Genomic DNA, 113391 nt, shown 5'->3' with positions numbered 1-113391 from the left:
GCTTCGGCGGCCTCGGGGACTTCGGCGGCTTCGAGGTCGGAGGCACCTGCGGCGTCGGCTGCCCGCTCGGGGTCGGCGAGGCCGTCGAGGAGGCGCTCGGCGACGCGGTCGGCGAAGCCGTGGGCGAGGCGAGCCCCGTGCGCTCGGCGCGGCGGGCCTTCCGCTCGGCCTTCGTCAGCGCCGGATCGTCGGCCTCGAGGTCGTCGACCGGCGACGGCGTCGCCTGCGGGCTCGCGGTGAGGCCGACCGGCTGGACCGGCGGCCCGACCGCCGCGGACGGGTCGTCGTCCCCGTCCAGGTCGACGAAGACCAGGGCGAGCATCACGGCGAGGGCCGCGGCGATCAGCAGCGGCGCACCACCCGACCCCCGGCGCGGGGGCGGCACGGGGGTGCCGGTGCCCACGCCCAGGGGCGTACGCCCGGGCAGCGGCGGGTGGATCTCCGGCACCAGCTGCTCGAACCCGCAGTCAGGACACCACGGCGCGGCCGAGCGCACCTGCATGCCACACCTGGGACACCCCATGTCCACACCCCTCCGAAGATTCCCTGAGCGGGCGTCAACCTAGCGGTCTTTACTCGCGAGTAACACGGGTCGTCTCAGGAAAGGCAGACCTGCGTGGCCTGCTCCAGGGACTGCTTGATCGCCGGGTCGACGGCCTCCAGGTCATGGTCCCGGTAGCCCAGGTCTGAGTCGAGGAACCCTGCGGCGATGAGCCGGCCGAGCCCCATCTCCTCGACCCAGCGGCCCGCGATGCAACGGGCGTTCTCCTGGTCGACCAGGAGCACGTCGACGAAGCCGTCGGCGATGCTGGTGACCGCCCGTGCCTCGGAGTTGAGCACGGGCTCGTCCTCCCGGTCGCCTCCGCTGAGCGCGGCAGGAGCGGTGCCTACGGCGTCCCCCTCGACGATCGCCAGGGTGCCGACGATGCCGAGCACCAGCGCGGCCACCCCGACCAGGGCCGACCGCCAGCGCCGGGGCCGGGACGGCACCGGGACGACGACCGGAGGCCCACCGACGGGCGGGGCCGGCACCAGCGGAGCTTCGCGCGCCCCGGCCAGCGACCGGGCCCGAGCCAGCGCGTCAGCCAGCTGCCGGGCCGAGGTGTACCGACGGGACGGGTCCTTGTCGAGCACCTTGGTCAGCACCCGGTTGAGCTCGAGCACCAGCGGGGAGCCGCCGGCGAGCTGTCGCGGCGCCGAGCCCAGGTGGGCCGAGGCGAGCTGGAACTCGGTGGGCGCGTCGTACGGCGCGGAGCCGGTGAGCGCCGTCCAGAGCACGCAACCCAGCGAGTAGAGGTCGGAGGCGACCGACGGCTCGGCGCCGGTGTGCAGCTCCGGCGCGGCCCAGCGGGCGTTGCCGGGCTGGAGCGGGCCGGCGGCGCCGTGGGCGGTGCCGAAGTCGGTCAGGCAGGCCTGGAACTCCTCGTCCACCCGGCGCAGCATCACGTTGGCCGGTTTGACCCCGCCGTGCACCAGTCCCGCGTCGTGGGCGTCGGCCAGGCCGAGCGCCGCCTGGGACACGAGGCGCAGCGCCAGGTCGACCGGGGGTGTGCCGTGCGTACGGAGCATCCGCTCGAGGTCGCCGTCCGGCACCAGGTCGCTGGCCAGGTAGAGGCGGCCGCCCTCCTCGCCGTACGCCCGCACAGGGAGCACGTGCGGGGAGTCGAGCCGGGCCAGGGTGCGCGCCTCCCGGGCGAACCGGGACCGGAAGTCGCGGTCCTGCGCCAGGTCGGCCGGCAGCAGCTTGAGCGCCACCTCGGGCGCCGCAGCGGGCGGCTGGCCGGAGAGCCGCTCCTCGGGACCCACCAGTCGCGGCTGCGGCAGCGCCGCGTGCACCACGCCGACGCCGCCGCGACCGATCTGGCGACCGACCACGAAGGGGCCGATGCGGGACGATGGCAGGCTCACGGCGACGTTCTACCCCGGTGGATGAAGTCGAAACCACCCCCGGACGGGGTATTTCTCCGTCCGGGGGCGGGTCGACTCAGAACAACAGCGCGCTCGCCGGGTCGCGGAGGATGCCGGCGACGTCGGCCAGGAACCGCGAACCCTTCTCCCCGTCGATGTGCCGGTGGTCGAAGGAGAGCGCCAGGGTGGTGACGTCGCGCGCGACGATCTCGCCGGTCTCCTCGTCGACCCAGGGCCGCTTGCCGACCGCGCCCAGGCACAGGATCGCCGACTCGCCGGGGTTGATGATCGGCGTGCCCGCATCGACCCCGAAGACCCCGACGTTGGTGAGGGTGAACGTGCCCCCGCTCATCTGGGCGGGCTGGGTGCGTCCCTCCCGGGCCGTGGCGGTGAGCTCGCCCAGCGCCTCGGCCAGCTCCAGCAGCGACAGCGAGTCGGCGTCCTTGATCGTCGGCACGACCAGTCCACGCGGCGTGGCCGCCGCGATCCCGAGGTTGACGTAGGACTTGTAGACGACCTCCTGGGCCTCCTCGTCCCACCACGAGTTGATCTCGGGAGTACGCCGCATCGCCAGCATCGCGGCCCGGGCGGCCACCAGCGTCGGGCTGACCCGGACGCCGGCGAAGTCGCGCTGAGTCTTGAGCCGCTCGAGGAAGCGCATGGTCGCCGAGACGTCGACGGTGACCCACTCGGTGACGTGCGGGCTGGTGAAGGCCGAGCGGGTCATCGCCTGGGCCATCGCCCGGCGTACGCCCTTGACCGGCTCGCGGCGCTCGCGGGCCGTCTCCGGGAGGGCCTCGCCCACGTCGGCGCCGCCACCGTGTCCAGCAGAGAGGGACACGGAGGCGGCGCGGACGTCGTCGCGGGAGACGGTGCCGCGCGGACCGCTGGGGGTGAGCGTACTGAGGTCGATGCCGAGCTCCTTGGCGAGCTTGCGCACCGGCGGCTTGGCCAGGGCGCGGAGCGCCGCGGTCAGCGTGGGCACCGGCTCCGGAGCGGCGGACTCGGCGGGCACCGGCGGCTCGTCGGCCGGGGCCACCGGCTGCGACTGGGCGCCGCCGGGGGCGAAGGCGCCCTGGACCTGGAGCTGCGCCTGCGCGCCCGCCTGGGAGGCAGGCGAGGCCGCGCCCTTGCGCGCCCGGCGCTGGGGCCCGCGGTCGGCCTTGTTGCGCCCGACCAGGGACTCGCCCTCGCCACCGCCGCTGGCGGCGGGGTTGGAGAGGTCGATCTCCATGGCGGGGGGCGCTGCGTCGCCGATGGAGATGATCGGCGTGCCGACGTCGACCGTCTGGCCCTCGGCGACCATCAGCGCCAGCACCGTGCCGGCGAACGGCGAGGGCAGCTCGACGATCGACTTGGCGGTCTCGATCTCGCAGATGATCTCGTTGATCTCGACCGTGTCGCCCTCCTTGACCTTCCAGGAGACGAGCTCGGCCTCGGTGAGGCCCTCGCCGACGTCGGGCAGCAGGAACTCGGACATCTCAGGTCTCCTCAGTAGTCCAGCGAGCGGTCGACGGCGTCCAGCACCCGGTCGAGGTCGGGGAGGAACTCCTCCTCGATCCGCGAGGCCGGGTACGGCGTGTCGAAGCCGCCGACCCGGAGCACCGGCGCCTCCAGGGAGTAGAAGCACTCCTCGGTGATCCGGGCCGCCAGCTCGGCGCCGAGGCCGAGGTTGACGTGCGCCTCGTGGGCGACGACGGCGCGGCCGGTGCGCCGTACCGAGTCCAGCACCGGGCCCATGTCCAGCGGCGAGAGCGTGCGCAGGTCGATGACCTCCAGCGACTTGCCCTCGACCGCAGCGGCGTCGGCGGCCGCGAGGGCGGTCTTCACCGTCGGCCCGTAGGCGAGCAGCGTGGCGTGCTCACCACGGCGCACCACCCGGGAGGAGAAGAGCGGGTCGGGGCTGATCGACTCGTCGAGGAGCACCTTGTCGGCGTGGTACTGCCGCTTGGGCTCCAGGAAGATCACCGGGTCGTCGCAGGCGATCGCCTGCTGGATCATCCAGTAGCCGTCGACCGGGTTGGAGCAGGCGACCACCTTGAGGCCCGGGGTGTGCGCGAACTGCGCCTCCGGGGACTCCGAGTGGTGCTCGACCGCGCCGATGCCGCCGCCGAACGGGATCCGGATCACCATCGGCATCGGCGAGCGGCCCTTGGACCGGTAGTGCATCTTGGCGACCTGGCAGACGATCTGGTCGTAGGCGGGGTAGACGAAGCCGTCGAACTGGATCTCCACCACCGGCCGGTAGCCGCGCAGCGCCAGGCCGACGGCCGTGCCGACGATGCCGGACTCGGCCAGCGGGGAGTCGATCACCCGGTCCTCGCCGAAGTCCTTCTGCAGGCCGTCGGTGATCCGGAAGACGCCACCGAGCTTGCCGACGTCCTCCCCCATCACCAGCACCTTGGGGTCGCCCTCCATCGCCTTGCGCAGCCCGGCGTTGAGCCCCTTGGCCAGGGTGATCTGCTCGCTCATCGGCCGGCCTCCTCGAAGGTCGCCAGGTACGCCGCGTAGCCCTCGCGCTGGACGCGCAGCTCCTCGGTCTCCTCGGCGTAGACGTGGTCGAACATGTCCAGCGCCCGCGGGTCGGGCATCGCCTTGCACCCCTCGCGCAGTCGGTGGCCCAGCTCGTCGGCCTCCTCCTTGACGGCGTCGACGAGCTCGGCGTCGGCGAGCCCGTTGCGCCGCATGTAGACCTCCAGCCGGGAGATCGGGTCCTTGAGCTTCCACCGCTCGACGTCGTCGGAGAGCCGGTAGCGGGTGGGGTCGTCGGTCGTGGTGTGGGCGCCCATCCGGTAGGTGTAGGCCTCCACCAGGGTCGGGCCCTGGCCGTCTCGGGCGCGCTGCAGCGCGGCCTGGGTCACGGCGTACGTCGCCAGCACGTCGTTGCCGTCGACCCGGACGCCGGGGAAGCCGAAGCCCAGCGCCCGCTGGTAGAGCGGGATCCGCGACTGCCGCTCGATCGGCTCGGAGATCGCCCACTGGTTGTTCTGGCAGAAGAAGACCACCGGGGCCTGGTAGGAGGCGGCGAAGATGAACGCCTCGTTGACGTCGCCCTGGCTGGAGGCGCCGTCGCCGAAGTGGGCGACGACCGCGGCGTCCCGCTCCGGGTCGCCGGTGCCGACCACGCCGTCGCGCTGCATGCCCATCGCGTAGCCGGTGGCGTGCAGCGCCTGCGCGCCGATCACGATCGTGTAGAGGCCGAAGCCGAACTCGGCGGGGTCCCAGGAGCCGTGGTCGACGCCGCGGAAGAGTCCGAGCAGGGCGAGCGGGTCGACCCCGCGGCACCAGGCGACGCCGTGCTCGCGGTAGGTCGGGAAGACGTGGTCCTGCGGGCGCAGGGCGCGGCCGGCGCCGATCTGCGCGGCCTCCTGGCCGAGCAGCTGCGCCCAGATGCCCAGCTCGCCGTGGCGCTGCAGGGCGGTCGCCTCGGTGTCGATGCGCCGGGTCAGCACCATGTCGCGGTAGAAGCCGCGCAGCTCCTCGGCGCTGAAGTCGCGGTCGAACTCCGGGTGGTGGGTGCGCTCCCCCTCCGGGGTGAGCAGCTGCACCAGCTCGGGTCCGCCGTCGGTCTGCGAGGGGCCGAAGACCTCGACCAGGTCCGGACCGAATCCGTGGTGGCTCACGTGCACTCCTTCAGGTCGCGCAACCGACCCGGGGGTCACCGTCCGGTTGCTCCGCAGCGTGCCGGTCGGGGTGTGACCGGCACCACAGTGCCGCCAACCTACCTGCGCGAGTCCACGAAGGGCTACTCGGCCCCACCGGAGAGCGGGGAGACGTGCGGCCGGGCGCGCAGGGTCTCGCTCGGCAGCACCCCGAAGGCCTCGCGGTAGTGCGCCGCGAACCGGCCCGCCTGGCTGAACCCCCACCGGGCCGCGACGTCGGCCACGGTCACCGGGCCGGTCGGCTCGGCGGCGGCGAGCTCGCGGTGCGCCCCTTCCAGCCGGACCCGGCGCAGGTACGCCGTGGGACTGGTGTCGTGGTGGCGGGCGAAGCCCTGCTGGAGCGCCCGCACGCTGGTCCGGGCGGCGTGCGCGATGTCGGTGACGCTGAGCGACTCCCCGGCGTGCGCCTCGATGAAGGCGATCGCCTGGTTGACCGGGTGCTGCGGGCCCAGCCCCTCGGCGTCGGTCGGCTCGAGCGGCACGGTCTCCACGCCGAAGGCGGTCAGGGCGGCCTGGGCCAGCCGATGGGCCACGTCGATCGGCGGGCGGGTGCCCCGGCGCAGGTGCTCGGAGATCTCCCGGTTCGCCCGGCGTACGGCCAGGCGCCACTGGTCGGCCGCGGCGGGCAGGGGCTGGCGGCGCGGGATCCGCAGCCGGTCGGCCGGCACCCCCGCCACCTGGCCGAGCAGCTCGCGCGAGAGCGTGACCACTCCGACGTGCACCGACCTGCTGGTGGTCGACGGGGTGATCACGGCGTCGATCGCGAACAGCTCGCCGGGGCCCATCCGGGTGACGGTGTCGCCGTCCTCCACGGTGATCGTGCCGCCGAGCACCTCCACCACCTGCACCGGCCCGGGGGCCGTGGCGGTGACGCGGATGCTGGAGCTGTGACTGAGGCGTTCGACCCGGAAGTCGGGGGCCTGGATCCCACTCACCTCGATGGAGAAGCGGGGGCCGAACTCGACCTTGCCCAGGCTGTCCCAACGGTCACGCAGGAACTCTTCCGCACTGGCCGGGTCGCGGGTCGCGAAGCGGTGAGGTCGGACGTCCATGGCGCGCCAGTACCCCACCCACCCTCACGTATTCCCCTAGGCTGAACCGTCATGGGCGCAGGGCACGGGCACGGGTCGAGCCACGCGGGCGGTCGGCACCGCTGGCGGCTCGCCGTGGCGTTCGGTGTCATCGCCACCTTCTTCGTGGTCGAGCTGGTCGCCGGCCTGCTCTCCGGCTCCCTGGCGCTGCTCTCCGACGCCGGCCACATGGCCGCCGACGTGGTCGCGCTGGGCGCGGCCCTGGCCGCCACCCGGATCGCGGTCCGCCGCGACCGCACCGGCCTGCGGACCTACGGGTCCTACCGGGCCGAGATCTTCGCCTCCGGCCTGGTGGTGCTGCTGATGCTGGGCGCCGCGGCGTACGTCGGCGTCACCGCGCTCTCGCGGATCGGCGAGAGCGTCGAGGTGGACGCCGGGCCGATGATGGTCGTCGGCGCGCTCGGTCTGCTGGCCAACCTCGTCGCCCTGGTCCTGCTGCGCGGTGGCGCCGGGGAGTCCCTCAACGTCAAGGGCGCCTACCTCGAGGTGGTCGCCGACACCGTCGGCTCGGTCGGGGTGATCGCGGCCGGCGTGCTGGTCGCGGTGACCGGCAGCGCCTGGTGGGACACCGGGGTGGCGCTGGCGGTGGCGGTCTTCGTCACGGTCCGCGCGGTCCTGCTCGGCCGCGAGGTGCTCGCGGTGCTGGGCCAGCACGCTCCGTCCGGCATGGTCCCGGCCGACGTCGAGTCGGCGCTGGCACAGGTGCCGGGCGTGCAGGAGGTGCACGACCTGCACCTGTGGACGCTCACCTCGGGGATGAACGTGGCTACCGCCCACCTGGTCGCCGGGTCGACTCCCCCGGACGCCGTGCTGGGCGCGGCCCGCACCGTGCTGCTGGAGCGGTTCGGCGTCGACCACGCCACGCTCCAGGTCGAGAACGACGCCTCCGACTGCCGCGAGCTCAGCTGGTGAGGCCTCCGCTCGCAGCGCTGGGGCTGGCCCTGGCGCTCCTGCTCCCGCTCGCGCCCACTCCGGCGCTCGCCGCCACCGACGTGCCGCGCCCGGTGCTGCGCGGCAACTTCGCCGACCCCGCGGTCGAGCGGCTGGGGGGCGGCTACGTCGCCTTCGCCACCGGCGAGCGCGCCCCGCGCGCCTGGACCCGGAGCCGCAACGGCCGCTGGCAGCGGCACGGCCCGGCGCTGACCCGGCTGCCCTCCTGGTCACGGCCCGGCGACATCTGGGCGGCGGACGTGAAGCGGGTCCGCGGGTGGTGGGTGCTCTACTACTCCGCTCCGGTGCGCGGGCTCGGCCCGTACGGCCGGTGCATCGGGGTGGCGCGCTCCCGCAAGGCGCTGGACGGCTTCACCCCGGTGGGCGGGCGCCCGCTGGTCTGCCCGGCGTACGTGAGGAAGGTCCCGACCGCCGAGGACCCGCTGCTCCCCCGCGACCCCAGCCTGCCCCGGGCGGGGGTGATCGACCCGTCGCTGCACGTCGGCGAGGACGGGCTCCAGCTGCTCTACAAGACCGACCGGATCCCGTCATCGATCCGCACCGTGCCGCTGGACCGCTCCGGCACCCGGGTGCGGTCCGGGGCGACCAGCGTCGAGCTCTACCGCTACCCCGGGGTGGTGGAGAACCCGTTGCTGGTCCAGCGGCCCGAGGGGTGGGTGCTGCTGCTCTCCGAGGGCGACTACACCCGGTGCACCTACCAGACGATCTGGCTGCGCTCGCCGACCGTGACGGACTGGAGCACGGCCGAGAGCGGGGTGCTGCTCGACCGGACGACCACCGGGCTGTGCGGTCCCGGCGGCGCCGACCTGGCCGGCTCCCGGCTCTTCCTGCACGGCTGGGTCTGCCACGGGAAGCCGAAGCCGTGCGCCTCGGGGTTCGACTGGTCCAAGCGGGTCCGGCAGCGCGCCGAGCGGGCGATGTACGCCGCCCGGCTGCGCTGGGTCGAGGGCATCCCGACGATCACGGGGTGGTTGCGCCGCTAGCCGGGTACCGGCTGGCATGGACCTGCTGCAGACCTCGTTCCGCCTGCTCGCCCGGGTGCGCCGTGCCCGGGCCTTCCACCCCGTGGGGGCGTCGTACGCCGGGTCGCTGGAGCTGACCGGCGACGGCCCGCTGCCCCCGGGACCGCACCGCTGTGCCGTGCGGCTCTCCCAAGGGGTCGGGGTGCTCGCCGGCTGGCCGGACCTGCTCGGGGTGGGGACCCGGGTGGAGACCGCCGACGGGCCGGTCGACGTGCTGGCCACCACCGTCGGGAGCCGCGGGTGGCGCAGGCTCGTGCTGCGCCCGGTCCGTCGCTGGCACCGGGCCACGCTGAGCACGCTGATGCCCTGGGAGGGGCCGGACGGCACCCGGGCGCAGGTGCTGCTGACGGTCGACGACCCGCGGCTGGTCTCGCCGCGGCCGGGCGAGCCCGCCGAGCACCTGCCGGTGCGGATCACCTGGCGGGTGGCGACGCCCCACCGGGTGCTCCAGGCGGGGCTGCTGACCCTGGAGGAGGTCGCCCCCGACCGGGTCGACCTCGACCCGGTGCTGCACAGCCCTCCCGGATGGACCGTGGTGCCGCGGTGGCTGGCCCGGGTCCGGGCGACGGCGTACGTCGGCAGCCGGGAGGGCCGCGGGGTCAGTCCCGCGGGTCGGGTCCTGCGAGCCGTGCGATGAGCGCGCGGGCGTCGTGCGGGGCGAAGCCCTTGGCGTCGTTGTCGAAGTAGACGAAGACGTCCTGGCCGGCCGCGGACCACGCGCGGCACTTCGCGGCCCAGGTGTCGAGCGCCGCGTCGGAGTAGCCGCTGGTGTAGAGCTCGGCGTCCCCGTGCAGCCGCACGTAGCGGAAGTCGGCGGTGTCCTGCTCGACCTTCGGCCAACGGCCGGCGGTGTCGGCGAGCACGCAGGCGACGCCGTGCTCGCGGAGCACCGCGTAGGCCCGCTCGTCGACGAACGTCTCGGAGCGGAACTCCAGCGCGTGCCGCACCGGCAGCTCCGCCTCGGCGGTGGTGAGCGCCCGGTCGTCGGCGAGCTTGTCGTCGTGCCGCGCCGCCAGCTCGGCCATCTCGGTGGTGGTGCGCGGCAGCGAGGCGAGGAACGCGTCGAGCACCTCGGCGTCGAAGGCCAGGTTGGCGGGGAGCTGCCACAGCAGCGGACCGAGCTTGGGCCCGAGCGCCAGCACCCCCGAGGCGAAGAAGTTGGCCAGCGCGGCGTCCACGTCGCGCAGCCGCTTGAGGTGGGTGATGAACCGGCCGCCCTTGACCGCGAAGACGAAGTCGTCGGGGGTCTCCGCTCGCCACGCGGCGTACGACGTGGGGCGCTGGAGGGAGTAGAAGGAGCCGTTGATCTCGATCGAGGTCAGCTGGGAGGCGGCGTGCTCGAGCTCGCGGCGCTGGGGCAGGCCCTTCGGGTAGAAGTCACCGCGCCACCCGGCGTACCGCCAGCCGCTGATCCCGATCCGGCACGTCCCGCGTCGCATGGCGGGGCCGTACCCAGTCAGAGGTTCTCGCGCCCGTGCGGGGCGTGCCAGCCGGCCAGGTCGGGGCCCTTCGGGATGATGCCCGACGGGTTGATGTCGGTGTGCACCACGTAGTAGTGCGCCTTGATCTGCTCGAAGTCGACCGTCTCGCCGAACCCGGGGGTCTGGAAGAGGTCGCGGGCGTATCCCCACAGGTTCGGCATCTCGCTGAGCTTGTTGCGGTTGCACTTGAAGTGCCCGTGGTAGACGGGGTCGAACCGGACCAGGGTGGTGAAGAGCCGGACGTCGGCCTCGGTGACCGTCGGCCCCATCAGGTAGCGGCGGTCGGCCAGCCGCTCCTCGAGCCAGTCGAGCGCGGTGAACAAGCGGTCGTAGGCGTCGTCGTACGCCTGCTGGGAGCCGGCGAACCCGCACCGGTAGACGCCGTTGTTCACCTCGGTGAAGACCCGCTTCATCACGGTCTCCATCTCGTCCCGGACGTCGTCGGGCCACAGGTCCGGGGCGCCGGGCCGGTGGTGGTCGCGCCACTCGAAGTACAGGTCGTGGGTGATCCACGGGAAGTCGTTGGTGACGACCTCACGGGTCTCCACGTCGACCATCGCGGGGACGGTGATCCCCTTCGGGTAGTCGGGGAAGCGGTTGAGGTATGCCTCCTGTAGCCGCTCCATGCCCAGCACCGGGTCCCGGCCGCCGGGGTCGCGGTCGAAGGTCCACGAGCGCTTGTCGTGGGTCGGGCCCGGCTTGCCGACGCTGATCACGTCGGTGAGGCCGAGCAGCTCGCGCACGATCAGGCTGCGGTTGGCCCACGGGCAGGCGGGAGCGGCGACGAGGCGGTAGCGCCCCGGCTCGACCGGCCAGACCTGCACGTCGTCCCGCCCGCCGTACGTCGCGTCGTGCGGGTCCTGCGAGCGCTCCCCCGCCAGGATGCGGTCGGGGATGTAGGACATGTCGCGCTCGAACGCCTTGCCCTTCTCGGTGTACGTCGGGGCCAGGTCGTCGCTCATGCGACGTCGCGCCCGGCCCAGTCCTCGGGGAGCTTGAGCGAGCCCCAGTCGGCGGGCGGCTGCCAGCTGGCCCAGGAGGACTCCCACCACTGGTTGCGCCAGTCGAGCATCGAGCGCACCGACTTCGCGGTCTCGCGGACGTCGGGGTCGACCTCCTCGATCGTCCGCGGGCCGACCAGCTTCCAGGAGCCGTCCGGCTGGACCCGGAAGCCCACGTGGTGGTCGCGGGTGTCGAAACCGTGGGCGTGCCGCTTGACCGGCTCCTCGAGGTTGACCAGCCAGCCGGCGAACCGGCGCTCGGGCCCGTCCCACAGCAGGTCGACCGCGTAGGCGTCGCCGAAGCGGTAGAGGGTGAGACGACCGTGGCCCGGGGCGTGGTCGCGTCCGGCGGCCCGCCACGGGTGCTCCGAGGTGTGAGCCACCTGGGAGCCGGGAGCCAGGTAGGTGGCAAGGACGTCGATGTCGTCGCGCACCACCCGGACCGCGTAGCCGAGCGTCGGACGACCACGGGTCACCTCGCGCCGTACGACGGTCTCTCCAGGCTTCCAGTAGTCGGTCATGGCTCGACCGTAACTCGGATGGGGAGACGACGGGTCAACCGGGGGCCGCTACTGGACGGTCACGAGCGGGTCCGCCGGGCCAGCTCGATCACCCGCTCGTGGGCCTCGGTCTCGCCGATGCTGACCCGTACGCCGTCGCCCGCGAACGGGCGCACCGTGATGCCCAGCTCCTCCGCGGCCGCGGCCAGCTCCAGCGCCCGGTCGCCCGCGGGGAACCAGACGAAGTTGCCCTGGGCGTCCGGGACCTCCCAGCCGGCCTCCCGGACGCCGGCGAGCACCCGGTCACGCTCGGCGACCAGGGCGTCGACCCGCTCCAGCAGCGCGTCCTCGGCGGCCAGCGAGGCGATCGCCGCCGCCTGGGCGACGTGGCTGACGCCGAACGGCAGCGAGACCGCCCGCAGCGCCGCGGCCAGCGGCGGCTGCGCGACGGCGTACCCGACCCGGAAGCCGGCCAGCCCGTAGGCCTTGGAGAAGGTCCGGGTGACGATCACGTGCGGGTGCGCCAGCGCGGTGGCGACGCCGTCGACCGGGTCGGCCATCCGGACGAACTCGACGTACGCCTCGTCGACGACCACCACCACGTGGCTCGGCACCCGGGCGAGGAAGTCGTCGAGCTCGGCCTGGGTGACCGAGGGACCGGTCGGGTTGTTGGGGGTGCAGACCAGGACCACCTTGGTCCGCTCGGTGACCGCGTCGGCCATCGCGGCCAGGTCGTGGCGGCCGTCGGCGGTCAGCGGCACGCGCACCGAGGTCGCGCCGGCGACCGTGACCGCGATCGGGTAGGCCTCGAAGGAGCGCCAGGCGTAGACCACCTCGTCGCCGGGGTCGCAGAAGGCGCTCAGCAGCTGGTAGATCAGCGCGACGCTGCCGGTGGCCGCGGCCAGGTGGTCCGTCGGCACGCCGAGCCGCTGCGAGAGCGCCTCGTAGAGCGCCGCGGTCCCCATGTCGGGGTAGCGGTTCATCTCCGCGGCGGCCTCGACCGCCGCCCCCAGGACGCCGGGCAGCGGCGGGTAGGGGTTCTCGTTGGAGGAGAGCTTGTAGCTGGTGAGCCCGGGCCGCGGGGTCGGCGGCCGTCCTGGGACGTACGCCGGGATGGCGGCGACGTTCGCGCGGGGCTGCGGGGACGTGGTCATGGACGTCACCCTAGTGAGCGCCGCCAGGGCCTGAGCACGGCCGCCACCCCCAGCCCGACCAGGAAGCCCAGGCCGGCGCCCGTGGCGTTGTCGACCACGTCGGTGACGTCGCAGGCGCGGTCGATCCGGGCCAGCGCCAGCTGGGTGAGCTCGATCAGCACCGAGTAGCCCACCAGCCCGAGCAGTCCCAGCGGGGCCAGCACCCAGGCGGCCCGCCAGCGGGCGACCGCCAGCACGACCAGCGCCCCGGCCGGGACGAAGACCAGGACGTTGAGCAGCCGTTGGCCGCCGCCGAAGATCCAGAACCCGTCCGGCGACGGCCCGCCGTAGTCCCAGGAGCAGGTGCTCGAGCGCCCGTCCGCCGGCACCACCGCGGGCACCTCGTAGGCCGGGGTCAGGGTGAGCACCGCGAGGCAGGCCAGGACCCAGAGGAGGCCCGCGAGCGACGCCGCGGAGAACCGGCCCGTCCGGCGGCGCAGCAGCAGGTACAGCAGCAGCGCGACGGCCCCCGCGATCCCGACGCGGAGCAGCATGACCCCGATCCCGCCCGCACCCACGCGCCCGACCCTAGCGGGGTGTGAGAATGCCGAGATGGGCTCCTCGCGCCGGATCGGCATCTCCCTGGTCGTGCTCGGCGCCAGCCTGTTCATCCTGAACTCCGGGGTCTCCCGGATCGCCCTGCGCAACGGGATCGACTCCCTCCAGCTCACCTCGCTGCGGGTGACCGGCACCCTGGTCGCCCTGGTGCTGATCGCCGCGCTCTTCCAGCGCTCCGCACTCCGGCTCCCCCGGGGCCGACAGCTGCTGCTGGTCTCCGCGCTCGGCCTCTTCGGCGTCGCCCTGCTCCAGTTCTGCTACTTCGTCGCGCTGGACCGGCTGACCATCAGCCTCGCGCTCCTCCTGGAGTACCAGGCGCCTATCCTGGTCGCACTCTGGGCCAAGTTCGTGCAGCGGGCGCAGGTCGGCCAACGGCTCTGGGTGGGCCTCGCGCTCGCGGTCGCCGGCCTCGCCGCGGCCACCGAGATCTGGAAGGGCACCTCGTTCGACACCCTCGGCGTGGTCGCCGGCTTCGGCGGCGCGGTCTGCTTCGCGGCGTACTTCCTGCTCGGCGAGGCGTGCCACGATGCCGGCCTCTCCTCGGTGCAGGTGATGGTCTGGGGGTTCGCGGTGGCCACCGTGGCGATGAACCTGGTCTCGCCCGTCTGGCTGATCGAGGCGGACTACACCGCGAGCGTCTCGCTGCAGGGCAACCTCGACCACCTGTCGCTGCCGCTGTGGGTGGTGCTCACCTCGGTGGTCCTGCTCGGCACGCTCGCCCCGTTCGGGGTCGAGCTGGTGGCGCTGCGGTTCATCCCGGCGACGCTGGTCACCGCGATCGCGATGCTCGAGCCGGTGGGCGCCGCGGCGCTCGGCTGGGCCTGGTACGCCGAGGCGCTGAGCCCGGTCGCCGTCCTCGGCTGCTTCGCGGTGGTGGGCGGGATCCTGCTCGCCCAGACCGCGCGAGGCACCCATCCCGACGACCCGGTGGCGGTCACCTGAGGTCTCCTAGGGTGAGGGGCATGCGTTTCCTCTCCTGGCTGATCGCCACCGCCCTCGCCGTCGCCGCCGCCGCGTGGCTCTTCGACGGCATCTCCTTCTCCGGCGCCTCGGAGCCCTTCTCCGCCGAGCTGCAGGACAAGATCGGCCCGCTGCTCGCGGTCTCGCTGATCTTCGGGGTGGTCAACATCCTGCTCGGCAACCTGCTCAAGCTGCTCTCGCTCCCGTTCATCGTGCTCACCCTCGGGCTCTTCCTGGTGGTGATCAACGCGCTGCTGCTGATGTTCACCGCGTGGATCGCCGACTCGATGGACCTGGGCTTCCACGTCGACGGCTTCTGGACGGCGGTCGGCGGGTCGATCGTGATCTCGGTGGTCGGCTGGTTCTTCGAGACCGTGCTGTCGGACTGATGGAGCGCGTCGCCCTTCCCCGTCCCCGCACGGCCGGCCGCTACCGGGTGGCCGTGGTCTGCCTCGGCAACATCTGCCGCTCCCCCATGGCCCACGTCGTCCTGGAGGCACGGGTGGCCGAGGCCGGGCTCGCCGACCGGGTCGAGGTGGTGAGCTCGGGCACGGCCGGGTGGCACGTGGGCAAGCCGATGGACCCGCGCGCCGCGGCCACCCTGTCCGCCGCCGGCTACGACCCCTCCCGGCACCGGGCCCGCCAGTTCGAGGCCGGCTGGTTCGACGACGTGGACCTGGTGCTGGTGATGGACGCGACCAACCGCAGCGACGTCCTCGCGCTGGCCGACCAGCCCGGCCACCCCGGCCAGGTGGCGATGTTCCGCGACTTCGACCCCGACGAGCCCGGCGCGGAGGTCCCGGACCCGTACTACGGTGGGGACGACGGCTTCCAGGAGGTGTTGGCCATGGTGGAGCGCAGCAGCTCGCGCCTCGTCGCCCTCCTCGCCGAGCAGCTGGCCGACGAGCCGGGCGGGCCGTCCGGAGGATGACCCGGCTGCCCGTGGTCGCCCGTCGCGCCGAGGCCCTCCTGGGCGCGGCGGTGGTCAGCACCGCGCCGGTGGCCGGCGGCGACGTCGCGATGGCCACCCGGCTCCGGCTCAACAACGGCAGCACCGCGCTGATCAAGACGCTGCCCCACCCGCCGGACGGCTTCTTCGCGGCCGAGGCGGCCGGGCTGCGGTGGCTGGGCGAGGTGCCCGACGGCGTCCCCGCCGCCGAGGTGCTGGCCGTCGACTGGGACTGCCTGATCCTGCGCTGGATCGAGCCCGGCCGTCCCTCCGTCGACGCCGCGGTCGACCTGGGTCGCCGGCTGGCCACCACGCACGCGGCCGGCGCCGTCGCGCACGGAGTCGGGCCAGAAGGCCCCGCGGGCCGTCGGACCAGCTACATCGGGCGGCTGCCGATGCCCAACAAGCCCGCGCCCACCTGGGCGGAGTTCTTCGCGACCCGCCGGATCCTGCCCTACCTCAAGCTGGCCAGCGACCGGCGCGCCATCGAGCCCGAGGACGCCCGCAGCATCGAGGCGCTGGTCGGCCGGCTGCCAGAGCTGGTGCCCGAGGAGCCACCGGCCCGGCTGCACGGCGACCTGTGGAACGGCAACGTCCTGTGGGGCCTGGACGGCAGCGCCCACCTGATCGACCCCGCGGCGCACGGCGGGCACCGGGAGACCGACCTGGCGATGCTCTCGCTCTTCGGCCTGCCGAACCTCCCCCGGGTGATCGCGGCGTACCAGGAGGTGAAGCCGCTCGAGCCCGGCTGGGAGGAGCGGCAGGGCCTGCACCAGCTCTTCCCGCTGCTGGTGCACGCGAGCATGTTCAACGGCGGGTACGGCGCCCGCGCCGGCGAGGTGGCGCGCCGCTACTGAGCGGGTGCGCTCCAGCCTGCGTGGCCCTGAGACCCTGCGTGGCACAGTGGTCGCGTGCAGAACCCCGCCCCCGCCCGGCCCCGCGTGCTCGTGGTCGACGACGACCGAGCCGTCCGCGAGTCGCTGCGCCGCTCGCTGGAGTTCAACGGGTACGACGTGGCTCTGGCCGGCGACGGGGCCGAGGCGCTCGCCGCCATCGCCACCGCCGCCCCGGACGCCGTGGTGATGGACGTGATGATGCCGCGGCTCGACGGCCTGGAGGCCACCCGGGCGCTGCGCGCCGCCGGCCACGACCTGCCGATCCTCGTGCTCACCGCCCGGGACGCCGTGGGCGACCGGGTCGAGGGCCTGGACGCCGGCGCCGACGACTACCTGACCAAGCCGTTCGCCCTCGAGGAGCTGCTCGCCCGGCTGCGCGCGCTGCTGCGCCGGGCCGCCCCGGCCGGCCCCGACGACGAGGAGACGCTCGTCTTCGGCGACCTCTCGATGGACCTGGCCACCCGCGAGGTCCGCCGCGGCACCCGGACCATCGACCTGACCCGCACCGAGTTCACCCTGCTGGAGATGTTCATGCGGCGCCCGCGCCGGGTGCTGGAGCGCTCCTTCATCCTCGAGGAGGTGTGGGGCTACGACTTCCCCACCAGCGCCAACTCGCTGGAGGTGTACGTCGGCTACCTGCGCCGCAAGACCGAGGCCGGCGGGGAGCCCCGGGTGATCCAGACGGTCCGCGGGATCGGCTACGTGCTGAAGGAATCATGACCGCGCGCCAGTGGGTGGTGAACCAGACCCTGCACTACCGCCGGTCGCTGGCCAGCCGGGTGGCGCTGCTGACCACCATGGCCGTCGGCGTGGCGATCGCCTTCATGGCGGCCGGCGCCTTCCTGACCGTGCGGATGCAGCTGCAGTCCAACCTCGACGAGTCGCTGCTCGACCGGGCGACCAAGGCGGCGTCGTACAGCGCCCTGGCGGAGATGACCGACCGGGCGGTCCCGCCGTGGATGCTCGGCGCCGCGGACGTGCGGATCGCCTTCCTGCGCTCGGACGGCCGGGTGATCACCGCCGGCAGCGACGGTCCGCGGGTGGCGCTCGGCGCCCCGGAGATGGCGGTCGCCGACGGCGCCGCCGCGGAGTCGGTGCGCACGATCCGGGCCCAGGGCGGGATCGACTACCGGGTCGCGGCGGTGCCTGCCGGGGCCGGCCAGGCGCTGGTCCTGCTCCAGCCGCTCACCGGCACCCAGCAGATCCTGCGCGGGGTCGGCACGGTGATGTCGATCTTCGGTGGCACCGGCGTGCTGGTCGCCGCCCTGGCCGGGTGGCTGGTCGCGCGCAACGGGCTGCGGCCGGTGCGCCGGTTCACCGGGGCGGTCGAGACGATCGCCCGCACCCAGGACCTGCGCCCGATGCGGGTCGAGGGCGACGACGAGATCGCCCGGCTGGCGATCGCCTTCAACGAGATGGTCCAGGCGCTCTCGGCCTCCCGGGACCGCGAGCGCCGGCTGGTCGCGGACGCCGGCCACGAGCTGCGTACGCCGCTGACCAGCCTGCGCACCAACCTGGACCTGCTCAGCCAGGCCGGCGACGGCCTGCCGGCGGAGGCGCGCGCCGAGCTGCTCGACGACGTCCGCGCCCAGATCGAGGAGCTCTCCACCCTGGTCGGCGACCTGGTCGAGCTGGCCCGCGACGAGCCGCTCTCGCACGTCATCTCCGAGTTCGACCTCGCCGAGGTGGTCGACCGCGCGGTCGCCCGGGTGCGTCGCCGCTCGTCGGCCCGGTTCGACGTGCGCACCGAGCCGTGGCGGGTGCGCGGCGAGGCCGGCGCCCTGGAGCGGGCGGTGACCAACCTGCTCGACAACGCCGCCAAGTGGAGCCCTCCGGAGGGGACCGTGACGGTCCGGCTGGAGTCGGGCGTGCTCACCGTCGACGACCAGGGGCCGGGGATCGCCGAGGAGGACCGGCCGCACGTCTTCGACCGGTTCTACCGCTCCGACGACGCCCGGGCGCTGCCCGGCTCCGGCCTGGGTCTCTCGATCGTGCGCCAGGCCGTCGAGCGGCACTCCGGGCAGGTCCGCGCCGACGAGGCTCCGGGCGGCGGGGCCCGACTGCTGATGTGGGTGCCCGGTCAGGCGCCGGAGGCCTGACCCGACTGCACCGCGGCCAGCAGCCGCTCCGCCTTCCAGGTGGCCTCGGCGTGCTCCTCGCCGACCTCGGAGTGCACGGTGATCCCGCCGCCGGTGCCGGCCGTCCACCCGTCGCCCGCGGAGGTCAGCGACCTGATCACCACCCCCAGATCGGCGCGGCCGTCGGCGGCCAGCCACCCGAACGCCCCGGCGTACGCCCCCCGCGGGGTGGCCTCGACCCCGTCGATGATCTCCATCGTCCGCCGCTTCGGGGCCCCGGTCATCGACCCGGCCGGGAAGAGAGCGCGCAGCGCCGCGACCGTGCTCACCTCCGGGCGCAGCCGGCCGCGCACGGTGGAGACCAGCTGGTGCACGGTCTCGTAGGACTCCACCTCCATCAGCGCCGGCACCTGGACCGACCCCGGCTCGCAGACCGTCGCCAGGTCGTTGCGCAGCAGGTCGACGATCATCAGGTTCTCCGCCCGGAACCGCGGCTCGGCGGCCAGGCGGCGGCGCTGCTCCTCGTCCTGCTCGGCGGTGGCGCCGCGCGGGGTGGTCCCCTTGATCGGGCGGGTCACCAGCTCGCGGCCGCCGGACCCGTCGGGGCGGACCAAGGCGTAGCGCTCCGGCGACGAGCTGAGCAGCCAGGCCTCCGCCCCCGGGACGTCGTGCTGGAGGAACCCGGCGTACGGCGCGGGGTTCAGCGCCCGCAGCCGCCGGTACGCCGCGACCGGGTCGACCGGCCCGGCCTCGTGCACCCGGTGGGTCAGGTTCACCTCGTAGGAGTTGCCGGCGTGCAGCTCCTCCTGCACCCGGGCGAACGCGGCGGCGTACTCCGCGGGCACCGCCGCGGGCACGGGTGCCGGCGGGGAGCCGGGGTGGGGCGTGCGCGGGGGGTGCTCGATCGACCGCACCCGGCTGGGCCGCATCCAGACGGCGTCCGGCAGCTCGGGGTCGGGCCGGGCCGGCAGGTCGCGGCGCGCGGCGTAGCCGAGGTAGCCGAACCACTGGGCGTCGGCCGGACCGGCGGCGAGCTCGGCCTCGAGCACCTCGAAGACGTCGGAGCCGACGACCTCCGACCCGGCACCGGTGTGCCGGCGGACCTCGCCGCTGGTGGCGGAGAAGGTGAGCGAGACGTCGTCCGGCTCCAGCCAGCCGAGCACGGAGCGCCGGCCCGACCACTCCCGGGCCCCGCCGCCGTCCAGCCAGAAGCAGCGGGGCGAGGCGCCGGCGACCCGGGCGAAGAGCTCCTCCTCGCCAACGCTCACGGAGTCGTTCACGGAGTCGTTCACGGGGCGGCCCGGAGGAAGTTGGCGACCAGGGCGGCGCCGTGCTCGGAGAGCACCGACTCGGGGTGGAACTGCACCCCGTGCCAGGGCAGGGTCCGGTGCCGCACCCCCATCACCGTGCCGTCCTCGGCCCGGGCGGTGACCGCGAGCGCGTCCGGCACCTCGGTGGCCGCCAGCGAGTGGTAGCGGACCGCCGCGAACCCCTGCGGCAGCCCGGTGAAGAGCCCGGCTCCGTCGTGCCGGACCCGGGTCACGGTCCCGTGCGCGGGAGGCACCCGGTCGACGGTCCCGCCGAGCGCGGTGACCATCCCCTGGAGCCCCAGGCAGACCCCGAGCACCGGCCGGCTCGCCGCCGCCAGCACCTCGCGGCCGACGGCGAAGTCCCGGAGCACCGACGGGTGCCCGGGGCCCGGGGAGAGGACGACGTGGCTGTGGGCCAGCACCTGCTCCGCGGTCGCCTCGTCGTGCTGGAGCACGGTGGGCAGCCGCCCGGTGACCTCCGCGACCAGGTGCACCAGGTTCCAGGTGTAGGAGTCGTGGTGGTCCACGACCACGACGTCCGGTCGGTCCACATCGACCGGGCTGAGGTGCGCCGACGGTGCGGCACCCCGGCTCATCGCGCCGGGATCCCCTTGACCACCACGCCGGGCGGCACGTCCTTGACCACGCACGCCGAGCCCCCGACCACCGAGCCACGCCCCACGGTCAGTCCGTTCAGCACCACCCCGGCGACCCCCACCAGCACCTCGTCCTCCAGCACGCAGTCCCCCGAGATGGAGGCGAGCGGGTTCGCGCTGACGTAGTCCCCGATCACGGTGTCGTGTCCGACGGTGGTGTTGAGGTTGAGGTGGACGTGTCTGCCGAGGCGGATGTTCGTGGTCAGCCGGACCCCGGCGCAGACCACCGAACCTGGACCGACGGTGACGTCGAACCCCGTCGTCACCGTCGGATGCACCAGGGTGGCGGGCTGGAGCCCGGCCGCGTCGAGTCGTTCGGCCACCGCACGCCGGACCGCCGGGCTGCCGATCCCGACGACGTAGTGGCTGGCCGTGACGCTGCCGGCATCCCGCTGGGCCAACAGGCTCTCCAGGGTCCCCAGGTAGGCGACGTCTCGGCGGGCCAGCAGCTCGAGGTTCTTCTCGGTGGGGCCGTCGTCTACCACTCCCACCACCTGCCAGGAGTCCGGCCCGATCGCGTCCACCACGTCGAGCACCTCGCGGCCGAAGCCGCCCGCGCCGACCACGACAAGTTCAGGCATGCCCCGACACCTCCGAGACCTGCGTCGGCCCGCCCGTGAACTCGCTCATCGTCGCCTCGCCGTCCGCCGAGATGCCGTCACGGCGCAGCACTCCGGAGACCGTGCGCAGCAGGATCTTCAGGTCGAGCATCAGGCTGCGCCCGTCGACGTACTCCACGTCCTTCGCGAACTTCGCGTCCCAGCCGATCGCGTTGCGGCCACTCACCTGCGCCAGGCCGGTGACGCCGGGGCGCACCTCGTGCCGTCGGCGTTGCTCCGGGGAGTAGCGGTCGAGGTAGCGCACGAGCAGCGGTCGCGGTCCGACCAGGCTCATGTCGCCGCGCACCACGTTCCACAGCGTCGGGAGCTCGTCCAGGCTGGTCGCGCGCAGGAACGAGCCGAACGGCGTCATCCGCTGCTCGTCGGTCACCAGGCCGCGGGCCTCGTCCGGCTCGAGCATGGTGCGGAACTTCACGAGCTCGAAGACTCGCTCGTCCTTGCCCGGGCGCGGTTGGCGGAAGAGCACGGGAGATCCCAGCCGCGTGCGCACCAGGACTGCGATCAGCAGCTGCGCGGGCAGGGAGGCGACGAGAGCGACGCCGCCGACCACCAGGTCGATCGCGCGCTTGAACGGGTCGTAGGCCTTCACGGGCCAGGAGTCTAGGACGTCGGAGTGCCGGTCAGCCGCCGGCAGCGGGCGGGCACCGGGGCGTCGCCGGTGACGCCGGTGCAGCGGTCGAAGTCCCGCAGCCGGCGCATCAGGTCACGCTGGAGCCCGGCGTACTTGCGGACGCCGTACTTGTTCTTCTTCTCCCACGGGTGCTTGTCGTAGGGGTAGAGCTCGTAGCCGTGCCGCACGCTGTCCGGTGAGGGGTCCAGGTCGGAGCGCACCAGCAGAGCCTCGCGCGAGCGGACCGCCACGAAGCTCGGGATCCGCATCAGCTCGCCACCGGTGAACGCCCGGTCGGGATCGCCGCCGGCGGTGCCGGTGGTGTGCTCGAAGAAGACGTGGTCGCCGGTGGGGGCCGTGCGGTCGGCCAGGCTCGGGACCAGCGAGCGCCCGGACCGATAGGGCGCCGGGGTCAGGCCGGCCAGCTCCTCGAAGGTGGGCGCGAGGTCGAGGTTGCTGGTCAGCCCCTGCCGTTGCCCGGGGGCGACGCCGGGGCCGGTGACCAGCAGCGGCACCCGCACGTCGGTGTCGTACGCCGTGCCCTTGCCCATCCCCAGCCCCAGCTGGCCGAGGTGGAAGCCGTTGTCGGAGGTGAGGACCACCAGGGTGTCCTCGTCGACGGCCCGCAGGATCCGGCTGACCGTCCGGTCGATCGACTGCACCATCCGGGCGCGGTCGCGCAGCCGGGCGGTCGCCCCGCCCGCAGCCAGGGGGCGCATGGTGTTCCAGGCCCGGGCGCGCTTGCCGGCGCGGGTCCGCGGCACGTTGTCGCGACGGTTGTCGCCGAACCCGGGCAGGTCCTTCACGGTCAGCGAGGAGCAGGCGACCCGGCCGCAGTCGCCGCCCGCCTTCCGCCCGCCCGGACGGTCGCGGAAGGCCGCCGGGAAGACCGGGTCGCCGGGGTAGGCGCCCTCCGGGTTGACCCGGTTGTGCGGGGCGTACGGGGCGACCTGCAGGAAGTAGGGGTCCGCGGAGCCGCGCTGGCCGGCGATGAAGTCGAGCGCGTAGTCCTCGACCACCTGCCCGGCGTACGCCGCGTCGAGCACCGCCGTCGGCGACCCGGCGGGCGGGGCCGGGTGGGAGCGCACCCGCAGCGCCCCGTCGACCAGCGCGGTGCTGTCGAAGCCCCACCCGTCGTACGCCGACCCGAAGAGGACGTGGAACTGCGACCAGCCCGGCGGCACCGGCGGGGCGTCCCGCACCCCGGGCACGTACTCGAACTCGTTGAGGTACTTGCCGACGAACGCGGTCGTGTAGCCGGTCTGCTGGAGCCGCACGTTGACGCTGCGCGGGCCGTTGCCGTAGCGGGCGAAGGCCGGGTAGCCGCCGTACGGCAGGAGGCCTTCGGAGGTGTTGGTGCGCACCCCCGTCTGGTGCGGGTACTGCCCCGTCATCAGGCTGGCGCGGGAGACGCAGCACAGCGAGTCGACGACGAAGTGGTCGTAGCCCGCGCCGGTCCGGCTCATCCGGCGGGCGCTGCGCATCGTGGGCAGCAGGTCCATGGAGAAGTCGTCCATCAGGACCATCACGATGTCGGGGCGGGACCCGGCCAGGTCGGGCTGGGGGGTCTGGCCCGGCCGGTCCCGCTGGACCTGCGGGGCCGACTCGCGCGGGACCGGCCGCGGCGTGGTCTCCTCGCCGACCGCCGCGGTGCAGCCGCAGAGCAGCGCCCAGGCGGCCAGCAGCGTGCCCACGGCCCGCGCCCGTGCGCCGACCCCTCCAGATCCGTCCACGGCGTCCTCCCCCGGCTCGCACTCAGACTAGGGACGCCTGGGGGCCACCGCCGGTCGTCTCGGCCACGACGGCGCGTCGCGCACCCCGACGCGGCCGGACCAGCCGGTCCTTGAGGGCCAGCGCCGGCTTCTCCACCAGGTGCCAGGACGCGAAGGCCAGCACGCCGGTGATCGCGGTGACCAGGACCAGGTTCACCGCCAACGACTCCGGCGCCACGGTGCGGCTCACCACCTGCTGCACCGGGAAGGCCCACAGGTAGAGGCCGTAGGAGACGTCACCGAAGCGGGCGGTCCGACGCAGGTAGGGGGTGCTCGCCAGGCCGAGAGTGAGCACCACGTAGGGCACCGCGACCCACGCCACGTCGGCATGCCACTCCGGCACGGTCGCGGTGACCAGCAGGAAGGCGGCGGTGACCAGCACCGCGACGTCGGCGCGGAAGAGACCGGCGTACCGCTCGTGCAGGACCCGCATCAGCGCCCCACCGGCGAAGAACGCCCACATCGGGGCGGCGTTGTTGAGCGGCGTCCCCCAGATGATGATGTCCTCCTCGACCGGCACCTGCGCCAGCTGGAGGCAGTAGAGGGCGGCCGCGACCAGCACGATCGCCCGCAGGCGGCGCGGGACCAGGAGCAGGAGCGGCACCAGCAGGTAGCAGGCGAACTCCACCGGCAGCGACCACAGCGAGCCGTTGACCGCGATCGGGTACGGGCCGTCGAGGAAGACGCCGGGCAGGTCGTGCTGGAGCCGCATCGCGATGTTGCCCAGGTAGTCCCAGGTCCGCGGGTCGTCGAAGTACTCCGCGCGGGTGAGGCTGGTGAACCAGGGGCCGAGCACGAAGACGGTGGTGAGCACCACCACGACGAGCGCCGGGAAGATCCGCAGCGACCTGGCCACCAGGTAGGTGACGGGGTTGCGGGTGCGGTTCCAGCTGGCCGCGATCAGGTAGCCGCTGATCGCGAAGAAGAGCGTCAGCCCCAGCGTCTGCACCGGGTAGCCGGCCACCACCGGCACGGGCACCGGCAGCGCCATCAGCGCGTAGGCGTGGCCGAAGATGACCAGGAGCGCTCCGACGAGCCGGAGCCCGTCGAGGTTGTTGGACCGCGGACCAGGCCGGAGGTCGACTGACGACACGTGACGGAGCTCTCTTCAGGTACGGGGATCTGGCGACGGCAGCGCCCGCGCGCGCAGGCGCACGGGCTGTCGAGGCGCGGACAGCCTAAGCGGCCGGAATGGGGCGTGTTCGTGGAACCGCGGGATGCGCTCAGGTCAGCAGGTCGGCCACGATCTCGTTGATCAGGTCGTAGCCGCGCTCGGTGAGGATCGACTCCGCGTGGAACTGGATGCCGCGGAAGTGCGGACCGCGGACCGCGTGCACGTCCCCGGTCCCGGGGTCGGTCTCCACGCTCACCCCGTCCGGCAGGCCGGTGTCACCGGGACGGGCGACGAAGGTGTTGTAGAACCCGACCCGCTCGGCCCGGCCGTCGACGTCGACCAGGGCCTGCGTGCCCTGGAAGACGATGTCCTTGAAGGCCAGCGGGATGCCCAGCCGGTCGCAGAGGGTCTGGTGGCCCAGGCACACCGCGAGGAACTTCTGCTCGCGGGACAGGAGGCGCTCCACCGCGGCCCGGAACCGGGCGATCTTCGGGTCGGACCCGTCGCGGGGGTCGCCAGGGCCGGGACCCACGATCACCAGGTCGTAGTCGTCCAGGCACCCCTCGACGTACGCCTCGTGCCGCACCACCTCGCTGGTCATGCCCATCACCCCGAGCAGGTGGCGCAGCATGTTGACGAAGTCGTCCTCGCCGTCGAGGATCCCGACGCGCTTGCCGGCCAGCGCGGGGTCGGGCGTGGCACCCGCCTGGTCGGTCAGCCAGAACGTGGACAGCCGGCGGTTGCGCGACTGCAGGGCGATCAGCACGTCCTCGTCGCGGGTCAGGTCGGCCAGGCCTTCCGCAGGAGCGCCGGCGCCGGGCACCAGGCCCAGCGCCGAGAGCACGCCCCCGGCCTTGGCGTGGGTCTCCGCCACCTCGTACGCCGGGTCGCTGTCTCGCACCAGCGTCGCACCGGCGGTGACCTTCAGCCGGCCCTCGAGGTCGACGTCGACGGTGCGGATCACGATCGGACTGTCCGCGGTGGGCGCCCCGGTCTCGTCGCGCCCGAGCAGGGCGAGCGCCGCGCCGTAGTAGCCGCGTCCCTCAGCCTCGTAGGTCTTGATCAACCGGCAGGCGTTCTCCACCGGGCTGCCGGTCACGGTCGCGGCGAACATCGTGTCGCGCAGGATCTCGCGCACGTCGCGGCGCGAGCGCCCGGCCAGCAGGTACTCGGTGTGCACCAGGTGGGTCATCGGCTTGAGGAACGGGCCCAGCACCATGCCGCCCTCGTGGCACAGGTCGCACATCATCTTGAGTTCTTCGTCGACGACCATGAAGAGCTCGTAGATCTCCTTCTCGTCGCGCAGGAAGTCGAGCAGCGCGGGCTTCATCTCGGCCGCGCTCCGGCTGCCCACCCGGAAGGTGCCCGAGATCGGGTTCATCCGCACGTCGCCGCCGTGGACGCTGACGTGCCGCTCCGGACTCGCCCCGATCAGGTAGCGGTCGCCGGTGAAGAACAGGAAGGTCCAGTAGGCGCCGCGCTCGCGGTCCAGCAGGCGGCGGAATACGGTGAGCGCCTTCTCGGCGTCCCAGTCGGCGACCAAGGCGCGGTAGTGCCGGCCGATCACCAGGTTGGCGCCCTCGCCCTGGCCGATCTCGTCGCGGATGATCGCCTCGGCGATCTGCGCGTACTCCTCGTCGGAGGTCTCGAAGCCGCCCGGGTCGGTGAACTCGACCCCGGTGTCCTCGATCGCCGCCAGCACGTCGGCCACCGCGTGCCGCTGCTCGGTCTCGACGTCGACCACCACCAGCGGGGCGCCGTCGTCGTGCGCCTCGAAGCCTCGCTCGCGCACCTGCCGGAACGGGACGGCCAGGAGCCGGTCGAACCGACGGCCCTCGGACGGCACGCCCTCCTCGAGGGGCACGTCGAGCAGGGAGTCGACCTCGCTGCGTCCGCCGCCGACGAAGGTCACCACGTCCGGGTCGCCGGGCTCACGTCGGGACAGGCGCAGCAACGCCCACGCCTGGTGCCCCTGGAGCTCGGTGAGCGAGGCTCGGACAGCCTGGACTCGTGCCGCGTCCGGGGCGAGGGTGGACTCGTTCATGCCACGAACCCTAGTTCGCGTGCTGCCGCGTGCCCCACTGTGTCCCACCGGGCGATCCGGAGCCCCATACACTGAGGCGCCCCGACCTCTGAGGGCCTTCGACCCACACCCATCAAGGAGCACCATGGCCATCCCTGCCGTCGCCGTGCGGCTGGCCACCAAGCCGGCCTGGCCCACCTGCGTCGACCGGGTGTCGCAGCCGAGCGTCCGCTCCGCTCCGATCATGCCCGCCCGCCGGGTTGCCCAGGACGGCGACGAGTGAGCGAAGCAGGACAACGGGCTCTGGCCCGCACCGGCACCGCCCGGGCCCTGCACCTCCTGGACCGCGTCCACGCCTGGCGCGCCCGCCGGTCACCGGCAGCGGTCGGAACTCCCCAGGCCCTTGCCTGGATGGTCGCCATCGCGACGCTCTTCGTCCTGATGAGCAACCCGCTGGTCCTGCTCCCGAACTTCTTCGCCGCGCTGGACCGGGCCATCGACGTCACCTGGGTGATCTGCCTGGTGACGCTCCCGTGGCTGAGGCTTCCGCTGGTCTCGATACCGGTCGGCCTCTTCATGGCCTTCGCCGGGTTGACCACGCTGTGGTCGATCAGCGAGGTGGAGACGCGGGGCTCCACCCAGATGTATGTGCACATCGCCCTGATCGCACTCCTGGCCGCCGCCAACACCCGCACCGCCGTGCTGTGCCACGGTGTCACCCTCGGCGGTGTCGCGGTAGTGGTGCTGAGCTACTGGGCCCAGCTCACCGGGCGCATGCCCCCTACCGAGGATGGCTTCCTGGCGGGTATCGGGACCAACCGCAACATCCTTGCCTACACGCTGGTGCTCGCCCTGTGCTTCGCGCTGGCAGCGGTCCCGCGGAGCACCTGGGGACGCGTCCTGTGGGGACTCAGCCTGGCGACCATCCTTCTCGGCATCTACCTCGCCGGTTCTGGTACTGCGACCGCCGCGGCCCCGGCGCTGATCCTGGTCGCGCTCGCGCTGCGCCTGAGTCGTCGGCAGATCGGCTCCTCGACCCTCCCGCGGCTCTCCCGGCGGGGATGGACGGCCGTCTGGTCGGTCCTCCTGCTGGCCTCTGCCACGCTCTCCGTCCGTCCCGACCTTCTGGGCCGCCTGCTCGGCCGGGACAGCACCACCCTCTCGGGCCGGGTGCCGTTCTGGCGGGCGACGTTGGAGGAGCTCGACGACCGGGTCCTGCAGGGCTACGGCTGGGGCACGGTCTGGCCCCACCCGTGGCAGCCCGCCTGGCCCAACAACGTCTTCGACCGGATCTACTTCAATGCCGGCTACCAGCTCACGCACGGCCACAACTCGCTGATCGATCTGGCTCCCCAGGTCGGCCTGATCGGCATCCTGGCGTACCTCACGATCATGGCCGGCGGGCTTCGGGCCACCCTCCTGGTCTTCCGGTCCCCGCAGCCCGGTCCTGACGACGAGGTGACCGCACGGCTCGCTGTGCTCGCCGTCCTCGGGCTGGTGCTCTGCGGGATCACCGAACCGCTCTCCACGATCCCGCTCGGCTGGTTCTGCCTGGTGATGGTGGCCGGGGTCGCGGCCCGCACGGCTCGCGAGGTCAGGGCGGCCCGACGGGAGGGCGAACTCGCCAGCACCTAGGGTGAGGCCCGTGCACATCGGCTTCGTCACGCAGTGGTTCCCGCCCGAGCCGGCGATCGTGCCGTTCTCCATCGCCTCGGACCTGGCGGCCCTCGGCCACCGGGTCGACGTAGTCACGGGCTTCCCCAACTACCCGACCGGGAGGCTCGCGCCGGGCTACCCGGTGCGCCCCTACCGTCGCGAGAGTCCGGCTCCCGGAGTCACGGTGCACCGCGCCCCGCTCTATCCCAGCCACGGCCGGGCGGCTGTGCCCCGGGCCCTCAACTACCTGTCCTTCGCGGCCGGCGCCTCGGTGGTGGCGAGGGCCGCCGTGGGGCGTCCCGATGTCTGGCTGGTCTATTCCTCGCCGGCGACCGCGGCCATCCCTGCGGTGAGGATGCTGCGAGTCCGCCGGGCGCCGATCTTCCTGCTGATCCAGGATCTGTGGCCCGACAGCGTCACCGACTCGGGGTTCGTCGGAGGACGTGCCGGAGAGATCGCCGAGCGGTCGCTGAGCTCGTTCTGCCAGTGGACCTATCGGCACGCTGCTGGGGTGGGCGTGATCTCGCCGGGCATGCGGGAAGTGCTCGAGACCCGTGGCGTTCCTGCCGACCGGATCCACTACACCCCCAACTGGATCGACGACTCTCATCTGCTGCCCGAGCTGGACCGGGACGCGCTCGACCGGAAGGCGCTCGGTCTCCCCGAAGGACCCACCTGGATGTACGCCGGGAACCTCGGCGAGCTGCAGGGGCTCCAGACGCTGGTCGAGGCGTTCGCGCAGCGGCCGCGCGCCCACCTGGTGCTGCTCGGCGACGGGGTGGCCCGCGAGGACCTCGTGGCGCAGGCGGAGCGGCTCGGCGCCACGAACGTGATCTTCCTGCCCCGGGTCCCCACCGAGGAGGTCGGCGCCTACCTGGCCGCCTCCGACGCCCAGGTGGTGTCGCTCCAGGACTCGCCGCTGCTGCGGGTCACCATGCCCAGCAAGGTGCAGGCCGCGATGGCCGCCGGACGCCCGATCCTCTCCCACGCCGCGGGTGATGCCGCCGAGGTGGTCACCGGCGCCGGTGCCGGCTGGTCGGCGGCACCGGGCGACGTGGCCAGCGTGCTCGCCGCCATCGACGCTGGTCTCGCCGCGACCTCCGAGGAGCTCCGGACCCGGGGGCGCGCGGCGCGGGACAGCTTCGAGACGCACTACTCGCCGGCGGTCGGCCCGCAGCGCCTGGCCGCGGCACTGGAAGCCGCCATGACGCTCGGCCCAGCCGGTCGTCGCTAGGCCGATTCGCGCCGCCACGGTCACGGGTGCTGCTCGAGCAGCTCCACGAGGGACGGCGGCTGGGTCAGCCCGGCCACGTACTCCCGCGCTCGCTCGGACCACAGTGCGTGCGTCCGGTCGTCCATCTCCGCGAACGAGTCGACTGCCTCGGCGACCCGCTCGACTGACGCGCAGTCCGGCACGGTGAGAACCACCCCCGCGCCCGCCTCCCCGACCGGGGTCCACGGCGTGGTGTCGGTGACCAGCACCGGGCAGCCCGCCCGCAGCGCCTCGCCGAGGGCGTGCCCGAAGTTCTCCCCGCGGGTGAGCAGGGCGAACAGGTGGGCCCCGCCGAGCTCGGCCTCGACCTCGTCGGGCGGCAGCGCACCGGCCAGCTCCACCGTGACGTGCTCGGGGAGCGCAGCGATCGCGTCCTCCACCTGGGCCGCGTAGTCCGCGTCCTCGACGAGGCCGAGCAGCCGCAGGTGCACCGGCCGGCGGACGGCGGCCAGGCCGCGCACCAGGTCCACGGTGCCCTTGACCGGGGCGATCCGCCCCACCGAGACCATCCGCAGCCCCTCTGCCAGCGGCGGGCGCGCCCCACGGGCCCGGGAGCCGGCGCCGCGCAGGCGCTCGGGCGCCACCGCCACGGCCGCGCCGGGGAAGGCGCGGCGCACGTCGTCGCCCTCGTGGTCGGAGCTGACCACCCACAGCACGTTGGCGTCGCGACCCCCGTTGCTGCTGCGGCCCACGCGCCGCCACCAGCCGGCCCGGGCCAGCAGGCCCAGCCACAGGCGCTTCTGCCGGCTGCCACCCAGGACCAGCGCGGAGGAGGCGAGCTCGCCGCGTGGGCTGATGACGACCTGCCCGCGGAACCGGGTCAGCGCCAGGAAGAGCAGCGGCACGATCGTGTGCGTCTTGGACATCAGGGAGTTGAACTGCACCACGTCGGCGGAGTGCAGCAGCCGCAGCGCCCGCCACCAGGTGCCTGCGGTGCCACGGCCGGGCGGCGGCAGGTAGGTGACGGAGGCGGCGCCGACCTGCACCGTGTCTCGGTACGGCGCGGGGTAGGGGGCGCTCTCGCCCAGGTCGCGGTCGGAGGTGACCACGTGCACCTCGTGGCCGGCGAGGCCCTCGACGACCCCCATGATTCCGGGGACCGGACCGCCGGCCTTGTGCGCCGGGTAGTACGCCGGCGCGGCGATGACCACGCGCACTCAGACCACCGCCCCGGGCTCGGGGGCGCCGGCACCGCGGGTGCGCGGGCGCAGGGTGCTGAGCACCCGGTGCCCGAGCAGGACGCCGGCCACGGTGGCCAGCAGGCCCCGGCTCAGCACCGCCTCGAGGCCGGTGACCGGGAGCAGGGCCCCGGCCAGGCACCCTGCCAGCGCCACCAGCAGCGCCGGCAGCACCGGCAGCTCGTGCCAGCGCAGATCGCTGACCCGGCGGGCCAGGGTCCGGGTGAAGGCATAGAGCAGCACGTAGGTGACGACGTAGCCGATCGCAACCCCGACCAGGCCCCAGGCGCGGGTGGCGATCACCGAGGCGCCCGCCCCCAGCAGCAGCGCGGACGGGCTGGCCAGCGCCAGTCCGGCGGTGCGTCCCGAGGCGACCACCGGCTGGGAATGGGCCAGGTATACCGCCGCCAGCGGGGCGGTCAGCGAGACGAGGGCGGCGACCGGGACCAGGCTCTCGACGTCGAAGCTCGCAGGGACCAGGAACCGCAGCAGCAGCGGGGAGGTCGCTGCCACGCCGGTCGCGGCCAGCCCGGCAATCCAGGTGACCACCCGGGCGGTCTCGGAGAGCTGTCCCCCGCGCTCCTCCTCGGGGGCCCGCAGGATGATCGGGGTCCAGGCGTAGCTCAGAGCGCTGGTCACGATGAGCGTCACGGTGCCGAGGTAGACCGCGACCTGAGCCTGGCCGCCGGCGGCCCGACCGAGCACGCTGCCTGCGGTCAGCACCGCGACGCCCGTGGCGCTGCCGGTGGCGAACTGGTGAGGCACCACCGGCAGGCCGATGCGCAGGTTCTCCCGCAGCACCGGCCAGCTCACCACGAAACGTCCGCTGCGACGGACCCGTGCCAGCCCGAGGAGCTCCACCACCAGCACGGTCGCCCCGAGACCGCACAAGTAGGCCACCGCACCGGAGTCGGTGACGGCGACGGTGAGCAGGCCGGCCGCCGGCGCCACGAGCGCGACGCCGAAGGCGAGGGCGACGTAGAACCAGCTGTCCTCGTGGGCCAGCGCCCAGGCCTGGCACATCGCCACGCCCGCGCCGAGCCCGCCGGCCACCAGGGCCAGCAGCGCCGCCGTCGGCAGCGAGTCGGCGAGCACGTCCCCCAGGACCCAGCCGCAACCCGCCAGCACCAGCGTCAGGGCCAGCGAGAGCGCGGCTCCGGCTCCGGTGACGCCGCGGGCTCGGGCCGCCGCCTCTGGCCCGGGACCGGCGAGCACGGCATACCGGGTGATCGCGACCGGCAGGCCGAGGGCGAAGAGACCAAGCGCCCACTGCATCACGGTCACCGCGATCGACACCTCTCCGTACGCCTCGACCCCGAGCGAGCGGGTCAGCAGGGGCGTGACGGCGACCCCGGCGAGCATCGGGGCTGCGCTGCCGAGGGTGTAGATCGACCCGCGCCCGATCAGGCGGCGGCTGGCCTCGGCCACTCAGGCCCCCCGGTGCCGTGGCCGGAACCGGCCGGTCCGCAGCAGCAGCCAGGCCGCCGTCACCACGACGAAGCCGATCGCCAGCTCACCGCCTTGGAAGAGCTGGTTGTTGGCCGGGAGGTAGAAGACCAGGATGCACAGGTGGAAGGCGACTCCGCAGGCCAGCGGGTCGCGGCGCACCAGTGTGTCGCGCCAGGCCAGTCCGAAGCCGAAGCCGATCAGCCCCATCAGCGGCACCACCCCGTAGAAGCTCAGGTCGGAGGCGGGGTGGATGAAGAACGTCGACCAGGTCATCCCGTCGGGCCAGCCGGCCTCGGTGAGCTTGCCGGCGTAGGTGCGCTCCTTGACTTCCTCCTCGCGGTCCGCCTGCCCGGCGACCCGCACCAGGTTGTGCCGGTAGAACTCCGAGAAGCCCAGCCCCCAGGTCGGCTCGAACCGCATGTCCATCGCCATCGCCAGGCCCCGGTACCCGTGGGTGAGGTAGCTCGAGAGCAGCAGCGCCTCGCCGTGCAGGGGCGTGGGGGTCAAGGTCATCAGCAGGTGGCCCTCACGCACGTCCCCGACCCCCTGCAGTGCGTTGAGCGACATCGCGTCGTCCACGTCCTTGGCCTTCACCCGTCCCTCGGAGGACTGGTCCTCCGCGACCCGGCTGTTCATGGTCGAGACGTAGTAGCCCAGGAAGAGCCCGGCCACCAGCACGATGCCGACGGCGGACCTCGCCGCGCGGCGCCGCTCGCGCGAGCGGAGCGAGGAGACCAGCAGCAGCACCAGGAAGAGGATGACGTAGGCGCAGATGTCCGCGACGCCCTTGTTGACGCCCTGAGAGACCGTCAGGGCGACGGAGAGCACGAGGCAGGTCGCGCCGGCGACCTTCGCGGCCCGGGTGAGCCGGGGCCAGAAGAAGAGAGTCAGCGGCAGGATGAGGATGGTGAGCGGGCCGGCGAGGATCTTGAGGTAGAACGCCAGGCCGCTGGTGAGCGACTCGGCGTCCTTCGCCCTTTCGTAGGCGGCGCCGGCGTCGGTCAGGCCGGTGATCACGTCGGGGTACCAGCGGCCGGTGGAGGCGTGCACGACCGGCAGGTAGAGCACCAGGAACGCCAGGCTGGCCACGAGCAGCAGGCCGGAGGCCGGGAGTGCCGCGGGCTCGGCGTCCGCAGGGTCGCCGTCGGCCGAGATCGCCGCGGGGGGTCGGGTCGAACGGCGAACGGCGAGCACGTAGCCGCCGACCAGCGCCGCGAGGCAGAGCCCGACGAAACCGAACACCTTCACCGGGGAGTCGATCTTCCAGTCGATCGGCCCGATCAGGGCCCACAGCACGCTGGCGGCGAAGAAGCCGGCGCTGAGCGCCAGCGGCACGTAGCGGGTGAACCCCTCGAACCTGAACAGAAGCGGCACGTCACGGTCGGCGTACATCAGCGGCACCTCGCAGCCAGGTCGAGGATCCGGCGTGCCTGGACGTTCTCGTTCTTCTCGCCCAGCACGAAGTCGCGCCCGGCGCAGCCCTGCTCGTGCAGGTCGGCGGGGTCGCGCGCCAGCTCGGTGGCCAGTGCGCGGGCCACCCCCTCGGGTCCGGGAACGTCGATCGTGGAGACGTGGGCGTAGTACTCCTGCGGCATCCCGGGCAGCCGAGTGGTGAGCACAGGGGTGCCCGAGGCCAGGTACTCCATGTTCTTGGAGGGGAAGGAGAGCGCGGTGAACTCCGACTCGACGGGGCGGGGGTTGACCAGCAGCCACATCCGCTGCTCCTCGGCTACCACCTCCTCCATCGGGGCGGTGCCGCGGTACTCGATGCCTGGGTGCGTCTCGGCGAGACCGCGCAACTCGGCGGCGTAGTCCCCGTTGCCGTAGACCACGAGCCGCGCCCCCAGGCTCTGGGCCACCCCGGAGTCCAGGAAGCCCCGGACCAGGTCCTGCAGCCCGTACTCGACCCGGAGCGCTCCGGCGTAGAGCACCGTCGGCTCGTCGGTCTTCTCCCCCAGCAGGTTGGGTGCCTGCTCCATCCGAGAGTCGACCAGCCCCTCCATCACGATGTGCGGGCGACCGTCCCGGTTGACCACCGGGCCCATCTGCTCGGTGAGCAGCACAAAGCCGTCGACGCCGGAATAGACCCGCGGCAGCACCGCGCGCGCCAGCCGGTGAACCGGGCTGCGGGAGTGGCCGCTGGCGTCGGAGACGTCGGCCATGAACGAGTAGACGTCGCAGAAGATCGCGATCCGGGGAATGCCGCGGCCGGCGAGCAGGACACCCGGCAGCGCCGAGACGTAGGCGCCGTCGACGACCAGGAGCCGCTCCGCGGCGTTCCGGGTGCGCCACCGCCAGGCCAGCGTGCCCAGGGTCAGGGAGAGTGCCAGCCACAGCTGCTTCAGCACGCGCACGTTGGGGAAGGCGCGGTGGTCCACGCAGAGCCCGGTGCCGCGGCCTTCCACCACCCGCGGCCACCAGCCGCCGCGGTAGAAGAGCGGGGTGGCGCTGCGCCCGACCAGGGAGTGCACCCGGGCGCCGGCGTCGAGGAGCCCGCGCTGCACCAGGCTGTGGAACTTGAAGCCGGACTCCGGCATCCCGTAGGTGACCTCCTGCACGTCGGGGAGGCGGGCGCGCTTCATCGCCGCGAACTGGGCAGGGGAGGCCACCGAGGAGACGTAGAGGACCTCCGTGCCGCCGCGTGCCTGCCGGCTCCTCCTCACCGGGTCTCGGCCTCCCAGGTGCGGATCCCGAGCCAGCTCTCGTAGCGACGGTGCGTCGAGAGGATGAAGTTGACGGTACGCCGCGCGCAGTCGCCGATCTGGTAGTCGGCCGGCACCTCGGTCTCCGCCAGGCCCGAGGTCATGAAGCGGACCGCCTCCACGACGTTGTCGGGATCCAGGTCTGTCATCGGGATCGAGGCGGTGTCCAGCGCCTCGGGCCGCTCGATGGAGTTGCGCAGTGTGACGGCGGGGAAGCCGAGCAGCGAGGACTCCTCGGCGATGGTGCCGGAGTCCGACAGCACGCAGAAGCTGTTCTTCTGCAGCTGGTTGTAGTCCAGGAAGCCGAGCGGCTCGTGAAAGGTGATCCCTTCCACCTGGCGTCCCAGCGCGTCGAGGCGCTTGCGGGTCCGGGGGTGGGTGGAGACCAGCACCGGATGGCCGAACTCGCCCACCGTGCGCTCGAGGCAGTCCAGCAGGGCGTGCAGCCGGTCGGGGTTGTCGACGTTCTCCTCGCGGTGGGCGCTGACCAGGACGTACGCCCCGGCCGTGAGACCCAGCTTGTCCAGGGCGTCGGAGGCGTCGATCTGGTCTGCGTGCGCGGCCAGCACCTCCTTCATCGGGGAGCCGGTCTTGAGGATCTTGCGTGGGTGCAGGCCCTCGGCCAGCAGGTTGCGGCGCGCGTGCTCGGTGTAGACGAGGTTGAAGTCGGCGACGTGGTCGACCAGCCGCCGGTTGGTCTCCTCCGGCACGTTCTCGTCGAAGCAGCGGTTGCCCGCCTCCATGTGGTACACGGGGATCCGCATCCGCTTGGCGATCACCGCCGACAGGCAGGAGTTGGTGTCGCCCAGCACCAGCAGCGCGTCGGGTCGCTCGGCGATCAGCACCTCCTCGGTTTTGATCAGCACCTCGCCCAGGACCCGGCCCAGGCTGCTGGTGTCGACACCGAGGTAGTGGTCGGGGGCGCGCAGCCCCAGCTCTGTGAAGAAGACCTCGTTGAGGGTGTAGTCGTAGTTCTGGCCGGTGTGCACCAGAACGTGGTCGACGTGCTGGTCCAGCAACTTGATCACCGCCGAGAGTCGGATGATCTCAGGGCGGGTGCCCACGACGGTCATGACCTTGGTCATCGCTGCTGCTCCTTGGTGCCTACCGGCTCCGGTGTGGTGTCGGGCGCCTCGGGGTCGAAGAGGGTGTCGGTCCAGAAGAGCGTGGTCAGCGTCGAGTCCCCGACGTTGGTGATGTTGTGCGCCCACATGGTCGGCATGTCGATGGCCACCGGCTGGTCGCCGGTCACCTTGAACTCCACCACGTCGTCGGTGAACATCCGGCGCAGCGCGATCACCGCCTCGCCCTCCAGCACGACGAACCGCTCCACCTTGTGCAAGTGGTAGTGCTCGCCCCGGGTGACGCCGGGCACGGTCGTGGAGACGAACGTCTGGCCGCCCCGCCCGTGCGCCCGGACCGTCTCGACCAGCCGACCGCGCTGGTCCGCGCGCGGGGTGAGCGCGATCGGGCCGCGCTCGGGGAAGAGGCGGGCCCGGTAGGTGTTGAACAGGTCGCGGGACAGGGTGCTGGAGATGTCGGGCACGTCGCCGGTCTCGGGGTAGAGAGCGTGGAAGCCGAGCAGCGTGTCGAGCACCTCGACCACCGAGGTCTCCTCGGTGGCCAGCTCGACCTCCGCGCCCGGCCGCTCGGCGGCCAGGACCAGTCCGGCCGCAGCGCCCTGGGCGTGCAGCAGGCCGATCTCGCGGTCCTGGACCTGCGGGGTCTCGCCGCGCACCACCGCGTCCACGAAGGTGGCCACGAAGGAGTTGTACGCCGGCCGGCCGTGCTCCCCGAAGAGGTTGGGCAGCAGCACGTCGCTGAACGCGCCGCCGGCGCGCTCCGCTGCCGCGGCCAGCACGCCGGCCGCCCGCTCCTTGCCCTCAGCGTACGGCGAGCCGTTGCCGACCTGGACCGAGTTGGCGAAGACCACCACAGGTCCGTCGGAGGAAGGCGTCCGGGCCTCGAGGGCCGCAGCCACGTCGCGGGCCAGGCGCTCGTTCCCGTCGACCAGGTCCTGCGGATCGGCCCGGTTGATGCCGGCCAGGTGGTAGACCACGTCGGCGTCGGCGACCAGCTCGGGCAGCCGGTGCCAGTCCGCGCGGCCGACCGCGGTGACCTGGTGGTCGGTGGTGGAGTGGAGACGGCACCGCAGGTGCCAGCCCAGGAAGCCGTCGCCTCCGGTGACGAGGACCTTCTTGGGCACGCCCGAGCTCTCCGCGCTCATCCGACGAGGGCCGGGTCACCGGCCAGCTCGGGGATGGTGCGGAGCAGGTCGCGGGTCTCGTCCACCGAGAGCCCGGGCACCGAGTCGGAGGCGTAGTCGACGCTGTCGTCGATCTCCTCCTCGCCCTCGGAGAAGTACTTCTCGTACTGCAGGCCGCGGGTGTCCAGCGGGATCCGGAAGTAGTCGCCCTGGTCCTCGGCCTTGGCCAGCTCCTCCCGGGTCAGCAGCGTCTCGTGCAGCTTCTCGCCGTGCCGAGTGCCGATGTGCACCATCTCCGGGTCCTCGACGCCGAAGAGCTCGGCGACCGCCCGCGCGAGGGTGTCGACGGTCGCGGCAGGCGCCTTCTTGACGAAGAGATCACCGGGGTTGGCGTGCGCGAACGCGTGCTTCACCAGGTCGACCGAGTCGGCCAGCGACATCAGGAAGCGGGTCATCCGCGGATCGGTGATGGTGAGCGGCCGGCCCCTCTTGAGCATCTCGATGAAGGCCGGGATGACCGAGCCGCGCGAGTACATGACGTTGCCGTAGCGGGTCACCGAGACCGTCAGTTCGGAGTCCGGGTGGTTGCGCGCGTAGGCCTGCGCGGTCTTCTCCATCAGCGCCTTGGACATGCCCATCGCGTTGACCGGGTAGACGGCCTTGTCGGTGCTCAGCAGCACCACCGACTGCACGTCGGCCTCGGCGCAGGCGTTGATCACGTTGTGGCTGCCGTTGATGTTCGTCTTCACGGCCTGCTCGGGAAAGAACTCGCACGAGGGGACCTGCTTGAGTGCGGCGGCGTGGAAGACGAAGTCCGCGTCGCTGACCGCTGTACGGACCGAGTCCAGGTCGCGGACGTCGCCGAGGAAGAAGCGCATCCGCTCGTCGTTCGTCCGACGACGCATCTCGTCCTGCTTGGCCTCGTCGCGGCTGAAGATGTTGATCCGGGTCGCACCCTCCTCCAGCAGGTGCCGTGCCATCACGGAACCGAACGAGCCGGTACCTCCGGTGATGGTGACGACCTTGCCGGCCACGGCGGATTCGATCGAGGGGTGCTGGCTGGTCATCAAAGTCTCCTAGCGGGGGACAGTGCGTCGGCCGGCGCGCCGGCGGTGGACAAGAAGGAGGCGATCGCATCGGCGACGCGGTCGAACTGCTGGTCGCTCAACACCGAGCCGCTGGGCAGCGAGAGGCCGGTACGGAAGAGTCGTTCGGAGACGCCGGAGGTGTAGGCCGGGCAGTCGGCGAAGACGGGCTGGAGGTGCATCGGTTTCCACAGCGGACGCGCCTCGATGTCCAGTGCGGCCAGGTGCTCCCGCAGCTGGTCGGCGTGCCAGCCCGCCTCGTCGGCGTCGACCACCACCGAGGTGAGCCAGTAGTTGTCGTGCTCGTCCTCGCTCACCGTCCGGCCGGTTTCCTGACCCAGCACCTCGACCCCTGCGACCGGCGCGAAGAGGTCGGCGTACCGGTCCCGCCACCCGCGACGCCGCTCCATCATCTTCGGCAGCCGCGCCAGCTGGGCCCGGCCCAGCGCGGCCAGGAGGTTCGACATCCGGTAGTTGTAGCCGATGTCGACGTGCTCGTAGTGAACGACCGGCTGACGCGCCTGGGTGGCCAGGTAGCGGATCCGCGCCGCCAGCCCAGGGTCGTCGCAGACGAGCGCGCCGCCTCCGGAGGTCGTCATGATCTTGTTCCCGTTGAACGAGACGATCGCCGCGATGCCGTCCTGGCCGGCGCGCCGACCGGCGCGGACTGCCCCGAGGGACTCCGCGGCATCGACGATCAGCGGGATGCCGTGGCGCGCTGCCACCTCGGCGATCGCGGCGTGGTCTGCGATCCGGCCGAGCAGGTCGACCGGGACGATGGCCGAGACACGTGCACCCTGGGCGAGCTGGTCCGCCACGGCCTTCTCGAGCAGGATCGGGTCGACGTTGCCGGTGGCGTCGGAGTCCACGAAGACCGGGGTGGCGCCGGTGTAGGTGATCGCGTTGGCGGTCGCGGCGAACGTCATGCTGGAGGTGATGACCACGGAACCCGGCTCCACACCCAGGGCCAGCAGGGAGAGGTGCAGCGCCGCGGTGCCCGAGGAGAGCGCCACCGCGCAGGACCGTCCGGTCGCGACCGCGATCTCCTCCTCGAACGCGTCGACGTCAGGGCCGAGTGGGGCCACCCAGCCCGAGCGGAGGGCGCGCACCAGGGCCGCCTCCTCCTCCGGACCGACATCGGGTGAGGACAGGTGGATCCGTTCGCTCACAGCTCTCCTCGTTCGGGTTCGGTCGCGGCTACAGGCACAGTTACAGACGCGGGCACAGAGACAGGCCTCAGCAGCCCGCGGATGCTCGACAGCCCGTCCAGCGCGTCCAGCCCGTCCAGCCCGGCGGGCGCGACCGGCGGGACCGGGACCGTGCGGACCATGGGGTGGTCGGTCGCCGAGGCCACCTCGTCGTCGCTGAACAGCACCTCGTGCAGCTTTTCGCCAGGCCGCAGACCGGTGAAGACGATCTCCACCTTCTGGGCGCCAGAGTGTCGGATCATCCGCTTCGCGACGTCGAGGATCCGCACGGGAGAGCCCATCTCCAGCACCATGACCTCCCCGGCGCCGCCCATCGAACCCGCCTGGATGACCAGCTCGCACGCCTCCGGAATGGTCATGAAGTACCGAGTGACCTCGGGGTGGGTCACCGTCACCGGCCCCCCGGCTGCGATCTGCGCGTTGAACGTGTGCAGCATCGATCCCCGGGAGCCGAGCACGTTGCCGAACCGCACGCTCATGTAGGGCCGACCGGTCTCCTGGGCGTGCCACGCGGTCAGTCGCTCAGCCAGCCGCTTGGTGGCACCCAGAACGCTGGTGGCGTCCGCCGCCTTGTCCGTCGAGACGTTGACGAAGCGCTCCACACCGAACTCCGCGGACAGGTTGAGCAGGTTGAGCGTGCCCAGCACGTTGGTCTTCCAGCCCTCGGCGGGGAACCGCTCCAGCATGGGCAGGTGCTTGAGGGCAGCTGCGTGGAATACCACCTCTGGCCGGTGCTCCTCGAAGACCGAGCGCAGGCTCTCGGCGTCCCGGATGTCCACCAGCACGGTGTCCGGTCCGTCGAGCAGTCCATGACCGTGCACGGCCAGCTGGACGCCGTGCAACGCCGACTCGTCCCGGTCGAGCATGACCAAGGAACCCGGCCCGAAGTGGTGGACCTGCCTGGTGAGCTCCGAGCCGATGGAGCCGCCGGCACCAGTGATCAGGACTCGCTTGCCGGTCAGGTAGCCCGCGATCGACGTCAGGTCCGTGGTGACCTGGTGGCGACCCAGGACATCACCGATCTCCACCGGTCGGATGGCGCTGGCATCGACGCCGCTCCCCAGCAGGTCAGCCACTCTGGGCAGGACGTAGAAGTCCAGCCCGCGGCTGGCAACCTGGTCCTGGACCTTGCCGATGAAGTCTCCGGTCGCCTGCGGGATCGCCAGGATGACCGCGCGAGCACCGACCTCTTCAGCCGCCTCGGCGATGGCTTCGCCGGTCCCCAGCACAGGGACCCCCTGGATGCGGAGGTTCCGCTTGCCCGGGTTGTCATCCAGGAAGCCGACAACCCGCAGATCGAGGCCGGGCCGACGTTCGGCGCGCAACAGCTGCAACACCTGGCGGCCGGCGTCGCCGGCGCCGTAGACCAGCACCGGGCGCGCGGTGTCCACTCCCTGGGGATCTCCGGAGCGGATGCGAAGCGAGCGGTAGTACCACCGGCCGGCCGCGGCCAGCAGCAGGGCAACCGGCGGGACCAGCACCGGAATGCTGCGGGGCAGGGTCTCGTTGACCATGGGCGTCGACACCAGTGCGAGGACTGCGACGATCCCCACGTGCACGGCAAGACCCGCGGCTTCGTCGAAGGAGCCCACCAGGAACCGACCCCGGTAGAACTTCGTGAAGTATCCCACCACGACGAGAAGCAGGGAGCTGGTCACCCAGTAGAACAGGACCGACTCCCACTGGACCTCGCTGATGCTGAAGTCGTGGCGAACCCCCAGCACCACCGCGGTGGCCAGGGACCAGCAGAGGATGTCGAAAGCAGCGAGCATCCCGCGCCTCACCCATGGCGTCATGCGGTCCTGCCCCCTCGTGCGACGACGTGCCTCTCCCGTGGACAGGCGATGTTAACGCAAGGTCTACGGCCCCCCCGACGCCCTTGACGGGCCCACCCCGGCACACTGTGCACCATGTCACACAGCCCGACGCCCGAGTCCCCGTTCGTCACCCGCACCACCGCCGACGGTGTCGCGACCATCACCCTGGACTCCCCGCACAACCGCAACGCCCTCTCGCGCAAGCTCGTGACCGAGCTGTACGAGCACCTCGAGGCGGCCGGACAGGACCCCGAGGTCCGCGTGGTGCTGATCCAGAGCTCCGGCAAGGTCTTCTGCTCCGGCGCCGACCTCTCCGAGGCGGCCACGACCAGCATGGAGGAGGGCACCCGGCGGATCATCGCGCTGCAGCGGCTGATCGCCACCATGCCGAAGGTGGTCGTGACCAAGAACCTCGGCGCGGTCCGGGCCGGCGGCATCGGCGTTGTCGCCTCCGCCGACATCGCCGTCTCCGCCGAGGAGGCGACCTTCGCCCTGACCGAGGTCAAGCTGGGCCTGGCCGCGGCGATCATCAGCCTCACGGTCTTCTCCCGGATGAACCCGCGCGCCGCGTCCCTGACGGCGCTGGGCGGCGAGGTCTTCACCGGCGCCGAGGCCCAGGAGTACGGCCTGGTCACCAAGGCGGTGCCGGCCGCCGAGCTGGACGAGTACGTCGCGAAGCTCTGCGCCGACGTGGCCACCGGGGCCAACCAGGGCATCGCGGAGTCGAAGAAGATCCTCAACGCCTCGCTGGTCGCCCGGATCGACGAGCTCGGCGACGAGATGTCCGCGCTGAGCACCCGGCTCTTCGGCTCCGACGAGGCGCGCGAGGCGATGACGGCGTTCCTCTCCCGGAAGAAGTAGCCGCCGCCAGGCAACCTCCGTCCCGCCCCGACCGGTAGAAGGGGCATGACCACCACGTCCGTGCACGAGACCCGGGAGGGGCCGGTGCCACCAGTCACCGGCACCGCGCCGGGCTTCGACGACTTCGTCGCGGCCCGCTCCCGGGGCCTCCTGCGCACCGCCTACCTGCTCACCCGCGACCACGCGCTGGCCGAGGACCTGCTCCAGACGGCCCTGGCCAAGGCGTGGTTCGCGTGGCGCCGCATCGACCGCGATCCCGAGCCGTACGTCCGCCGGATCCTGGTCACCACCTACTCCTCCTGGTGGCGGCGCAGGTGGAACGACGAGCGCCCCACCGAGCGGCTGCCCGAGCGCGGCGCCGCCGACGGCACCGGCGCCGCCGACGACACCCACGACCTGTGGGAGGCGCTGGGCCGGCTGCCTCGCCGGATGCGCGCCGTCGTCGTGCTCCGCTACTTCGAGGACCTCTCGGTCGGGGAGACCGCGGCGCTGCTGCAGTGCTCCACCGGGACGGTCAAGAGCCAGACCAGCAAGGCGCTGGCCAAGCTCCGCATCGACCCTTCCCTCGCCGCCTCGGACCTCATGGACGGAGACCGGGCATGAACACCCTGGACGACCTGCGCAGCACCCTGCGCGACCACGCCGCCGACCCTGAGCAGGCCGGCATGCTCGACACCCCGGCCCGTGCGGCCTCCCTGCGCGGGCGGGTCCGCGCCGTCCGTCGGCGCCGGATGGCCGGGGCGGGCGTGGTCACCGCGGCCGTGGTCGCCGCCGTCGCCCTGGCGCCGGTGCTGCTGTCCGGCGACCGGTCGCCCGGGCCCGCCAACGTGCCCGCCGAGCTCGCCGGGCACCCGGTGCCGGAGACGATCGAGGCGGCCGGCTGGACCTACGAGTACGCCGGCTCCGTCACGGGCACCGACCAGGTGGAGCTCGACCTGGCGGAGGCCGACGAGCCCCGGCTGCTGGCCTGGGCCAACGAGGTGACCCCGCCGCCGGGGCAGCTGGAGGCCTGGAAGGTCGCCGAGCCGGAGGGGTACGTCTACCAGCCCGAGGCGGCGGACTTCTCCCAGTACTGGCAGGCGCCGGCGGACGTGGCGGGCACCTTCACCTTCTACGGCCCGGGCGAGAACGCCCTGGCGGTCTACGAGCTCTCCGACGAGCCTCCGGCCGGCGTGACCGTGGAGGGCGTGACCTTCCGCGACCGGGTCGCCGGCGACCGGCTGATCGTCGCCAACGCCGTGCGCGGCGCGTCGACCCTCTCGATGCGGCTCACCGTCCCCACGGGGACGCTGCGGTTCGGGGCCTTCTGCGCCGGCCGCGACGGGCAGGTCGAGCTGGCGCTCTCCCTCGACGGGGAGGTCGTCTCCTCGGGCGGCGGCTGCGGGCCTCGCGCCCCGTTCGACCCCGGCGCCCACTGGACGGCCTCCTTCCCCGAGGGACTCGAGACCGACGCCGGCCCCGTGGCCCCCGGCGACGTGGTCGACGTCGAGGTGCGCCTGCTCGACGCCGACGGCGAACCGCTCGACGTCGGGGAGGACGTCGTGCTGGGTACCTCCTTCTACGAGATGGCGGAGCCGGCTGCCGAGGCCGCGGGGCAGGAGGTGCCGCGGCTGGTCGAGCACCTGGGGGTCACCTGGGAGCTCGACCGCACCGAGACCTTCGGCCGGGGCAGCCGCGCCGACCGGGGCCGACCGGTCGACGAGCCGTCGTTGGCGCACGTCTTCGTCTCCCGCGTCCCGCAGGGGGCCACCGCGCGGATCCGCGTGGGCGACCACGAGCGCTCCAACATCCGGGGCGAGGGCTCGGGCAGTATCGGCGGGATCCCCGTGCCCACCGGCAGCCGGGTCGGGGTCCGGATGGACGGCGCCGGGGCGGGCTCCCGGCACACGTGGGGAGCCGCGATCTACACCCGGGCCGACTGACGGGCCGGCTGCACGGTTCCCCGCTCCCGGCCGGTAGTCTTGAGCACTTGCCACCAGAGCCGTCAGGAGTGGGGAACCGAGTTGTCCGAAGAGCTCGTCGAGCGCGAGATCGCGACTGAGCAGGCGTTCGTGGACCGCGTGTACGTGCAGCTGGAGAAGTCCGCTGCCGCCGCGCAGCAGCTCGCCAAGGAAGGGCACAGCCGTGGCCGGCTGGGCCACGAGGGCGGGCTGGTCGAGCGCGACGCGATGGTCTTCCAGGCCGCGAAGCGGATGGCCCAGCTCGACGCCGCCCACGAGGGCCTCGTCTTCGGGCGTCTCGACCTGCGGGAGGAGCTGGACCCCGCCCCGCGCTACATCGGCCGGATCGGCCTGCGCGACGACCAGCGCGACTCGCTGCTGATCGACTGGCGCGCCCCGGCCGCCGCGGTCTTCTACCAGGCCACGGCCGCCACGCCCGAGGGCGTGGTCCGGCGCCGGGTGCTGCGCTCGGACCACCACACCGTGGTCGGGGTGGAGGACGAGCTGCTCGACGCCGACGCCCTGGCCGCCGAGGACCGGGACCTGCCGGTGGTCGGCGAGGGCGCGCTGATGGCCCAGCTCTCCCGGGCCCGCGACCGCTCCATGCACTCGATCGTGGCGACCATCCAGGCCGAGCAGGACCGGGCGATCCGGGCCCCGGGCAAGGGTGTCGTCTCCATCTCCGGCGGCCCCGGCACGGGCAAGACCGTGGTCGCCCTGCACCGCGCGGCGTACCTGCTCTACTCCGACCGTCGCCGCTACGAGAGCGGCGGCGTCCTGGTGGTCGGGCCCAGCGGCGTCTTCATGCGCTACATCGAGCGGGTGCTGCCCTCCCTCGGCGAGACCGCGGTGGCCCTGCGCTCGCTGGGCGAGGTGGTCGACGGGGTCCGCGCCACCCGGCACGACGAGCCGGCGGTGGCCGCGGTCAAGGGCGCCGCCCGGATGGCCGAGGTCCTCCGGCGCGCGGCCCGCCAGCAGGCGCCGGGCAGCCCCCGGGAGTTCAAGATCTTCTGGCGCGACGACTCGCTCCGGCTCGACGGTGCCGTGCTGCGCCGGGTGCGCGGCCAGCTGATGAGCCAGGGTGCGCGCAACCGGCAGCTGCCGCGGGTGGCCAACGCGCTGCTGGACGCCATGTGGCGCCAGGTCAAGGGGGAGCGCGGCCGCGAGCGGGGCCGCGAGCAGTTCGACGACGACATGCTCTCCACGCCGGCGTTCGTCGACTTCGCCGCCGACTGGTGGCCCCCGCTGACCGCCCGGGACGTCCTCGGCTGGCTGCGCGACCCCGAGTTCCTGGCCCGGGTCTCCGAGGGCGTGCTCTCCGCCGACGACCAGAAGCTGCTGCTGCGCTCGTGGCAGGAGGCTGACCCCGAGGGACGCGGCCTGCTCCCCACCCGCCCCGGCGTCGCCGAGCCGCTGAGCGTGGAGGACGTGGCGCTGCTCGACGAGCTGCGCTACCTGATCGGCGACGTGCCGCAGCGCACCGACGAGGACCACGACCTCGACGACACCCTCGCCTACCGCGACGGCGGGGTCGACCTGCAGGAGCTCACGACCGCCTCGGAGCGGGAGTACGCCCCGCGCGGGCGCGCCTGGTCCCCGCCGCTGCACAAGCTCGAGGACGACCCGTTCGCGCACGTGCTGATCGACGAGGCCCAGGACCTGACGCCGATGCAGTGGCGGATGGTCGGCCGGCGTGGCCGGACGGCGTCCTGGACGATCGTGGGCGACCCGGCGCAGTCCTCGTGGCCGGTCCGCGAGGAGGCCGAGGCGGCCCGCGCGGCCGCGCTCGAGGGCAAGCAGGTGCACTCCTTCCACCTGTCGAAGAACTACCGCAACTCCGCGGAGATCTACGACTACGCCGCCGCGTACGCCCGGCGGGTCGGCCTCGACGCCGACCTCCCCGAGGCCGTCCGCTCGACCGGTGAGGAGCCCGTGGAGCGCGACGCCGGCGCGGACCTGCAGGCCACCGTGCGCACCGCCGTGGGCGAGGTCGCGTCCCGGGTCGCCGGCACGGTCGGCATCGTGGTGCCGGTCGCCCGGCGCTCGCAGGTCAACGAGTGGCTGGCCTCGTGGCCGGAGTTCGCCGACGACGCCAGGGGGGCGGCGCGGGCGGTCGACCCGTCGGTCTCGCCGTCCGGCGACGACCGGGTGGTGGTGCTCACCGGTCTGGACACCAAGGGACTGGAGTTCGACGCGATCGTGGTCGTGCGGCCCGAGGAGATCGAGACGGAGTCGGCCACCGGCCGGGCGACGCTCTACGTCGTCCTCACCCGCGCGACGCAGCTGCTCACCGTGCTGCGCTGAGCGCCTATGCTGGCCCCGCCGGGGGGCCAGCAGGGCTCGCCGACCACACCAGAGAGGCGTTGCCCGTGACCGCCCCCCGCCGCTTGACCACCGTGCTGATGGACTGGCGGGAGGCAGGGCCGTCCGCGCCCGCGGGCGTCGAGGGCTGGGAGCCGGACGAGCGTGTGGTCGAGTCGTGGGCGTGTGCCCTGGCCGGGGCGGACGCCTCCGCCGACCTGGTCCGGGTCGTGGTGGGCAGCGGGCGGCGGAGCCCCGAGCTGCACCGCACCGCGCCGGTCTCGACGCTCCTGGTCGGGGGTGAGCGCTGGTGGCTGGACGCAGTGGAGGCCCTCGGACTGGCGGACACCGACCTGCTGCTGGTCTCCGAGGCCACCTCCTCCCCCTCGCCCCTCGCGGTCTCCCGGCTGCTGGCGGCGTACGGCGGCCCCGGCGAGCTGGTGGACGCCCGGGTCCTGCCGACCGAGGTACGCGCCATGCTGTCCGAGGCCGAGGAGGACACGCTGGAGCCGCCGCTGCCGGAGGTCGGCCCGTACCAGGTCTCGGGGGCCCTGGTGCTGCTCGACGCCGGCACCTTCCGCACCCTGGGCCAGGCCTGGACCTCGTCCCCGCAGGACGGCGCGGGCGAGCGACTGGAGGAGCTGCTCGAGGTCGCCGGCGCCCGGGTCGTCCCTGCGCCCACCGCCACGGTCTTCCGTCGCGTCCGGGTCGACCAGGAGGGGCACCCGCTCCGGCTGGACGCTCCGCTGCCCGAGCTGGACGAGGTCCCCCCTCCGCGTACGTCGGGCTCGCTGCACCCCGCCGTCCTTCCCGCGACCTCGCTCAGCTCGTTCCTCGGCGCCATCGGGATGCGCCCGTCGGCCACGGAGGCCGACGCGTCCGATGCCGAGCAGCGTCCGTTCCTGTCGATCGTCACCCGCACCCAGGGGCTGCGGCCGCACACCCTGGAGGACGTGCTCACCTGCCTGGCAGCCCAGACCGACCGGGACTTCGAGCTGCTGCTGATGTGCCACCGCGCCGCACCCGAGGCGGTGGCCGCGACCCGCGGAGTCATCGCGGAGTTCCCGGCGTGGCTCAGGGAGCGGGTGCGCGTGCTTGAGGTCTCGCGGCCCGGGCGCTCTGCGCCGCTCAACGACGGGTTCCAGGCCGCCCGTGGGCGCTACCTCGTGATGCTGGACGACGACGACACCGTCCTGGAGCACTGGGTGGAGACGTTCCACCGGGCGGAGTCCGAGGCGGAGGGGATGCTGCTTCGCTCCGTGGCCCTGCTCCAGCCGGTGCGCACCGACCCGAGCACCGACGAGTTCCTGCCCCGGGCGGTCGCACCCGCCCGGCGCGAGTGGCCACTGCGCTACGAGATGATCGACCACCTGCGGGCCAACTACAGCCCGTGCATGACGATCGCCTTCCCGCGGGGCATCTTCCACTCCCTCTCCCTGCGCTTCGACGAGACCCTCAACACCACCGAGGACTGGGACCTGATCGTCCGCTCAGCCGGGGTCGTGGGCGTGCACTCGGTCCCGGAGATCACCACCGTCTATCGCTGGTGGGGCGCCGGCTCCTCCCGCGACGAGCACGACAAGGCCGAGTGGGACGAGGCCATGCACCGGGTCCTGGACAAGTTCGACCAGGTCGAGATGCTGATGCCCCCGCACGCTTTCGAGCGGTTCCGCGCCATCCTCACGAGCACCCAGCACGACGCCACGAAGATGAACGACCAGGCGCGCGAGCTCGCCACCGTGCTCCATCACACGAACCTGCAGCTGACCGAGGTGGCCGAGGACCGGGACCGGATGCGGGACAAGGCGCAGCGGCTGAGCGAGAAGCTGCAGCGGCGCGCCGAGCGCCAGCAGCAGCGACTGGACCTGTTGCGCCAGGTCGACCTGCTCCTGCTGGACCGACCGGCCGACCGGCCGGAGGGATCCATCGTGGACCTCACCCCACGCGAGCTGGAGCAGCTGGTCGCCCGGTTGTCCGAGCAGCCCGCGCGCCGCGGTTGGCGACTGGGCCGCTAGCTCACGCCCCGCCCTTGAGGAGCAGCACGGCCAGCCGCTCCTGCTCGCTCAGGTCCGACTCCTCGAGCACCCGCTGCAGCACCATCGACTTGCCGGCGACGTAGCTGGGCATGTCCATTCCCGGCTGCGCGGCCAGCATCCGCTTGGTCGCGGCGTACTCGTCGCGCAGGTCGTCGCGGCGGCGCAGGACGTCGCGCACGGCCAGGTGGGTGCGGAGCGCGAGGGTTCCGGTCAGGCAGACGTAGACGTTGCGCCGTGGCTCGGAGTCGGGGGCGCTGAACGCCTCCCGGCCGGTGACGCCCAGGTCGCCGCGGTGCAGGTAGCCGATCGACTCCAGGGCGTCGATCGCCGCCTCGGTGTCTGGCCCGTCGACCACCACGTCGATGTCGAGCACCGGCTTGGCGGCCAGCCCCGGCACCGAGGTGGATCCCACGTGCTCCACCCGCGCCGACGCGACGTGGATCAGCGCGACGCGCAGCTCGGCGGCGACCTCCTCGAACTCCGCGGCCCAGCGCGGGGACCAGGGCACCACCTCGATCGACATGCCCCCAGTGTCGTCGTCGCTGCGCCCCGCGGAGCAATCCGTGCGCGTCGTCGGCTCCGAAGACTCCTCATGGCTCCCTCCCGTCTCCAGGCCCGGCTGACCGGTGCCGCGGCGGGGATCCTCGCCGCCGGTACCGGCGCGGCCGCCGCCCACCTCGTCGCCGCCCTCACCGATCCCGCGACCTCGCCGGTCCTGGCCGTCGGCTCCCAGGTCATCGACCTCACCCCCACCCCGGTCAAGGAGTGGGCGGTCCGCGAGCTCGGCACCGCCGACAAGCCGGTGCTGATCGGCAGCGTGCTCGTGGGCACCCTGCTGCTCGCGGCGCTGGCCGGGATCGCCGCCCGGCGGTGGTTCGTCGCCGGTGCCGCCGGGATCGTGCTGCTCACCGGGGTGGCCGGCTTCGTGGCGGTGACCCGGCCCGAGGCGGGCGCGTCCGCCGTGCTTCCTGCGGTCGTCGCCGCGGCCGTGGGCGTCGCGGTGCTCGCGCTGCTGACTCCGCGGCCACGGCGCGACCCGGCGGAGCGGGCCCCGGGCACCGGTCCGCTGGGGCGGCGAGGCTTCCTGCTCGCCGCCGGAGCCGCCATCGCGCTCGCGGGCGCCGGGGAGTGGAGCGGCCGCGCGCGCACCCGGATCGCCGACGTGGTGCTGCCCGCCGCCCGGCGCCCGGCCGCCCCGTTGCCGGCCGGCCTGGAGGAGCGGTACGCCGGGATCTCCCCGTTCCGCACCCCCACCGGCGACTTCTACCGGGTCGACACCCGGCTCACCCTGCCGGTGGTCGACCTGGACGGGTGGCGGCTGCGGATCGACGGCGACGTGCCCCGGCCGGTGGAGCTCACCTTCGACGAGCTGCTCGCCATGCCGCTGGTCGAGCGCGACATCACCATGACCTGCGTGAGCAACGAGGTGGGCGGGGAGTACGTCGGCGCCGCCCGCTGGCTCGGCGTCCCGCTGCCGCGGCTGCTCGCTCGGGCGGGGCTGCGCTCCACCGCGGACACCGGGGCCGACCAGCTGCTCTCCACCGACGTCGACGGGTTCACCATCAGCACCCCGCTGGAGGCGGTCCTCGACGGGCGGGAGCCGCTGGTCGCGGTCGGGATGAACGGCCGGCCGCTGCCCCGCGAGCACGGCTTCCCGGTCCGGCTGGTCACCCCCGGCCTCTACGGCTTCGTCGGCTCGACCAAGTGGCTGACCCGGCTGACCCTGACCACCTACGCCGAGGAGACGGCGTACTGGACCGAGCGGGAGTGGGCCACCGACGCGCCGGTGAAGGTCTCCAGCCGGATCGACACCCCCCGTCCGCTCTCCACCGCCGACGCCGGCCAGGTCGTCGTGGGTGGCGTCGCGTGGGCGCAGCAGCGCGGCGTCGCCGGCGTCGAGCTGCGCGTGGACGGTGGCGCCTGGCAGCCGTGCGAGCTCGGGCCGTACGCCGGGATCGACTACTGGCGGCAGTGGTACTTCCTCTGGGACGCCGAGCCGGGCGAGCACATGCTCGCGGTCCGGGCCACCACCGAGGACGGCGAGGTGCAGACCAGCGCCCGGATGACCCCGTTCCCGGAGGGCTCGACCGGGGTCCAGGAGATCGTCGTGCGCGTCGCCTGAGGAAAAACCGCGAGATCGACCAATCCGGTCCTCCCCCAGCCGCGAACTCCTTGCGACACGCGGCCTCGGGTCGCTCCAGATTCCCCGACCGAAGGACGAGAACGATGCGTACTCTCACCCGCACCACCGGACTGGCCGCGATGGCCCTGACCCTCTCCCTCGGCCTCGTGGCCTGCGGGGACGACAGCGACGGCAACAGCGCCGGCAGCGACAACTCCTCGGAGTCGACGATGGAGTCGCCGAGCGACTCGATGAGCGAGTCCCCCAGCGAGTCGATGAGCGGTTCCGCGATGGACGACGACGCCGCGTTCGGCGAGGCCTGCGCCTCCCTGCCGGCCGACGGCCCCGGCTCGGCCACCGTGATGGCCGAGGAGCCCGTCGCCACCGCCGCCTCCGGCAACCCGCTGCTCGGGACCCTGGTCACCGCGGTCGGCGAGGCCGGCCTGGTCGACACCCTCAACAACGCCGAGGAGCTGACCGTCTTCGCCCCGACCGACGAGGCGTTCGCCAAGATCCCGAAGAAGGACCTCAACGCGCTGCTCAAGGACAAGAAGGCGCTGACCCAGGTGCTGACCCACCACGTGGTGGAGGGCGAGCTCGGCCCGGACGAGATCGCCGGCGAGCACACCACCCTCAACGGCGACACCGTCGAGGTGACCGGCGAGGGCGAGATGTGGGAGGTCGGCGACGAGATGGCCAAGGTCCTGTGCGGCAACGTCGAGACCGACAACGCCAAGGTCTACGTCATCGACACCGTCCTGATGCCCTGATCCGGTTCCACCGACTCCTGTTACATGGAACCCATGAGCCACCTCTCTCCCGTCCCCTCCGGTCCGCCGGGGGGGACGGGTGACGAGCTCGCGGCCCTGCTCCACCTGGCCGCACGCGGCGACGAGCAGGCCTTCGCCTCCGTCTACGACGCCACGGCGCCGCGGGTGCACGGGCTGGTCCTGCGCGTCCTGCGCGACCCCGCGCAGTCGGAGGAGGTGACCCAGGAGGTCTACCTGGAGGTGTGGCGGACCGCCTCGCGGTTCGACACCGCCCGGGGCTCCGCGCTCGCCTGGCTGATGACGATGGCCCACCGCCGGGCCGTCGACCGGGTCCGCGCCGCGGAGGCCGCCACCCGGCGGGACACCTCGTACCACGAGCAGAACCAGGACGTGGCGCACGACGCCACCTCCGACGCGGCGACGGCCGCCCTGGAGGCCCACCGGGTCCGCCAGGCGCTGGAGTCGCTCACAGACGTGCAGCGCGAGGCCGTCGGCCTCGCGTTCTTCGGTGGCTACACGCACACCGAGGTGGCCAAGCTGCTCGACCTCCCGGTCGGCACGGCCAAGACCCGCATCCGGGACGGACTGATCCGGCTGCGCGACCAGATGGGAGTGGCGTCATGAGCGACATCCACGCCCTCTCCGGTGCCTACGCGATCCACGCCGTCGACGAGCTCGAGCGGGCGCAGTTCGAACGGCACCTCGAGGGGTGCTCCGAGTGCCAGGCCGAGGTGGCCTCGTTCCGAGAGGCGACCGCGCTGCTCGCCGGCCTGGCCGCGCTCGACGCCGCCGCCACCCCTCCCCCCGACCTGCGCGACCTCGTCCTGGCCGACGCGCGGACCGTCCGCCCGCTCCCGCCGCGCACCGGCGTCGGCCGGCGTCGGGGCGACCCCCGGCGCCGCCGCTGGCTCCCGGCCGCGGTCGCCGCGGCCGTCGCGGTGGTCGGCGTGGGGGTCGGGGTCACGGTCTGGCCCGAGGCCGACGACGGCGGCGGCTCCTCCCGGGTGCTGACCGCCAGCGACCGGGTGCTCGCCGACACCGCCGCCGACCGGGTCGTGCTCGAGCTCGGCGACGCCAGGGCCACCCTGGTCCGCTCCCGCGAGCACGGGCGCGCGGTGCTGGTCACCGAGGCGATGCCGCCGGCCCCCGAGGGCAAGGTCTACGAGCTGTGGCTGCAGACCCCGGACGACGACATGGTGCCCGCCGGGCTGATGCCCCGGCGTACCGACCAGACGGTGCTGCTGGACGGGGACGCCTCGGACGCCACCGCCGTCGGGATCACCGTCGAGCCCGAGGGCGGGTCGAAGCGGCCCACCAGCGACCCGATCGCCCTGTTCGAGCTGGGCTGAGCTCGAGGACTGACTCCCCGACGACCCGGGACCGCTTGAAGACACCGGCGGTCCCGGGTGCAATGGGGTGATGGACGAGGTCGACCGGGCGTTCGCGGTGTGGCCGCGCGCGGGCTTCCTGCCCTCCGAGGTGCGGGACCGGGCGGCGTACGACGGCCCGCTCGAGATCGGGGCGGGCCAGACCAGCTCGCAGCCGCGCACCGTGGCGGACATGCTCCGCCTGCTCGACGTCCGTCCCGGGCAGCACGTGCTCGACGTGGGCAGCGGGTCCGGCTGGACCACCGCGCTGCTCGCGCACCTGGCCGGGCCGACCGGGCGGGTCCGGGGCGTGGAGGTGGTGGACGCGCTGGTCGGGCTCGGGCGCGGCCACCTCGACCGGACCGGTCAGCCGTGGGCGAGCATCGAGCCCGCCGTCCCCGGCGTGCTGGGACTGCCAGAGCACGCGCCGTACGACCGGATCCTGGTCTCCGCGATGGCCACGCAGCTCCCGGACGCGCTGCGCGCCCAGCTGGCCGACGACGGGGTGCTGGTCGTGCCGGTCGGCGGGGTGATGCTGCGGGTCACCCGCGACGAGGTGACCGAGCACGGCTACTACCGGTTCGTGCCCCTCGTCTGAGGGCTTTCCTCCAGCCAGCCTCGCAGCAGCTCCAGGAAGCGGTCCGGGTGCTCCACGGAGGGCAGGTGCGCCGCGTCCGGCCACTCGATGGTGCGGGCCCCGGGCACGCCGGAGGCGACCCGGGCCGCGGTGTCCGCGATGGCGTCGAGGTCCTGCGCCCCGACGAGCACGAGGGTGGGTGCCACGACCTCTCCCAGCCGGGTGAGCACCGGCGGGTCGAGCTCGCGCTCCTCGACCGGGCCCCACGACGAGGTGATCTCGAAGGCCAGACGCTGCATCGCGGCCACCTCAGCCCGCATCGCCGCCGGCGCGGTGCCCGCGGCACGGTGCGGTCCGTCGAGCCACCAGCGCACGTTCGCCTCGACGGCGGCGTCCAGGTCGTCGTCCGCGAGAGCCCCCTCCTCGGCGGCGAGGAAGTCGCGCAGCTGGTCGGTCGCCTCGGCGATCAGCGAGCCGCCGGGAGCGCTCAGGAGCAGGCTCTCGGCCAGCTCGGGCCGCGTCACCGCGGCCTCGACCGCGACCCCCGCGCCGAAGGAGGCGCCCACGAGGTGGCACCGCCCGATGCCCAGCGAGTCGAGGAGCTCGAGCAGGTCGTCGACGGGCGACAGCGGCCCGGTCGGCGGCTCGACCGACTCCCCGAAGCCGCGCAGGTCCAGCCGGACCACGTCGCGCTCGGTCACCAGCCCCGACCACGGTGCGTCCCACATGCGCCGGTCCGCCACGCCTGCGTGGACGAGCACCACGGGCACCCGGCCGCGGGGACCGCCTCGTTCGTAGGCGATTCCGGTCCGGGTGTGCGGCATGGTGCGCACCATATCGCCAGGTCAGGACGACCGGATCTGTAACTCGTCGTTGCACTCCGTGTGCTACTCGCCGGTCGGAGCGGTCTGGACCACCTGCGTCCTGCGGTCCCTGAAATGGGTGAACCGGAGCCCTCGGCCTCCTATTCGCCCGTCCGGTTCTCCAAGATGGGCGATCATGACGAGGAGCATCCCCACCCCCGGCTCGGCGGCCGACCTGTACGGACGGGTCGAGCTCGTGCTCCCCCGCGCCGCCGACGCCGACGCGAAGGCGCTGGTCCACCTCTACGACCTCACCGCGGGTCGGGTGCTCGGGTTGGTCTCCCGCGTGGTCGGTCCCGGCGAGGAGGCGCACGAGCTCACCGTCGACGTCTACGCGGCCGTGTGGGAGGGGGACGTCGAGGTGCCACCGGGCGCCGGGCTCCCCTGGCTGCTCCACCTCGCACACAGCACCGCGGTGGCCGCGAGCCGCGCTGCCGGTCCCCGTCGGGGTGGCGCTCGGGCCTTCCCCCCGGACCGGAGCTGGCTGGTCGGCCTCGCCGAGGACGAGCGGGAGGCGCTCTCGGAGGTCTACCTCGGCGGGCGTGGCGTGGAGGAGGCGGACCGCCGCCTCGGGTGGTCGGCCGGCACCGCCGTCCGGACCGTGCACCGCGCGATGCTGCACCTCGCCGAGCTGCACCGCGACCCGGCGCTCGCGGCGCCGTCCGTGCCGGCCGCGCGGACCGCCAGTACGGGGGTGGCGGTGTGACGCAGGTGAACCAGGCCCACGAGCGGTCCGTCGCCTACGCCCTGAACGGGCTCGAGGGGATCGACCTGCTCCGCTTCGAGGGCCACCTGATCGAGTGCACGGACTGCCGCGAGGACGTCGAGGACGTGCGTGACGCCGCCGAGCTGCTGTCGGCAGGCATCGAGCTCACGCCGACCTCCTCGCTCCGGACCCGGGTCCAGGAGCTCACCAGTCGTCCGGTCGAGACCGTGCCGGAACCCGCCCTCGCCCAGCCGGCGGCACCGCTGGCGCGGCGCCGCCGTTGGCTCTCACCGGGGGTGTGAGGAGGGAGGCTCACGCCGGGGATCCGTTGGTCCGGCCCCGGCGTGAGCCACCTCGCCCTGCGTTCCTGCTGCGGGCTCAGTACGACTTCGGCAGGCCCAGCGAGTGCATGGCCACGAAGTTGAGGATCATCTCCCGGCTGACCGGGGCGATCCGGCCCAGCCGCGCAGCGACCAGCATGTTGGCCAGCCCCAGCTCGGTGGTCAGGCCAGACCCCCCGTGGGTGTGCACCGCGACGTCGGTGGAGTTGCACGCCACCTCGCCGGCGGCGTACTTGGCCATGTTGGCGAACTCGCCCGCGCCCATGTCGTCGCCGGCGTCGTAGAGCGCCGCCGCCTTCTGCTGGAGCAGCTTGGACTGCTCGAGCTCGATCTTGACCTTGGCCAGCGGGTGCGCGATCCCCTGGTGCGAGCCGATCGGCTTGTCCTTCCAGACCGAGCGGGTCTTCGCGTACTCGACCGCCTTGTTCAGCGCGAACCGCGACATGCCGTTGGAGTAGGCCGCGCCCATGATCCGCTCCGGGTTGAGACCGGCGAAGAGCTGCAGCAGCCCGGCGTCCTCGTCCCCGACCAGCGCGTCGGCCGGCAGCCGGACGTCGTCGAAGAAGAGGGTGAACTGCTTCTCCGGGGCGTCGAAGGTCATGTCGATGACCTGCTTCTCCAGGCCGGCCGCGTCGGTGGGCACCACGAACAGGCACGGCTTGAGGTTGCCGGTCTTCGCGTCGGCGGCCCGCCCGACCACCAGGATCCCCTGCGCCTCGTCGACGCCGGAGATGTAGGTCTTCGACCCCTTGAGCACCCACTCGTCACCGTCGCGGGTGGCGGTGGTGGTGATGTTGTGGGAGTTGGAGCCCGCGTCGGCCTCGGTGATGGCGAACGCCATCGTGTAGGAGCCGTCGGCGATCCCGGGCAGCCAGCGCTGCTTCTGCTCCTCGGTGCCGAACCGGCCGATCACCGAGCCGCAGATCGCCTGGGAGACGACCATCATCAGCATCGGAGCGCCGGCCGCGGCCGCCTCCTCGAGCACCGCGGCGAGGTCGCCGATCCCGCCGCCGCCGCCGCCGTACTCCTCGGAGATGTTGACGCCGAGGAAGCCGTGCTTGCCCATGTCCTGCCAGAGCTCGGTGACCTTGCCGCCGGACTTGGCTTTCTCGGCGACGTACTCGTGGCCGTACTTGCTGGCCAGGGCGAAGACCGCCTTGCGCAGCTCGCCCCGCTCCTCGGACTCGGTGAACGCGTTGTCGCTCATGCCTCTTCCCCCTCCACGCCGTCCACGACGGCGAGCACGTCCCCGGCCCCGACCTGGGACCCGGCCTTCACGTTGATCTGGCTGACCACGCCGTCGGTCGGTGCGGTCACCGTGTGCTGCATCTTCATCGCCTCCATCACCAGGACGGTCTGCCCGGCGGTGACCTGGGCGCCCTCCTCGACGGCGACGCTGATCACGCTGCCCGGCATCGGCGCGAGCAGGGAGCCGGTGGCGACGACCTCGGAGGGGTCGACGAACCGCGGCACCCGGACCAGCCGGACGTAGCCGGCGGGCGAGTCGACGTGCACCACCGGGGCGGTCACCGACGCGCTCGCGTCGATCACCACGGCGTACGTCGTGGCGACGCCGTCGACCTCGAGCGTCACCGACGTCGACGACGCGGCGAGCACCGAGATCCCCTCGCCCGCGTAGCCGTCGCGACCGCCGTACCACTCCACCCGCACCGGCTTCTCCAACCCGGCGTGGGAGAGCTCGGTGACCTGGGGCGCGCTGAGCACGTTGCGCCAGGCGACCGGGATCCGGCGCTGCACGGTGCGGGCCTCGCGGTCCGCCTCGGCCAGCGCCACCGTCGCGGCGAACGCGGCGCGGCGCACCGCCTCCTCGTCGACGCCCCCGGCCCGGGAGCCAAGCTCCTGGACCTCGAAGAAGTCGGTGGAGACGTCACCCGCGGCGAAGACCGGGTGGCGCAGCACCTCGACCAGCAGGTCACGGTTGGTGGTCAGGCCGTGCACGGTGGCCCGGTCCAGCGCACCGGCGAGCCGGCGCAGCGCCTGGGCCCGGGTGGGCGCCCAGGCGATCACCTTGGCCAGCATGGCGTCGTAGTGGGTGCCGACCTCGGAGCCGGCGACGAAGCCGGTGTCCAGGCGCAGGCCGCTGGGCGCTCCCGGGACGAGGCCGAACTCGACGTCGACGCCCGGGATGCCGAAGGAGGCGAGCGCGCCCGACTGCGGCTGCCAGTCGGCCGCCGGGTCCTCGGCGTAGAGGCGCACCTCGACGGCGTGACCCCGCGGGCCGTCGGCCGGGGCCTCGACCGGGTGGCCCTCGGCCACCGCGATCTGCGCCTCGACCAGGTCGACCCCGAAGACCGCCTCGGTGACCGGGTGCTCGACCTGGAGCCGGGTGTTCATCTCCAGGAACCAGAACCGCGTCGGGTCGGAGGCGTCGACCAGGAACTCGACGGTGCCGGCGCCGACGTAGTCGATCGCAGCGGCGGCATTGCGGGCCGCCTCGTGCAGCGCGGCCCGGGTCTCCTCGCTCAGGCCGGGGGCCGGAGCCTCCTCGACCACCTTCTGGTGGCGCCGCTGGATGGAGCAGTCGCGCTCGCCGAAGACGGCGACGTTGCCGTGCCGGTCGCCGACGACCTGGACCTCGACGTGTCGGCCGTGCTCGACGTACGGCTCGACGAAGACGGTGCCGTCGCCGAACGCCGACGCCGCCTCGGCGGCCGCCTTCTCCACCTCGGCGGGCAGCGCCGCGAGGTCACGGACGATGCGCATGCCGCGGCCGCCGCCACCGGCGCTGGCCTTGACCAGCAGCGGCAGGTCGCCCTCGGTCGCGGTGGAGCCGAGGTCGGCGAGCACCGGCACGCCGGCGGCCTCCATCAGCTTCTTGGACTCGATCTTGGAGCCCATCGACTCGATCGAGGACGGGTCCGGGCCGATCCAGGCCAGGCCCGCGTCGAGGACCGCACGGGCGAACCCGGCGTTCTCCGAGAGGAACCCGTAGCCCGGGTGGACGGCGTCCGCGCCGGCCTTGCGGGCCGCCTCGAGCACGAGGTCGGCACGCAGGTAGGTCTCCGCCGGGGTGTTGCCCGGCAGCCGGACCGCGTGGTCGGCCTCGGCGACGAACGGCAGGCCGGCGTCGGCGTCGGAGTGGACCGCGACGGTCTCGATGCCGAGGCGACGCGCGGTGGCGAAGACCCGGCGGGCGATCTCGCCGCGGTTGGCGACGAGGATGCGGGTGATCGTGGTCATATCGGTGCTCACATCCTGAAGACGCCGAAGCGGTCGGTGCCCGCGACGGCCTGGGTGTCGATGACGGAGAGGCAGATGCCGAGGATGGTGCGGGTGTCGCGCGGGTCGATGACGCCGTCGTCGTAGAGCATCCCGGACAGCGCGTAAGGCAGGGACTGCTCCTCGATCATCGCCTCGACGAACTCGCGCATCCCCTTGTCGGCCTCCTCGTCGAAGGGCTTGCCCTTCGCCTCGGCGGCGGCGCGGGAGACGATCGAGAGGACGCCGGCCAGCTGGGCCGGCCCCATCACCGCGGACTTGGCGTTGGGCCAGGTGAAGAGGAAGCGCGGGTCGTAGGCACGCCCGTTCATCCCGTAGTTGCCGGCGCCGTACGAGGCACCGATCAGCACCGAGATGTGCGGCACCGTGGAGTTGGAGACCGCGTTGATCATCGCCGCGCCGTGCTTGATGATGCCGCCCTGCTCGTACTCCTTGCCGACCATGTAGCCGGTGGTGTTGTGCAGGAAGAGCAGCGGGGTGTTCTTCTGGTTGGCCAGCTGGATGAACTGGGTCGCCTTCTGCGCCTCCTCGGAGAAGAGCACGCCCTGGGCGTTGGCCAGGATCCCGATCGGCCGGCCGTGCAGCGAGGCCCAGCCGGTGACCAGCGAGGAGCCGTAGAGCGGCTTGAACTCGTCGAAGGCCACCTCGTTGGTCGCGCTCACGCCGTCGACCAGGCGCACGATCACGTCGCGCGGGTCGAAGGGCTCCTTGAGGTCGGTCGGGATCAGGTCGAGCAGGGTCTCCGGGTCGTGCTCCGGCTCGGCGTAGCCGACCGGCTCCGGGGTCGCCTTCTTCCAGTTGAGCCGGGCGATGATCCGCCGGCCGATCCGGATCGCGTCCCGCTCGTCCTCGGCCAGGTAGTCGGCCAGCCCGGAGGTCCGGGCGTGCATCTCCGCGCCGCCCAGCGACTCGTCGTCGGTCTCCTCGCCGGTGGCCATCTTGACCAGGGGCGGGCCGGCCAGGAAGACCTTGGCCTGCTCCTTGACCATCACGGTGTAGTCCGAGAGGCCGGGCACGTAGGCGCCGCCGGCGGTGGAGTTGCCGAAGACCAGGGCCACGGTGGGCTGCTTGCGGGCGCTCGCACGAGTCAGGTCCCGGAAGATCTTGCCGCCCGGGATGAAGATCTCCTTCTGGGTCGGCAGGTCCGCGCCGGCCGACTCGACCAGCGAGATCTGGGGCAGGCCGTTCTCCTCCGCGATCTGCGAGGCCCGGAAGGTCTTCTTCAGCGTCCAGGGGTTGGAGGCGCCCCCCTTCACGGTCGGGTCGTTGGCGGTGATCATGCACTCCACGCCCTCGACCACGCCGATCCCGGTGACCACCGAGGCGCCGACCGCGAAGTCGGACCCCCAGCCGGCCAGCGGGGAGAGCTCGAGGAAGGCCGAGCCCTCGTCGATCAGCAGCTCGATCCGCTCGCGGGGCAGCAGCTTGCCGCGCTCGTGGTGGCGGGCGACGTACTTCTCACCGCCGCCGGCGACGGCCTTGGCCTGCTCGGTCCCGAGGTCGTCGATCTTCGCGAGCAGGTGGGAGCGGCGCTCCTCCTCCGCGGTCCCGGCGCTCATCGCGTGTATCCCAACAGCTTGGCGGCAAGGTCGGTCAGCACCTCGGTCGCTCCTCCTCCGATTGGCAGGAGCCGGGAGTCGCGGTAGTGCCGCTCCACCTCGGTCCCGTGCATGTATCCCGTCCCGCCGTGCAGCTGGACGGCCTGGTCAGTCACGTACGTCGCGGTGTTGCAGGCGGTCTCCTTGGCCATGCAGGCCGCGGCGATGACCGCCTCGTTCGGTCCACCGGCAGCGACGTACTGCGCGGCGACCGCGTGCGTGTAGGCCTTGGCGGCCTCGACCTGACGGCGCATCTCCACAAGCTTGTGGCGCACCACCTGGCGCTTGATCAGCGGCTCCCCGAAGGTGCTGCGCTGGCGGCAGTAGTCGACCGTGAGCTCCAGCGAGCGCTCGGCGATCCCGTAGCCGTGGATGGCCAGGGCCATCCGCTCGACCACGAACTGCTCGGCGATGTACCAGAAGCCGGCGTTCTCGTCGCCGACCAGGTTGCCCACCGGCACCCGGACGTCGACGTAGCTGAGCTCGGCGGTGTCGGAGCTGTGCCAGCCCATCTTGGCCAGCTTGCGGTCGACGCTGAAGCCGGGGGTGTCGGTCGGGACGACGATCAGCGAGACGCCGCCCGCCCCGGGGCCGCCGGTGCGGACGGCGGTGGTGACGAAGTCGGCGCGGGTGCCGGAGGTGATGAAGGTCTTCGACCCGTTGATCACCCACTCCTCGCCGTCGCGGACCGCCGTGGTGGCGATGTTGCCCACGTCGGAGCCGCCGCCGGGCTCGGTGATGCCGAGCGAGCCGATCAGCTCGCCGGCCAGCGTGGGCCGAACCCAGCGGTCGACCAGCTCGGGGCTGCCGTGCGCGGCGATGTGCGGGCAGGCGATGCCGTTGGTGAACAGCGCCGACATCAGGCCGCTGGAGGCGCCCTGGGAGAACATCCCCTCCTGGAGGGCGACGGTGTCGAGCAGGTCGCCGCCGGAGCCGCCGACGGACTCGGGGAAGCTGACCCCGAGCAGCCCGGCCTGGCCGGCCTTGACGTGCAGCTCGCGCGGCAGCGCGCCGGCGTCCTCCCACTCCTGCAGGTGCGGGGCGATCTCGCGGCGGGTGAACTCCGCGGCCATCTGCCGCAGCGCCTCCCGCTCCTCGGGGGTCGACTGGGCCGCAGCCGCGTCGATGGTGGTCATCAGAGCAGGTCTCCTTGGATGTTGACGTGACGGGCGCGGACCCACTCGCCCAGCGCCTTGGCCTGGGGGTCGATCCGGGTGGAGGCAGCCACGCCGGCGCCGAGCAGCCCGTGGATCAGCACGTTGACCGCGCCGAGCTCGGGCAGGGCGAAGACCTCGACCTCGAGGTCGGCGGCCTCGGGCAGCAGCTCCTTGACCCGCGCGGGGGTGACGAACGAGGTGAGCCAGGCGACGCGCGCCTGGTAGGTCGCCTCGTCGGACGAGCCGTCGCGGGCGACCCAGAGGCCGAGGTTGGCGTTGCCGCCCTTGTCGCCGGAGCGGGCGTGCACGAAGGTGCCCAGCGGCACCTTGCGGGTCACGGTCTCCTCCGGCGCCTCGTCCGACCCGGTGCTGAGACCGGCCTGCGGCACGGCGGCCAGCTCGTCGGCGCTCAGGTACGTCGTCGGGTCGGGGACCACCTCGCGGGTGCCGTCGGCATGCACCACGGTGTGCTCGACGGCCGCGCGGTCGACGTACTCCGGGCGGTAGATCCCGTACGGCGTCGCCGGTCCGGGCGGGGCCATCAGGGTCAGCCCCGGGAAGGAGCCCAGCGCGACCTCGACCGCGGGGGCGGTGAAGCCCTTGCCGGCGACCTTGGGGTCGGCGTCCAGCGCCATCACCCGGAGCACGCAGGAGGCGAGCTCCTGGGAGTCCGGGTCCTCGACCGGCGGGGCGGAGCGGGACCAGGCGACGGTCGCCGGGGCCTTGTCGCCCCAGGCGCTGACCATCTGCTCCTTGACCCACTCCTCCTTGGCGTCGATCTCCAGGCCGGTCAGCAGGATCTCCATGCTGTTGCGCCAGCCGCCGAGCTCGTTGACGCAGACCTTGAGGGTGACCGGCGGCGCCTCGCCGCGCACCCCGGAGACGGCGACCCGGTCCGGGCCCTCCTGGGTGAGCTCGACGGTGTCGAGCAGCGTGGTGACGTCGGGGTTGAGGTACTTCGCCGACTGGATCTCGTAGACCAACTGGGCGGTGACCGTGTCGACGGTGACCGCGCCCCCGGTGCCCTCATGCTTGGTGACCACGAACGAGCCGTCCGCGGCGATCTCGGCGAGCGGGAAGCCGAGCGGCTTCGCCCGCAGCGCCGGGTCGATCGAGGTGAACCCGGAGAAGTTGCCGCCGGTGGCGTGCGTGCCGCACTCGATCACGTGGCCGGCGACCACGGCGCCGGCGAGCTCGTCGTACTGCTCGGGGGTCCACCCGTGGTGGAAGGCGGCAGGGCCGACGATCACCGAGGCGTCGGTGACCCGGCCGGTCACGACCACGTCGGCGCCGCCGCGCAGGGCGGCGACGATGCCGAAGCCGCCCAGGTAGGCGTTGGCGGTCAGCGCGTTCGGGAAGCCGAGCTCGGCCGCGCGGGGGCGCAGGTCGTCGCCCTCGACGTGGGCGATCCTCGCGTCGAGGCCCAGGCCGGTGGCCACCTCGCGGAGCTTGTCGGCCAGCCCGGCGGGGTTGAGCCCGCCGGCGTTGGCGACGATCTTGACGCCCTTCTCCAGGGCCAGGCCCAGGCAGTCCTCGGCCTGGCGGACGAAGGTGCGCGCGTAGCCCAGGCTCGGGTCGCGCATCGTGTCCTTGCCGAGGATCAGCATGGTCAGCTCGGCCAGGTAGTCGCCGGTCAGGTAGTCCAGCGGGCCCCCCTCGAGCATCTCCCGCATCGCCGAGAGCCGGTCGCCGTAGAAGCCGGAGCAGTTGCCGATCCGCACGACCCTGGTCATCGTGCCGCCCTGCCTTCCCCGGCGGGGCCGGCGAAGCACTGGGCGATGTCGAGCCACCGGTCGGCGTCGGCGCCGGTCGCGACCAGGGCGGTGTCGGCGCGGTGGACGCGCTGGGTGGCCAGCAGGCACAGGTCGTACGCCGGGCCGGTGACGGTCTGCGCGGCGTCCTCGGGCCCGTAGGTCCAGGTCTCGCCCGAGGGCGAGGTGAGCTCGATCCGGAACTCCTCGGCCGGCTTCTCCAGCCCGTTCTGGGCGAAGGAGTAGTTGCGGGTGCGCACGGCCAGGTGGGCGACGTGCCGGATCCGGTCGCTCTGCTCCGGCTCGGCGCCCAGCGCCTCGTGCACGTCGAGCGAGTGGGCCCAGGTCTCCATCAGCCGGGCGGTGGCCATCGAGGTCGGCGACATCGGCGGGCCGAACCAGGGCAGCTTCTGGCCCTCGGGGAAGTCGCGCAGGGTCTGCACCAGCGCGGCCCGGGCGGTGCGCCAGCGGGCGAGCAGGTCGGCGGGGTCGACGGCGCCGCCCTGGAGTGCCATCTCGTCGACGTACCCCTCGGGGTTGCCGATCGCGCCCATCACCTCGGCGTCCCACGCCTCCTTGTCGGTCGCCGCCTTGACGGCGACCTCGTCGGTCCAGGCGAGGTGGGCCACCTGGGTGGCCACGTCCCAGCCCTCGGCGGGGGTGGGGGTGCGCCACTGCTCGGGGGCGAGCGGGGCGACCAGCGCTTCGAGCCGGTCACCCTCCGCGGTGAGGTCGGCCAGGACGTCGTCCAGCAAGGGTCAGGCTCCTTCGGTGGTCTGCTCGTCGGTCGAGCTTGTCGAGACCAGCGCGGCGTCGAGGGTGACCGCCCACTGGTCGAGGATCCGCTCGCGACGACGGGTGTCGTCGGAGAACGTGTTGGCCAGGCCGAGGCCGCGCAGCAGGTCGAGGGTCGCCTGGACCAGCTCGCGGGTGCCCGGCGCGTTGCCGTCGACGCCGAGCGCGGCGGCGGTCAGGTGGTGGGTCTCGCGACCGACCCGCTGCTCCAGCGGCTGGACAGCGGCCAGCAGCTGCTCGTCGGTGCGGGCGGCGACCCACAGCTCGAGAGCGGCGACGAAGACCGGCGAGGTGAAGTGGTCGGCGAGCGTGCCGAGCACCGCCCGGGTGCCGTGCTCGCGACGCGGGTCGTCGCCCAGCACGGCGGCCAGCTCGGCGGCGCGCATGGCGGTGAGGTGCTCGACGGCCGCGACGACCAGGTCGTTCTTGGTCGGGAAGTGGTGCAGCTGCGCACCTCGGGAGACGCCGGCACGCTGGGAGACCAGCGTGGTCGACGTGCCCGAGAAGCCGCGCTCGACCAGGCACTCCACCGTCGCCTCCAGCAGGCGTGCCCGCATGGCGCGGGTGCGCTCCTCCTGCGGGACACGGGTCGGCTGGTCGGTCATGTGCTCAGCCTGCGGCACAACTAACAAACAGTCAAGCCTGACTTTTTATTGATCGGGCAATCAGGCGACGAAGCGGTAGCCCATCCCCGGCTCGGTGAGGAAGAGCCGCGGGTGGCCGGGGTCCCGCTCCAGCTTGCGGCGGATGCTGGACATGTGGACCCGCAGGTAGTTGGTCTGCCGGTCGAAGCGAGGACCCCAGACGGCGTGCAGCAGGTCGGTCTGACGCACCAGCCGCCCCCGCCGACGGACCAGGTGCTCGACGATCCGCCACTCGGTCGGGGTCAGCCGGATCTCCTCCCCGTCGCGCCGGGCGACGCAGTCGCTGACGTCCAGCGCCAGCCCGTCGACCTCGACCCGCAGCGCCGGAGACTCGGCCCCGGCGCGGCGGGTGGCGGCGCGCACCCGGGCCAGCAGCTCCTCGATGGAGAAGGGCTTGGTGACGTAGTCGTCCGCGCCGAGGTCGAGCGCCTCCACCTTGTCGTCGGACTCGGTGCGCGCGGAGACCACGATCACCGGCACCTCGGCCATCGCCCGGAGCCGGCCGAGCACGGTCACCCCGTCGAGGTCGGGCAGCCCGAGGTCGAGCAGCACCACGTCGGGCAGCTGCTCGTCGACCGCCTGCAGGGCCGAGCGGCCGTCGCCGACGACCTCCACCTCGTAGCCGCGGGCGCGCAGGTTGACGCCGAGCGTACGGCGGATCGCGGGGTCGTCGTCGACCACCAGGACACGGGTCACGCGAGCTCCTCCTCGAGAGTGGGGATCAGCGCGGGCAGCTCCAGCACGAAGGTCAGGCCGCCGCCCGGCGTCTCCTCGGCGCTCAGCGTGCCACCCATCGCCTCGGTCAGCCCCCGGGCCACGGCCAGCCCCAGCCCGACCCCGTCGTCGCGCGGCACGTCGCCGAACCGCTGGAAGGGGTCGAAGAGCCGGGCCTGGTCGCGCCCGCCGACGCCCGGACCGGTGTCGGCGATCCGGAGCAGCACCCGGTCGCCCGCGGCGCCGGTGAGTGCTCCGTCGACGCGGATCCGCGCGGTCGCGGGCGTGTGCTTGAGCGCGTTCTCGCCCAGGTTGGCCAGCACCCGGTCCAGCAGCCCCGGGTCGGCGAGCGCCACCAGCTGCTCGTCGACCGCGACCTCGATCCGTGCCGAGCCCGGAAGCGGCGCGACCGCGTCGTGCACGGCGTGGGCCAGCACCACCTCGGTGCTGCGGGGGTGGATCGAGCCGGTGTGCACGCGGCTCATGTCCAGCAGGTTGGTGACCAGCCCGATCAGCCGGTCGGTGGCCTCCTGGATCGTCTCCAGCAGCTCCCGCTCGTCCTCGGCCGACCACGCGACGTCGGGGCTGCACAGGCTGTCCACCGCGACCTTCACCGCGGACAGCGGGGAGCGCAGGTCGTGGGAGACCGCGGAGAGCAGGGCGGTCCGGGTCCGGTCCGCCTCGGTCAGCCGCAGCCGCTCCACCTCCGCCTCGGTGGCCCGGCGCCGCTCGGCCATCACCCCGGCGTACGCGGCGTAGGCGTTGAGCAGGCTGCGGCGGGCCGCCGGCAGGTCGGTCCCGGCGAGCGCGAGGGTGGTCCGGTCGTCGACCACCGCGGTCGCCTCGGCCGAAGCCAGGTCGGCGGGCGGGTCGCCCCAGGAGGCCAGCACCTCCTCGGGCCCGCCGTCGCCCGGCGCGCGGCGGACGAGGGCCGCGCCGGAGGCGCCCAGCACCTCCCCCGCCGAGGCGAGCAGCCCCGGCACGTCGTCGGAGGCGTTGAGCAGGTCGTGGGCCAGGGCGGTGAGCGCGTCGGCCTCCGCGCGGGCCCGCACCGCCTGCGCGGTCCGCCGGGCCGCCCCGTCGACCACCGTGGCGACCGCGATCCCCACGACCATGAAGAGCGCGAGCACCAGCACGTTCTCCGGTTCCGCCACGGTCAGCTCGTAGAGCGGTGGGGTGAAGAGCAGGTTGAGCAGCAGCCCGCTGACCAGGGCCGAGACCACCGCCGGGAGCAGGCCGCCGACCATGGCCGTGGCGACCACGACCACCATCAGCACCATCGCCTCGGTGGGCAGCGCCACCACGTCGGCGTACGGCCGCAGCCCCAGGCTGACCAGGACCGGGACGACGGCCCCGACCGCGAGGCCCAGCAGCCGGCGGCGCCGGCCGAGGTGGTCGGGCCGGCGCTCCCGCACGGCGCCCTGCCGGGCGTAGTCGTGGTTGACGATGTGCACGTCGATGTCGCCCGAGCCGGCCACCACCCGCTCCCCCACCCCGGGCCGCAGCAGCGTGGAGACCCGGCCGCGCCGGCTGGCGCCCAGGGTGATCTGGGTGGCGTTCTCGGCGCGGGCGAAGTCGAGGACGGCCTCGGCGGTGTCGTCGCCGGTCACCGTGTGGAAGGTGCCGCCCAACTCCTCGGCCTTGCGCCGCAGGCCCAGCAGCTCCTCGGAGGCCAGGCGGGTCAGCCCGTCGCTGCGGGAGACGTGCAGCGCCCGCCACTCCGCGCCCGAGGAACGCGAGGCGATCCGGGCGGCCCGGCGCATCAGCGTCGCCGACTCGGGCCCTCCGCTGACCGGGACCACGATCCGCTCCCGGGCCGCCCAGGTGGAGTCGATCCGGTGCTCGGCGCGGTAGCGGTCCAGCCCCTCGTCGACCCGGTCTGCGAGCCAGAGCAGCGCCAGCTCGCGCAGCGCGGTCAGGTTCCCCTCGCGGAAGTACTGCGAGAGGGCTGCGTCCACCTTCTCGGCGGAGTAGACGTTGCCGTGCGCCATCCGCCGGCGCAGCGCCTGCGGGCTCATGTCGGCCAGCTCGATCTGGTCGGCGGCGCGGACCACGTGGTCGGGCACGGTCTCGCGCTGCCGCACCCCGGTGATCGCCTCGGTCACGTCGTTGAGCGACTCCAGGTGCTGGATGTTGACGGTGGTGACCACCTCGATCCCGGCCGCCAGCAGCGTCTGCACGTCCTGCCAGCGCTTCTCGTGCCCGCTCCCGCTGCCGGGGACGTTGGTGTGGGCCAGCTCGTCGACCAGCGCGACCGCCGGCGCCCGGGCCAGCAGGGCGTCGAGGTCCATCTCCTCCTGGACCGTCCCGCGGTAGGCCACCGCGCACCGCGGCACCACCTCGAGACCGGTCAGCTGCTCGGCGGTCCGCGGCCGGCCGTGGGTCTCGACGTACCCGACGACCACGTCGGTGCCGCGGGCCAGCCGGCGGTGCCCCTCGTCGAGCATCGCGAAGGTCTTGCCCACCCCGGGGGCGGCCCCCAGGTAGACCCGCAGCCTGCCTCGCTCGCCTGGCGCACCCGGGGTCATGGCGTCAGTCTCCACCCTGCGCGGCTCGGTGCAGGGCCAGGTTGAGCTCGAGCACGTGGACGCCGGGCTCCCCGAGGAAGCCCAGGCCGCGCCCGTCGGTCGCCGCCTCGACCGCGGCCTCGACCTGCGTGAGGTCGAGGCCGCGCGCCCGGGCCACCCGCGACGCCTGCAGGGCGGCGTACGCCGGGGAGATGTGCGGGTCCAGGCCGGAGCCCGAGGCGGTCACCGCGTCGGCGGGTACGTCGGTGGGCGCGACGCCCTCGCGCTCGGCGACCTCGGCGCGGCGCTCGGCGACCAGCGCGACCAGGTCCGGGTTGCTCGGCCCCAGGTTGCTGGGCGCGGAGGCGAGGCTGTCGTAGTCGTTGGCCGAGGGCCGGGAGTGGAACCACTCGTCCCCCTCGAACTGCTGGCCGAGGAGCCGGGAGCCGACCACCCGGCCCTCGGAGGTGACCGGCTGGCCCTCGGCGCGGTCGCCGAGCACCTGGCCGGCCCCCCACACGGCGGCGGGGTAGAGCACGCCGAGCAGCGCGGTGAGCACCAGCAGGATCCGCAGCGCGGCGAGGGACTGGGAGAGGAGGTCGCGGGTCATGTCAGCCGATTCCTGGGATGGTCGAGACGAGCAGGTCGAGGAGCTTGATGCCGGCGAAGGGGACGAGCACGCCCCCGAGGCCGAAGACGAGCAGGTTGCGGCGCAGCACGCTGGTCGCCGAGGCCGCCCGGAACCGGACGCCGCGCAGGGCCAGCGGGATCAGCGCCACGATCACCAGGGCGTTGAAGACGACCGCGGAGAGGATCGCCGACTCCGGGGTCGCCAGCCCCATCACGTTGAGCCGGTCCAGCGACGGGTAGGCGGCGGCGAACATCGCCGGGATGATCGCGAAGTACTTCGCCACGTCGTTGGCCAGCGAGAACGTGGTGAGCGCCCCCCGGGTGACCAGCAGCTGCTTGCCGATCGCGACGACGTCGATCAGCTTGGTCGGGTCGGAGTCGAGGTCGACCATGTTGCCGGCCTCCTTGGCGGCCGCCGTCCCGCTGTTCATCGCCACGCCCACGTCGGCCGCGGCCAGTGCCGGGGCGTCGTTGGTGCCGTCGCCGGTCATCGCGACCAGCCGGCCGCCCGCCTGCTCGCGGCGGATGTAGGCGAGCTTGTCCTCCGGGGTGGCCTCGGCGAGGAAGTCGTCGACGCCCGCCTCCGCGGCGATCGCCTGCGCGGTCAGCGCGTTGTCGCCGGTGACCATCACGGTGCGGATGCCCATCGCCCGCAGCTGGGCGAACCGCTCGGACATCCCCTGCTTGACCACGTCCTTGAGGTGGGCCACACCGAGCACCCGCGCCCGCCCGTCGGGGGTACGCCGGGCGATCACCAGCGGGGTGCCGCCGCCCCGGGCGATCTCGTCGACGGCGTCGGTGACCTCGACCGGCAGGCCGGTGGGCAGCTGCGGGCCCAGCCAGGCGGCCACCGCCGAGCCCGCACCCTTGCGCAGCTCGGTGCCGTCGGCCAGGTCGACCCCGGACATCCGGGTCTGCGCGGTGAACTCGACGTACGTCGCCCCCACCGGCAGGTCGCGGTCGTCGGCGCCCTGGGCCAGCGCCAGCTCGACCAGCGAGCGGCCCTCCGGCGTCTGGTCGGCGAGGCTGGCGAGCCGGGCCGCGTCGCGCAGCTCACCGGGCTCCACGCCCGGCGCCGGCACCAGCCGGGAGGCCTGCCGGTTGCCGTAGGTGATGGTGCCGGTCTTGTCGAGCAGCAGCGTGGAGACGTCGCCGGCGGCCTCGACCGCCCGGCCGGACATCGCCAGCACGTTGACCCGGACCAGCCGGTCCATCCCGGCGATGCCGATCGCCGAGAGCAGTGCGCCGATCGTGGTCGGCACCAGGCAGACCAGCAGGGCGACCAGGACCACGACGTCCTGCTCGGCGCCGGCGTACGCGGCCATCGGGGCGAGCGTGGCGACGCTGACCAGGAAGACCAGGGTCAGGCTGGTGAGCAGGATCGAGAGCGCGATCTCGTTCGGGGTGCGCCGGCGTGAGGTGCCCTCGACCAGCGCGATCATCTTGTCCAGGAAGGTCTCCCCGGCGGCAGCGGTGATCCGGACGACGATCCGGTCCGAGAGCACCGTGGTGCCGCCGGTCACCGCGCTCCGGTCGCCGCCCGCCTCGCGGATCACCGGGGCGGACTCCCCGGTGATCGCGGACTCGTCGACGGAGGCGATCCCCTCGACCACGTCGCCGTCGCCGGGGACCACCTGGCCGGCCTCGACCACCACCCGGTCCCCCACCAGCAGCTGGGTGGCCGGTACGCCCGTCTCCCCGCCCTGGGCGTCGAGCAGCCGGGCCACGGTGTCGGTCCGGGTGGCTCGCAGCGACGCCGCCTGTGCCTTGCCGCGTCCCTCGGCGACCGCCTCGGCGAGGTTGCCGAAGAGCACGGTCAGCCACAGCCAGGCGGCGATCGAGACGGTGAAGACGGACGGGTCGAGCAGCGCCGCCCCGGTGGAGAGCGCCGACCCGAGCCAGACCACGAACATCACCGGCGAGCGCCAGAGGTGACGCGGGTCGAGCTTGCGGACCGCCTCGGGCAGCTGCTCCACCGCCTGCGCCGCGAGCAGCCGGGCGCCGGGCCTGGCGGGGACCCGGGCCTGCACCGGTGCGGCCGGGGCGGCGGGTGCGGGAGATCTGGTGGTGGTGCTCATGACAGGGCCTCCGCGATGGGTCCGAGGGAGAGGGCGGGGAAGTAGGTGAGGGCGCTGACCACGACGACGACACCGACGAGCAGGCCGGTGAAGAGCGGCTTGGCGGTGGGCAGGGTGCCGGCGGTGACCGGGACCCTCCCCTGCGCGGCCAGCGAGCCGGCGAGCAGCAGCACCAGGACGATCGGCACCAGCCGGCCGAGCAGCATGGCCAGGCCGAGGGTGACCTGGAAGAAGTCCGAGGTGACCGTGAGGCCGCCGAAGGCGCTGCCGTTGTTGTTGGCCGCCGAGGTGTAGGCGTAGAGCACCTCGCTGAAGCCGTGGACGCCAGGGTTGCCCATGGCGTCCGGGGTCGGGTCCAGGGCGATCGCCGTCCCGGTGCCGAGCAGCACCAGCACCGGGGTGGTCAGCACGTAGAGCGCCACGTAGGTCATCTGCCGCGAGCCGATCTTCTTGCCCAGCAGCTCGGGGGTGCGCCCGACCATCAGGCCGGCCACGAAGACCGCGAGGATCGCCAGCACGAGGATGCCGTAGAGGCCCGAGCCGACGCCGCCGGGCGAGACCTCGCCGAACATCATGTTCAGCAGGACCATCCCACCGCCGACGGGGGTCAGCGAGTCGTGGCTGGCGTTCACCGCCCCGGTCGAGGTGCCGGTGGTGGCGACCGCGAAGAGCGCCGAGGCCCACTCCCCGAACCGGGTCTCCTTGCCCTCCATCGCCGCACCGGCCGCCTGCGCCACCTGGGAACGAGCGCCCACCTCGGCGGCGACGACGACCGCCAGCGAGGCGGCCGCGAGCACCCCCATCGCGGCGAGCACGGCCAGGCCCTGGCGGCGGTTGCCCAGCATCGTGCCCAGGGTCCGGGTCAGGCAGACCGGGACCAGCAGGATCAGCAGGACCTGGAGCAGGTTCGTCCACCCGCTCGGGTTCTCCATCGGGTGCGCGGAGTTGGCGTTGAAGAAGCCGCCGCCGTTGGTGCCGAGCAGCTTGATCGACTCCTGGCTGGCCACCGGGCCGCCGGTCAGCACCTGCTGGTGCCCGGCCAGGGTCTGCATGCCGGTGTCGGTGAAGCTCTGCACCACGCCGCCGGCGACCAGCAGCAGGGCCGCGACGAAGGCGATCGGCAGCAGGATCCTCAGGGTGCCCCGGGTCAGGTCGACCCAGAAGTTGCCCAGCGTGCCGGTGCGGGTCCGGACGAAGCCGCGGATCAGCGCCACCGCCACCGCCATGCCGACCGCGGCGGAGAGGAAGTTCTGCACCGCCAGCCCCGCCATCTGCACGGTGAAGCCGAGCGTCGACTCCCCGGCGTACGACTGCCAGTTGGTGTTGGCGACGAAGGAGGCGGCGGTGTTGAACGACATCGCCCAGCCCACGCCGGGCAGGTCGCGGTCGAACGGCAGGTACGCCTGCGCCAGCTGCATCGCCATCAGCAGGGCGACGCCGACCAGGGAGAAGCCGACGACGCTGAGAGCGTAGGAGCGGGCGCTCTGCTCGGCGTCGGGGTCGACCCGGGCGAGCCGGTAGACGCCGCGCTCGACGCGCAGGTGGCGGACGCCGGTGTAGACCCGGGCCATGTGGTCACCGAGCGGGACGTAGGCCAGGGCGAGCAGTCCCAGGAGGACCGTGATCGAGAGGAGGCCGGAGACGGTGTCGCCCATCAGAACCGCTCCGGGAGGATCAGGGCCGCGAGCAGGTACGCCGCCAGGGCGACGACCGCCGCGACCAGCAGGCCGCTTTCAAGACTCATGTGGCTCAGCCAAGTGCCGGGCGGGCCTCCGGACGTCGAGATTGACGCGATCTTGACGCGCCTTGACGCACTCTTGTCGCCCGCTCTCGCGGCCCTGTCGCCCGGCCGGGCGGAGGGCTACCGTCGAGTCCTCGGGCGCCGTGGGCCGGCGTCGGGTGAGGAGGCTGGAGATGTCCGTCCGTCACAGGCGCACGATCGTGGGCGCGGTGCTCGCTGCCCTGCTCGCTTCCGGAGCCTCCGCCGCCCCCGCCGCGACGCCCGGGGTCGGGGCACCCGGGGCGGGCGACCCGTACTTCCCGCTCGCCGGGAACCGGGGCTACGACGTGCAGCACTACGACCTGACCCTCGACTACACCCCGCCCCGGGCGGGGGCCGACCGGCTGACGGGCCGGCTCGACGCGGTCGCGAAGATCCGGATGGTCCCGACCAGGCGTCTGACCCGGTTCAACCTCGACCTGCGCGGGCTGCGGGCCAGGTCGGTGCGGGTCGACGGCCGCCCCGCGCGGTTCCGGCAGGTCGGCGACCACGAGCTGGTGATCACCCCCATCGCCTCGATGCGTCCGTGGAAGTGGCACACGGTGGTCGTGCGGTACGGCGGCGCCACCGGCCGCCCGAAGGACGTCGAGGGGGCGCTCTACGGGTGGGTCACCACCCGGGACGGGGCGATCGTGGTCAACGAGCCCGACGGCGCGCCCACCTGGTTCCCGGTCAACGACACCCCGAAGGACAAGGCCACCTACCGGTTCGAGGTGACGGTGCCGCAGGGGCTGTCCGTGGCCGCCAACGGGCTGCTGAAGAGCCGGCGTACCCACCACGGGCGCACCACCTGGGTCTGGGACGCCCCCGACCAGATGGCCTCCTATCTCGCGACCGCCACCATCGGGGACTTCCGGATGCGTCGCTCCACCGTCGCCGGTGACCTGCCGGTGATCGACTTCCTCGACCGGGACCTGCCCGCCGAGGACCGGAGCCGGAGCCGGGCGACCCTGGCCCTGACCGGGGAGATGGTGACCTTCTTCGAGGAGCGGTTCGGCCCCTACCCGTTCGTCGCCTACGGCTCGACCGTCGACGACGACTCGGTCGGCTACGCCCTGGAGACCCAGACCCGGTCGGTCTTCAGCAAGGTGGCGAGCGAGTCCACGGCCGCGCACGAGCTGGCCCACCAGTGGATGGGCAACCGGGTGGGTCCGCGCCGCTGGTCCGACATCTGGCTCAACGAGGGCTGGGCGGAGTACTCCTCGTGGTTGTGGACCGAGTCCCGCGGCGGCACCACCAGCCAGGAGGCGTTCGACGAGGTGCTCGCCATCCCGGCCGACGACGACTTCTGGACCACCGTGGTCTCCGACCCGGGTCGCGACGACCTGTTCGCCGACGCCGTCTACGAACGCGGCGCCGCCACCCTGCACGCGCTGCGCCACCGCCTCGGCGACGCCCAGTTCTTCCAGCTAGCGAAGTCCTGGATCGGCGCCTACGGCGGCCAGGCGGTCACGACGGAACAGTTCCGCCGGCTAGCGGAGGCGGTCAGCGGCCAGGACCTCGACGCGTTCTTCGACACCTGGCTGGACGCCCCGGTCAAGCCTGCCTCCCGCTGAGCGGCCGGCGAGCGGTCAGGAGGCGAGCAGGCGCAGCGTCTCCTCGCGGGCCGGGGTGGAGTCGGCGGGCGTGCCGACGTACGAGCCGGCGACCGGGTGCACCATCACCTCGTCGACGCCGAACTGGGCGGCCAGGTCGGCGATCCGGGTGCCGGCGGTGGCGGCGTCGCCGATCACCCAGCGGTTCATCATGCCGTCAGCGATCCGCTGCTGGCCGGCGTCGAGCTCGACCTTCTCGGCCTCCTCGACCAGCGCCTGCGGGGTGAGCGTCCCGCCGGTGACGATCGCGAGCATCTGCAGCACCTGCGGCCGGACCAGCCGACGCGCCTCCTCCTCGGTCTGCGCGACGCAGGCGTTGACGGTGAGGAAGGTGCGCGGCTCGGGGAAGCGCTCCGAGGGTCGGTACGTCGAGCGGTAGAGCTCGAGCGCCTCGGCGGTGCCCTGCCCGGAGAAGTGGTGGGCGAAGACGTAGGGCAGCCCGCGGGAGGCGGCCAGCCGGGCGGAGTAGTCGGAGGAGCCGAGCAGCCAGACCGGCGCGGTCGAGGCCGCCTTGGGCGTGGCCTTGAGCGGGTGCTCGCGCCCCTGGAACGCCATCGCGGCGCCCTCGGGCGACATCAGCACGCCGATGTCGTCGACGTATCGGGGGAACTCCGCGACCGGGTCCTCGCCGCCGGCGCCCTGGCGCAGCGCGTACCGGGTGAGCTGGTCGGTGCCCGGGGCGCGGCCGATGCCGAGGTCGATCCGGTCGGGGTACGCCGCCTCCAGCAGCGCGAACTGCTCCGCGACCACCAGCGGCGAGTGGTTGGGCAGCATCACGCCGCCGCTCCCCACCCGGATCCGCGAGGTCGCGCCCGCGACCATCGCGATCAGCAGCGGCGGGTTGGTCGCCGCGACCGCCGGCATGTTGTGGTGCTCGGCCAGCCAGTACCGCGTGTAGCCCAGGTCGTCGGCCACCCGCGCCAGGGCGAGGGTCGCGTTGACCGCGTCGCCGGTGGTCTGGTCGGAGCGCACCGGCACCAGGTCGAGGACGGACAGGGCGGGCAGGGCGTGCTGAGCGGGAGAAGTCACACCGGGCCAACCCCGTAGGCCCGGTGCGACATTCCCCTGGCTCGATCCGCGCTCAGCCCACCCGCGCCACCATCGGCAGCCGCGACCGGGTGGAGAGCGCCACCACCGCCGCGGTGAGCAGCGGCAGCAGCAGCACGACGGCCCCGATCATCAGCCACGGGATGTCCAGGAACGGTCCGGTCCCCTGCCCGGCGACGGGGCCGTAGTAGGAGCGGGTCAGCGGGTAGGCCACCGCGATCCCCGGCACCAGCCCGACCAGCGCCCCCAGCACCGCCCCGGTACCGCCCACCACCAGGGCGTACGACGCCGCCACCGCCCGCCGGGTCCGAGGCGCGGCGCCGACCGCGGCCAGGGTGGCCAGGTCGGGCCGGGCGTCGCTGAGCGCCAGGAAGGTGACGGTCAGCGTCCCGCCGATCATCAGCACCGCGCCCAGCGCACCGAGCACCCAGACGGCGAACCGCTCGAACTCGTCGGGGACGTAGCCGCGCTCGACGTAGAAGTCGGCGTAGGGCACACCCGCGGCGACCACCTCCGCGACCCGCTGCTGCTCCTCCTCGCCGATCTCGGCGCCCGCGACGTGCAGGGCGGTGGTGGCGGACTCGAGCCCGACCTCGTCGGCGACGGCCGGCGGGATGACGGCGTACGCCGGCGACCCGCCATCCTCGACCTCGACGTAGGCCGCCGGCAGGGTGACCGGCTCGACGAGCGTGGTCTCCTCCCCGGTCTGCCAGTCGTAGGCGGTGGCGCTCAGCCGGACCTCGTCCGCGTCGACCGGCACCTGGGTGAAGACCACGACCCGGCCCTCGGCCAGGGCCGCGTCGCCCCGGGCCCGCTCGGCGTCGTCGACCTCCCGCATCGCCGGGGGGATCTGCTCGCCGACGACGTGCATCGTGCCCAGCCTGCCCCCGACCCACTCGAGCGCCCAGGAGTCCTCCCCGAGACCCGGCGCGACGTACTCGACATGCACGTCGCCGTTCCTCGGCTCCGGCAGCCCGACGACCGGGGTCACGGTCGCGTCCGGCAGCCCGTCGCGCAACGCGGCCTCGGCCCGCTGCCAGAGCTCGGGCGTCGCCTCCGTCGCGGTGACCATCCCCTCGCCGCTGCGCAGCTCGGGGGTGTAGGTCTCCCGGGACTCCCGCGCGTCGCTGCTGGTGCTGATCCCCAGCGCGACCACCCCGCAGACGGTGGCCGCCACCGCCGCGACGGCAGGCACGGTGCGGGTGCGGTGCCGGACGGCGTCGCGCACGGCGTACCGCAGCGGCAGCGGCAGCCGGCGTCCGAGGTGCGCCAGGACGCCGAGCACCACCGGCACCAGCAGGACCATGCCGAGCACACAGACCACCGCCGCGAGCGCCACCCAGGTCTCGCCGTAGGTCTGCTTCCGGGCGCCCGCCACGGCGAGCGCCACGCCGACCCCGAACAGCACCAGCCCGAGCAACGGGGAGCGACGCGACGGCTTGGCCTCGCCACGACGGCCGGCGAGCACGGCCACCACGTCGGCCCGCGAGGCGAGCCAGGCCGGGGCGGCGGCGGCCAGGAGCGCGGCCAGCAGGCCGCAGCCGGCGACCCCGAGCACCCAGCCCCACGGCACGTCGAAGGGCCCGGGGTAGGAGCCGCTCCAGCGGCTCAGGAACGGCAGCAGCGCGGCGGCCAGCCCGATCCCGAGCAGCAGGCCGCCGAGCGCGGCGATCCCGCCCAGCACCACGGCGACGGCCAGCACCGCCCGACGCGCCTGGGCCGGCGTCGCCCCGACCGCGGCCATCAGGGCCAGGGTGCGCGCCTGCCGTCGGGCGGTCACGGCGAACGCCGGTCCGGCGAGCAGCACCACCTCGATCAGCACCATCACCACGATGAGTCCGACGGCGGCGACCACGGCGTCGTCCGAGCCGCCGCCGTACTGCACCTCCGGGTGCAGCTCGTCGTGTGACGGCGGGTCGGCCAGCACCGCTCGGGAGAGCACGAACGCCCCCCGGTCGTTGAGCGCCCGGACCTCCTCCCAGGTGACGTCCCCGGCCTCGACCAGCCAGGTCGTGCCCCAGTCCTCGGGGACCTCGGCCGGGCGCTCGGGCGCCCACAGGCTCGGGAAGGAGCGGGTGTTCGCGTCCTCCCCGACGCCGACCACCTCGAAGGTGCTGCCCTCGACCGTCGTGAGGGTCTCGCCCAGGCCGAGACCGCGGTCGGCGAGCGCCCGGTTGACCATCACCTCGCCGGAGTCCTCCGGCAGCCGTCCCTCGTCGAGGGTGGCGAGCCCCTCGGTGAGCGGGTCGCGCAGGTCCAGCCAGGTGGCTCCCGCCTGTACGGCCCGCTCGTCCAGCCGGACCGAGACCTCGGTGGTGCCCCACTCGACCGCCCGGACCTCCCGACCCAGCACGTCGGCGAGGTCCGCGGGGGTGAGGTGGTTGCCATCCCCCTCACCGAAGGAGCTTCCGAAGTCGGGGTCGGCACCCTGCTGGACCGTGGTCTCGCCCTCGACCCGGATCCGTGCGTCGGCGACGCCGAGCCGCCGCTCCACCGCCTCGTCGCCGTCGACCTGGGCGGTCGCGGTGAGCACCAGCGACGTGGTCACCGCCAGCACCGGCAGCGCGATCAGCACCAGCACCAGGGCGCTGCGTCCCTTGGACCGCAGCACGTCGCGCCAGGCCAGCCGCAGCAGCGGTCGCCAGCTGCGCAGCCACGCGCTCATCAGCGCACCCCGGCCAGGCCGGCCAGACCGGCGTCCGTGTCGTCGACGACCACGCCGTCGCGGAGGAAGACCACCCGGTCGGCCCAGGCGGCGTGCCGGGCCTCGTGGGTGACCAGCACGCCGGCGGCGCCGGCGTCGCACCGCTCGCGGAGCAGCCGCAGGATCTGCTCGCCGGTCTCGGTGTCCAGGGCGCCGGTGGGCTCGTCGGCGAGGATCAGCCGCCGCTCGCCGGCGATCGCCCGGGCGATCGCGACCCGCTGCTGCTGGCCGCCGGAGAGGTCGTCGGGGAACCGGTCGGCCAGCTCGGCGATGCCGAGCTCGGCCAGCGCCGCCCGGGCCGTCTCCCGGGCCTCGGACCGCCGTCGGCCGTCGAGCTCGGCGGGCAGGGCGACGTTCTCCTCGGCGGTGAGCGCGGGGATCAGGTTGAAGTCCTGGAAGACGTAGCCGATGGTCGTCCGGCGCAGTCGGGCCCGCTCGGTCTGGGTCAGCCCGGCCAGGTCGACGCCGGCCACCGTGACCCGGCCGCTGGTGGGTGTGTCCAGGCCGCCGGCCAGGTTGAGCAGGGTCGACTTGCCCGAGCCCGAGGGCCCCATCAGCGCAACCAGCTCGCCCGGCTCGACGCTCAGCGACGCGTCGCGCACCGCGCGGACCTCCGTCGCTCCCGTCCCGTGGACCCGGCTGACCTGCGACAGCGCGAGAAGCAGCTCGTTCTTCATCGTGTTCCCCCTTCGGTGGTGCCCACCTGGTTGCCTGCCTGGTTGCCTGCCTGGTTGCCTGCCGCTCCCTGCAGCCGGGCCTCGCAGTGGTCGAGCCAGCGGATCTCGGCCTCGGCGTCGAAGACGAGCGAGTCCAGGACGAGGCTCCAGGCCAGGTCCTGGGGCGTCTCGGGCTTCGCCGCCCTGCCGCTGCGCTTGAGCCGGGTGTGCTCCTGGAGCGCCCGCATGGTCGCGGTGCGCTGCTGCTGGAGCACGTACTGGACGTCGACCGCGGGCGACGAGACGGCGATCGCCAGCTTGATCGCGAGCTCGTCGCGCGGCGGGGGCTGGTCGCGCGGCACCGGCGTGTCGAACCACGCGTCGACCTCGGCCAGCCCGGCGTCCGTCGTCCGGTAGACCACGTGCCCCTCGCCGTCGTCACCCTCGGCGACGACGAGCCCGTCCCGCTCCAGGCGGGACAGGGTCGTGTACACCTGCCCGATGTTGAGCGGCCAGGTCTCCCCGGTCCGTTGCTCGAACTCGGCGCGCAACTGGTAGCCGTACTTCGGCCCCTGCTCCAGCAGCGCCAGCAGCGCCAACCTGACCGACATGGCGGTCCCCCCGTTCCGGCGACGGCGCGTCGCCATACTCGGTATGTATACCGGGTATGCGCTTCACTGTCACGCACCCGCACAGGTTTGCCGCAGATGACAGCGGGCAGGAGGGTCCCGCGCTCATAGGCTGCGCAGCGAGGCCGGGTCCACCGGACCACCAGCAGAGGGAGAGACGATGTCGAGCTACGGAAACCCGCCGGAGAACCCGTACGGCCAGGGAGACCAGCCCACCACGCCGTACGGCAGCCAGCCCGGCTACGGCGGCGGCGACGCGGGCGGGAGCTACCCCCCGTACGGCGGCGGGGGCGGGTACGGCGGCGGCTACGGCGAGGGGCCGGGCGGCCAGGGGCCCCACGGCACGACGGAGAAGGGGTTCTTCGCCAGTCTCTTCGACTTCTCCTTCAGCACCTTCGTCACCCCCAAGGTGGTGAAGTTCGTCTACATCCTCTCGGTCATCGGGATCGGCCTCGCAGCGATCGTCTGGCTGGTGATGACGATCGCCGCCTTCACCCAGGAGCCGCTGGGCGGTCTGATCTTCCTCATCGGCGGCCCGATCGTCCTGCTGATCTACCTCTGCCTGATCCGGATGACGCTGGAGTTCTACGTCGCGATCGTGCGGATGAGCGAGGACATCCACCACCGCCTGCGCTGAGCCGCGGCGTGCGTCACACTGGCGCCCATGACCCAGGCGAGCACCATCCCGAGGACCACCCTGATCACCGGCGCCAGCAGCGGGCTCGGCGCCGAGATGGCTCGCCAGCTCGCCGATCGTGGCCACCCGCTGGCCCTCTGCGCCCGCCGGACCGAACGGCTCGATGAGCTGCGGGCCGAGATCCAGGCCGCCCGGCCGGGTCACCCTGTGCACGTGCGCGCGCTGGACGTCAACGACCACGACGCGGTCTTCGAGACCGTCCGCGCGTTCCGCGACGACTTCGCCACCGAGGGCCTGACCCTGGACCGGGTGGTGGTCAACGCCGGGATCGGCAAGGGCGCCCCGCTCGGCACCGGCCGCTTCGACGCCAACCGGGAGACGGCGATGACGAACTTCGTCGCCGCGCTGGCCCAGGTCGAGGCCGCGATGGAGATCTTCCGCGCCCAGGGCAGCGGCCACCTGGTGGTCGTCTCCAGCGTCTCCGCGGTGCGCGGCATGCCCAAGGCGATGACGACGTACGCCGCCACCAAGGCCGCCGTCGCCCACCTCGCCGAAGGCCTGCGCGCGGAGCTGCACGGGAGCGCGATCAAGTTCTCCGTGATCTACCCGGGCTACATCGCCTCGGAGATGAACCCCACCGGTCCCGGCACCACCCCGCCCCCGCTGCTGGTCTCCACCGAGCGCGGGGTGCGGGCGATGGTCGCCGCGATCGAGGCCGAGCGCGCCACCGCGCACGTGCCGGGACTGCCGTGGGAGGTGCTGGCCCGGGTGATCAAGCACGCGCCGATGCCGCTGTTCCGCAAGCTGGTCTAGCGGGCGGCGAGCGGGTCAGTCCGTCAGCACCCGGCGCAGGAACTGCCGGGTCCGCTCCTCCCGTGGCGCGGTGAAGATCTCCTCCGGCGGGCCGGCCTCCAGGATCCGGCCGTCGTCGAGGAAGCAGACGCGGCTGGCCACGTCGCGGGCGAACCGCATCTCGTGGGTGGCCAGCACCAGCGTGGTGCCCGCCTCGGCGAGGGCGCGCACCGCGTCCAGCACGTCACCGACCAGCTCGGGGTCCAGGGCGGCGGTGATCTCGTCGAGCAGCAGCAGGCTGGGTGCGGGCGCGAGGGCCCGGACCAGCGCGGCCCGCTGCTGCTGGCCGCCGGAGAGCTGGTCGGGGTGGGCGCCGGCCTTGTCGCCGAGCCCGAACCGCCCCAGCAGCTCCCGGGCCCGCTCCTCGGCCTCCCGGCGGCCGACGCCGTGCACCTTGCGCGGAGCGAGGGTGACGTTGTCGAGCACGCTCAGGTGCGGGAACAGGTTGTAGGCCTGGAAGACCATCCCCATCCGGGAGCGCACCGCGCGCCGGTCGACCCGGGGGTCGGAGATGTCCACCCCGTCCAGCTCGACCAGCCCGTCGTCGATCTCCTCGAGCAGGTTGAGGCACCGCAGCAGGGTGGACTTGCCCGACCCCGAGGAGCCGATCAGGCAGACCACGTCGCCGGCCGCGACGTCGAGGTCGATGTCGTGCAGCACCACCTTGTCGCCGTAGCTCTTGCGCAGTCCGCGGACCCGCAGCAGCTCGCTCATCGGGCACCAGCCCTCTCCCGCGCCGCGGTCCGCTTCGCCAGGTAGTCGGTCAGCCGCGCCAGCGGGATGGTGATCGCGACGAAGAAGAGCGCCACCACCACCAGCGGGGTGTCGTTGAAGTTGTAGTTGCCGTAGTCGCGGGCGGCGAAGACGGCGTCGAAGATGCCCACCGTGGAGACCAGTGCGGTGTCCTTCTGCAGCGAGACGAAGTCGTTGAGCAGCGGCGGGACGACGCGGCGTACCGCCTGGGGCACCACGACGTACCGCATGGTCTGGAAGCGGGTGAGCCCGAGCGTCTCCGCGCTGGCCAGCTGGGAGGGGTGCACCGACTCGATCCCGGCCCGGAAGACCTCCCCCACGTAGGCGCCGTACGAGAGCACCAGCGCCACCAGCGCCCAGAAGAACCGGTCGTTGGTGACGCCCTGCAGCTGCAGCGCGGGCATGCCGAAGGCGAGCAGCACCACCAGCAGGATCGTCGGGATCCCGCGGAAGAGGTCGGTGTAGAGGGTCGCCAGCAGCCGCAGCGGGGTCAGCCACGGGACTCGGGCCTGGCGCGCCAGCGCCAGGCCCAGGCCGAGCACCAGGATCAGCGGCTCGGCGATCAGGAACATCTTCACGTTGAGCCAGAACCCCGCCCAGATCGCGGGGAACGACTCGCGCGCAGCCTCGGGGTCGAAGAAGTACTCCTGGACCGTCGCCCACCCGGGAGAGGTGACGACACCGACCGCCATCGCCCCGAAGACCACCACGGTCGCCAGGACCGCGATCGCCAGGGACCGGCGGTGCAGGGAGCGGCGGACCCGGCGCCGCTCGAGCTCACGCTCGCTGGGCTGCCAGGCCGCCTCGGGAAGGGTCACCGACGCCCGATCAATTCAGCTCGGGCACGCCGACGGTCTCCGAGAGCCACTCCTCCTCCAGCGAGGCCAGGGTGCCGTCCTCCTCCATCTCCGCCAGCGCGGCGTCGACGCAGGCGGTCATCGGACTGCCCTTCTCCAGCAGCAGGCCGAACTCCTCCTGGTCGCCGGTCTCGGGCTGGAACTGGCCGATGATGGTGGCCTCCGGGATCTCCGCCGCGGTGATGTAGAACGCGGTCGGCAGGTCGGCCAGGATCGCGTCGACCTGGTCGTTCATCAGCGCCTGCTTGGCGGCGTTGGTGTCCTCGAAGACCGACACCTCGGCGTCGGGCTTGATCACGTCGCGGATCGCGGTCAGCGACGTGGTGCCGGTCTGGGCGCCCAGGCGCAGGTCGGCCAGGTCCGCCACGGTGGTGGCGTCGGCGGCCGGGCTGTCGTCGAGCGCGATCACGGCCTGGGCGGCGGAGTAGTAGCCGCGGGAGAAGTCGACCCGCTCGGCGCGCTCGGGGGTGATCGAGATCTGGTTGATGTCGAAGTCGAACTCCTTGGGCCCCGGCTTGTAGGAGGTGTTGAACGGCACCGTCACCCACGTCACCTCGTCCACGGCGAAGCCCAGACGGTCCGCGACCTCGTAGGCGACCGCCGACTCGAACCCGTCACCCGTGCCGGGGTCGTTGTCGGTGAACCACGGCTCGTACGCCGGGGAGTCGGTGCCGATGGTCAGCGTGCCCTCGGTGCGCACCGCGTCCGCGGCGCACTCGGCCGGGTCGACGGCGGCCGAGGACTCCGGGCTGGAGTCGGTGGCGGACTCGTCCACGTCCTCGGTGGGGGCGCAGGCGGCGCCGACGAGCAGCAGCGGGGCGGCCGCGACCGCGGCGAGACGGCGGGCCTGGGGACGGCGGCCGGTGGTGCGGGAGACGCTGAGGGGGAGACGGGTCATGCCCAGATCGTAAGTCGTCGACTCAGGCGGCGACGGTGGTGACCACGAGCGCACGATGGGCCGGGTCCAGCCACCGGCGTGCTGCTCGGTGCCAGCGGACCGCGGACCAGCCGAGGAACGGCACCGCCACCAGGACCGGCACCCACCACGGTGCGGTCCACGAGAGGGTGGAGAAGACCATCGCGGTCATCGTGGTGCTGGTCGCCAGCCGGGCGGAGTAGCCGACCATCACCACCGGCGGGGCGGGGGTCGCACGGGCCGAGCGCAGGTCGACGGAGAACGGCCGGCGCAGCGACCAGGTCATCGCCACGGCCACCACCTGGGCGGTGACCACGACCACACAGCAGAGCAGGGCCGCCACCTCCGTGGCACTGGGCACGCCCGCGCGCAGCGAGGCCAGCACGACCGTGACCAGGGCGGCGGAGAGCAGCCACTCGGCCAGCACGGCGCTGCGGGCCCGGAAGACCGCCGCCGGGTCGACCGGCAGGCTCTCGCGCCACAGGCCGCCGCGACCGTCCAGCGACCACGCGTTGACCCCGAACAGCAGCACCCCGCCGCTGACCACCAGCCCCGGCAGCACCACCACCATGTCCCAGGACAGGGCCCCGGCCAGGGCCACCAGGCCCGGACCGACGGCGAGCACCGTGAGCCCGCGGCGCATCGGCACCGTGCGCCAGACCGAGGCCCGGTCGATCCGCACGAGCATCGCCAGGTCGGTGCGGGGCGTGGGACGGCCGGGATAGCTCAACGACTCGAACCGCTGCTCGTCGCGGGCGAGCCGGCGCGCGGCGGCGTGCGCCGGCCAGGCACCCAGCGCCACCACGGCGACGATCGCGACTGCCTCCAGCAGGACCGCGCCGGCCCACCGGGGCGTGAACCCGCCCAGCGCCGAGGTGACCAGGTGCAGCGTGGGCGCCTCGTCCAGGAGATCTCCCCAGCGTCCGGTCAGCTGCACCCACACGGCCACCCCGGCGCACCCCAGCCCGAGGACGCGCAGCGCCGCGATCCCGTGCTGCCGGCGGCGTACGGACTCCAGCGTCCAGCCGACCGCCTGCGCCGTGGCGGTGGCCAGCACCAGCCAGAGCAGCAGCACCACCTGCAACGGCACCAGGGCGCCGCCGAAGCCGGTGGCCCAGGAGGCCGCGCCGAGGAGGAACCAGGCCTGCAGCAACCAGGCGATGTTGAGCGGCGCCATCAGCAGCGCCCCGAGGTGGTCGGTGGTGGGGCTGACCGGGAAGGCGACCGCCTGCTCGCCGGCGAGCAGCTCGCGCCCGCCGCCGGAGGCCACCGACGAGACGACCGCCAGGGTCAGGAAGCCGACCATGAACGTCGGCAGCAGGATCAGCACGTCCAGGACGCGGGCGGGGTCGGCACCGCGCTCGGAGACCAGTGCGGGAACCAGCACCACCGCGAGGGTGATCGCCCCGAGCACGCCCCAGCCGAGGCGCAGCGCCCGCGGGCGGCGTACGGAGCCGGCCCGGAACGCGAGCAGGTGACCGGTGTCGACCAGCGGGCCGACGACGTGCTGCTCCCAGGCCCCGGACCTGCCGGTGCGCCGGGAGGACTCAGTCGAGGAGAGCGCGGTAGGCATCGGCGCCGACCTCCCCGGCCAGCTCGTCGGCGTCCAGGGTCGCGACCCGCTCCCCGCCGCGCAGCACCAGCGCCGAGGTGCAGACCTCGATCGCCAGCTCGCGCAGGTGGGTGGAGAGCAGCACGCTGGCCCCGCGGGCGCGGGCGTCGGCGACCACCTCGAAGGTCGCCTCCACGCCGATGGGGTCGACCCCGTCGAAGGGCTCGTCGAGCAGCAGCACCTCGGGCTCGTGGAAGGCGGCGAGGATGACCGAGAGCCGGCGGCCCATGCCGTGGCTGAACCCGGCGGTCACGCGGTGCGCGACGTCGCCGAGCTCGAACCGCTCCAGCAGGTCGCGGGCCCGCGGCTCCCAGTCGGGCATCCGCCGCAGCCGGGCGGCCAGCTGGAGGTGCTCCCAGGGGGTGGCCCGCGGCACCAGGCCGCCGACGTCGGGGCAGTAGCCGACGGCGCGCTTGACCGCCAGGGCGTCCCGGGCGGCGTCGTGCCCGGCGACCAGCACCCGCCCGGCGGTCGGCGGCACCACCCCGGCGAGCACCCGCATGGTGGTCGACTTGCCGGCGCCGTTGCGGCCGAGCAGGGCGGTGGACTCCCCGGCGTACGCCGTGAGCGAGACGCCGGCCACCGCCTCGACCTCGCCGAAGCGCACGTGCAGGTCGGCGACGTCGACCGCCGGGGGGATCGCAGGGCTCTGGTTCACCGTTCGCATTCTGCCCACCCCTCCCCTTGTAACGCGCTGTTTTTCACACATCAGCCCCCATTGGGTGGGGTGGCTGAGTGAGTTGAACAGCGCGTTACAAGGGTTGGAGCAGGGGTTGGAGCGGGGGTGGAGCAGGGGGGTGGAGAAGGTGACGGGGTCAGGCGGGGAAGGACTCGCCCTTCTCCGCCATCTCCCGCAGCCGCGCGGTGGGCGCGAAGCGCTCGCCGTACGCCGCGGCCAGCTCGTCGGCCCGGGCCACGAACGCCTTCAGGCCGACCGTGCCGTCGGCACCCTCGTAGCCGGTCATGAACTGCGCCGCACCGCCGGTGGCGGGCGGGAAGCCGATGCCCATGATCGAGCCGATGTTGGCGGCCGCCGCGGAGGTGATGACCCCCTCCTCGAAGCACTTGGCGGTCTCCAGCGCCTCGATGAAGAGCATCCGGTCCTTCACGTCGCGGAACGGGATCTGCTCCTCGGCGGGCGGGAAGGTCTCGGCCAGGCCGGACCACAGGCCCGCGCGCTTGCCGTCGGCGTACTCGTAGAACCCGGCGCCCTTGAGCCGCGAGGGGCGACCCAGCTCGAGCATCTTCTCCACGACCTGGGTCGACGGGTCGGCAGCGACGTCCTTGCCCTCGGCCTTCCACGCGGCCTCGTTGGCGATCCTGATCTTGCGCATCAGCTCGAGGTTGAGCTCGTCGCTGATCTGCAGCGGCCCGACCGGGAAGCCGGCCTGGGTGGCGGCCCGCTCCAGGGACATCGGGTAGACGCCCTCGCCGAGCATCCGCAGGCCCTCGTTGATCTGGGTGCCGATCACCCGCGAGGTGTAGAAGCCGCGGCTGTCGTTGACCACGATCGGGGTCTTGCGGATCTGCTGCACCACGTCGTACGCCTTGGCCAGCGTGGTGTCCGAGGTCTCGCGGCCGCGGATGATCTCCACCAGCGGCATCTTGTCGACCGGCGAGAAGAAGTGCAGGCCGATGAAGTCGGCCGGCCGGTCGACGCCCTCGGCGAGCTCGGTGATCGGCAGGGTCGAGGTGTTGGAGCACAGCAGCGCGTCCGGGTTGACGTACGGCGCCACCTCGGCGAAGACCTTCGCCTTCAGGCTCGGGTCCTCGAAGACCGCCTCGATCACCAGGTCGCACCCGGCGAGGTCGGCGGGGTCCGCGGTCGCGGTGATCCGGCCGAGCAGCTCGTCGGACTTCTCCTGGGTCAGCTTGCCCCGGGAGACGGCCTTGGCGTTGAGCTTCTCGGTGTACGCCTTGCCCTTCTCGGCGTTCGCCACCTCGACGTCCTTGAGCACGACCTGCATCCCGGCGCGGGCGCAGACGTAGGCGATGCCGGCGCCCATCATCCCGGCGCCCAGGACGCCGACCTTGGTGGCCTTGAACTTCTCGATCCCCTGCGGGCGCAGGGAGCCGGAGTTGATCGCCTGGAGGTCGAAGAAGAACGCCTGGATCATGTTCTTGGAGTTCTGACCGGTGATCAGGCTGGTGATGTAGCGCGACTCGATCCGCGAGGCGGTCTCGAAGTCGGTGGTCGCACCCTCGACCGCGGCCGCGAGGATCGCCTTCTGCGCGGGGAAGTCGGCACCCTTGAGCTGCTTGCGCAGCAGCGCCGGGAAGGCGGGCAGGAAGGCCGCCATCGCCGGGGACTTCGGGTTTCCGCCGGGCATCTTGTAGCCGGGACGGTCCCACGGCTGCGCGGCCGCGGACTCGTCGTCCTTGACGCTGGTCAGCCACGCGCGGGCCGCCGGCAGCAGCTCGTCCTGGGTGGCGACCAGCTCGTCGACCAGACCCTTGTCCTTCGCCGCGGCGGGGTTGAACTGGGTGCCCTGGAGCAGCACGTCCATCAGCGCGGTCTGGAGGCCGAACATCCGCACGGTGCGGGTGACCCCGCCGCCGCCGGGCAGCAGGCCCAGGGTCGCCTCGGGCAGCCCGATCTTGATCTTGCTGTCGTCCACGGCGATGCGGTGGTTGGTGGCCAGGGCGATCTCCAGGCCGCCGCCGAGGGCGGCGCCGTTGATCGCGGCGACGACGGGACGCGGGAAGGTCTCGAGGCGGCGCAGGGTCGCCTTCATCCCCTCCACCTCCTCGAAGAGCCGGGGGGCGTCGGCCTTCGTGGCCTTCGACATCATCTTGAGGTTGCCGCCGGCGAAGAAGGTCTTCTTCGCGCTGGTCACGATCACGCCGGTCACGCTCTGCGGGTCGGCGGCGACCTCGTCGTGGAGGCGGTCGACCGCCGCGTCCATCGAGCGCTGGTAGATCTCGTTCATCGTGTTCGCGCTGGACGTCGGGTCGTCCATGGTGAGGGTGACGACGCCGTCGGCGTCCTTGTCGTAGCGGACCGCGGTCTGCTCGGTGTTCTGGGTGGTGCTCAACGGAAAGCCTTTCGGTTCGCGGGGTCTCGAGACGGTCGCTGCGCGACCTCCTCGACCACCGGGGAGGGAGGGGTCAGACCAGCTCGACGATGGTGGCGATGCCCATGCCGCCGCCGACGCAGAGCGTGGCGAGGCCGCGGCGCTGGCCGCGGCGCTCCAGCTCGTCGATCAGCGTGCCGAGGATCATCGCGCCGGTGGCGCCCAGCGGGTGGCCCATCGCGATGGCTCCGCCGTTGACGTTGGTGATGTCGTCGCCGATCCCCATGTCGCGCATGAAGCGCATGGCGACGGCGGCGAACGCCTCGTTGATCTCGAAGAGGTCGATGTCGCCGACCTCGAGGCCGGCCTTGGCCAGCGCCTTGCGGGCGGCGGGCGCCGGTCCGGTCAGCATGATCACCGGGTCGGCGCCGGAGACGGCCGTGGAGATGATCCGGGCGCGCGGGGTGAGACCGAGGTCGGTGCCCACCTGCTCGGAGCCGATCGCCATCAGCGCGGCGCCGTCGACGATGCCCGAGGAGTTGCCCGCGTGGTGCACGTGGTCGATCCGCTCGAGCCAGTGGTACTTCTCCAGCGCGACCTCGTCGAAGCCGGCGTCGGCGCCGATCTGGGCGAACGAGGGCCGCAGGCCGGCGAGGCTCTCGGCGGTGGTGTCGGGGCGGATGGTCTCGTCCCGGTCGAGCACGACCAGGCCGTTGAGGTCGCGCACCGGCACCACGGCGTTGTCGAAGTAGCCGTTGGCCCACGCCTTGGCGGCCCGGGCGTGCGACTGCGCGGCGTAGGTGTCGACGTCGGAGCGGCTGAAGCCCTCGACGGTGGCGATCAGGTCGGCGCCGATGCCCTGGGGCACGAAGCCGGTCTTCAGCGCGGTCGCCGGATCCTGCGCCCAGGCGCCGCCGTCGGAGCCCATCGGCACCCGGCTCATCGACTCCACGCCGCCGGCCAGGATCAGGTCCTCGAAGCCGCCGCGGACCCGCGAGGCCGCCTGGTTGACCGCCTCGAGGCCGGAGGCGCAGAACCGGTTGAGCTGCACGCCCGCGACGGTGTCGGGGTAGCCGGCGGCGAGCGCCGCGGTCTTGGCGATGTCGGCACCCTGCTCGCCGATCGGGGAGACGACGCCGAGGACGACGTCGTCGACGCGCGCCGGGTCGAGTCCCGGGTTGCGCTCGCGCACGGCGTCGAGCAGTCCGACGGCGAGGTCGATGGGCTTGACCTCGTGCAGCGTGCCGTTGGCCTTGCCCTTGCCGCGCGGGGTGCGGATGTGGTCGTACACGAATGCTTCTGCCATGACCGTCCTTGCTCGTGCCTGTGGTGCCCCCTGCGAGGCGCGGGCGCGCCGCCGGTGGCTGGGTGTCCGTTGATTGTGACACTCTTACTGTCACAATCGTCAAGGGAACATCGGAAGTCGTTCTGGTGTGATCCACGACACAGGCCCACGCAGGCCACGGAGACAGGACAGAGAGGAAGGGGGGTGGACCGGTGTCCGACCGCACCGCAGGGCTGCTGACCTTGGAGGAGCTGACCGCGCGGGTGGGGATGAGCGTGCGCAACGTGCGCTTCTACACCTCCCGCGGCCTGGTCCCCCCGCCGATCCGCCGGGGTCGCTCGGGCTTCTACACCGCCGACCACGTCGCCCGGCTCGAGCTGGTGCAGGAGCTGCAGAGCCACGGGCTCACGCTCTCGGCGATCGAGCGGTACGTCGCCTCCATCCCCGAGAACGCCTCCGCCGAGGACGTCGCCCTGCACCGCACGATGCTCGCCCCGTGGATGGCCGAGCACCCGGTGCCGATGACCCGCGCCGAGCTGGAGGGCCGGGCGGGCCGAGAGCTCTCCCCCGACGACCTAGCGACCCTCCAGGAGCTCGGGATCGTCGAGCCGGCGGACGGCGGGTTCACCGTCGCGGTCTCCCAGCTCTCCGTGGGCCTGGGCCTGCTCGAGCTCGGCTACCCGGTGGAGGCCGCGAAGGCGGCCACCGACCTCTACGCCCGGCACGGCCGGGAGATCGCCGAGGAGCTCTACGAGCTCTTCCGCACCATGGTCTGGCCGAAGTACAAGGAGTCCGGGATGACTCCGGAGCGGCTCCAGGAGGTGGTGGAGCGGCTCAAGCCGCTCTCGGTCACCTCCCTGGTCTCGGCCTACGAGGCCGCGATGGACGAGGCCAAGCGCGAGGGCATCCGGCGACGCAGCGGCTGACCCGGCCTACTCCTCCTCGCCCGAGGTGATCCGCGCCAGGTGGGAGACCACCGCCGCCGGGTCGGAGCCGGCCAGCAGCTCGCGCTGGCGGGCCGATCCGGTGCCGGTGGTGAAGAGCCGGGCGACACCGGCGTGCACAGCCTCGCGGTCGCCGTACGTGCCCAGGGCGCCGTCCACGTGCTCGAGCAGGCCGTCGATCACCGCGCGCGCCGAGCGCGGGACGCAGGAGGTCGGGCAGACCAGGTTTCCGGTCAGGCCGTAGCGGCCCGCCTGCCAGGTCGCCAGCCGCAGCACCGGCACCTCCGCGGTGGGCACCGGCCGGCCCTCGCGCCACTCCCGCGACGCGGTCTCGACCAGCGCGCGGCTCAGCGCGGCCACCAGCACGGTGTCGCGCACGTCGAGGCAGACGTCGGCGGCGCGCACCTCGACGGTCGGGTGCTGCGCCGAGACCCGCGCGTCGGAGTAGACCATCCCCTCGTCGAGCAGCACCTCGGTGGCGAGCATCGCGTCCACGTGCGCCCGGTAGGCCTTGACCGACCCGAAGACCGGCGTCGGGCCGCTGCTCGGCCAGCGGATCATCATCTGCGAGCGGTAGCTCTCGTACGCCGTGTCGACGCCGTTGACCCACGGGGAGTTGGCGCTGATCGCCAGCAGCGACGGGAGCCAGACCCGGATCCGGTCCAGGACCGCGACGCCCTCCTCGTCGTCCTCCACGTCGACGTGCACGTGGCACCCGCAGGTCAGCTGCTCGGCCATGGTCAGGCCGTAGCGCGCCGCCATCGCGTCGAACCGCGGAGTGCGGAGGTGGCCGGTGCGGCCCTCCAGCGGGGAGGTGCCGGTGGCCAGGACCCGGGCGCCGACCTCCAGGGCGCTCGCGCGGGTCCGCTCGCGCCAGGCGCGCAGGGACGACTCGAGGCCCTCCAGCGTGGCCTCCGGCGGGGTGTCGGTCTCCACCTGGCTCTTCTGCAGCTCGTGGCCCAGCGACCCGCCCTCCTCGGTGGCGGGCGCGGGATCGTTCTCCTCGCGGACGGCCGCGGCGCGCAGCACCTGAGCCGCCCGCGGGGCCGGCGCTCCCGTCGTCGGGTCGACCAGCAGCAGCTCTTCCTCAACACCCATCGCTCGCATGGGCCCTCTTACCCCGTGACACCGCGTCGGGAAACGTCTCATCTGGGGGATTCATGACCTGACCCTGATCGGGCACGGGGTGGGGAACATCCGACCTGAGGAGGAACCCCCTGATGTGCCGCTTGCTGGGCTATGTCCGACGTACGCCGACCTCGGTGGAGGAGCTGCTGGGGCCGGACGGCCTGGAGGGCTTCACCGCGCTCACCGCGGTGCACGCCGACGGCTGGGGGATGGCCTGGCAGGACCCGGAGGGCAGCACCCACTCGGTCTCCTCGCCCGGCTCCGCGGCGACCGACCCGGAGTACGCCGAGCTGGTCCGCAAGCCCCTGGGCCGCGCGGGCTTCGTGCACCTGCGCTGGGCCACCGGCGGCCTCCCGGTGCGCCCGGAGAACACCCACCCGTTCGTCGAGGGCGACTACGCGTTCGCGCACAACGGGCACGTCTCCCCGATCGGCGAGCTCGAGTCGCTGCTCAAGCCCGAGACCCGCGAGGCGCTGGTCGGTGACACCGACAGCGAGCGGTACTTCCGCTTCGTCAAGCAGTCCGTCGACGAGCACGGCGACGTGGAGAGCGGGGTTCGGCACGCGCTGGGCCACCTGCTCCGGGACTTCCCGGACTGCAGCCTCAACGCGCTGATGCTGACCCCGACCCACATGGTCGCGATCCACGTCAACAGCCGGGCCACCTCGCCCCGCCAGGGCCTGCGCGACCTCTTCGACAACGAGGACGACGTCCCGCCCCGCCACCTGACGGAGTACTTCGCGATGGACTACCGCACCGACGAGGACGGCCTGACCATCATCTCCAGCGGTCTCGACGAGCCCGGCTGGACCGCCGTGCCCGACGACATGGCGGTGATGGTCGACCTGGAGACCCTGGAGCTGACCAGGCTGGACCCGGTGGAGGCGCTGGCCGAGCAGGCGCTGGGGTGACCTAGGCGCCGGGGGAGTTCAGGCGCCGGGGCGCATGTGCAGCCAGGGGCGGTCGAGGTGGAACCGGCGGCCGGAGATCTCGGTCGGCCGGATCTCGACCACGTTGTACTTCAGCGAGTCGACCCACGGACGCAGGGGCACGTGCTCGGCACGGTGCTCCTCGTCCTCCTCGAGCTTGCGGGCGACCCCGCGGATCACCACGCTGGTCGCCTGCTGCTCGTCGTGCTCGTCGACCTCGAAGGCCACGTCGGAGTTCATCACCACCCCGAGGAGCTTGCTGCCCTCCGCGGTGCGGAAGAGCAGGGTGTCGTGGTCGACGGCGTAGTTGATCGGCGCGATGTGCACCTCGTCGAGGAGGTGGAAGGCGAGGCGGCCGAGCTCGTGGCCGCGCAGGAACTCCCACACCTCCGCCTCGTCGAGGGGTCCCGGGACAAAGTCGCTGCTCATACCATCCAACCTACTCCTGCCTAGAGTCGGCAGCATGGCCTCGCACACCGTCCTCGTCACAGGCGCCACCGGCTTCGTCGGCAGCCGGCTGGTCCCGGCGCTGCTGGAGGAGGGGCACGACGTCCGGGCGATGACCCGACGGCCGGAGGCGTACGACGGCCCGGGCACGCCGGTGGGCGCCGACGTCACCGACGCCGAGAGCCTGGCGAAGGCGATGGCGGGCGCGGACGTGGCGGTCTACCTGGTCCACTCCCTGGACCGCGACGACTTCGAGGACGAGGACGCCCTCGCGGCCCGCACCTTCGGCGCCCAGGCGGCCAAGGCCGGGGTCGAGCAGATCGTCTACCTCGGCGGGCTGGGCGACGAGGACGGCGAGCTCTCCGCACACCTGCGCAGCCGCCGCCAGGTGGAGCGGCTGCTGGGCGAGGGCGGGGTGCCGGTGACGGTGCTCCGTGCGGCGATCGTGGTCGGGCACGGCGGCGTCTCCTGGGAGATCACCCGCCAGCTGGTGAAGAACCTCCCGGCGATGGTGGTGCCGAAGTGGGCCGAGACCCGCACCCAGCCGATCGCGCTGGACGACGTGACCCGCTACCTGGTCGGGGTGGTGGGCCGGGAGGAGGCCAGGGACCGGATCTTCGAGATCGGCGGGCCCGAGGTGCTGACCTACCGCCGGATGCTCGAGCTCGCCTCGGAGGTGATGCTCGGCGAGGCGAGGCCGATCGTCCCGGTCCCGGTCTTCACGCCCAAGCTCTCGTCGTACTGGCTGGCGCTGGTCACCGACATCGACGCCACCACCGGCCGCAACCTGATCGACTCGATGGGCACCGAGGTGGTCGTCTCCGACACCTCGATCCGCGACCTGGTCCCGTTCGAGCCGACCAGCTACGAGGAGGCGGTCCGCCGCGCGTTGGAGGAGGCCGGGCGCTGAGTCGCCGTCTGCCGCCCGGTCAGCCGAAGACCAGCGGCAGCACCAGCAGCATGGTCAGCGACCAGCTCAGGTGGGTGAGGATCGGCGCCAGGATGCCGCCCGAGGCGCGCCGCTCCAGGCCGCACAGCACGCCGAGCAGCGCGGCGGCGAAGGCGAGCATCACGTTGCCGGTGGCCAGGGTGACGACCAGGTAGGCCAGGCTCGTCCAGAGCACCGGGTGCCGCGGCACCGCGGCGTACACCGCTCCCCGGAAGAAGAGCTCCTCCGCGATCCCGTTGACCGTGGTGATCAGCACCAGCAGCGGCACCGAGCCCTGGTCGGCGAAGTCGAGCACCGAGCGCACCTGCTCGTCGAGCCAGGGGATCTGGCGCACCACCAGCGCGCCGGCCACGAAGACCCCGGCCAGGCCGAAGCCGATGACCAGCGGGGTGAGCACCGGCCGGGTGAGCCGGTCACCGAAGGCGATCCGGCCCAGGTGCAGGCGGCCCGAGGCGAAGGAGCCCACGGTCCAGACCGCGGCCAGCGCGAACGTGGCGACGTAGAAGAGGCCGTCACCGGGCTCGATCCGCAGCGACCAGCCGAGGGTGAGCGCACCGACGATGAGCACCAGCGCGGTGACCACCTGGCGCCGGCGCAGCGCCGCGGGGGTGTCGCGCTGGTCGCGGGGGACCATGTCCCACAGGGCCCGCCGCAGCCACGCCGCGACGCGCCCCTCGGTCCTCGCCCCGCTCCCGACCTCCATGCCTCCCGACTCTACGAGGGGGAGACACGGACGCCCCCGCACCCGGAGGGGTGCGGGGGCGTCCTCGTGCTGGGTCAGCGGCGTCCGCTGAACGAGGCGGCGGTGTGCGAGGAGCCGCCGGTGGAGGTGCTGTAGACCGAGGCGCTGCCGGAGCCGCCGCGACGGCTGCGACCCTGGCCGCTCCGCTGACCACCGGTCGAGGCGCCGGCACCGCTCGCGGCACCTGCCCCCGCGCGGCGCGACTGACCGCCGCGGGACTGGCCGCCCTGGGCGGCCGGCTTGGCGCCGGGCTTGGCACCGCCGCCGGAACGACGGCCACGGCCGCGACCGCCGCCACCCTGACGCGCCTGGCCCGGCTCGCCGGCGCTGCGAGCGCCCACCGGAGCCGGGGGTGCGTAACCGCCCGGGACCAGCGTGCGCTCGCCCGGGGCCAGCTGGACCAGGATCGGGTGACCCAGCGAGGTGACCTTGGTGGTGGTCGGCTTGATGCCGGCCAGCCGGGTCAGGTCGCGCACGTCGCGCACCTGCTCGTCGGTCATCAGGGTCACCACGGTGCCCTCGGCACCGGCGCGGGCGGTACGGCCCGAGCGGTGCAGGTAGGCCTTGTGCTCGGCCGGCGGGTCGGCGTGCACGACCAGCGCCACGTCGTCGACGTGGATGCCGCGGGCCGCGACGTCGGTGGCCACCAGGGTGGAGGCCTTGCCGGAGTGGAAGGCGTCCATGTTCCGGGTGCGCGCGTTCTGCGACAGGTTGCCGTGCAGCTCGACGGCGGGCACGCCCTTGCTGTTGAGCTGGCGGGCCAGCGCCTTGGCGCCGTGCTTGGTGCGGGTGAAGATCACCGTGCGGCCCGGCGCGCTGGTCAGGTCGACCAGCACCGGCACCCGCTGCTCGCGGCCCACGTGCAGCACGTGGTGCGACATCTTGGCGACCGGCGACTGCGCCGAGTCGGCCTGGTGGGTGACCGGGTTGGTCAGGTAGCGCTTGACCAGGACGTCGATCGCCTTGTCCAGGGTCGCGGAGAAGAGCAGCCGCTGGCCCTGCTTCGGGGTCTTGTCCATGATCCGCTTGACGCCGGGCAGGAAGCCCAGGTCGGCCATGTGGTCGGCCTCGTCGAGGATGGTGACCTCGATCGCGGACAGGTCGCAGTGGCCCTGGCCCATCAGGTCCTCGAGCCGGCCGGGGCAGGCGATGACGATGTCGACGCCCTTCTTCAGACCGGCGACCTGCGGGCCCTGGCCCACGCCGCCGAAGACGGTCTGGGTGGTGAGCCCGGCCTCCGCGGCCAGCGGCAGCAGCGACTCGCGGATCTGGGTGACCAGCTCGCGGGTCGGCGCCATGATCAGCGCGCGCGGCTTGCGCGGCATCGCCGGCATCTTGCTCGCGTCGAGGCGGGCCACCAGCGGCAGCAGGAAGGCGAAGGTCTTGCCCGAGCCGGTGCGGCCGCGGCCGAGCACGTCGCGCCCGGCCAGCGAGTCAGGCAGCGTCGCGGCCTGGATCGGGGTGGGGACGGTGATTCCTTGGGCCTCGAGCACTGCGGACAGGTTCGAGGGCACGCCGAGTTCGGCGAAGTTCATGTGCGATCTTTCGGTTGGTGTCTCACCAACGCGCTTCCGCCGGGCGGCGGGGCTGGCAGCACGGTCGGCGTACGACCTGGGCTGCTGCGTGCCTCACTGGATCGTGAGGGCGGATGATCGAGCACCCGCATGACGGTCGAGGCAAGACTTGACGAGCCGTCTGCGTCGGACACTACTCCCCCGGTTCGATATCCGGGGAATCCTCGCCCTTCCTCAGCCCGGCGCGCTGCCTGCCGATGGGGTCCCCATGGCCGCCTCCGTCTCCTCCCGTCGCGCCCTGCTCCGGGCGGGCTCCGTCGGAACCGGTACGGCGCTGCTCACCGCCCTGCCCGCCACCGCCGAGGCCGCCCGAGGGCCCAGGAAGAAGTCGGGAAAGAGCCGGCCCAAGCGCGGGAAGGCCCGCAAGCGCACCGCCTCCTCGGCCGCGACCCTGCACGCGCTCTCCCGGTTCAGCTACGGCTGGACCCCCGACCTGGCGCGCGAGGTCACGAAGGCCCGCTCGTTCGAGCGGTGGTTCGACCGGCAGGTCACCGGCGGCTACCCCGACACCTTCTACGAGACCTCGGCGACCTGGTGGCCCTCGGTCAACGCCGCTCCCGAGGAGATCTGGGCGCGGGACAAGGCCGGCGTGGAGACGATGTGGGACGCCGACGCCAACTACCAGCGCTGGGTGCTGGCGCGGCGCATCCACTCGCGCCGCCAGGTGCTGGAGGTGATGACCGAGCTCTGGGAGAACCACCTGCACGTGCCGGCCCGCGGCGAGGGTGCGGCGCTGTTCCGGGCGGCGTACGGCAAGGCGGTGCGCTCGCACGCGCTGGGCAAGTACGCCGAGCTGCTGCGGGTCGCGGTCACCCACCCCGCGATGGGGGTGCACCTGGACAACGCGGTCTCCACCAAGCGGGCGCCCAACGAGAACCTGGGGCGCGAGCTGCTGGAGCTCTTCACCCTGGGGGCGGGCCACTACTCCGAGGCCGACGTGCGGGACTCCGCGCGGATCCTCACCGGCCTGCGCGTGGACACCTGGAAGACCTGGCGGGTCTGGTACGACCCCGAGTCGCACGCCACCGGACCGGTCTCGGTCGCGGGCTTCACCCACGCCAACGGCTCCGCCGACGGCCAGCCGGTGCTGCGGGCCTACCTCGACCACCTGGCGCGGCACCCGCAGACCGCGCGCACCGTGGCCCGCAGGATCGCCGTCCGGTTCGTCTCCGACGAGCCGTCGGAGCGGCTCGTGGCCAAGCTGGCCCGGGTCTACCTCGACTCCGACACCGCCGTCGTCCCGGTGCTCCGGGCGCTGATCGCCGACCAGGAGTTCGCGGCCTCGCGCGGCGCCAAGGTGCGCACTGCTCCCGACGACCTGGTGGCCACCTACCGGGCGCTGCGGGTGCAGCTGCGCCGCCCGACCGGCCCCGAGGCGGCGGCCAACGCGATCCTGTGGCAGGCCGGCGACCTGGGCACCTACCCGTTCGCCTGGCCGCGCCCCGACGGGCTGCCCGACCACGCGGCTGCCTGGTCGTCCACCTCCCGGTTCCTGGCCTCGCTGCGGGTGCACCTCAACCTGGCCGGCGGCTGGTGGCCCAAGCAGGACGTCAAGCACCGGCCGCACCGCGCCTGGGTGCCGCTGAGCCGCAAGCGGCGCTCGATCCGGTTCGACGAGCTGGTCGACCACCTCAGCGAGGAGCTGCTCGGCCGGTCGGCGCCGCGCAGCCTGGTCCGGGCCGCCTGCCAGGCCACGGGGCTCAAGCAGCGCAGCCGCATCGACAAGGACCACGCGCTGGTGAAGTGGCAGATGCCGCACCTGCTCACCGTCTTCCTCGACTCCCCGTTCCACCTGACCCGATGAGGCCCGCCATGACTGCCGCCGAACCCCGCAGCTGCTGCGCCGAGTACGCCGCCGCGGGGATCTCCCGCCGGGGACTGCTGCGGGCGGCCGGGGCCGCGGCGGCCCTGTCCACCACGAGCGTCTTCGGCTCGGCGGTGGTCTCGACCAGCTTCGCGCCGCCGGCCTTCGGCGCCGTGCGCCCGGCGGGCCGGGTGCTGGTGGTGCTGTCGATGCGCGGGGCGGTCGACGGGATGAGCCTGGTCGTGCCGCACGGCGACCCGGCGTACTACGCGGCCCGCCCGCGGATCGGCATCCCCGCGGAGCGGCTGCTGGCCAAGGACGGCTTCTTCGGGCTGCACCCCAACCTGGCGCCGCTGCTCCCGCTGTGGGAGTCGGGGCGGATGGCCAGCGTGCACGCCACCGGCCTGGCGGTGCCCAACCGCTCGCACTTCGCGGCGATGGAGGCGGTCGAGGACGCCGACCCGGGGTCGCGGGAGCGGGTGGGCTGGCTCAACCGGCTGATCGCCCGCGACGCCTACGACCACCCGTTGCGCGCGGTCGGGGTGGGCACCTCCACCCCGCCCACGTCCCTGTACGGCGCGCGCGCCACCTCGGCGTACCGGGACGTGAAGTCGATGGCCCTCGCCGGCGCCGACGGCGACCAGGGGCCGCGGCGCCGGCGCTCGCTGCAGACGATGTGGGGCGGGGTGGACGGGCCGCTGGGCGCGGGCGCCCGGTCGGCGATGGCGGCGGTGGCCGACTTCGGCCCGGTGCGCGCGGTGCCCGAGCAGGCGCAGCACGGCGCGACCTACCCCCGGGGCGACCTGGCCTCGGCCCTGGCCGGGGTGGCCCGGACGATCCGCGGCGACGTCGGTGCGGAGGTCTTCACCGTCGACCACGGCGACTGGGACCACCACAGCGACCTGGGCACGCTGGAGTGGGGCTCGATGCAGAAGATGGCAGGTGACTTCGCCCAGGCGCTCGCGGCGTTCTTCACCGACCTCGGCCCGCTGGCCGACCGGGTGACGGTGGTGACGATCTCGGAGTTCGGCCGGCGTACCCGGGAGAACGCCAACTACGGGCTCGACCACGGGCACGGCAACGTGATGCTGCTCCTCGGCGCGGGGGTGAACGGCGGCTACCACGGTCGCTGGCCAGGCCTGACCGACAGCAGCGACGGCGACCTGCTGGTCACCACCGACTACCGCTCGGTGCTGGCCGAGGTCGCGGCGGCGCGGCTGGGCGCCTCCCCCGCCCAGACCTTCCCGGGGTTCTCCCCGGAATCGGTCGGGGCGGTCAGCTCGCTGTAGCCGCCTGGGGCCTCACCGGAACGCGAGCACCCCGTCGTCGATCGCACCGCGCCGGATCGTCCGCACGTCGTGCACGTAGTTCTGCCGCAGCTTCCACGGCTCGACCGAGCCCTGCTTGGGCAGCCGGTCGAGCGCGCGCAGCACGTAGCCGGCACCGAAGTCCATGAACGGCTCCTCGCCCACCTCGGGGTCGCGGACCGGCACGGCGGAGCGGGCACCCGTCTCGTCCAGGTGCGCCAGCAGCCGGCAGACGTACTCGGCGACCAGGTCGGCCTTGAGCGTCCAGGACGCGTTGGTGTAGCCGATCGTGTAGGCGAAGTTCGGCACGCCGGAGAGCATCATCGCCTTGTAGGCCATCGTCTGCGTGACGTCGACGGGCTTGCCGTCGAGGCGCAGCTCCATCCCGCCGAAGGCGAGCAGGTTGAGGCCGGTGGCGGTGACCACCAGGTCGGCGTCCAGGTGCGTCCCGTCGGTCAGCCGGATGCCGGTCTCGTCGAACGTCTCGATGGTGCCGGTCGCCACCGCCGCGTCGCCGCTGCGGATCGCGGCGAACAGGTCGCCGTCGGGGACCAGGCACATCCGCTGGTCCCACGGGCCGTAGGTCGGCTTGAAGTGCACGTCGACCGGGTAGCCCTCGGGCAGCATCTTGGCGTTGAGCTTGCGGATCATCCGGCGCACCGGGCCGGGCCACTTCTGCGAGGCCTGGAAGAGGATCGTCGCCTGGGCGACGTTCTTCCACCGGGTCACGACGTACGACGCCTTCTCCGGCAGCACCCGCTTGACCGCCCGGCCGATCTTGTCCACGCCCGGCACCGGGAGCACGTACGTCGGGGAGCGCTGCAGCATGGTCACGTGCGCCGCCCCGCCCTCCTCGACTCCCGGCAGCGCCATCGCCGGCACCAGGGTCACCGCGGTCGCGCCGGAGCCGATCACCACCACCCGCTTGCCGGCGTAGTCCAGGCCTTCGGGCCAGTGCTGGGGGTGCACCACGGTGCCGCCGAAGTCGGCAAGGCCGGGCAGCTCGGGCAGGTAGCCCCGGTCGTAGTCGTAGTAGCCGCTGCACGCCCACAGGAAGGAGCAGGTGTAGGTCTCGTGCGCGGTGATCATCCCGCCGCCCACGTCCTCGCGGCGGGTCTCGACGGTGACCGTCCAGAGTGCGGCGTCGGAGTCCCAGTCGGCGGAGCGGACCGTGCGGTCGTATCGCACGTGCCGGTCGACCCCGTGCTCGGCGGCCGTCTCCTTGACGTACTCCAGGATCGAGGCGCCGTCGGCCAGCGCCTTCTCCCCGCGCCACGGCTTGAACCGGTAGCCGAGGGTGAACATGTCGGAGTCCGACCGGACGCCGGGGTAGCGGAACAGGTCCCAGGTGCCGCCCATCCGGGGGCGGCGCTCGAGCACCAGGTAGCTCTTGCCGGGCAGCTCGCGGCTCAGCTGGCTGGCCGCGCCGACGCCCGACAGGCCGGCACCGATGATCAGGACGTCGACGTGCTGGCCCTCGCTGTGCTGGACCTCGTGAGCGCTCATTCGCGGAACATACCGTGGGTATCGGGCCGGCGTCAGTACCCCGGAGGGCTCAGATCACGGCCTCAGACGGCGGGAGGTCGCAGGGCGTCCTCGGCGTTGTCACCGGCTGACGCCTCGGACAGCAGCACGCTGACCATCCCGTTGGGCTCCAGGTAGGCACGACGGACCCGGGCGACGTCCTCGATCCCGTGCAGCCGCAGCTGGGACATCACCTCGTCGTAGGTCATGAACTCGCGGCGCATCACCCGCCGGTCGAGCTCGCCGTCGCGGATCAGCGGCTTCGGCCTCGCCTTCAGCACCCGACCCAGCCGGGGCCACCGGTAGCCCACCGCGTCCAGCGCCACGCTCCAGCACAGCAGCGTGACCACCAGGACCAGGCCGTCGCCGATCGAGCTGGCCTCCCCGGTCAGCCCCGCGCTGGAGGCGTCGACCACGAGGACGACCAGCAGCAGGTCGGTGAGGCCGAGCCCTCCGGACTCCCGCTGGCCGACCAGGCGCATCAGCAGCATCAGGGCCAGGAAGGTCACGGTGCCGCGCAGCACCAGCTCGAGGATCGGCGCCGTGGGCACGAAGATCGAGGCGAAGTCAGGCATGCCCCACCTTCTCAGGTGGCAGCCGCCGCGAACTGCGACCGGTAGAGCCTCGCGTAGGCGCCCTCGGCGGCCAGCAGCTCCTCGTGGGTGCCCTGCTCGACGATCGCCCCGTCCTCCATCACCAGGATCAGGTCGGCGTCGCGGATGGTGGAGAGCCGGTGCGCGATCACGAACGACGTCCGGTCGGTGCGCAGCGCCGCCATCGCGTGCTGGAGCAGCAGCTCGGTGCGGGTGTCGACCGAGGAGGTCGCCTCGTCCAGGATCAGCAGCGCCGGGTCGATCAGGAACGCCCGGGCGATGGTGAGCAGCTGCCGCTCCCCGGCCGAGAGGTTGGCCCCGTCCTCGGTGAGCACCGTGTCGTAGCCCTCGGGCAGCGAGTGGACGAACCGGTCCACGAACGTCGCCCGGGCCGCCGCCAGCACCTCCTCCTCGGTCGCCTCGGGGCGGCCGTAGGCGATGTTGTCGCGGATCGTGCCGCCGAAGAGCCAGGCGTCCTGGAGCACCATCCCGATCCGGCGACGCAGCTCGGCACGCGGCAGGGAGGCGATGTCGTGGCCGTCGACGGTGATCCGGCCGCCGTCGAGGTCGTAGAAGCGCATCAGCAGGTTGACCAGGGTCGTCTTGCCGGCGCCGGTCGGCCCGACGATCGCCACCGTCTGGCCCGGCCGGGCGACCAGCGAGAGGTGGCTGATCAGCGGGCGCTCGGGGTCGTAGGAGAACGACACGTCGTCGAAGACGACCTCGCCCCGGGTCACCCGAGCCCCGGTCTCCGGTGGGTCGAGCGGCTCCTCCTCGGCGTCGAGCAGCTCGAAGACGCGCTCGGCCGAGGCGACGCCGGACTGGAGCAGGTTGGCCATCGAGGCGACCTGGCTCAGCGGCTGGTTGAACTGCCGTGCGTACTGGATGAACGCCTGCACGTCGCCGAGGCTGAGCGTGCCGCTGGCGACCCGGAGCCCGCCGACCACCGCGATCACCACGTAGCCCAGGTTCCCGACGAACATCAGCGCGGGCATGATCAGGCCGCTCACGAACTGCGCGCCGAAGCTGGCCCGGAAGAGCTGCTCGTTCTCCTCGGCGAAGGTGCGCTCCACCTCCTCCTGGCGGCCGAAGACCTTGACCAGCGCGTGCCCGGAGAACGCCTCCTCCACCTGGGAGTTGAGCGCGCCGGTACGCCGCCACTGCGCCTTGAACCGGCCCTGGGAGCGCTTCATGATCGTCCGCGCCACCAGCAGCGAGATCGGCACCGAGACCAGGGAGACCAGCGCCAGGGTGGGCGAGATCCACAGCATCATCCCCAGCACCGCGACCAGGGTGAGCAGCGAGGTGAGCAGCTGGCTCATCGTCTGCTGGAGGCTCTGGCTGACGTTGTCGATGTCGTTGGTGACCCGGCTCAGCAGCTCACCGCGCGAGGACCGGTCGACCGCGGCCAGTGGCAGCCGGTTGATCTTGCGCTCCACCTCGCCCCGCATCCGGCGCACGGTGCCCTGCACCACGTCGTTGACCAGGTAGCCCTGGAGCCATGCCAGCAGGGAGGCGGCTGCGTAGATGGCCACCACCAGCAGCAGCACCCGGCCGACGGCGGAGAAGTCGACCCCGGCGCCGGGGACCACCCCCTGGCCACGGATCGCCTCGGGCAGCTGGGAGTCCGGCGTGCCGGGGGCGAACGTGCCGCCCACCGCGCCGGTGAAGACCAGGTCGGTGGCCCGGCCCAGCACGTAGGGCCCGGCGGCGGTCAGCGCGACCGAGACCACCGCGAAGACCACCACCAGCACCGAGGTCAGCCGGTCGGGGCGCAGCAGGCCGACCAGCCGGCGCGCGGAGTGCCGGAAGTCCTGAGCCTTCTCCCCCACCGCCGCGGGTCCGCCGCCGTGCCGGGGCCCGGGGGCGGCGACCCTCTCGGTCTCCTTCAGCCCGCTCATGCCGGCACCTCCTCGTCGGTGCCGAGCTGGGAGGCGACGATCTCCTGGTAGGGCTCGCAGCCGGCCAGCAGCTCGGCGTGGGTGCCGCGGCCGACCACCCGACCGTCCTCGAGGACGACGATCAGGTCGGCCTCCAGGATCGTGGAGACCCGCTGGGCGACCACGAGCACGGTGGCGTCCCGGGTGGCGGGGCGGAGTGCGGCGCGCAGCCGGGCGTCGGTGGCCACGTCCAGCGCGGAGAAGGCGTCGTCGAACAGGTAGAGGCTGGGCCGGCGGACCAGCGCCCGGGCGATCGCCAGCCGCTGCCGCTGGCCGCCGGAGAAGTTCGTGCCGCCCTGGGAGACCGCGGTGTCCAGTCCCTCGGGGAGGGCCTCGACGAAGTCGCGCGCCTGGGCGATCTCCAGCGCCGCCCATAGGTCATCCTCGCCGGCCTCGGGCCGCCCGTGCAGGAGGTTGCTGCGCACCGTCCCGCTGAACAGCCAGGCCCGCTGGGGCACCAGCCCCAGCTGCGACCAGAGCTCCTCGGGGGCCACCCGGCGTACGTCGTGCCCGGCCACCCGCACCTCGCCGGCGGTGACGTCGAGCAGCCGCGCGACCAGGTTGACCAGGGTGGTCTTGCCCGAGCCGGTCGAGCCGACCACGGCCACAGTCTGGCCGGGTCGCGCGGAGAAGGAGACGTCGTGCAGGACCGGGACCTCGGCGCCCGGGTAGGCGAAGCCCACCTGCTCCAGGTCGACCCAGCCGCTGCGCTCGGGGTCCAGCGGCTCGGGGTGCTCGGGGGCGCCCAGCGAGGTCCGGGTGTCGAGCACCTCGGCGATCCGCTCGGCGCAGACCGCCGCGCGCGGCACCTGCATCAGCATGAAGGTCGCCATCATCACGCTCATCAGGATCAGCATCAGGTAGGCCAGGAAGGCGGTCAGCGACCCGACGCCGGCGTCCCCGTCGGCGACCCGGTGGCCGCCGAACCAGATGACCGCGACGCTGCCCAGGTTGACCACCCAGATGACCAGCGGGAAGAGCGCGGCCATCCACCGCCCGGCGCGCAGCGCCGAGTCGGTGAGCTCGTCGTTGGCCCGGCCGAAGCGGGCGGTCTCGTAGGGCTCGCGGACGAACGCCCGGACCACCCGGATGCCGGCGATCTGCTCGCGCAGGATCCGGTTGACCGCGTCGATCCGGATCTGCATCCGCCGGAAGTTGGGCACCAGCCGGCTGACCACCAGGCCGACGCAGACGAAGAGCGCCGGCACCACCACGGCCAGCAACCACCCGAGGCCCGCGTCCTCGCGCAGCGCCATCACCACCCCACCGACCATCATCAGCGGCGAGGTGACGGCGATGATGCAGGCCATCGCCACCAGCATCTGCACCTGCTGCACGTCGTTGGTGGTGCGGGTGATCAGCGAGGGCGCCCCGAAGGCGCCCACCTCGCGGGCTGAGAAGGTGCCGACCCGGGAGAAGAGCGCGCCACGCAGGTCGCGACCCAGGCTCATCGCGGTCCGCGCGCCGAACCAGGCGGCCCCCACCGAGCCGACGACCTGGAGCAGCGAGACCGCCAGCATGACGCCGCCGGTGCGCACGATGTAGCCGGTGTCGCCGGTGGTCACGCCGTTGTCGATGATGTCGGCGTTCAGGCTCGGCAGGAAGAGGGAGGCGAGCACGCCGACGGCCTGGAAGGCGACCACCGCCGCCAGCCAGGAGCGGTACGGCGCGAGGTGCTCGCGCAGGAGCCGGATCAGCATGGTTCCCCCAGCCTAGGGACAGCGTCCCCGCGGCGCTCAGGACTGGACGGCGGCCCCGGACTCGATCAGCTTCTCCACGTCCGCGACACCCCAGGCGGTCAGCGCGTCGCGGGTGCTGGCACCGACGGCCTCGGGCGAGCGCCGGAGCGTCGCCTCGGTCCGCGAGAACCGTGGCGCGGGTGCGGGCTGGAGCACGCCGTCGGGCTCGACGTACGTGCCCCGAGCGGCCAGGTGCGGGTGCCTGGCGGCCTCCCGCATCGGCACGATCGGGAAGACGCAGGCGTCGGTGCCGTCGAAGAGCTCGGCCCACTCGGCCTGGGTGCGCTCGGCGAAGCGCGCGGTGAACGCCTCGCGGATGGCCGCCAGGTTGGCCGGGTCGTTGCGGTCGGGCAGGTCCTCGAGATCGAGCACGCGTAGGAGCTCGGCGTAGAACTGGGGCTCCAGCGCGCCGACCGAGAGGTGCTTGCCGTCGGAGGTCTCGTAGACGTCGTAGTAGGGGACGCCGCCGTCGAGCATGGAGGCCGCCCGGCGCTCGTCCAGCACGCCCATGGCCTGCAGGCTCGCGCCCATCAGGTTGAGGTGCGCGGCACCGTCGACGATCGCGGCGTCCACCACCTGTCCCCGGCCCGACAGCCTGGCCTCGAGCAGGGCGGCCAGCACGCCGATCACCAAGTAGGCCGAGCCACCGCCGAAGTCGCCGAGCAGGTTGGTCGGGAAGTGCGGCCGCGCCGGGTCCTGGCCGAGGCCGTGCAGGACGCCGGAGGCGGCGACGTAGTTCATGTCGTGGCCCGCGACCTCGGCCAGCGGCCCGTCCTGTCCCCACCCGGTCATCCGGCCGTAGACCAACGCGGGGTTCCGTGACCAGCAGTCCTCGGGTCCAAGGCCGAGGCGCTCGGTGACCCCGGGTCGCATCCCCTCGACCAGCACGTCCGCGCTCGCGACCAGGTCGAGGACGGCCGCGACCGCCTCCGGCTTCTTGAGGTCGAGCGCGACGCTGGGCCGACCGCGGGTGAGCAAGTCGTGCGCGCCACCGCCGAGCGGGTTGCCGCCGGGACGCTCGACCCGGATCACGTCGGCGCCGAGGTCGGCCAGGAGAGTGCAGGCGTGCGGCCCCGGCCCGATCCCGGCGATCTCGACCACCTTGACGCCCTTGAGCGGACCCGTTCCCTGACCGAGCTCGTATGTCATGCGCCACATTGTGACAGAACTGCTGTCACGGTTGACTCATGTCAGTCAGGACCGCGCCGCACTACTTCCTCTCGCCCTAGGACTCGACATGACCGTCCACCACCACTGCCGTGTCTGCGGCTACGACTGGGGCGAGCCGCCGTGGGGCATCACCGGCGAGACCCCGAACTTCGAGATCTGTCCTGTCTGCGAGGTGGAGGCCGGGTACGAGGACCACAGCCCCGAGAGCACTCGCGCCTACCGCGCCAGCTGGCTCGCCAGAGGCGCGCCCTGGGCGGACGCGGAGGTCCCGCACGACGGTCTCACCACCGAGGAGCGCCTCCGCCACGTCCCTGCCGGGTTCGAGTGACTCCGAGCTAGCCCGCCACCAGCCCGTGCGCGTGCGCGAAGACCACGATCTGCACCCGGTCGCGCAGCGCGAGCTTGCGCAGGATCGCGCCCACGTGGGTCTTCACCGTCGACTCGCTGGTGAAGACCTGCCCGGCGATCTCGGTGTTGGACAGCCCCCGGGCCACCGCATCGAAGATCTCCCGCTCCTTCTCGGTGAGCGCCAGGTACGCCGCCGGGGCGGGGGCGGCCGACCGGAACTGGCCGTCGAGCAGGGTGGAGAGGTCCTGCGGCGCGAGCACCGCGTTGCCGGCGTGCACGGTGCGGATCGCGTCGCGCAGCAGCACCGGGGTGGTGTCCTTGAGCAGGAACCCGCTGGCACCGTGCCGGATCGCCGTGGCCGCCCGGTCGTCGAGGTTGAAGGTGGTCAGCACGACCACCCGCAGCGGCTTGGTGCGCCGGGCCACCCGCTCGGGGGAGAAGAGCTGCCGGGTCGCCTCGACGCCGTCCATCTCGGGCATCCGGATGTCCATCAGCACCACGTCCGGCTCGAGCTCGTCGGCCAGGCGCACCGCCTCGAACCCGTCACCGGCCTCGCCGACCACGCACATGCCCTCCTGGGCGTCGACGATCACCGCGACACCGGCGCGGAAGAGCACCTGGTCGTCGACCAGGAGCACCCGGATCTGCTCGGCGCTCACGACTCACCCGCCCGCAGCGGGATCCACGCGGTCACGGTGAAGGTCGGGCCGGACTCCTCCTGCCGACGGCGTACGTCGAGCCGCCCGCCGACCGCCTCGACGCGGCGACGCATCCCCTCCAGGCCGCGACCGGCGGAGGGGCGCGGCTCCTCGGGCAGCCAGACCGTCAACGGCTCCTCGTCCAGCGCCCGGATCGGCATGGTCGGCACGTCGCCGGTCGGCTCCGCGCCGGCGTCGGCGGTGGGCTCGACCTCGTTGCGCACCTCGATCCGCAGCTCACCCTCCCAGTGCCGCTCCACGTGCACCACGCCGTCGCGCCGCCCGTGCCGGATCGCGTTGGTCAGCATCTCCTGGAGCACCCGGAAGGCGACGGTCTCCAGCTCGGGCGGCAGCGGACGCGGGGCGCCCTCCTCGCTGGAGACCACCCGGTGGCCGCTGCCCCGGACGCCCTCCACCAGGCTGTCCAGCCCGCCGGGCCCGGCCGCCGCGGTCGCGGTCGCCGTGGTGGAGAGCACCTGACGGACGTCGCGCAGCGAGCCGCGGGCCGAGGTGGCGATCGTGGCCAGGGTCTCCTTGAGCGCCGCGGCGTCCGAGTCCTGGCGGTACTGCGCCGACTCGGCCTGGGCCAGGATCACCGCCAGGGAGTGGCCCACCACGTCGTGCACGTCGCGGGCCAGCCGGGCCTGCTCCTCCTGGAGCCGGGCGATCTCGAGCGCCTCCTCGGACTCCCGCTGGGCCTGGGCCGCGTCCTGCTCCGCGGCCACCTGGGAGATCTCCGAGCGCTTGGCCCGGGACATGAAGCGCAGCGCGAGACCGGCGAGCCAGGGCACGCCCAGCACCCCGATCCCGATCAGGGCGACAGTCAGCTGCCAGGTGTCGCCGTAGGAGTAGACGCGCTCGGCGAGGCTCGTCAACGCTGGCGCCTCCAGCAGCGCGGAGAGCTGGTCGATGGCGAGCAGCGCGAGGACGAGCAGACCGGCCGCCGGGATCGAGAGCGCGCTCAGCCACAGTGTCGGCACGGACCCCCAGCGGGCGGTGCCGAAGGCGACCACCGCCACCGCCACCTGGACGATCATCAGGTCGATGCCGCCGAGCAGCTGGATGCCGCAGATCCCCCAGATCACCCCCAGCGCCACCCCGGGCGCGTGCCTGCTGAGCCCGGCCGCGGCGGCCGTGCCCAGCGCGACCAGCGTCAGCGGCCCCCGGGAAGCGTAGGAGTCGGCGTCCATGACCTCGATCAGCCCGGCCAGCAGCACCACCAGGCCCACGGCCAGGTCGGGCGCCCAGCGCCGCCAGTCCTGCGTCATGCCGCCACCGCCTCGCGCGGACGAGGCCGCGGCTGGAGCGGCCGCTCCACGGCGTACCAGCTGAGCGCCGCGAGCGGCAGCGTGAGCACCGCGGCCACCAAGCCCGCGTGCTCCAGATGCGGCCGCAGCCAGACCGTGAGCGGGTAGTTCCACAGGTACGCCGCGTACGAGACCGTGCCCAGCCAGACCAGGGCGCCCAGGACAGGTCCGGTCACCTGCGTCCAGGCGCGCCAGCAGACCAGCAGCACCGCGGTGAGCAGGGCGATGGCCGGACCTCCCGCCAGGTAGGTGAGCGCGTGACCGCGCAAGGGAATCACGCTGAGGAGGGTAAGACCGAGCAACGCCACGGCGGGTGTCCAGGGCGGAAGCGGGACGGCGTCGAGGCGATCGCGGTACACCCGGGTCGCGGCGCCGACCACGAAGCAGACCGCCCACGAGGTGGGCAGCGAGTAGGCCAGGTCCGGCGCCTCGGCCAGCCAGACCACGGTGGCCACGCACGCGGCCAGGCAGGCGCAGACCACCCCCACCAGCGCCACGCCGACCCGACCGCGGGCGAAGGCGAGCGCCAGGACCGCGGGCCACAGCAGGTAGAACTGCTCCTCGGTGGCCAGGGTCCACAGGTGGAAGGTGGCGTCGCTGGCGTGGCCGAAGGGCAGGTTGCCGGTCCAGGTGAGGGCGACCGCGACGGTCTTGCCCAGCTGGTCGCGGTCCCCCAGCGGGTCGAGGGTCAGCGTCACCAGCACCACGCCGACCACCAGCAGGAGCAGCGCGGGCACCAGCCGCCGGGCCCGGCGCAGGTAGAACCGGCGCAGGTCCACCCGACCGGCGCCGGCCAGCTCCGCGAGCAGCACCCCGGTGATCAGGTAGCCGCTGAGCGCGAAGAACATCACCACGCCGACCACCCCGGCGCCGGGGAACGCCTCCGGCAGTGCGTGCCGCAGCATCACCAGCCCGATCGCAATCCCGCGGAGCAGGTCGAACCCGGCGATCCGCCCGCTCACCCGGCGTCCGCGGCGTCGCGCACCAGCCGGTCCAACAGGTCGGGATAGGAGAGCCCCGCCGCGGCGAACATCCGCGGCACCTGCGACTGCTCGGTGAAGCCGGGCATCGTGTTCACCTCGTTGAGCACCGGCCCGTCGGCGGTGAGGAAGAAGTCGACCCGGGCCACGCCGGCGCAGCCGAGCGCGTCGTAGACCGCCAGCGCGGCCTCCTCCAGCCCCTTGCGCTCCACCTCGTCCAGCGCGGCGGGGATCCGGAAGTCGGCGCTGCCGTCGTACTTGGTGTCCAGGTCGAAGAGCCCGTCGACCACGATCTCCAGGCTCGGCGAGCAGGTGCGCGAGCCGTCGGGGCGGCCGAGCACCGCCACGTCGATCTCCCGGCCGACCACCAGCTCCTCCACCAGCACCCGGTCGTCCAGAACGAACGCCGCCGCGAGGGCGGGCGGCAGCTCCTCGGCGCTGCGCACCAGGGAGACCCCGTGGCTGGAGCCGGCCGCGACCGGTTTGACCACGACCGGGTGGCTCCAGGCGTACGACGGTGCGGTGCCCGGCGTGAGCAGCACCCCCGGCGCGGTGGCGATGCCGACCGCGTCGGCCACCAGCTTGGTCGTCCACTTGTCCATCGCCAGCGCCCCGGCCCGCACCCCGGACCCGACGTAGGGCACCCCGGCCAGCTCGCAGAGGGCGGCGAGCGCGCCGTCCTCGCCGCGCGGCCCGTGCACCACCGGGACCACGACCGCGCAGCCGCGGAGCACCTCGACCGCCGCCGCCAGCCCGATCGGCCCGCCCTCGGCGTCCAGCCACGCACCGTCGCGGTCGACGGTCAGCCGCACCACCTCGTGGTCGCGCTCGGCCAGCGCCCGCGCGACCGAGGCCGCCGAGGCGAGAGAGACCTCGTGCTCGCAGTTCTGGCCGCCGCCGATCACGGCGACCCGCAGCCCGCTCATGCGAGAGACCTCAGGCCGACACGGGTGCCGGCGACTTCCCGGTGCACCCGGCCACCGAGCCCGGTGACCACCTCGTGCTCCAGGGTGTCGGACCACCTCGCCCAGTCGGCGGCGGTCGGCTCCCCCGCGTCGCCGGGGCCGAAGACGACGGCCTCCTCCCCCAGCCGCACGTGCTCGTGGCCGAGGTCGACGACCACCTGGTCCATCGAGATCCGCCCGACCACCGGACGGCGTCGCCCGCGCACCAGCACCTCGGCCTGACCGGTGGCCGCGCGCGGCAGCCCGTCGGCGTACCCCAGCGGGAGCAGGCCCAGGGTAGTCGCGGCCGGGGCGGTCCAGGTGTGGCCGTAGCCGACCGGCGTGCCGCCGCGCACCCGGCGGACCGTCACCACCGGGGCGGTCAGGGTCATCGCCGGTCGGAGCAGGCCACCCGCGCCGTCCCCGGTCGGGTCGATCCCGACCAGGCCGGCGCCGATCCGGACCGTCGTGTGGTGGGCCAGCGGGTCGGTGAGGGTGGCCGCGGTGGCGGCCAGGTGCCGGCTCGTGGGCCGGAGCCCGGCGGCGCGGGCCACTCGCAGGCCCCAGGCGAACCGGGTGCGGCCGACGGCGTTGGCCGGGTGGCCCGGCTGGTCGGCGCAGGCCAGGTGACCCATCACCCCGACCACCCGGAGCCGGCCGGTCCGCTCGGCGGCGCGGGCCGCCCGGCAGAGCGCTGCCCACTCCTGGGGCGCAGCACCGTCGCGGGCCAGCCCGGTGTCCAGGTGAAGGTGCACCCGGGCGCCGGGGGCGGTCGCGGTGATCGCCGCCAGGTGCTCCAGCGAGGGGACGGCGAGCTCGACGTCCGCGTGCACGGCGGTGGCGAAGTCGGCGTCGACGGGGTTGAGCCAGCTGAGCAGTGGAGCGTCGAGACCCGCAGCGCGCAGCGGCAGGGCCTCCGCGAGGCTGGTCACGCCCAGCGAGGTGGCGCCGCCCGCCATCGCGGCCCGGGCCACCTCGACCGCGCCGTGACCGAAGCCGTCGGCCTTGACCACGGCCATCACCTCGGCGGAGGTGCGCCCGGCCAGCAGCCGGACGTTGGCGCTCACGGCGGCGGTGTCCACCCGCAGCACCGGCCCGACCGGTGCGGCCGGGCTCACGTCCACCATGTCCACCGGGAGGGCGCTCATGCCGCCACCGCCAGGTCGACGGGGCCGTAGAGCGCCGCCGGGGCGCCGGTGAGCAGCGCCCAGTACCGGTCGCCGTAGCTCCAGTGCCACCACTCGGTGGGGTAGTTGACCAACCCGGCGCCCCCCAGCACCCGGGCGAGCAGGTCGCGGTGCGCGCGGGCGTCGGCGCCGATCCCGGCGGCGGCGGTGAAGCAGCGCCCGTCGGAGGCCTCCGGGGTGGCGTCGATCGTCGTGCCGAGGTCGACCTCGTCGCCGCAGGCGTCGACCAGGGTCAGGTCGACCGCGGCGCCGGCCACGTGCGGGGCGACCTCGAGCGGTGCGACGAACCGGCTGGTCAGCCGGTGCAGCTCGTCCGTCCCGGCCTCGGGGCGGGCGGCGCGGAGCTCAGCGGAGTAGGCGTCGATGATCGCGCGCTGGTGGGCCACGCTGCGGTGGCCCTCCACCACGCGCAGGGCGATCCCGGCGGGCAGGTCGGCGGCCGCGGCGGCCAGGCGCTCGGCGAGACCGGCGCGGACCAGGGCCCGGGCGGGCCCGAAGGAGGGGGCGAGCCGGACCAGCGGCTCGGCGTTCTCGCGGACCGGGACGGCCCGGACCCGCGGGTCGGAGAGGAGGATCGTCATGCGTCCACGCTCTCCCGCCGCGAGGTCGGCGCGCCTCCACCTGCGGTGCCGAGGTGCTGGCCGGAAGGATGAGAGAGTTCACCTTCGGGGGGGCTTGCAACTCGTTGCAAGCATCTGCCATCCTCCTCCCGTGGCCCTGGAACACGCCCTCCTGGTGGCGCTCAGCGAGAAGCCCGGCTCCGGACTCGAGCTGGCTCGCCGGTTCGACAAGTCGATCGGCTTCTTCTGGCACGCCACCCACCAGCAGATCTACCGGGTGCTGGGCCGGATGGAGGCCGACGGCTGGCTCGCCGTCGAGGTGGTGCCGCAGGCCGCCAAGCCGGACAAGAAGGTCTACGCCGTCACCGACGCCGGCGCCGAGGTGCTCGCGCAGTGGCTGGCCACGCCGACCCCGATGGAGGAGCTGCGCAGCGAGCTCGCGGTCAAGATGCGCGGCGGCAGCTTCGGCGACCGCGCCGCCCTGCTCGAGGTGGTCCGCGGCGCACTCGCCGACCACCTCGCCCGGCTCGAGCACTACCGCCGCCTGGAGCAGGCGTACGACGACCCGACCGGCCTCACCGGCCACGAGCTCGACCAGTACCTGGTGCTGCGCGGCGGCATCGGCCTGGAGCAGTTCTGGGTCGGCTGGCTCGAGGACTACATCAACGCCCACAGCAAGGACCGCTCATGAGTGACTACCCGCACCTGCTCAGCCCGCTCGAGCTGGGCCCGCTGACCCTGCGCAACCGCGTGGTGATGGGGTCGATGCACACCGGGCTGGAGGACGCGCCCTGGCACATCGACCGGCTGGCGGCGTACTTCGCCGAGCGCGCCCGCGGCGGGGTCGGCCTGATCGTCACCGGCGGCTACGCGCCTAACAAGCGCGGCTGGCTCAAGCCGTTCGCCTCCGAGATGACCACCCGGCTGCAGGCCGCGCGCCACCAGCGGGTCACCGAGGCGGTGCACGCCGAGGGCGGCGCGATCGCCATGCAGATCCTGCACGCGGGCCGCTACGCCTACCACCCGTTCAGCGTGAGCGCGTCGCGCAAGCAGGCCCCGATCAACCCGTTCAAGCCGTCCGCGCTGTCGGCCAAGGCGGTCGACCGCACCGCCACCGACTTCGCCAGGTCCGTCGCGCTGGCCAGGAAGGCCGGCTACGACGCGGTCGAGATCATGGGCTCCGAGGGCTACCTGATCAACCAGTTCCTCGCCGCCCGCACCAACGACCGCACCGACGCCTGGGGCGGCAGCACGGAGAAGCGGATGCGCTTCCCGGTCGAGGTGGTGCGCCGCACCCGCGAGCTGGTGGGCGACTTCCCGGTGATGTACCGGATCTCGCTGCTCGATCTGGTCGAGGACGGCCAGACCTGGGAGGAGACCGCCGAGCTGGCCTTGCGGCTCGAGGAGGCCGGCGTCACCGCCTTCAACACCGGCATCGGCTGGCACGAGGCGCGGGTGCCGACGATCATCACCCAGGTGCCGCGCGCCGCCTGGCGCTCGGTCACCGCCCGGCTCAAGGCCGAGGTCTCGGTCCCGGTCTGCGCCTCCAACCGGATCAACACCCCCGAGGTGGCCGAGGAGATCCTGGCCGCCGGCGACGCCGACCTGGTCTCGATGGCCCGCCCGCTGCTCGCCGACCCCGACTTCGTCAACAAGGCGGCCGCGGGCCGTGCTGAGGAGATCAACACCTGCATCGCCTGCAACCAGGCGTGCCTGGACCACACCTTCAGCAACAAGACGTCGTCCTGCCTGGTCAACCCCCGCGCCTGCCACGAGACGCTGCTGGTGCTCTCCCCGGCCCGCCGCCGCGAGTCCGTCGCGGTGGTCGGCGCCGGTCCCGCCGGCCTGGCCACTGCGGTCAGCGCGGCCGAGCGCGGGCTGGCGGTCACCCTGTTCGAGAAGGCGCCGCAGATCGGCGGCCAGTTCCGGCTCGCCATGCAGGTCCCGGGCAAGGAGGAGTTCGCCGAGACGCTGCGCTACTACGCCCGGCGCCTCGAGGTGCTCGAGGTCGACGTCCGGCTCTCCACCGAGGCCGGCCCGGACGACCTGGCCGGCTTCGACCACGTCGTGGTCGCCACCGGCGTGGAGCCGCGGGTGCCGCAGATCGACGGCATCGACCACCCCAAGGCGGTCTCCTACGCCGACGTGCTCGCCGGCCGGGTCACGGTCGGGCGCCGGGTGGCGGTGATCGGCGCCGGCGGCATCGGCGTCGACGTCTCGCACTTCCTCGCCCACGACCCGGGCGAGACCTTCGACGACTGGATGGCCCAGTGGGGCGTCGGCGACCCGTCGCTGCACCGCGGCGGCCTGACC

At 73.2% G+C, this 113391-nt stretch carries 103 protein-coding genes (2 of these 103 cut by a window edge); 35 read left to right on the top strand and 68 right to left on the bottom strand.

The features are described 5' to 3' along the window. The 6 genes from H8838_RS01630 to H8838_RS01605 form a co-directional block, all read right to left on the bottom strand. Positions 1–502: the 5' portion of a hypothetical protein gene (locus tag H8838_RS01630; protein WP_185995359.1), read on the bottom strand. The gene continues 317 nt to the left of window position 1, outside the view; 502 of the gene's 819 nt are visible here — the first part of the coding sequence; its start codon is at positions 500–502; its stop codon lies off the left edge, out of view. Positions 503–597: 95 nt separating this feature from the next. After that, positions 598–1908, bottom strand: a complete 1311-nt coding sequence (locus H8838_RS01625) for a serine/threonine-protein kinase (protein WP_185995360.1) — start codon at positions 1906–1908, stop codon at positions 598–600. A 76-nt stretch (positions 1909–1984) separates the two neighbouring features. Then, positions 1985–3388, bottom strand: coding sequence for a dihydrolipoamide acetyltransferase family protein (locus tag H8838_RS01620; RefSeq protein ID WP_185995361.1), 1404 nt, complete (start codon positions 3386–3388; stop codon positions 1985–1987). An 11-nt stretch (positions 3389–3399) separates the two neighbouring features. After that, positions 3400–4380, bottom strand: a complete 981-nt coding sequence (locus H8838_RS01615) for an alpha-ketoacid dehydrogenase subunit beta (RefSeq protein ID WP_185995362.1) — start codon at positions 4378–4380, stop codon at positions 3400–3402. Further along, positions 4377–5537 carry a pyruvate dehydrogenase (acetyl-transferring) E1 component subunit alpha gene (gene pdhA / locus H8838_RS01610; RefSeq protein WP_181309832.1) on the bottom strand — a complete coding sequence of 387 codons (1161 nt, stop codon included), beginning with the start codon at positions 5535–5537 and terminating at the stop codon, positions 4377–4379. Before pdhA ends, H8838_RS01615 begins: the two co-directional genes overlap by 4 nt. Positions 5538–5653: 116 nt before the next feature. Further along, positions 5654–6622, bottom strand: coding sequence for a helix-turn-helix transcriptional regulator (locus H8838_RS01605; RefSeq protein ID WP_181309833.1), 969 nt, complete (start codon positions 6620–6622; stop codon positions 5654–5656). 51 nt (positions 6623–6673) lie between these two features. Here H8838_RS01605 and H8838_RS01600 point away from each other — a divergent pair, with 51 nt between their 5' ends. The 3 genes from H8838_RS01600 to H8838_RS01590 are packed head-to-tail and all read left to right on the top strand — an operon-like array spanning position 6674 to position 9271. Further along, positions 6674–7573 carry a cation diffusion facilitator family transporter gene (locus H8838_RS01600; RefSeq protein WP_181309834.1) on the top strand — a complete coding sequence of 300 codons (900 nt, stop codon included), beginning with the start codon at positions 6674–6676 and terminating at the stop codon, positions 7571–7573. Next, complete coding sequence (locus H8838_RS01595) at positions 7570–8595, top strand: family 43 glycosylhydrolase (protein ID WP_185995363.1); 1026 nt, start codon at positions 7570–7572, stop codon at positions 8593–8595. The genes H8838_RS01600 and H8838_RS01595 overlap by 4 nt, the downstream gene beginning before the upstream one ends. A 16-nt stretch (positions 8596–8611) precedes the next feature. Further along, positions 8612–9271, top strand: a complete 660-nt coding sequence (locus tag H8838_RS01590) for a hypothetical protein (protein WP_185995364.1) — start codon at positions 8612–8614, stop codon at positions 9269–9271. Here H8838_RS01590 and H8838_RS01585 read toward each other — a convergent pair. From H8838_RS01585 to H8838_RS01565, 5 genes are read right to left on the bottom strand one after another with little or no spacing between them, the layout of a single operon-like run. Next, positions 9234–10073, bottom strand: a complete 840-nt coding sequence (locus H8838_RS01585; RefSeq protein WP_185995365.1) for a DUF72 domain-containing protein — start codon at positions 10071–10073, stop codon at positions 9234–9236. The two genes, H8838_RS01590 and H8838_RS01585, sit on opposite strands and share 38 nt — an antisense overlap. Positions 10074–10090: 17 nt before the next feature. Next, positions 10091–11077 (bottom strand): glutathione S-transferase family protein, encoded by a 987-nt coding sequence (locus H8838_RS01580; RefSeq protein WP_185995366.1) that lies wholly within the window; start codon positions 11075–11077, stop codon positions 10091–10093. After that, positions 11074–11637, bottom strand: a complete 564-nt coding sequence (locus H8838_RS01575; protein WP_185995367.1) for a DUF402 domain-containing protein — start codon at positions 11635–11637, stop codon at positions 11074–11076. Before H8838_RS01575 ends, H8838_RS01580 begins: the two co-directional genes overlap by 4 nt. A gap of 59 nt (positions 11638–11696) precedes the next feature. Then, positions 11697–12770 (bottom strand): histidinol-phosphate transaminase, encoded by a 1074-nt coding sequence (hisC, locus tag H8838_RS01570; protein WP_185995368.1) that lies wholly within the window; start codon positions 12768–12770, stop codon positions 11697–11699. Between the two features lie 5 nt (positions 12771–12775). Further along, positions 12776–13327 carry a VanZ family protein gene (locus H8838_RS01565; RefSeq protein WP_185995369.1) on the bottom strand — a complete coding sequence of 184 codons (552 nt, stop codon included), beginning with the start codon at positions 13325–13327 and terminating at the stop codon, positions 12776–12778. Between the two features lie 34 nt (positions 13328–13361). On the opposite strand from H8838_RS01565, the gene H8838_RS01560 reads away from it, so the two are divergent. Genes H8838_RS01560 through H8838_RS01535 form a run of 6 tightly spaced genes read left to right on the top strand, consistent with a single transcriptional unit; the run spans position 13362 to position 18271 of the window. Next, positions 13362–14309 (top strand): EamA family transporter, encoded by a 948-nt coding sequence (locus H8838_RS01560; protein ID WP_185995370.1) that lies wholly within the window; start codon positions 13362–13364, stop codon positions 14307–14309. A 20-nt stretch (positions 14310–14329) separates the two neighbouring features. Next, on the top strand, positions 14330–14716 hold the full coding sequence (locus tag H8838_RS01555; RefSeq protein WP_181309843.1) for a phage holin family protein: 387 nt from the start codon (positions 14330–14332) through the stop codon (positions 14714–14716). Then, a complete protein-coding gene (locus H8838_RS01550; RefSeq protein ID WP_185995371.1) occupies positions 14716–15258 on the top strand; it encodes a low molecular weight protein-tyrosine-phosphatase in 543 nt (180 codons plus the stop codon). Before H8838_RS01555 ends, H8838_RS01550 begins: the two co-directional genes overlap by 1 nt. Continuing rightward, entirely contained in the window at positions 15255–16133 is an 879-nt protein-coding gene (locus H8838_RS01545; RefSeq protein ID WP_185995372.1) for a fructosamine kinase family protein, read from the top strand. The genes H8838_RS01550 and H8838_RS01545 overlap by 4 nt, the downstream gene beginning before the upstream one ends. A 54-nt stretch (positions 16134–16187) precedes the next feature. Then, positions 16188–16892, top strand: a complete 705-nt coding sequence (locus tag H8838_RS01540) for a response regulator transcription factor (RefSeq protein ID WP_181309846.1) — start codon at positions 16188–16190, stop codon at positions 16890–16892. Then, positions 16889–18271 (top strand): HAMP domain-containing sensor histidine kinase, encoded by a 1383-nt coding sequence (locus tag H8838_RS01535; RefSeq protein ID WP_181309847.1) that lies wholly within the window; start codon positions 16889–16891, stop codon positions 18269–18271. Before H8838_RS01540 ends, H8838_RS01535 begins: the two co-directional genes overlap by 4 nt. Here the strand turns inward: H8838_RS01535 and H8838_RS01530 are convergent. From H8838_RS01530 to H8838_RS01500, 7 genes are all read right to left on the bottom strand, one after another. After that, complete coding sequence (locus H8838_RS01530) at positions 18253–19518, bottom strand: anthranilate synthase component I family protein (RefSeq protein WP_224766318.1); 1266 nt, start codon at positions 19516–19518, stop codon at positions 18253–18255. The two genes, H8838_RS01535 and H8838_RS01530, sit on opposite strands and share 19 nt — an antisense overlap. A 20-nt stretch (positions 19519–19538) precedes the next feature. Next, a complete protein-coding gene (locus H8838_RS01525) occupies positions 19539–20156 on the bottom strand; it encodes an anthranilate synthase component II (protein WP_185995374.1) in 618 nt (205 codons plus the stop codon). Beyond that, complete coding sequence (locus H8838_RS01520) at positions 20153–20797, bottom strand: NeuD/PglB/VioB family sugar acetyltransferase (RefSeq protein ID WP_181309849.1); 645 nt, start codon at positions 20795–20797, stop codon at positions 20153–20155. Before H8838_RS01520 ends, H8838_RS01525 begins: the two co-directional genes overlap by 4 nt. Further along, positions 20790–21425, bottom strand: a complete 636-nt coding sequence (locus tag H8838_RS01515; RefSeq protein WP_181309850.1) for a sugar transferase — start codon at positions 21423–21425, stop codon at positions 20790–20792. Before H8838_RS01515 ends, H8838_RS01520 begins: the two co-directional genes overlap by 8 nt. Before the next feature lie 11 nt (positions 21426–21436). Then, on the bottom strand, positions 21437–23179 hold the full coding sequence (locus H8838_RS01510; protein WP_185995375.1) for a sulfatase-like hydrolase/transferase: 1743 nt from the start codon (positions 23177–23179) through the stop codon (positions 21437–21439). A 22-nt stretch (positions 23180–23201) separates the two neighbouring features. Then, positions 23202–24311, bottom strand: coding sequence for an acyltransferase family protein (locus tag H8838_RS01505; protein WP_185995376.1), 1110 nt, complete (start codon positions 24309–24311; stop codon positions 23202–23204). Between the two features lie 130 nt (positions 24312–24441). After that, a complete protein-coding gene (locus H8838_RS01500) occupies positions 24442–26376 on the bottom strand; it encodes an anthranilate synthase family protein (protein WP_181309853.1) in 1935 nt (644 codons plus the stop codon). Positions 26377–26500: 124 nt separating this feature from the next. Between H8838_RS01500 and H8838_RS01495 the strand changes: the two genes are divergently transcribed. Genes H8838_RS01495 through H8838_RS01485 form a run of 3 tightly spaced genes read left to right on the top strand, consistent with a single transcriptional unit; the run spans position 26501 to position 29245 of the window. Next, positions 26501–26638 (top strand): hypothetical protein, encoded by a 138-nt coding sequence (locus tag H8838_RS01495; RefSeq protein ID WP_181309854.1) that lies wholly within the window; start codon positions 26501–26503, stop codon positions 26636–26638. After that, positions 26635–27990, top strand: a complete 1356-nt coding sequence (locus H8838_RS01490) for an O-antigen ligase family protein (protein ID WP_181309855.1) — start codon at positions 26635–26637, stop codon at positions 27988–27990. Before H8838_RS01495 ends, H8838_RS01490 begins: the two co-directional genes overlap by 4 nt. A 10-nt stretch (positions 27991–28000) precedes the next feature. After that, positions 28001–29245 carry a glycosyltransferase family 4 protein gene (locus H8838_RS01485; RefSeq protein WP_181309856.1) on the top strand — a complete coding sequence of 415 codons (1245 nt, stop codon included), beginning with the start codon at positions 28001–28003 and terminating at the stop codon, positions 29243–29245. Positions 29246–29265: 20 nt separating this feature from the next. On the opposite strand, the gene H8838_RS01480 is transcribed toward H8838_RS01485, so the two are convergent. Genes H8838_RS01480 through H8838_RS01440 form a run of 9 tightly spaced genes read right to left on the bottom strand, consistent with a single transcriptional unit; the run spans position 29266 to position 40908 of the window. After that, the gene (locus tag H8838_RS01480) at positions 29266–30441 is read right to left on the bottom strand and encodes a glycosyltransferase (RefSeq protein ID WP_185995377.1); all 1176 of its coding nucleotides are present in this window, start codon (positions 30439–30441) and stop codon (positions 29266–29268) included. After that, on the bottom strand, positions 30442–31890 hold the full coding sequence (locus H8838_RS01475; protein ID WP_185995378.1) for a lipopolysaccharide biosynthesis protein: 1449 nt from the start codon (positions 31888–31890) through the stop codon (positions 30442–30444). Beyond that, positions 31891–33303, bottom strand: coding sequence for a hypothetical protein (locus tag H8838_RS01470; RefSeq protein ID WP_181309859.1), 1413 nt, complete (start codon positions 33301–33303; stop codon positions 31891–31893). It abuts the gene before it with no gap. Next, positions 33303–34574 (bottom strand): glycosyltransferase, encoded by a 1272-nt coding sequence (locus tag H8838_RS01465; protein WP_185995379.1) that lies wholly within the window; start codon positions 34572–34574, stop codon positions 33303–33305. The genes H8838_RS01470 and H8838_RS01465 overlap by 1 nt, the downstream gene beginning before the upstream one ends. Beyond that, positions 34571–35698, bottom strand: a complete 1128-nt coding sequence (wecB, locus tag H8838_RS01460; protein ID WP_181309861.1) for a non-hydrolyzing UDP-N-acetylglucosamine 2-epimerase — start codon at positions 35696–35698, stop codon at positions 34571–34573. The genes H8838_RS01465 and wecB overlap by 4 nt, the downstream gene beginning before the upstream one ends. Then, complete coding sequence (locus H8838_RS01455; RefSeq protein ID WP_185995380.1) at positions 35695–36840, bottom strand: polysaccharide biosynthesis C-terminal domain-containing protein; 1146 nt, start codon at positions 36838–36840, stop codon at positions 35695–35697. The genes wecB and H8838_RS01455 overlap by 4 nt, the downstream gene beginning before the upstream one ends. After that, positions 36837–37886, bottom strand: coding sequence for an SDR family NAD(P)-dependent oxidoreductase (locus H8838_RS01450; protein WP_181309863.1), 1050 nt, complete (start codon positions 37884–37886; stop codon positions 36837–36839). Before H8838_RS01450 ends, H8838_RS01455 begins: the two co-directional genes overlap by 4 nt. After that, positions 37886–39073, bottom strand: a complete 1188-nt coding sequence (locus H8838_RS01445) for a DegT/DnrJ/EryC1/StrS family aminotransferase (RefSeq protein WP_181309864.1) — start codon at positions 39071–39073, stop codon at positions 37886–37888. The genes H8838_RS01450 and H8838_RS01445 overlap by 1 nt, the downstream gene beginning before the upstream one ends. Then, positions 39070–40908, bottom strand: a complete 1839-nt coding sequence (locus H8838_RS01440) for a polysaccharide biosynthesis protein (protein ID WP_181309865.1) — start codon at positions 40906–40908, stop codon at positions 39070–39072. Before H8838_RS01440 ends, H8838_RS01445 begins: the two co-directional genes overlap by 4 nt. Positions 40909–41022: 114 nt before the next feature. Here H8838_RS01440 and H8838_RS01435 point away from each other — a divergent pair, with 114 nt between their 5' ends. The 5 genes from H8838_RS01435 (at position 41023) to H8838_RS01415 (ending at position 48046) form a co-directional block, all read left to right on the top strand. After that, complete coding sequence (locus H8838_RS01435; RefSeq protein WP_181309866.1) at positions 41023–41790, top strand: enoyl-CoA hydratase-related protein; 768 nt, start codon at positions 41023–41025, stop codon at positions 41788–41790. Positions 41791–41835: 45 nt separating this feature from the next. After that, positions 41836–42393 (top strand): SigE family RNA polymerase sigma factor, encoded by a 558-nt coding sequence (locus tag H8838_RS01430; protein WP_181309867.1) that lies wholly within the window; start codon positions 41836–41838, stop codon positions 42391–42393. Next, entirely contained in the window at positions 42390–43712 is a 1323-nt protein-coding gene (locus tag H8838_RS01425) for a hypothetical protein (RefSeq protein ID WP_185995381.1), read from the top strand. The genes H8838_RS01430 and H8838_RS01425 overlap by 4 nt, the downstream gene beginning before the upstream one ends. 81 nt (positions 43713–43793) lie before the next feature. Beyond that, positions 43794–46034 (top strand): HelD family protein, encoded by a 2241-nt coding sequence (locus tag H8838_RS01420; protein ID WP_185995382.1) that lies wholly within the window; start codon positions 43794–43796, stop codon positions 46032–46034. 65 nt (positions 46035–46099) lie between these two features. Next, the gene (locus H8838_RS01415) at positions 46100–48046 is read left to right on the top strand and encodes a glycosyltransferase family 2 protein (RefSeq protein ID WP_185995383.1); all 1947 of its coding nucleotides are present in this window, start codon (positions 46100–46102) and stop codon (positions 48044–48046) included. A 1-nt stretch (position 48047) separates the two neighbouring features. On the opposite strand, the gene H8838_RS01410 is transcribed toward H8838_RS01415, so the two are convergent. Further along, on the bottom strand, positions 48048–48590 hold the full coding sequence (locus H8838_RS01410) for a GrpB family protein (RefSeq protein ID WP_185995384.1): 543 nt from the start codon (positions 48588–48590) through the stop codon (positions 48048–48050). 69 nt (positions 48591–48659) lie between these two features. Between H8838_RS01410 and H8838_RS01405 the strand changes: the two genes are divergently transcribed. The 5 genes from H8838_RS01405 to H8838_RS01385 all read left to right on the top strand — a co-directional run bounded on the left by H8838_RS01405 (position 48660) and on the right by H8838_RS01385 (position 52924). Continuing rightward, positions 48660–50189, top strand: a complete 1530-nt coding sequence (locus H8838_RS01405) for a molybdopterin-dependent oxidoreductase (protein WP_185995385.1) — start codon at positions 48660–48662, stop codon at positions 50187–50189. A 104-nt stretch (positions 50190–50293) separates the two neighbouring features. Beyond that, positions 50294–50959 carry a fasciclin domain-containing protein gene (locus H8838_RS01400; RefSeq protein ID WP_181309873.1) on the top strand — a complete coding sequence of 222 codons (666 nt, stop codon included), beginning with the start codon at positions 50294–50296 and terminating at the stop codon, positions 50957–50959. 33 nt (positions 50960–50992) lie between these two features. Then, on the top strand, positions 50993–51583 hold the full coding sequence (gene sigK / locus H8838_RS01395; RefSeq protein WP_181309874.1) for an ECF RNA polymerase sigma factor SigK: 591 nt from the start codon (positions 50993–50995) through the stop codon (positions 51581–51583). Next, on the top strand, positions 51580–52308 hold the full coding sequence (locus H8838_RS01390) for an anti-sigma factor (protein ID WP_185995386.1): 729 nt from the start codon (positions 51580–51582) through the stop codon (positions 52306–52308). Before sigK ends, H8838_RS01390 begins: the two co-directional genes overlap by 4 nt. A gap of 70 nt (positions 52309–52378) precedes the next feature. After that, the gene (locus tag H8838_RS01385; RefSeq protein WP_185995387.1) at positions 52379–52924 is read left to right on the top strand and encodes a protein-L-isoaspartate O-methyltransferase family protein; all 546 of its coding nucleotides are present in this window, start codon (positions 52379–52381) and stop codon (positions 52922–52924) included. On the opposite strand, the gene H8838_RS01380 is transcribed toward H8838_RS01385, so the two are convergent. After that, positions 52900–53727 carry an alpha/beta fold hydrolase gene (locus tag H8838_RS01380; protein WP_185995388.1) on the bottom strand — a complete coding sequence of 276 codons (828 nt, stop codon included), beginning with the start codon at positions 53725–53727 and terminating at the stop codon, positions 52900–52902. The genes H8838_RS01385 and H8838_RS01380 overlap by 25 nt on opposite strands. A 175-nt stretch (positions 53728–53902) precedes the next feature. On the opposite strand from H8838_RS01380, the gene H8838_RS01375 reads away from it, so the two are divergent. Then, on the top strand, positions 53903–54472 hold the full coding sequence (locus H8838_RS01375; RefSeq protein WP_185995389.1) for a sigma-70 family RNA polymerase sigma factor: 570 nt from the start codon (positions 53903–53905) through the stop codon (positions 54470–54472). Beyond that, positions 54469–54774, top strand: coding sequence for a hypothetical protein (locus H8838_RS01370; protein ID WP_181309879.1), 306 nt, complete (start codon positions 54469–54471; stop codon positions 54772–54774). Before H8838_RS01375 ends, H8838_RS01370 begins: the two co-directional genes overlap by 4 nt. 76 nt (positions 54775–54850) lie before the next feature. Here the strand turns inward: H8838_RS01370 and H8838_RS01365 are convergent, their stop codons facing one another. The 13 genes from H8838_RS01365 to H8838_RS01305 are packed head-to-tail and all read right to left on the bottom strand — an operon-like array spanning position 54851 to position 71671. After that, complete coding sequence (locus H8838_RS01365) at positions 54851–56020, bottom strand: acyl-CoA dehydrogenase family protein (protein ID WP_185995390.1); 1170 nt, start codon at positions 56018–56020, stop codon at positions 54851–54853. Next, a complete protein-coding gene (locus H8838_RS01360; protein ID WP_185995391.1) occupies positions 56017–58014 on the bottom strand; it encodes an ATP-binding protein in 1998 nt (665 codons plus the stop codon). The genes H8838_RS01365 and H8838_RS01360 overlap by 4 nt, the downstream gene beginning before the upstream one ends. Before the next feature lie 8 nt (positions 58015–58022). Continuing rightward, on the bottom strand, positions 58023–59612 hold the full coding sequence (locus tag H8838_RS01355) for an acyl-CoA carboxylase subunit beta (protein ID WP_181309882.1): 1590 nt from the start codon (positions 59610–59612) through the stop codon (positions 58023–58025). Continuing rightward, positions 59609–60787 carry an acyl-CoA dehydrogenase family protein gene (locus H8838_RS01350; protein ID WP_185995392.1) on the bottom strand — a complete coding sequence of 393 codons (1179 nt, stop codon included), beginning with the start codon at positions 60785–60787 and terminating at the stop codon, positions 59609–59611. The genes H8838_RS01355 and H8838_RS01350 overlap by 4 nt, the downstream gene beginning before the upstream one ends. Beyond that, a complete protein-coding gene (locus H8838_RS01345; protein ID WP_185995393.1) occupies positions 60787–62541 on the bottom strand; it encodes an acyclic terpene utilization AtuA family protein in 1755 nt (584 codons plus the stop codon). Before H8838_RS01345 ends, H8838_RS01350 begins: the two co-directional genes overlap by 1 nt. Continuing rightward, positions 62538–63314 carry a TIGR03084 family metal-binding protein gene (locus tag H8838_RS01340; RefSeq protein ID WP_185995394.1) on the bottom strand — a complete coding sequence of 259 codons (777 nt, stop codon included), beginning with the start codon at positions 63312–63314 and terminating at the stop codon, positions 62538–62540. The genes H8838_RS01345 and H8838_RS01340 overlap by 4 nt, the downstream gene beginning before the upstream one ends. 3 nt (positions 63315–63317) lie before the next feature. Then, positions 63318–63959 (bottom strand): TetR/AcrR family transcriptional regulator, encoded by a 642-nt coding sequence (locus H8838_RS01335; RefSeq protein WP_185995395.1) that lies wholly within the window; start codon positions 63957–63959, stop codon positions 63318–63320. Between the two features lie 60 nt (positions 63960–64019). Beyond that, entirely contained in the window at positions 64020–64694 is a 675-nt protein-coding gene (locus H8838_RS01330; protein ID WP_181309887.1) for a response regulator transcription factor, read from the bottom strand. Further along, a complete protein-coding gene (locus tag H8838_RS01325) occupies positions 64691–67240 on the bottom strand; it encodes an ATP-binding protein (protein ID WP_185995396.1) in 2550 nt (849 codons plus the stop codon). The genes H8838_RS01330 and H8838_RS01325 overlap by 4 nt, the downstream gene beginning before the upstream one ends. A gap of 4 nt (positions 67241–67244) precedes the next feature. Next, the gene (kdpC, locus tag H8838_RS01320) at positions 67245–67829 is read right to left on the bottom strand and encodes a potassium-transporting ATPase subunit KdpC (RefSeq protein WP_185995397.1); all 585 of its coding nucleotides are present in this window, start codon (positions 67827–67829) and stop codon (positions 67245–67247) included. A gap of 1 nt (position 67830) precedes the next feature. Next, on the bottom strand, positions 67831–69927 hold the full coding sequence (kdpB, locus tag H8838_RS01315; protein ID WP_185995398.1) for a potassium-transporting ATPase subunit KdpB: 2097 nt from the start codon (positions 69925–69927) through the stop codon (positions 67831–67833). Continuing rightward, positions 69924–71582, bottom strand: a complete 1659-nt coding sequence (kdpA, locus tag H8838_RS01310; protein ID WP_185995399.1) for a potassium-transporting ATPase subunit KdpA — start codon at positions 71580–71582, stop codon at positions 69924–69926. The genes kdpB and kdpA overlap by 4 nt, the downstream gene beginning before the upstream one ends. Beyond that, positions 71582–71671, bottom strand: a complete 90-nt coding sequence (locus tag H8838_RS01305; RefSeq protein WP_181309892.1) for a potassium-transporting ATPase subunit F — start codon at positions 71669–71671, stop codon at positions 71582–71584. Before H8838_RS01305 ends, kdpA begins: the two co-directional genes overlap by 1 nt. A 170-nt stretch (positions 71672–71841) precedes the next feature. Here H8838_RS01305 and H8838_RS01300 point away from each other — a divergent pair, with 170 nt between their 5' ends. Next, positions 71842–73263, top strand: coding sequence for a M1 family metallopeptidase (locus tag H8838_RS01300; RefSeq protein WP_224766317.1), 1422 nt, complete (start codon positions 71842–71844; stop codon positions 73261–73263). Positions 73264–73278: 15 nt separating this feature from the next. Here H8838_RS01300 and H8838_RS01295 read toward each other — a convergent pair whose 3' ends face one another. From H8838_RS01295 to H8838_RS01280, 4 genes are read right to left on the bottom strand one after another with little or no spacing between them, the layout of a single operon-like run. Continuing rightward, positions 73279–74331 (bottom strand): LLM class flavin-dependent oxidoreductase, encoded by a 1053-nt coding sequence (locus H8838_RS01295; protein ID WP_224766316.1) that lies wholly within the window; start codon positions 74329–74331, stop codon positions 73279–73281. Positions 74332–74383: 52 nt separating this feature from the next. Then, positions 74384–77014 (bottom strand): ABC transporter permease, encoded by a 2631-nt coding sequence (locus tag H8838_RS01290; RefSeq protein ID WP_181309893.1) that lies wholly within the window; start codon positions 77012–77014, stop codon positions 74384–74386. Next, positions 77014–77730, bottom strand: coding sequence for an ABC transporter ATP-binding protein (locus H8838_RS01285; RefSeq protein ID WP_181309894.1), 717 nt, complete (start codon positions 77728–77730; stop codon positions 77014–77016). The genes H8838_RS01290 and H8838_RS01285 overlap by 1 nt, the downstream gene beginning before the upstream one ends. Then, the gene (locus H8838_RS01280) at positions 77727–78320 is read right to left on the bottom strand and encodes a PadR family transcriptional regulator (RefSeq protein ID WP_181309895.1); all 594 of its coding nucleotides are present in this window, start codon (positions 78318–78320) and stop codon (positions 77727–77729) included. Before H8838_RS01280 ends, H8838_RS01285 begins: the two co-directional genes overlap by 4 nt. A 178-nt stretch (positions 78321–78498) precedes the next feature. Here H8838_RS01280 and H8838_RS01275 point away from each other — a divergent pair, with 178 nt between their 5' ends. Continuing rightward, entirely contained in the window at positions 78499–78975 is a 477-nt protein-coding gene (locus tag H8838_RS01275; protein ID WP_185995400.1) for a DUF4282 domain-containing protein, read from the top strand. 27 nt (positions 78976–79002) lie between these two features. Then, positions 79003–79788 carry an SDR family oxidoreductase gene (locus H8838_RS01270; protein ID WP_224766315.1) on the top strand — a complete coding sequence of 262 codons (786 nt, stop codon included), beginning with the start codon at positions 79003–79005 and terminating at the stop codon, positions 79786–79788. 15 nt (positions 79789–79803) lie between these two features. On the opposite strand, the gene H8838_RS01265 is transcribed toward H8838_RS01270, so the two are convergent. The 7 genes from H8838_RS01265 to H8838_RS01235 form a co-directional block, all read right to left on the bottom strand. Further along, positions 79804–80541, bottom strand: a complete 738-nt coding sequence (locus H8838_RS01265) for an amino acid ABC transporter ATP-binding protein (RefSeq protein WP_224766314.1) — start codon at positions 80539–80541, stop codon at positions 79804–79806. After that, positions 80538–81398, bottom strand: a complete 861-nt coding sequence (locus H8838_RS01260) for an amino acid ABC transporter permease (RefSeq protein WP_181309898.1) — start codon at positions 81396–81398, stop codon at positions 80538–80540. The genes H8838_RS01265 and H8838_RS01260 overlap by 4 nt, the downstream gene beginning before the upstream one ends. Positions 81399–81408: 10 nt before the next feature. Continuing rightward, the gene (locus tag H8838_RS01255) at positions 81409–82335 is read right to left on the bottom strand and encodes an ABC transporter substrate-binding protein (RefSeq protein WP_185995401.1); all 927 of its coding nucleotides are present in this window, start codon (positions 82333–82335) and stop codon (positions 81409–81411) included. Between the two features lie 22 nt (positions 82336–82357). Further along, positions 82358–83926 carry a hypothetical protein gene (locus H8838_RS01250; protein WP_185995402.1) on the bottom strand — a complete coding sequence of 523 codons (1569 nt, stop codon included), beginning with the start codon at positions 83924–83926 and terminating at the stop codon, positions 82358–82360. Then, on the bottom strand, positions 83901–84623 hold the full coding sequence (locus tag H8838_RS01245; protein WP_224766313.1) for an ABC transporter ATP-binding protein: 723 nt from the start codon (positions 84621–84623) through the stop codon (positions 83901–83903). The genes H8838_RS01250 and H8838_RS01245 overlap by 26 nt, the downstream gene beginning before the upstream one ends. Positions 84624–84780: 157 nt before the next feature. Then, positions 84781–87000, bottom strand: a complete 2220-nt coding sequence (locus tag H8838_RS01240; RefSeq protein WP_224766312.1) for a 3-hydroxyacyl-CoA dehydrogenase NAD-binding domain-containing protein — start codon at positions 86998–87000, stop codon at positions 84781–84783. A 73-nt stretch (positions 87001–87073) separates the two neighbouring features. Further along, positions 87074–88285 carry an acetyl-CoA C-acetyltransferase gene (locus H8838_RS01235; protein WP_181309902.1) on the bottom strand — a complete coding sequence of 404 codons (1212 nt, stop codon included), beginning with the start codon at positions 88283–88285 and terminating at the stop codon, positions 87074–87076. A gap of 191 nt (positions 88286–88476) precedes the next feature. On the opposite strand from H8838_RS01235, the gene H8838_RS01230 reads away from it, so the two are divergent. Further along, a complete protein-coding gene (locus H8838_RS01230; RefSeq protein WP_224766311.1) occupies positions 88477–89190 on the top strand; it encodes a MerR family transcriptional regulator in 714 nt (237 codons plus the stop codon). A 6-nt stretch (positions 89191–89196) separates the two neighbouring features. On the opposite strand, the gene H8838_RS01225 is transcribed toward H8838_RS01230, so the two are convergent. Beyond that, positions 89197–90306 (bottom strand): carboxylate-amine ligase, encoded by a 1110-nt coding sequence (locus tag H8838_RS01225; protein ID WP_224766310.1) that lies wholly within the window; start codon positions 90304–90306, stop codon positions 89197–89199. A 122-nt stretch (positions 90307–90428) separates the two neighbouring features. Between H8838_RS01225 and H8838_RS01220 the strand changes: the two genes are divergently transcribed. Continuing rightward, positions 90429–91247 carry a class II glutamine amidotransferase gene (locus H8838_RS01220; protein WP_185995405.1) on the top strand — a complete coding sequence of 273 codons (819 nt, stop codon included), beginning with the start codon at positions 90429–90431 and terminating at the stop codon, positions 91245–91247. Positions 91248–91265: 18 nt separating this feature from the next. Here the strand turns inward: H8838_RS01220 and H8838_RS01215 are convergent, their stop codons facing one another. Next, entirely contained in the window at positions 91266–91694 is a 429-nt protein-coding gene (locus tag H8838_RS01215) for a pyridoxamine 5'-phosphate oxidase family protein (protein WP_181309905.1), read from the bottom strand. A gap of 34 nt (positions 91695–91728) precedes the next feature. On the opposite strand from H8838_RS01215, the gene H8838_RS01210 reads away from it, so the two are divergent. Then, complete coding sequence (locus H8838_RS01210; RefSeq protein ID WP_181309906.1) at positions 91729–92622, top strand: NAD(P)H-binding protein; 894 nt, start codon at positions 91729–91731, stop codon at positions 92620–92622. Between the two features lie 19 nt (positions 92623–92641). Here the strand turns inward: H8838_RS01210 and H8838_RS01205 are convergent, their stop codons facing one another. Together H8838_RS01205 and H8838_RS01200 are read right to left on the bottom strand one after the other, a co-directional pair. Continuing rightward, positions 92642–93364, bottom strand: a complete 723-nt coding sequence (locus tag H8838_RS01205; RefSeq protein WP_181309907.1) for a CPBP family intramembrane glutamic endopeptidase — start codon at positions 93362–93364, stop codon at positions 92642–92644. A 74-nt stretch (positions 93365–93438) separates the two neighbouring features. Beyond that, positions 93439–94938 carry a DEAD/DEAH box helicase gene (locus H8838_RS01200; RefSeq protein ID WP_181309908.1) on the bottom strand — a complete coding sequence of 500 codons (1500 nt, stop codon included), beginning with the start codon at positions 94936–94938 and terminating at the stop codon, positions 93439–93441. A gap of 247 nt (positions 94939–95185) precedes the next feature. On the opposite strand from H8838_RS01200, the gene H8838_RS01195 reads away from it, so the two are divergent. After that, positions 95186–96781, top strand: a complete 1596-nt coding sequence (locus tag H8838_RS01195) for a DUF1800 domain-containing protein (protein WP_185995406.1) — start codon at positions 95186–95188, stop codon at positions 96779–96781. An 8-nt stretch (positions 96782–96789) separates the two neighbouring features. Then, complete coding sequence (locus H8838_RS01190) at positions 96790–98070, top strand: DUF1501 domain-containing protein (RefSeq protein ID WP_185995407.1); 1281 nt, start codon at positions 96790–96792, stop codon at positions 98068–98070. 12 nt (positions 98071–98082) lie between these two features. Here H8838_RS01190 and H8838_RS01185 read toward each other — a convergent pair whose 3' ends face one another. The 5 genes from H8838_RS01185 to H8838_RS01165 all read right to left on the bottom strand — a co-directional run bounded on the left by H8838_RS01185 (position 98083) and on the right by H8838_RS01165 (position 105033). Further along, the gene (locus H8838_RS01185; RefSeq protein WP_185995408.1) at positions 98083–99594 is read right to left on the bottom strand and encodes a flavin-containing monooxygenase; all 1512 of its coding nucleotides are present in this window, start codon (positions 99592–99594) and stop codon (positions 98083–98085) included. Positions 99595–99656: 62 nt separating this feature from the next. Further along, on the bottom strand, positions 99657–100187 hold the full coding sequence (locus tag H8838_RS01180; RefSeq protein ID WP_181309912.1) for a DUF421 domain-containing protein: 531 nt from the start codon (positions 100185–100187) through the stop codon (positions 99657–99659). Positions 100188–100198: 11 nt separating this feature from the next. After that, on the bottom strand, positions 100199–102106 hold the full coding sequence (locus tag H8838_RS01175) for an ABC transporter ATP-binding protein (RefSeq protein WP_181309913.1): 1908 nt from the start codon (positions 102104–102106) through the stop codon (positions 100199–100201). Beyond that, entirely contained in the window at positions 102103–103845 is a 1743-nt protein-coding gene (locus tag H8838_RS01170; RefSeq protein WP_185995409.1) for an ABC transporter ATP-binding protein, read from the bottom strand. The genes H8838_RS01175 and H8838_RS01170 overlap by 4 nt, the downstream gene beginning before the upstream one ends. 36 nt (positions 103846–103881) lie before the next feature. Next, complete coding sequence (locus tag H8838_RS01165) at positions 103882–105033, bottom strand: CaiB/BaiF CoA transferase family protein (RefSeq protein ID WP_181309915.1); 1152 nt, start codon at positions 105031–105033, stop codon at positions 103882–103884. 88 nt (positions 105034–105121) lie between these two features. Here H8838_RS01165 and H8838_RS01160 point away from each other — a divergent pair, with 88 nt between their 5' ends. After that, positions 105122–105382 (top strand): hypothetical protein, encoded by a 261-nt coding sequence (locus H8838_RS01160; protein WP_181309916.1) that lies wholly within the window; start codon positions 105122–105124, stop codon positions 105380–105382. A gap of 7 nt (positions 105383–105389) precedes the next feature. Here the strand turns inward: H8838_RS01160 and H8838_RS01155 are convergent, their stop codons facing one another. From H8838_RS01155 to H8838_RS01130, 6 genes are read right to left on the bottom strand one after another with little or no spacing between them, the layout of a single operon-like run. Continuing rightward, on the bottom strand, positions 105390–106061 hold the full coding sequence (locus H8838_RS01155) for a response regulator (protein WP_181309917.1): 672 nt from the start codon (positions 106059–106061) through the stop codon (positions 105390–105392). Beyond that, positions 106058–107368 carry a sensor histidine kinase gene (locus tag H8838_RS01150; RefSeq protein WP_181309918.1) on the bottom strand — a complete coding sequence of 437 codons (1311 nt, stop codon included), beginning with the start codon at positions 107366–107368 and terminating at the stop codon, positions 106058–106060. The genes H8838_RS01155 and H8838_RS01150 overlap by 4 nt, the downstream gene beginning before the upstream one ends. Further along, a complete protein-coding gene (locus H8838_RS01145; protein WP_185995410.1) occupies positions 107365–108369 on the bottom strand; it encodes an acyltransferase family protein in 1005 nt (334 codons plus the stop codon). The genes H8838_RS01150 and H8838_RS01145 overlap by 4 nt, the downstream gene beginning before the upstream one ends. Beyond that, entirely contained in the window at positions 108366–109313 is a 948-nt protein-coding gene (locus tag H8838_RS01140; RefSeq protein WP_181309920.1) for a D-alanine--D-alanine ligase family protein, read from the bottom strand. The genes H8838_RS01145 and H8838_RS01140 overlap by 4 nt, the downstream gene beginning before the upstream one ends. After that, entirely contained in the window at positions 109310–110479 is a 1170-nt protein-coding gene (gene alr, locus H8838_RS01135; protein ID WP_224766309.1) for an alanine racemase, read from the bottom strand. The genes H8838_RS01140 and alr overlap by 4 nt, the downstream gene beginning before the upstream one ends. Then, positions 110476–111099 carry a M15 family metallopeptidase gene (locus H8838_RS01130; protein WP_185995411.1) on the bottom strand — a complete coding sequence of 208 codons (624 nt, stop codon included), beginning with the start codon at positions 111097–111099 and terminating at the stop codon, positions 110476–110478. The genes alr and H8838_RS01130 overlap by 4 nt, the downstream gene beginning before the upstream one ends. Positions 111100–111229: 130 nt before the next feature. On the opposite strand from H8838_RS01130, the gene H8838_RS01125 reads away from it, so the two are divergent. Both H8838_RS01125 and H8838_RS01120 read left to right on the top strand, forming a co-directional pair. Then, positions 111230–111769: a PadR family transcriptional regulator gene (locus tag H8838_RS01125; protein ID WP_185995412.1), complete on the top strand. Its 540-nt coding sequence runs from the start codon at positions 111230–111232 to the stop codon at positions 111767–111769. Next, positions 111766–113391, top strand: partial view of an NADPH-dependent 2,4-dienoyl-CoA reductase gene (locus tag H8838_RS01120; protein ID WP_185995413.1) — the 5' portion only. Its footprint extends 396 nt past the window's final position; only the first 1626 of its 2022 coding nucleotides appear in the window; its start codon is at positions 111766–111768; the stop codon falls past the right edge of the window. The genes H8838_RS01125 and H8838_RS01120 overlap by 4 nt, the downstream gene beginning before the upstream one ends.

The sequence above is a fragment of the Nocardioides campestrisoli genome, from assembly GCF_013624435.2.
Classification (GTDB): Bacteria; Actinomycetota; Actinomycetes; order Propionibacteriales; family Nocardioidaceae; genus Nocardioides; species Nocardioides campestrisoli.
Note: the sequence above shows the minus strand (reverse complement) of the source record. Positions and strands in the feature narration are given on the sequence as shown.

Coding starts and splice junctions, on each gene's coding strand:
- H8838_RS01620 (WP_185995361.1), bottom strand. CDS start 3,388: ATGTCCGAGTTCCTGCTGCCCGACGTCGGCGAGGGCCTCACCGAGGCC.
- H8838_RS01615 (WP_185995362.1), bottom strand. CDS start 4,380: ATGAGCGAGCAGATCACCCTGGCCAAGGGGCTCAACGCCGGGCTGCGC.
- H8838_RS01605 (WP_181309833.1), bottom strand. CDS start 6,622: ATGGACGTCCGACCTCACCGCTTCGCGACCCGCGACCCGGCCAGTGCG.
- H8838_RS01600 (WP_181309834.1), top strand. CDS start 6,674: ATGGGCGCAGGGCACGGGCACGGGTCGAGCCACGCGGGCGGTCGGCAC.
- H8838_RS01590 (WP_185995364.1), top strand. CDS start 8,612: ATGGACCTGCTGCAGACCTCGTTCCGCCTGCTCGCCCGGGTGCGCCGT.
- H8838_RS01585 (WP_185995365.1), bottom strand. CDS start 10,073: ATGCGACGCGGGACGTGCCGGATCGGGATCAGCGGCTGGCGGTACGCC.
- H8838_RS01580 (WP_185995366.1), bottom strand. CDS start 11,077: ATGAGCGACGACCTGGCCCCGACGTACACCGAGAAGGGCAAGGCGTTC.
- H8838_RS01575 (WP_185995367.1), bottom strand. CDS start 11,637: ATGACCGACTACTGGAAGCCTGGAGAGACCGTCGTACGGCGCGAGGTG.
- hisC (WP_185995368.1), bottom strand. CDS start 12,770: ATGACCACGTCCCCGCAGCCCCGCGCGAACGTCGCCGCCATCCCGGCG.
- H8838_RS01560 (WP_185995370.1), top strand. CDS start 13,362: ATGGGCTCCTCGCGCCGGATCGGCATCTCCCTGGTCGTGCTCGGCGCC.
- H8838_RS01555 (WP_181309843.1), top strand. CDS start 14,330: ATGCGTTTCCTCTCCTGGCTGATCGCCACCGCCCTCGCCGTCGCCGCC.
- H8838_RS01550 (WP_185995371.1), top strand. CDS start 14,716: ATGGAGCGCGTCGCCCTTCCCCGTCCCCGCACGGCCGGCCGCTACCGG.
- H8838_RS01545 (WP_185995372.1), top strand. CDS start 15,255: ATGACCCGGCTGCCCGTGGTCGCCCGTCGCGCCGAGGCCCTCCTGGGC.
- H8838_RS01535 (WP_181309847.1), top strand. CDS start 16,889: ATGACCGCGCGCCAGTGGGTGGTGAACCAGACCCTGCACTACCGCCGG.
- H8838_RS01525 (WP_185995374.1), bottom strand. CDS start 20,156: ATGAGCCGGGGTGCCGCACCGTCGGCGCACCTCAGCCCGGTCGATGTG.
- H8838_RS01520 (WP_181309849.1), bottom strand. CDS start 20,797: ATGCCTGAACTTGTCGTGGTCGGCGCGGGCGGCTTCGGCCGCGAGGTG.
- H8838_RS01500 (WP_181309853.1), bottom strand. CDS start 26,376: ATGAACGAGTCCACCCTCGCCCCGGACGCGGCACGAGTCCAGGCTGTC.
- H8838_RS01495 (WP_181309854.1), top strand. CDS start 26,501: ATGGCCATCCCTGCCGTCGCCGTGCGGCTGGCCACCAAGCCGGCCTGG.
- H8838_RS01470 (WP_181309859.1), bottom strand. CDS start 33,303: ATGTACGCCGACCGTGACGTGCCGCTTCTGTTCAGGTTCGAGGGGTTC.
- wecB (WP_181309861.1), bottom strand. CDS start 35,698: ATGACCAAGGTCATGACCGTCGTGGGCACCCGCCCTGAGATCATCCGA.
- H8838_RS01455 (WP_185995380.1), bottom strand. CDS start 36,840: ATGAGCGCGGAGAGCTCGGGCGTGCCCAAGAAGGTCCTCGTCACCGGA.
- H8838_RS01450 (WP_181309863.1), bottom strand. CDS start 37,886: ATGACCAGCCAGCACCCCTCGATCGAATCCGCCGTGGCCGGCAAGGTC.
- H8838_RS01440 (WP_181309865.1), bottom strand. CDS start 40,908: ATGACGCCATGGGTGAGGCGCGGGATGCTCGCTGCTTTCGACATCCTC.
- H8838_RS01435 (WP_181309866.1), top strand. CDS start 41,023: ATGTCACACAGCCCGACGCCCGAGTCCCCGTTCGTCACCCGCACCACC.
- H8838_RS01430 (WP_181309867.1), top strand. CDS start 41,836: ATGACCACCACGTCCGTGCACGAGACCCGGGAGGGGCCGGTGCCACCA.
- H8838_RS01425 (WP_185995381.1), top strand. CDS start 42,390: ATGAACACCCTGGACGACCTGCGCAGCACCCTGCGCGACCACGCCGCC.
- H8838_RS01410 (WP_185995384.1), bottom strand. CDS start 48,590: ATGTCGATCGAGGTGGTGCCCTGGTCCCCGCGCTGGGCCGCGGAGTTC.
- H8838_RS01405 (WP_185995385.1), top strand. CDS start 48,660: ATGGCTCCCTCCCGTCTCCAGGCCCGGCTGACCGGTGCCGCGGCGGGG.
- H8838_RS01400 (WP_181309873.1), top strand. CDS start 50,294: ATGCGTACTCTCACCCGCACCACCGGACTGGCCGCGATGGCCCTGACC.
- sigK (WP_181309874.1), top strand. CDS start 50,993: ATGAGCCACCTCTCTCCCGTCCCCTCCGGTCCGCCGGGGGGGACGGGT.
- H8838_RS01390 (WP_185995386.1), top strand. CDS start 51,580: ATGAGCGACATCCACGCCCTCTCCGGTGCCTACGCGATCCACGCCGTC.
- H8838_RS01385 (WP_185995387.1), top strand. CDS start 52,379: ATGGACGAGGTCGACCGGGCGTTCGCGGTGTGGCCGCGCGCGGGCTTC.
- H8838_RS01380 (WP_185995388.1), bottom strand. CDS start 53,727: ATGCCGCACACCCGGACCGGAATCGCCTACGAACGAGGCGGTCCCCGC.
- H8838_RS01375 (WP_185995389.1), top strand. CDS start 53,903: ATGACGAGGAGCATCCCCACCCCCGGCTCGGCGGCCGACCTGTACGGA.
- H8838_RS01365 (WP_185995390.1), bottom strand. CDS start 56,020: ATGAGCGACAACGCGTTCACCGAGTCCGAGGAGCGGGGCGAGCTGCGC.
- H8838_RS01360 (WP_185995391.1), bottom strand. CDS start 58,014: ATGACCACGATCACCCGCATCCTCGTCGCCAACCGCGGCGAGATCGCC.
- H8838_RS01355 (WP_181309882.1), bottom strand. CDS start 59,612: ATGAGCGCCGGGACCGCGGAGGAGGAGCGCCGCTCCCACCTGCTCGCG.
- H8838_RS01350 (WP_185995392.1), bottom strand. CDS start 60,787: ATGACCACCATCGACGCGGCTGCGGCCCAGTCGACCCCCGAGGAGCGG.
- H8838_RS01345 (WP_185995393.1), bottom strand. CDS start 62,541: ATGACCAGGGTCGTGCGGATCGGCAACTGCTCCGGCTTCTACGGCGAC.
- H8838_RS01335 (WP_185995395.1), bottom strand. CDS start 63,959: ATGACCGACCAGCCGACCCGTGTCCCGCAGGAGGAGCGCACCCGCGCC.
- H8838_RS01325 (WP_185995396.1), bottom strand. CDS start 67,240: ATGACCCCGGGTGCGCCAGGCGAGCGAGGCAGGCTGCGGGTCTACCTG.
- kdpC (WP_185995397.1), bottom strand. CDS start 67,829: ATGACCCGCGACCTCCTCTCCCAGTCCCTCGCCGCGCTGCGGATCCTG.
- kdpB (WP_185995398.1), bottom strand. CDS start 69,927: ATGAGCACCACCACCAGATCTCCCGCACCCGCCGCCCCGGCCGCACCG.
- kdpA (WP_185995399.1), bottom strand. CDS start 71,582: ATGGGCGACACCGTCTCCGGCCTCCTCTCGATCACGGTCCTCCTGGGA.
- H8838_RS01305 (WP_181309892.1), bottom strand. CDS start 71,671: ATGAGTCTTGAAAGCGGCCTGCTGGTCGCGGCGGTCGTCGCCCTGGCG.
- H8838_RS01300 (WP_224766317.1), top strand. CDS start 71,842: ATGTCCGTCCGTCACAGGCGCACGATCGTGGGCGCGGTGCTCGCTGCC.
- H8838_RS01290 (WP_181309893.1), bottom strand. CDS start 77,014: ATGAGCGCGTGGCTGCGCAGCTGGCGACCGCTGCTGCGGCTGGCCTGG.
- H8838_RS01285 (WP_181309894.1), bottom strand. CDS start 77,730: ATGAAGAACGAGCTGCTTCTCGCGCTGTCGCAGGTCAGCCGGGTCCAC.
- H8838_RS01280 (WP_181309895.1), bottom strand. CDS start 78,320: ATGTCGGTCAGGTTGGCGCTGCTGGCGCTGCTGGAGCAGGGGCCGAAG.
- H8838_RS01275 (WP_185995400.1), top strand. CDS start 78,499: ATGTCGAGCTACGGAAACCCGCCGGAGAACCCGTACGGCCAGGGAGAC.
- H8838_RS01270 (WP_224766315.1), top strand. CDS start 79,003: ATGACCCAGGCGAGCACCATCCCGAGGACCACCCTGATCACCGGCGCC.
- H8838_RS01265 (WP_224766314.1), bottom strand. CDS start 80,541: ATGAGCGAGCTGCTGCGGGTCCGCGGACTGCGCAAGAGCTACGGCGAC.
- H8838_RS01255 (WP_185995401.1), bottom strand. CDS start 82,335: ATGACCCGTCTCCCCCTCAGCGTCTCCCGCACCACCGGCCGCCGTCCC.
- H8838_RS01250 (WP_185995402.1), bottom strand. CDS start 83,926: ATGCCTACCGCGCTCTCCTCGACTGAGTCCTCCCGGCGCACCGGCAGG.
- H8838_RS01235 (WP_181309902.1), bottom strand. CDS start 88,285: ATGGCAGAAGCATTCGTGTACGACCACATCCGCACCCCGCGCGGCAAG.
- H8838_RS01225 (WP_224766310.1), bottom strand. CDS start 90,306: ATGGGTGTTGAGGAAGAGCTGCTGCTGGTCGACCCGACGACGGGAGCG.
- H8838_RS01220 (WP_185995405.1), top strand. CDS start 90,429: ATGTGCCGCTTGCTGGGCTATGTCCGACGTACGCCGACCTCGGTGGAG.
- H8838_RS01215 (WP_181309905.1), bottom strand. CDS start 91,694: ATGAGCAGCGACTTTGTCCCGGGACCCCTCGACGAGGCGGAGGTGTGG.
- H8838_RS01210 (WP_181309906.1), top strand. CDS start 91,729: ATGGCCTCGCACACCGTCCTCGTCACAGGCGCCACCGGCTTCGTCGGC.
- H8838_RS01205 (WP_181309907.1), bottom strand. CDS start 93,364: ATGGAGGTCGGGAGCGGGGCGAGGACCGAGGGGCGCGTCGCGGCGTGG.
- H8838_RS01200 (WP_181309908.1), bottom strand. CDS start 94,938: ATGAACTTCGCCGAACTCGGCGTGCCCTCGAACCTGTCCGCAGTGCTC.
- H8838_RS01195 (WP_185995406.1), top strand. CDS start 95,186: ATGGCCGCCTCCGTCTCCTCCCGTCGCGCCCTGCTCCGGGCGGGCTCC.
- H8838_RS01190 (WP_185995407.1), top strand. CDS start 96,790: ATGACTGCCGCCGAACCCCGCAGCTGCTGCGCCGAGTACGCCGCCGCG.
- H8838_RS01185 (WP_185995408.1), bottom strand. CDS start 99,594: ATGAGCGCTCACGAGGTCCAGCACAGCGAGGGCCAGCACGTCGACGTC.
- H8838_RS01180 (WP_181309912.1), bottom strand. CDS start 100,187: ATGCCTGACTTCGCCTCGATCTTCGTGCCCACGGCGCCGATCCTCGAG.
- H8838_RS01175 (WP_181309913.1), bottom strand. CDS start 102,106: ATGAGCGGGCTGAAGGAGACCGAGAGGGTCGCCGCCCCCGGGCCCCGG.
- H8838_RS01170 (WP_185995409.1), bottom strand. CDS start 103,845: ATGCTGATCCGGCTCCTGCGCGAGCACCTCGCGCCGTACCGCTCCTGG.
- H8838_RS01165 (WP_181309915.1), bottom strand. CDS start 105,033: ATGACATACGAGCTCGGTCAGGGAACGGGTCCGCTCAAGGGCGTCAAG.
- H8838_RS01160 (WP_181309916.1), top strand. CDS start 105,122: ATGACCGTCCACCACCACTGCCGTGTCTGCGGCTACGACTGGGGCGAG.
- H8838_RS01150 (WP_181309918.1), bottom strand. CDS start 107,368: ATGACGCAGGACTGGCGGCGCTGGGCGCCCGACCTGGCCGTGGGCCTG.
- H8838_RS01140 (WP_181309920.1), bottom strand. CDS start 109,313: ATGAGCGGGCTGCGGGTCGCCGTGATCGGCGGCGGCCAGAACTGCGAG.
- alr (WP_224766309.1), bottom strand. CDS start 110,479: ATGAGCGCCCTCCCGGTGGACATGGTGGACGTGAGCCCGGCCGCACCG.
- H8838_RS01130 (WP_185995411.1), bottom strand. CDS start 111,099: ATGACGATCCTCCTCTCCGACCCGCGGGTCCGGGCCGTCCCGGTCCGC.